Annotated in this window: 89 protein-coding genes, 1 tRNA gene, 1 other RNA gene and 1 pseudogene (2 of these 92 only partly in view); 73 read left to right on the top strand and 19 right to left on the bottom strand. The window is 39.8% G+C overall.

Annotation, left to right across the window (positions count from 1 at the left end; genetic code table 11):
* Positions 1-941, top strand: partial view of a DUF445 family protein gene (locus VTHSUH11_RS04970; RefSeq protein ID WP_105092839.1) — the 3' portion only. 295 nt of this gene lie to the left of the window's left edge; the window shows 941 of its 1,236 coding nt (coding positions 296-1,236); its start codon lies off the left edge, out of view; it ends in the stop codon at positions 939-941.
* Positions 938-2,248, top strand: a complete 1,311-nt coding sequence (locus VTHSUH11_RS04965; RefSeq protein ID WP_059364269.1) for a DUF445 domain-containing protein — start codon at positions 938-940, stop codon at positions 2,246-2,248. The genes VTHSUH11_RS04970 and VTHSUH11_RS04965 overlap by 4 nt, the downstream gene beginning before the upstream one ends.
* A gap of 136 nt (positions 2,249-2,384) precedes the next feature.
* On the opposite strand, the gene VTHSUH11_RS04960 is transcribed toward VTHSUH11_RS04965, so the two are convergent.
* Both VTHSUH11_RS04960 and VTHSUH11_RS04955 read right to left on the bottom strand, forming a co-directional pair.
* Complete coding sequence (locus VTHSUH11_RS04960) at positions 2,385-3,791, bottom strand: sensor histidine kinase (RefSeq protein ID WP_105092838.1); 1,407 nt, start codon at positions 3,789-3,791, stop codon at positions 2,385-2,387.
* Positions 3,769-4,443 (bottom strand): response regulator transcription factor, encoded by a 675-nt coding sequence (locus tag VTHSUH11_RS04955; RefSeq protein WP_059364265.1) that lies wholly within the window; start codon positions 4,441-4,443, stop codon positions 3,769-3,771. Before VTHSUH11_RS04955 ends, VTHSUH11_RS04960 begins: the two co-directional genes overlap by 23 nt.
* 882 nt (positions 4,444-5,325) lie before the next feature.
* Here VTHSUH11_RS04955 and VTHSUH11_RS04950 point away from each other — a divergent pair.
* The 21 genes from VTHSUH11_RS04950 (at position 5,326) to VTHSUH11_RS04850 (ending at position 32,172) form a co-directional block, all read left to right on the top strand.
* Positions 5,326-7,044, top strand: coding sequence for an FAD-binding protein (locus VTHSUH11_RS04950; protein WP_105092837.1), 1,719 nt, complete (start codon positions 5,326-5,328; stop codon positions 7,042-7,044).
* A 1-nt stretch (position 7,045) separates the two neighbouring features.
* Positions 7,046-8,008, top strand: a complete 963-nt coding sequence (locus tag VTHSUH11_RS04945; protein WP_005385096.1) for a succinate dehydrogenase/fumarate reductase iron-sulfur subunit — start codon at positions 7,046-7,048, stop codon at positions 8,006-8,008.
* Positions 8,008-8,883 carry a CoB--CoM heterodisulfide reductase iron-sulfur subunit B family protein gene (locus tag VTHSUH11_RS04940; protein ID WP_059364259.1) on the top strand — a complete coding sequence of 292 codons (876 nt, stop codon included), beginning with the start codon at positions 8,008-8,010 and terminating at the stop codon, positions 8,881-8,883. Before VTHSUH11_RS04945 ends, VTHSUH11_RS04940 begins: the two co-directional genes overlap by 1 nt.
* Positions 8,884-9,053: 170 nt before the next feature.
* On the top strand, positions 9,054-9,800 hold the full coding sequence (locus VTHSUH11_RS04935; RefSeq protein WP_105092836.1) for a BUD32 family EKC/KEOPS complex subunit: 747 nt from the start codon (positions 9,054-9,056) through the stop codon (positions 9,798-9,800).
* 186 nt (positions 9,801-9,986) lie between these two features.
* The gene (locus VTHSUH11_RS04930; protein WP_105092835.1) at positions 9,987-10,580 is read left to right on the top strand and encodes a DedA family protein; all 594 of its coding nucleotides are present in this window, start codon (positions 9,987-9,989) and stop codon (positions 10,578-10,580) included.
* A gap of 10 nt (positions 10,581-10,590) precedes the next feature.
* A complete protein-coding gene (locus VTHSUH11_RS04925) occupies positions 10,591-12,228 on the top strand; it encodes an ArnT family glycosyltransferase (protein WP_105092834.1) in 1,638 nt (545 codons plus the stop codon).
* Between the two features lie 279 nt (positions 12,229-12,507).
* Complete coding sequence (locus VTHSUH11_RS04920) at positions 12,508-13,461, top strand: ABC transporter substrate-binding protein (protein WP_105092833.1); 954 nt, start codon at positions 12,508-12,510, stop codon at positions 13,459-13,461.
* 10 nt (positions 13,462-13,471) lie between these two features.
* Positions 13,472-14,224, top strand: a complete 753-nt coding sequence (locus VTHSUH11_RS04915) for an ABC transporter permease (protein ID WP_009352211.1) — start codon at positions 13,472-13,474, stop codon at positions 14,222-14,224.
* Between the two features lie 11 nt (positions 14,225-14,235).
* Positions 14,236-15,009, top strand: a complete 774-nt coding sequence (locus VTHSUH11_RS04910) for an ABC transporter ATP-binding protein (RefSeq protein WP_105092832.1) — start codon at positions 14,236-14,238, stop codon at positions 15,007-15,009.
* 167 nt (positions 15,010-15,176) lie between these two features.
* On the top strand, positions 15,177-15,977 hold the full coding sequence (locus VTHSUH11_RS04905; RefSeq protein ID WP_105092831.1) for a uracil-DNA glycosylase: 801 nt from the start codon (positions 15,177-15,179) through the stop codon (positions 15,975-15,977).
* Between the two features lie 409 nt (positions 15,978-16,386).
* Positions 16,387-18,579 (top strand): ribonuclease J, encoded by a 2,193-nt coding sequence (locus VTHSUH11_RS04900; protein ID WP_181143913.1) that lies wholly within the window; start codon positions 16,387-16,389, stop codon positions 18,577-18,579.
* Positions 18,580-18,773: 194 nt separating this feature from the next.
* Positions 18,774-19,733, top strand: coding sequence for a DUF2232 domain-containing protein (locus tag VTHSUH11_RS04895; RefSeq protein ID WP_105092829.1), 960 nt, complete (start codon positions 18,774-18,776; stop codon positions 19,731-19,733).
* Positions 19,734-19,749: 16 nt separating this feature from the next.
* The gene (locus tag VTHSUH11_RS04890) at positions 19,750-21,777 is read left to right on the top strand and encodes a DHH family phosphoesterase (protein WP_105092828.1); all 2,028 of its coding nucleotides are present in this window, start codon (positions 19,750-19,752) and stop codon (positions 21,775-21,777) included.
* Positions 21,774-22,220, top strand: a complete 447-nt coding sequence (gene rplI / locus VTHSUH11_RS04885) for a 50S ribosomal protein L9 (protein WP_059364239.1) — start codon at positions 21,774-21,776, stop codon at positions 22,218-22,220. The genes VTHSUH11_RS04890 and rplI overlap by 4 nt, the downstream gene beginning before the upstream one ends.
* A 109-nt stretch (positions 22,221-22,329) precedes the next feature.
* A complete protein-coding gene (gene dnaB, locus VTHSUH11_RS04880; RefSeq protein WP_105092956.1) occupies positions 22,330-23,688 on the top strand; it encodes a replicative DNA helicase in 1,359 nt (452 codons plus the stop codon).
* Positions 23,689-23,893: 205 nt separating this feature from the next.
* Positions 23,894-25,177 (top strand): Y-family DNA polymerase, encoded by a 1,284-nt coding sequence (locus tag VTHSUH11_RS04875; protein ID WP_105092827.1) that lies wholly within the window; start codon positions 23,894-23,896, stop codon positions 25,175-25,177.
* Positions 25,178-25,216: 39 nt separating this feature from the next.
* Positions 25,217-25,540 carry a YolD-like family protein gene (locus tag VTHSUH11_RS04870; RefSeq protein WP_181143912.1) on the top strand — a complete coding sequence of 108 codons (324 nt, stop codon included), beginning with the start codon at positions 25,217-25,219 and terminating at the stop codon, positions 25,538-25,540.
* A gap of 324 nt (positions 25,541-25,864) precedes the next feature.
* Positions 25,865-27,997, top strand: a complete 2,133-nt coding sequence (locus VTHSUH11_RS04865; protein WP_105092826.1) for a heavy metal translocating P-type ATPase — start codon at positions 25,865-25,867, stop codon at positions 27,995-27,997.
* Positions 27,998-28,360: 363 nt separating this feature from the next.
* Entirely contained in the window at positions 28,361-29,314 is a 954-nt protein-coding gene (locus tag VTHSUH11_RS04860) for a magnesium transporter CorA family protein (protein ID WP_059364234.1), read from the top strand.
* Positions 29,315-29,460: 146 nt separating this feature from the next.
* Positions 29,461-29,549 (top strand) — tRNA-Ser (locus VTHSUH11_RS04855).
* Between the two features lie 1,396 nt (positions 29,550-30,945).
* On the top strand, positions 30,946-32,172 hold the full coding sequence (locus tag VTHSUH11_RS04850; RefSeq protein ID WP_059364232.1) for an MFS transporter: 1,227 nt from the start codon (positions 30,946-30,948) through the stop codon (positions 32,170-32,172).
* A gap of 98 nt (positions 32,173-32,270) precedes the next feature.
* On the opposite strand, the gene VTHSUH11_RS04845 is transcribed toward VTHSUH11_RS04850, so the two are convergent.
* Complete coding sequence (locus VTHSUH11_RS04845; protein WP_105092825.1) at positions 32,271-33,218, bottom strand: hypothetical protein; 948 nt, start codon at positions 33,216-33,218, stop codon at positions 32,271-32,273.
* 132 nt (positions 33,219-33,350) lie between these two features.
* Between VTHSUH11_RS04845 and VTHSUH11_RS04840 the strand changes: the two genes are divergently transcribed.
* Positions 33,351-33,899, top strand: coding sequence for an SGNH/GDSL hydrolase family protein (locus VTHSUH11_RS04840; protein WP_105092824.1), 549 nt, complete (start codon positions 33,351-33,353; stop codon positions 33,897-33,899).
* A 172-nt stretch (positions 33,900-34,071) separates the two neighbouring features.
* Here the strand turns inward: VTHSUH11_RS04840 and VTHSUH11_RS04835 are convergent, their stop codons facing one another.
* Entirely contained in the window at positions 34,072-35,070 is a 999-nt protein-coding gene (locus tag VTHSUH11_RS04835; RefSeq protein WP_105092823.1) for a hypothetical protein, read from the bottom strand.
* Positions 35,071-35,353: 283 nt separating this feature from the next.
* Between VTHSUH11_RS04835 and VTHSUH11_RS04830 the strand changes: the two genes are divergently transcribed.
* Positions 35,354-38,917 (top strand): PD-(D/E)XK nuclease family protein, encoded by a 3,564-nt coding sequence (locus VTHSUH11_RS04830; RefSeq protein ID WP_105092822.1) that lies wholly within the window; start codon positions 35,354-35,356, stop codon positions 38,915-38,917.
* The gene (gene addA, locus VTHSUH11_RS04825) at positions 38,907-42,674 is read left to right on the top strand and encodes a helicase-exonuclease AddAB subunit AddA (protein WP_105092821.1); all 3,768 of its coding nucleotides are present in this window, start codon (positions 38,907-38,909) and stop codon (positions 42,672-42,674) included. Before VTHSUH11_RS04830 ends, addA begins: the two co-directional genes overlap by 11 nt.
* Before the next feature lie 75 nt (positions 42,675-42,749).
* Here the strand turns inward: addA and VTHSUH11_RS04820 are convergent, their stop codons facing one another.
* Positions 42,750-43,670 (bottom strand): diacylglycerol/lipid kinase family protein, encoded by a 921-nt coding sequence (locus tag VTHSUH11_RS04820; protein WP_105092820.1) that lies wholly within the window; start codon positions 43,668-43,670, stop codon positions 42,750-42,752.
* 200 nt (positions 43,671-43,870) lie between these two features.
* On the opposite strand from VTHSUH11_RS04820, the gene VTHSUH11_RS04815 reads away from it, so the two are divergent.
* On the top strand, positions 43,871-44,593 hold the full coding sequence (locus tag VTHSUH11_RS04815; protein WP_105092819.1) for a GntR family transcriptional regulator: 723 nt from the start codon (positions 43,871-43,873) through the stop codon (positions 44,591-44,593).
* A gap of 231 nt (positions 44,594-44,824) precedes the next feature.
* On the opposite strand, the gene VTHSUH11_RS04810 is transcribed toward VTHSUH11_RS04815, so the two are convergent.
* Complete coding sequence (locus VTHSUH11_RS04810) at positions 44,825-45,208, bottom strand: helix-turn-helix domain-containing protein (protein ID WP_059364213.1); 384 nt, start codon at positions 45,206-45,208, stop codon at positions 44,825-44,827.
* A 134-nt stretch (positions 45,209-45,342) separates the two neighbouring features.
* On the opposite strand from VTHSUH11_RS04810, the gene crcB reads away from it, so the two are divergent.
* Entirely contained in the window at positions 45,343-45,720 is a 378-nt protein-coding gene (gene crcB / locus VTHSUH11_RS04805; protein ID WP_105092818.1) for a fluoride efflux transporter CrcB, read from the top strand.
* Between the two features lie 99 nt (positions 45,721-45,819).
* Positions 45,820-46,794, top strand: a complete 975-nt coding sequence (locus tag VTHSUH11_RS04800) for a molybdopterin-binding protein (protein WP_105092817.1) — start codon at positions 45,820-45,822, stop codon at positions 46,792-46,794.
* On the opposite strand, the pseudogene VTHSUH11_RS04795 reads toward VTHSUH11_RS04800, so the two are convergent.
* The 3 genes and pseudogenes from VTHSUH11_RS04795 to VTHSUH11_RS04785 all read right to left on the bottom strand — a co-directional run bounded on the left by VTHSUH11_RS04795 (position 46,791) and on the right by VTHSUH11_RS04785 (position 48,722).
* Positions 46,791-47,020: pseudogene (locus VTHSUH11_RS04795) on the bottom strand (hypothetical protein). The gene VTHSUH11_RS04800 and the pseudogene VTHSUH11_RS04795 overlap by 4 nt on opposite strands.
* 70 nt (positions 47,021-47,090) lie before the next feature.
* Complete coding sequence (locus tag VTHSUH11_RS04790; RefSeq protein WP_105092816.1) at positions 47,091-47,900, bottom strand: metallophosphoesterase; 810 nt, start codon at positions 47,898-47,900, stop codon at positions 47,091-47,093.
* Positions 47,901-47,951: 51 nt separating this feature from the next.
* A complete protein-coding gene (locus tag VTHSUH11_RS04785) occupies positions 47,952-48,722 on the bottom strand; it encodes a DUF4931 domain-containing protein (protein WP_105092815.1) in 771 nt (256 codons plus the stop codon).
* A gap of 110 nt (positions 48,723-48,832) precedes the next feature.
* Between VTHSUH11_RS04785 and VTHSUH11_RS04780 the strand changes: the two genes are divergently transcribed.
* From VTHSUH11_RS04780 to VTHSUH11_RS04755, 6 genes are all read left to right on the top strand, one after another.
* Positions 48,833-49,354 carry an 8-oxo-dGTP diphosphatase gene (locus tag VTHSUH11_RS04780; RefSeq protein WP_105092814.1) on the top strand — a complete coding sequence of 174 codons (522 nt, stop codon included), beginning with the start codon at positions 48,833-48,835 and terminating at the stop codon, positions 49,352-49,354.
* Positions 49,355-49,406: 52 nt separating this feature from the next.
* On the top strand, positions 49,407-50,507 hold the full coding sequence (gene mutY / locus VTHSUH11_RS04775) for an A/G-specific adenine glycosylase (protein WP_105092813.1): 1,101 nt from the start codon (positions 49,407-49,409) through the stop codon (positions 50,505-50,507).
* Between the two features lie 69 nt (positions 50,508-50,576).
* Complete coding sequence (locus tag VTHSUH11_RS04770; RefSeq protein WP_105092812.1) at positions 50,577-51,761, top strand: metallophosphoesterase; 1,185 nt, start codon at positions 50,577-50,579, stop codon at positions 51,759-51,761.
* Between the two features lie 229 nt (positions 51,762-51,990).
* Positions 51,991-52,698 carry a hypothetical protein gene (locus VTHSUH11_RS04765; RefSeq protein WP_105092811.1) on the top strand — a complete coding sequence of 236 codons (708 nt, stop codon included), beginning with the start codon at positions 51,991-51,993 and terminating at the stop codon, positions 52,696-52,698.
* Positions 52,664-53,881, top strand: a complete 1,218-nt coding sequence (locus tag VTHSUH11_RS04760) for an exonuclease/endonuclease/phosphatase family protein (RefSeq protein WP_146104610.1) — start codon at positions 52,664-52,666, stop codon at positions 53,879-53,881. The genes VTHSUH11_RS04765 and VTHSUH11_RS04760 overlap by 35 nt, the downstream gene beginning before the upstream one ends.
* On the top strand, positions 53,871-56,114 hold the full coding sequence (locus VTHSUH11_RS04755) for a hypothetical protein (protein WP_105092809.1): 2,244 nt from the start codon (positions 53,871-53,873) through the stop codon (positions 56,112-56,114). Before VTHSUH11_RS04760 ends, VTHSUH11_RS04755 begins: the two co-directional genes overlap by 11 nt.
* Positions 56,115-56,243: 129 nt before the next feature.
* On the opposite strand, the gene VTHSUH11_RS04750 is transcribed toward VTHSUH11_RS04755, so the two are convergent.
* On the bottom strand, positions 56,244-57,599 hold the full coding sequence (locus VTHSUH11_RS04750) for a class II fumarate hydratase (RefSeq protein WP_105092808.1): 1,356 nt from the start codon (positions 57,597-57,599) through the stop codon (positions 56,244-56,246).
* A gap of 354 nt (positions 57,600-57,953) precedes the next feature.
* Here VTHSUH11_RS04750 and VTHSUH11_RS04745 point away from each other — a divergent pair, with 354 nt between their 5' ends.
* Both VTHSUH11_RS04745 and VTHSUH11_RS04740 read left to right on the top strand, forming a co-directional pair.
* Positions 57,954-60,032, top strand: a complete 2,079-nt coding sequence (locus VTHSUH11_RS04745; RefSeq protein WP_105092807.1) for an OPT family oligopeptide transporter — start codon at positions 57,954-57,956, stop codon at positions 60,030-60,032.
* A gap of 10 nt (positions 60,033-60,042) precedes the next feature.
* Complete coding sequence (locus VTHSUH11_RS04740) at positions 60,043-60,873, top strand: polysaccharide deacetylase family protein (RefSeq protein WP_105092806.1); 831 nt, start codon at positions 60,043-60,045, stop codon at positions 60,871-60,873.
* Between the two features lie 190 nt (positions 60,874-61,063).
* Here the strand turns inward: VTHSUH11_RS04740 and VTHSUH11_RS04735 are convergent, their stop codons facing one another.
* Positions 61,064-62,362: an S-layer homology domain-containing protein gene (locus VTHSUH11_RS04735; protein WP_105092805.1), complete on the bottom strand. Its 1,299-nt coding sequence runs from the start codon at positions 62,360-62,362 to the stop codon at positions 61,064-61,066.
* Between the two features lie 107 nt (positions 62,363-62,469).
* Positions 62,470-63,945, bottom strand: coding sequence for an S-layer homology domain-containing protein (locus VTHSUH11_RS04730; RefSeq protein WP_105092804.1), 1,476 nt, complete (start codon positions 63,943-63,945; stop codon positions 62,470-62,472).
* 500 nt (positions 63,946-64,445) lie between these two features.
* On the opposite strand from VTHSUH11_RS04730, the gene VTHSUH11_RS04725 reads away from it, so the two are divergent.
* From VTHSUH11_RS04725 to VTHSUH11_RS04705, 5 genes are all read left to right on the top strand, one after another.
* Positions 64,446-65,183, top strand: coding sequence for a (Fe-S)-binding protein (locus VTHSUH11_RS04725; RefSeq protein ID WP_059364175.1), 738 nt, complete (start codon positions 64,446-64,448; stop codon positions 65,181-65,183).
* A 12-nt stretch (positions 65,184-65,195) separates the two neighbouring features.
* Positions 65,196-66,641 carry a LutB/LldF family L-lactate oxidation iron-sulfur protein gene (locus tag VTHSUH11_RS04720; protein ID WP_105092803.1) on the top strand — a complete coding sequence of 482 codons (1,446 nt, stop codon included), beginning with the start codon at positions 65,196-65,198 and terminating at the stop codon, positions 66,639-66,641.
* The gene (locus tag VTHSUH11_RS04715) at positions 66,641-67,369 is read left to right on the top strand and encodes a LutC/YkgG family protein (RefSeq protein WP_105092802.1); all 729 of its coding nucleotides are present in this window, start codon (positions 66,641-66,643) and stop codon (positions 67,367-67,369) included. Before VTHSUH11_RS04720 ends, VTHSUH11_RS04715 begins: the two co-directional genes overlap by 1 nt.
* Before the next feature lie 204 nt (positions 67,370-67,573).
* Positions 67,574-68,965: a cation:dicarboxylate symporter family transporter gene (locus tag VTHSUH11_RS04710; RefSeq protein WP_105092801.1), complete on the top strand. Its 1,392-nt coding sequence runs from the start codon at positions 67,574-67,576 to the stop codon at positions 68,963-68,965.
* Positions 68,966-69,136: 171 nt separating this feature from the next.
* Entirely contained in the window at positions 69,137-69,952 is an 816-nt protein-coding gene (locus tag VTHSUH11_RS04705; RefSeq protein ID WP_105092800.1) for a nitroreductase family protein, read from the top strand.
* Between the two features lie 99 nt (positions 69,953-70,051).
* Here VTHSUH11_RS04705 and VTHSUH11_RS04700 read toward each other — a convergent pair whose 3' ends face one another.
* Positions 70,052-70,867 (bottom strand): MetQ/NlpA family ABC transporter substrate-binding protein, encoded by an 816-nt coding sequence (locus tag VTHSUH11_RS04700; protein WP_105092799.1) that lies wholly within the window; start codon positions 70,865-70,867, stop codon positions 70,052-70,054.
* Positions 70,868-71,162: 295 nt separating this feature from the next.
* On the opposite strand from VTHSUH11_RS04700, the gene VTHSUH11_RS04695 reads away from it, so the two are divergent.
* The 3 genes from VTHSUH11_RS04695 to VTHSUH11_RS04685 all read left to right on the top strand — a co-directional run bounded on the left by VTHSUH11_RS04695 (position 71,163) and on the right by VTHSUH11_RS04685 (position 73,541).
* Entirely contained in the window at positions 71,163-72,329 is a 1,167-nt protein-coding gene (locus VTHSUH11_RS04695; RefSeq protein WP_105092798.1) for an iron-containing alcohol dehydrogenase, read from the top strand.
* A gap of 179 nt (positions 72,330-72,508) precedes the next feature.
* On the top strand, positions 72,509-73,225 hold the full coding sequence (locus VTHSUH11_RS04690; RefSeq protein ID WP_244899986.1) for an AzlC family ABC transporter permease: 717 nt from the start codon (positions 72,509-72,511) through the stop codon (positions 73,223-73,225).
* Positions 73,218-73,541 (top strand): branched-chain amino acid transporter permease, encoded by a 324-nt coding sequence (locus VTHSUH11_RS04685; protein ID WP_105092797.1) that lies wholly within the window; start codon positions 73,218-73,220, stop codon positions 73,539-73,541. Before VTHSUH11_RS04690 ends, VTHSUH11_RS04685 begins: the two co-directional genes overlap by 8 nt.
* A gap of 151 nt (positions 73,542-73,692) precedes the next feature.
* Here the strand turns inward: VTHSUH11_RS04685 and VTHSUH11_RS04680 are convergent, their stop codons facing one another.
* Complete coding sequence (locus VTHSUH11_RS04680; protein WP_105092796.1) at positions 73,693-74,544, bottom strand: aldo/keto reductase; 852 nt, start codon at positions 74,542-74,544, stop codon at positions 73,693-73,695.
* 240 nt (positions 74,545-74,784) lie between these two features.
* Between VTHSUH11_RS04680 and VTHSUH11_RS04675 the strand changes: the two genes are divergently transcribed.
* From VTHSUH11_RS04675 to VTHSUH11_RS04655, 5 genes are all read left to right on the top strand, one after another.
* Positions 74,785-75,894 (top strand): efflux RND transporter periplasmic adaptor subunit, encoded by a 1,110-nt coding sequence (locus VTHSUH11_RS04675; protein ID WP_105092795.1) that lies wholly within the window; start codon positions 74,785-74,787, stop codon positions 75,892-75,894.
* 65 nt (positions 75,895-75,959) lie between these two features.
* A complete protein-coding gene (locus VTHSUH11_RS04670) occupies positions 75,960-76,877 on the top strand; it encodes a DUF2156 domain-containing protein (RefSeq protein ID WP_105092794.1) in 918 nt (305 codons plus the stop codon).
* 160 nt (positions 76,878-77,037) lie between these two features.
* Complete coding sequence (locus VTHSUH11_RS04665) at positions 77,038-78,231, top strand: GNAT family N-acetyltransferase (protein ID WP_105092793.1); 1,194 nt, start codon at positions 77,038-77,040, stop codon at positions 78,229-78,231.
* A 1-nt stretch (position 78,232) separates the two neighbouring features.
* Positions 78,233-79,108: an RluA family pseudouridine synthase gene (locus VTHSUH11_RS04660; protein WP_105092792.1), complete on the top strand. Its 876-nt coding sequence runs from the start codon at positions 78,233-78,235 to the stop codon at positions 79,106-79,108.
* Positions 79,109-79,590: 482 nt separating this feature from the next.
* The gene (locus tag VTHSUH11_RS04655) at positions 79,591-79,953 is read left to right on the top strand and encodes a hypothetical protein (protein WP_059364148.1); all 363 of its coding nucleotides are present in this window, start codon (positions 79,591-79,593) and stop codon (positions 79,951-79,953) included.
* 152 nt (positions 79,954-80,105) lie between these two features.
* On the opposite strand, the gene bioB is transcribed toward VTHSUH11_RS04655, so the two are convergent.
* Positions 80,106-81,131, bottom strand: a complete 1,026-nt coding sequence (bioB, locus tag VTHSUH11_RS04650; protein WP_059364147.1) for a biotin synthase BioB — start codon at positions 81,129-81,131, stop codon at positions 80,106-80,108.
* 186 nt (positions 81,132-81,317) lie between these two features.
* Between bioB and VTHSUH11_RS04645 the strand changes: the two genes are divergently transcribed.
* The 17 genes from VTHSUH11_RS04645 (at position 81,318) to VTHSUH11_RS04565 (ending at position 105,727) form a co-directional block, all read left to right on the top strand.
* Positions 81,318-82,583: a metallophosphoesterase family protein gene (locus VTHSUH11_RS04645; protein ID WP_105092791.1), complete on the top strand. Its 1,266-nt coding sequence runs from the start codon at positions 81,318-81,320 to the stop codon at positions 82,581-82,583.
* Positions 82,573-85,446, top strand: a complete 2,874-nt coding sequence (locus tag VTHSUH11_RS04640) for an ATP-binding protein (protein ID WP_105092790.1) — start codon at positions 82,573-82,575, stop codon at positions 85,444-85,446. Before VTHSUH11_RS04645 ends, VTHSUH11_RS04640 begins: the two co-directional genes overlap by 11 nt.
* Before the next feature lie 123 nt (positions 85,447-85,569).
* Positions 85,570-86,616, top strand: a complete 1,047-nt coding sequence (gene hemE, locus VTHSUH11_RS04635; RefSeq protein ID WP_105092789.1) for a uroporphyrinogen decarboxylase — start codon at positions 85,570-85,572, stop codon at positions 86,614-86,616.
* Entirely contained in the window at positions 86,570-87,499 is a 930-nt protein-coding gene (gene hemH / locus VTHSUH11_RS04630; protein WP_244899983.1) for a ferrochelatase, read from the top strand. The genes hemE and hemH overlap by 47 nt, the downstream gene beginning before the upstream one ends.
* On the top strand, positions 87,496-89,019 hold the full coding sequence (gene hemG / locus VTHSUH11_RS04625; RefSeq protein ID WP_105092787.1) for a protoporphyrinogen oxidase: 1,524 nt from the start codon (positions 87,496-87,498) through the stop codon (positions 89,017-89,019). Before hemH ends, hemG begins: the two co-directional genes overlap by 4 nt.
* Before the next feature lie 356 nt (positions 89,020-89,375).
* Positions 89,376-90,107: a hydrogen peroxide-dependent heme synthase gene (gene hemQ, locus VTHSUH11_RS04620; protein ID WP_105092786.1), complete on the top strand. Its 732-nt coding sequence runs from the start codon at positions 89,376-89,378 to the stop codon at positions 90,105-90,107.
* Positions 90,108-90,454: 347 nt separating this feature from the next.
* Positions 90,455-95,038: a glutamate synthase large subunit gene (gltB, locus tag VTHSUH11_RS04615; protein WP_105092785.1), complete on the top strand. Its 4,584-nt coding sequence runs from the start codon at positions 90,455-90,457 to the stop codon at positions 95,036-95,038.
* Positions 95,039-95,151: 113 nt separating this feature from the next.
* Positions 95,152-95,251, top strand: an RNA gene (gene ffs / locus VTHSUH11_RS04610) — signal recognition particle sRNA small type.
* 179 nt (positions 95,252-95,430) lie between these two features.
* On the top strand, positions 95,431-97,812 hold the full coding sequence (gene dnaX / locus VTHSUH11_RS04605) for a DNA polymerase III subunit gamma/tau (protein ID WP_105092784.1): 2,382 nt from the start codon (positions 95,431-95,433) through the stop codon (positions 97,810-97,812).
* An 88-nt stretch (positions 97,813-97,900) separates the two neighbouring features.
* Positions 97,901-98,230, top strand: a complete 330-nt coding sequence (locus tag VTHSUH11_RS04600) for a YbaB/EbfC family nucleoid-associated protein (protein WP_059364130.1) — start codon at positions 97,901-97,903, stop codon at positions 98,228-98,230.
* The gene (recR, locus tag VTHSUH11_RS04595) at positions 98,231-98,827 is read left to right on the top strand and encodes a recombination mediator RecR (RefSeq protein WP_059364128.1); all 597 of its coding nucleotides are present in this window, start codon (positions 98,231-98,233) and stop codon (positions 98,825-98,827) included.
* Between the two features lies 1 nt (position 98,828).
* On the top strand, positions 98,829-99,089 hold the full coding sequence (locus tag VTHSUH11_RS04590; RefSeq protein ID WP_105092783.1) for a hypothetical protein: 261 nt from the start codon (positions 98,829-98,831) through the stop codon (positions 99,087-99,089).
* A gap of 17 nt (positions 99,090-99,106) precedes the next feature.
* Positions 99,107-101,692, top strand: a complete 2,586-nt coding sequence (locus VTHSUH11_RS04585) for a 3'-5' exonuclease (protein WP_105092782.1) — start codon at positions 99,107-99,109, stop codon at positions 101,690-101,692.
* Positions 101,692-102,711 carry an RluA family pseudouridine synthase gene (locus VTHSUH11_RS04580; protein WP_105092781.1) on the top strand — a complete coding sequence of 340 codons (1,020 nt, stop codon included), beginning with the start codon at positions 101,692-101,694 and terminating at the stop codon, positions 102,709-102,711. Before VTHSUH11_RS04585 ends, VTHSUH11_RS04580 begins: the two co-directional genes overlap by 1 nt.
* A gap of 213 nt (positions 102,712-102,924) precedes the next feature.
* Positions 102,925-104,049: a cation diffusion facilitator family transporter gene (locus tag VTHSUH11_RS04575; protein WP_105092780.1), complete on the top strand. Its 1,125-nt coding sequence runs from the start codon at positions 102,925-102,927 to the stop codon at positions 104,047-104,049.
* 120 nt (positions 104,050-104,169) lie between these two features.
* Positions 104,170-105,066, top strand: a complete 897-nt coding sequence (locus VTHSUH11_RS04570; protein ID WP_059364107.1) for a hypothetical protein — start codon at positions 104,170-104,172, stop codon at positions 105,064-105,066.
* An 88-nt stretch (positions 105,067-105,154) separates the two neighbouring features.
* Entirely contained in the window at positions 105,155-105,727 is a 573-nt protein-coding gene (locus VTHSUH11_RS04565) for an immunity protein YezG family protein (RefSeq protein WP_059364103.1), read from the top strand.
* A gap of 33 nt (positions 105,728-105,760) precedes the next feature.
* Here VTHSUH11_RS04565 and VTHSUH11_RS04560 read toward each other — a convergent pair whose 3' ends face one another.
* The gene (locus VTHSUH11_RS04560) at positions 105,761-107,203 is read right to left on the bottom strand and encodes an amino acid permease (RefSeq protein ID WP_105092779.1); all 1,443 of its coding nucleotides are present in this window, start codon (positions 107,201-107,203) and stop codon (positions 105,761-105,763) included.
* Positions 107,204-107,483: 280 nt separating this feature from the next.
* Here VTHSUH11_RS04560 and VTHSUH11_RS04555 point away from each other — a divergent pair, with 280 nt between their 5' ends.
* From VTHSUH11_RS04555 to VTHSUH11_RS04545, 3 genes are all read left to right on the top strand, one after another.
* The gene (locus VTHSUH11_RS04555) at positions 107,484-107,996 is read left to right on the top strand and encodes a pyridoxamine 5'-phosphate oxidase family protein (protein ID WP_059364100.1); all 513 of its coding nucleotides are present in this window, start codon (positions 107,484-107,486) and stop codon (positions 107,994-107,996) included.
* 235 nt (positions 107,997-108,231) lie between these two features.
* A complete protein-coding gene (locus VTHSUH11_RS04550; protein ID WP_059364098.1) occupies positions 108,232-108,993 on the top strand; it encodes a hypothetical protein in 762 nt (253 codons plus the stop codon).
* A gap of 89 nt (positions 108,994-109,082) precedes the next feature.
* Positions 109,083-110,396, top strand: a complete 1,314-nt coding sequence (locus tag VTHSUH11_RS04545; protein WP_105092778.1) for a hypothetical protein — start codon at positions 109,083-109,085, stop codon at positions 110,394-110,396.
* Positions 110,397-110,592: 196 nt separating this feature from the next.
* Here VTHSUH11_RS04545 and VTHSUH11_RS04540 read toward each other — a convergent pair whose 3' ends face one another.
* Positions 110,593-111,960, bottom strand: a complete 1,368-nt coding sequence (locus tag VTHSUH11_RS04540; RefSeq protein ID WP_105092777.1) for an NCS2 family permease — start codon at positions 111,958-111,960, stop codon at positions 110,593-110,595.
* 145 nt (positions 111,961-112,105) lie between these two features.
* Here VTHSUH11_RS04540 and VTHSUH11_RS04535 point away from each other — a divergent pair, with 145 nt between their 5' ends.
* The 3 genes from VTHSUH11_RS04535 (at position 112,106) to aroD (ending at position 114,631) form a co-directional block, all read left to right on the top strand.
* Complete coding sequence (locus VTHSUH11_RS04535) at positions 112,106-112,519, top strand: RrF2 family transcriptional regulator (protein ID WP_059364093.1); 414 nt, start codon at positions 112,106-112,108, stop codon at positions 112,517-112,519.
* Positions 112,512-113,738 carry an MFS transporter gene (locus VTHSUH11_RS04530; RefSeq protein WP_105092776.1) on the top strand — a complete coding sequence of 409 codons (1,227 nt, stop codon included), beginning with the start codon at positions 112,512-112,514 and terminating at the stop codon, positions 113,736-113,738. Before VTHSUH11_RS04535 ends, VTHSUH11_RS04530 begins: the two co-directional genes overlap by 8 nt.
* Positions 113,739-113,836: 98 nt before the next feature.
* Positions 113,837-114,631, top strand: coding sequence for a type I 3-dehydroquinate dehydratase (aroD, locus tag VTHSUH11_RS04525; RefSeq protein WP_105092775.1), 795 nt, complete (start codon positions 113,837-113,839; stop codon positions 114,629-114,631).
* Positions 114,632-114,655: 24 nt separating this feature from the next.
* Here the strand turns inward: aroD and VTHSUH11_RS04520 are convergent, their stop codons facing one another.
* Both VTHSUH11_RS04520 and VTHSUH11_RS04515 read right to left on the bottom strand, forming a co-directional pair.
* Entirely contained in the window at positions 114,656-114,958 is a 303-nt protein-coding gene (locus VTHSUH11_RS04520) for a type II toxin-antitoxin system RelE/ParE family toxin (RefSeq protein WP_105092774.1), read from the bottom strand.
* Positions 114,959-114,972: 14 nt separating this feature from the next.
* Positions 114,973-115,343, bottom strand: partial view of a type II toxin-antitoxin system RelB/DinJ family antitoxin gene (locus VTHSUH11_RS04515; protein WP_105092773.1) — the 3' portion only. 241 nt of this gene lie beyond the right edge of the window; the window shows 371 of its 612 coding nt (coding positions 242-612); the start codon falls outside the window, past its right edge — the gene reads right to left on this strand; it ends in the stop codon at positions 114,973-114,975.

Here is a 115,343-nt window from a genome sequence, read left to right as displayed (position 1 = left end):
AAAAAGAGCGCGTTATGGTCCGTATCATTGAATACGGCATGAGTGATATTGGGCAAAAACAGATTAAAGATCTTTTATATGGTGTTGGTAATCAAGTATTATCCCATATGGATATTGAACCAATGCGTAAAGAGATTAACAAGGCTGTTTATAAAGGTATATCTAATTGGAAGGCAACGCCTCTTGTTATCTTATTTGGTCGTTGTATGTTAGAACGCCATACTGCTAGTGTGTTCTGGCTCTATTTTAATCGTACTTGTCAGCGTGTTATTGCATCTAATCAGGTATATCCGTACTTGTATCGCGTTATGCTAGACATTATGAAAACCTATACGAAGGACTCTTTCTTCCGTGAGCTGGCTATTGCCTTTGGTGGTGATGGGCTTTCACCAGAACGATTGGTGGAAACGGTACAGAAAAAAGCCGTTCAATTTCTCAAGGAAAACGAATCCATCGATTCTGCGCTAGGTCGCTACGTATGGGGGCAAGCGATTCGATTCTTTAATAATCTGGAAACAAACAAGGAATGGCAAGCCTTTATTGAAGAGCATAAAGATCAATGGGTTAAAATGGTTCTTGAAGAATGGGAAGGAAAGCTCATCGATGGCGACACACTCGATTGGGCACGTCTCATGGATATTTTGATTGACCGTTTTAATGTTCTTGGCAATGAAATTCTTCTAAATCCTGATAAGCAGGCGCCATTTGAACGATTCTTCTTGTTGCGCAGCATTCCGTGGTTACAAAAATTGAATCCTCTTATCGACAGTGTGGTGGGACAAGAATTGTCTCGTTATTCGCCGGATGAGATTACCCAAATTGTACGTGGAAAAATGTATTATGATTTACAAATGGTCCGTATTAATGGATCCCTTGTAGGGGCCGTTTTGGGCGGTCTATTCTATGGCCTTACGACCCTTGTTAAGGGGGTGATTGGATGATTCGCTACTTTAAATCACTTACCTTGAAGCAACGAGCTAATGGTATTTTAGGCCTGATGGCGGTGCTCTATTGCTTCGTCTTTATCGGTCAGTTTTTCTTTGATAGTGAAAGCTGGTACCAACCGTTATATTGGGCGGTGCAATCTGCACTCATCGGCAGTGTAGCGGACTGGTTCGCTGTGACTGCACTGTTTCGTAAGCCTCTAGGATTTCCCTATCATACGGCGCTGATTCCACGTAATAAAGACCGCCTTATTAATGGTGTTATTAAGCTTGTAGAAACGAAGATGCTTACTAAAGAGCGTTGCCAAGTGCTTTTGAATAAGGTGGAATTTGTACCTTTATTTGAAAAGTTTTTACTATCTCCAGAAGGGCAACGGGCAGCACGCCTCGTCATTCATCAAGGTTTGCATTTGCTGTGGAAATCTCAAAGTAATGAGGAATGGGCTCAATGGGGAGCGAAACGTATACGAGCATTACTTGAAAAACATTCGCTAGTACCTGTGTTAAAACATGTATTGCTCGATTTATGTGAGCATAATCGCTACGAAGGTATGGTTGTACAGGTATTGAATGTAATTCAAGAACGGATTAATCATCCCGCTATGGTCACTTGGTTGACTGCTGTTGTAGCCGAAGAAGCGCACAAGAAAAAAAGAAAAGGCTTTTGGTCGGATTTTCTTATTTCTATGTCCGAAGCTACAGATGTTGTTAATTACCATGAAATGGCAGAGGCCATTGTTCAAGAGTCCTACGCTATGCTTGAAAATTGGAAGCGTCCTAATAGTCCGGAACGGACTGCGTGGCTTCGCCAATGGGTCGATCCTATTCGCCATATTGAGGAGAATCATGAAGTTTGTGGAGCTCTCGATGAGGCTTGGGAACGATGGATTCGAGAACAGGATTGGGAATCTATCATTGAAAACCATTTATGCCCTTATGTAGAGGAATTGCTGCTCGTAGGAGATGAAAATGGTGAAACGCCAGCTCAAGTCCTCGTCAATATTGCCCTTGAACTCTGGGCTGTGTATGGACAATCAGAAGACCTTCGAAACCGTATTGAAGTCACATTACACGATATTGCACGATACGTATTAGAACAAGGCTATGACCTCATTGAAACTATCATACGCCAAGTGTTAGGTGGCCTTAGTACAGATAAATTTATTTACTTTATCGAGTCTAAGGTGGAGGATGATCTGAGTTGGATTCGTATTAATGGTGCTATCGTGGGCGCTGTAGCAGGTCTTGTTACCTGGATTTTCTTGGAATATGTGTATACGCCATTTATAGGGGCTTTCATTTAATATACATTAGCATTTCGTAGTATTTCGAAGCTCATAACATATTACGTAAAAAACACCCTTCTAAATAACAAGTTACTCTCGCGTATGAGGAATAACCTTATCTAGAAGGGTGTTATATTTTTGTTATATTAAATTATTATTCCATATCTTCTGTATCGGATAGTGGTAGTTTGATGATAAATGTAGTAAATACACCTAACTCACTTTTAGCCGTGATTGTACCATGATGCAAATGCACAACCTTATCTACGAAATAAAGGCCGAGGCCAATACCGTGATTAGATTTTTTATTGCGTGATTGCTCTGTTTGGTACATCCGATTAAATATCTGAGACAGATTGTCTGCTTCGATACCAATACCATTGTCGGTTACTTCGATGACCAAGTATAACTCGTTGCGTTTGGCGGTTATATCTATAGTGGATTTTGTAAATTTAATGGCGTTATCGATGAGATTTGTTATAGCGCGACGCAGTGATACTTCGTGTCCTGTAACAACTAAATCGTTATCGATAGAGGAGTTAATGACAATGTTTTTCTCTGTACATAAACGGGTGTAATCGTGGACTAGGTTTTTTAACATAGTACTTACGTCTACAGGGGCCACATTCATTTCATAGTTATTTTCTAATCGCGCCACATCTAATAATTGCGACACAAGAGAGGACATGAATTTAGTTTGCTCTAAAATATGAACAAGACCTTCCTTCATTTCTTCCGGTGTTCGCGCGTATTTAATGGCATATTCGCTTTCAGCTTGAATGACTGCAATAGGCGTACGTAATTCGTGGGATACGTCCGAACTAAATTGCTTTTCCCGATTGGATGAATCCTCGAGACCTGATAACATACGGTTAAATGTGGTGGTTAATTCATAGACCTCATCTCTTGCGATATCCGGTAATTCAATACGACGACTAAGGTCGTTATTTTTACCGATAACCTTTGCCGTATGTGTTAATTTACGCAAAGGTTTGAGGCCTTTTTTGATGAATATATAACCGCCGATTGAAGATATGAGTAAAGCGACGATAATAAGCAATAATAAAGTGTAAATCGTGCTACCATTTTGATCGGTGATTTTTTGGCTCGTAATGGCACGCAAAAATCCCCGATAATTTGGTGCATTAATTGGCACATCGTAATAGTAGAAGGTCATGCCATTGGCTTGAATTTCGCCGACCTGTCCAAGGGATAAATTAGACTGATTTGGGAATCCATCTGGCAGATACCCTTTCGTAATCAAGCCGTCCTGCGTGTAAACAAGATAAAATGTTCCGTCTTCGTAGGGCTTGAACTTGCGGATATCCGTTGACATCATAAGCGTTTGTTGTTGTAGACGTTCTCGGATTTCCGTATTATGTGCCGTACCTATATAGTTGTAGTAAAAAATGGACATGAAAATTAAGAGGATACTCAATAATAATGTGTACCATAGCATAATTTTCAAAGTCAAAGGCATACGATTCCATAGGTGCTTAAAAGCACCTGACATAGAATTAAGGTCGTGACCTTGGTCCTTAGTTTTCAGTTTTGAGGACATATCCTACTCCACGAACGGTTTGAATTAATTTCACATTTTCATCCGTGTCAATCTTTTTACGTAGATCCTTAATATATACATCAATTAGATTAGAGTAGCTTTCATAATCGTATTCCCAAACATGATCAAGAATTTGTTGACGGGATAATACGATGTTTTCATTACTTGCTAAATAATACAATAAATCAAATTCTTTAGCTGTTAATGTAATAGCTTCGCCGTCGCGTTTTACTGTACGTTGAGGTACATTGATAGTTAAAGGACCAACCTTAATATCATTTTGTGCATGGCGCGCATTACGACGTGCCAACGCATAAATACGAGCTGTTAACTCTTCAAGGTCGAAAGGTTTTACTAGATAATCATCAGCACCAGTATTTAGGCCTGTCACCTTATCTTGCAAGGAATCTTTCGCAGTTAACAATAAAACAGGTGTTGTATTGCCTTCGTTACGAATTTGTGCCAGTGCACTGATACCATCTAATACAGGCATCATGATATCCATAACAATTACGTCATAGCTAGATGTATTCACATAATCGATAGCTTGTTGACCGTTGAAACATGTATCAACAGTCATATTTTCTGCACGTAAATATTTGGCCGTAATACCATTTAGCATTTCTTCGTCTTCTACAAGTAAAATCTTCATATGTTTGTTCTCCTTATGTATGATTAAATTATATAACTCTCTCTTAATATTATCTAATCACTAATCAGTTTCCGTTATGTGAAAGTTACAACACGTTAGTGATTAAAATAATATTAACATATATAAGTTATATTATATAACTATTTTATCTATTATCATACCTTATACAAGTGGAATGAGTGAAAAATGAATGTAATAAGTAGTATTTTATAGGTTTATTCAGCGTTGAGGTGAATTTATCCATATTTTATCTAGCTTTCGTAGTGTTCTACGATGGGAAGTATATCGAAGATTGCCGTTTGTGCATAGTTGAGGCTGATTTTACGAAATTTGAAAGGTGTAAAGAAAATCACAATAAAAACTTATGATAATAATTATCAAAAGAAAAAACTATACTAGAATCGAGATGTTTTGATATGTATAAGCGTTTTAAATCCTATGTGGTTTTAGTAGGAATTTAAAAATTTTGATGTTATAAAATGGACTTATTGGATTGATACACGTAGCAAAACATTGTGTTTAGTTGGTGTATTTGAGGTGCTTATATAGGAAAAAATTCGGAACCGAATTGATATAAATGATATACATAAAAGTAAATAGAATTACATTCCTAGATAATCAGATTGTTCACAATATTTCACTAAAAATATGAATTGATATAGAATATCAATTAGATTCATTGAAATTAATTATGCATAATAAGGTTTAGACATACGGTGAAATGCTCTCTATAATTATATGTAAAGCTATAAGAGAAATCGCACATGTGTGAGGTTTTCTCTTTAAGGAAAAATGATTAGGTTATCAAAAATTTTTATAAGGTTTTTGAATCTAGATAGTCTAAGAAATTTTCTTTTTATAGGTAGTTATGAGGAGGTCATTATGGAACAGTTTGATGTTCTAGTAGTAGGTAGCGGTGGCGCTGGTCAACGCGCGGCTCTTGAAGTAGGTCGTCGTAAAGGCTTAACTGTAGCACTTATTACTAAAATTTTCCCAACTCGCTCTGCAACAGCAATGGCGCAAGGCGGTGTAAATGCTTGTTTGAATAACGTAGCAGCTGAAGACACAATCGAAACACATACTTTCGACACAGTAAAAGGTTCTGACTATCTTGGCGACCAAGATGCGATCGAATTCTTCTGCTCTCGTTGTCCAGAAGGCGTACTTGAAATGGACCACATGGGTGCTCCATTCTCCCGTACAGAACAAAACAAAATTGCGCAACGTAACTTCGGTGGTCAATCCTATCCACGTACTTGCTACTCTGCGGATAAAACTGGTCACGTTATTTTGCACACTACTTACGAACAATGCTTGAAAGAAGGCGTACACTTCTTGCAAGAATGGTACCTTTTAGATCTTGTTAAAGACGCAAACGGTCACGTTGGTGGCGCAGTTGTGTGGAACATGAAAGAAGGTAAAGTAGAACAAATTAAAGCGAAAGCTATCATCTTGTCCACTGGTGGTGCAGGTCGTATTTTCTGGACTCGTACTACAAACCCATTCCTTTCCACAGGCGATGGCATGGCAGCAGCTTTCCGTGCTGGTAACGGCTTGAAAGATATGGAAATGATCCAATTCCATCCAACTGGTCTTGGTCGTACCGGTATCTTGATGTCCGAAGCGGTTCGTGGTGAAGGTGGTTACCTTCTTAACTCTGAAGGCGAACGTTTCATGAAAAACTATGCGCCTAACAAAATGGAATTGGCATCCCGTGACGTTGTAGCGAAAGCAATCGAAGATGAAATCGCTGCAGGTCGTGGTTTCGGTTCTGGTCTTAACGCATACGTAGTAGCTGACCTTCGTCACTTAGGTCCTGAAGTTATCATTGAAAAACTTCATGGTATCCGTGACTTGGCTATGTGTTTCGAACATTGTGATCCATTAGTACAACCAGTACCTATCCGTCCTACTTGTCACTATACAATGGGCGGTATCGACGTAGTGGACTACAAAACTTGTGCATGTGAATTGCCTGGTTTGTTCTCCTCCGGCGAAGCTTCTTGTATCTCCATCCATGGTGCTAACCGCTTAGGTGGTAACTCCTTGGCTGACGGCGTAGTATTCGGTAAAGTATCTGGTGCTGGTGCAGCTGACTATGCTGAAACACATGAACAACCAAACGTAGATGCAGAATTGGCTGCAGCTGCTAAAGCTTGGGAAGAAAAATTCACTGAAGTAACAACTCGTGAAGGCGGTCGTCCTGTAGTTGAAATCCGCGATGCATTGGCTGATGCAATGTGGAATAAAGTAGGTATCTTCCGTAACGAAGATGGCATTACTGAAGCATTAAAAGAAATCGAACAATTGATTGAAGATTACAAAACTTGTTATGTAGGTGACCCTGAACGTACTTACAACATGGCATTCGTAAACTACTGTGAAATCGGTTCCATGTTAACAGTAGCGAAAGCTATTGCTATGGGCGCTTTACACCGTCGTGAATCTCGTGGTGCTCATATCCGTGAAGACCATCCAAAACGTAATGATGAAAGATACTTAAAACACTCTTTGATCAAATTGGGTGCTAACGGCGAGTACGAATTGACTGAACGCGACGTAGTGTTCACTAAATACGAACCACAAGAAAGGAAGTACTAAGATGAGACAAATCACCTACCATATCCACCGTTACCAACAAGGTCGCGCGTTTGTACAGACTTTCAAATTTGACTATGAAGCTGACCGTACAATTCTTTGGGGCCTTCAAAAAATTAAAGATACTCAAGATCCAACGTTAACATTCTTGGCAGCTTGCCGTTCCGCAGTTTGCGGCGCTTGCTCCATTCGCGTAAATGGCGAAGCAATGCTTGGTTGCGAAGCTAAAATTGACGAATTAACAGAACGTTATGGTACTGATGAATTGACAATTGCACCAATCGGCAACTTCCGCGTTATCCGCGACTTAGTTGTTGACTGGGAAGCAAAAGTTGATCGTTTGAAAACAGTTGCTCCTTGGATTTTCCTTAAAGCAGAATTCAACGAAGGTGACAAAATCGTTCGCCAAACTCCAGCTGACTTCAAAAAATTCGTTGCTGGTACAGAATGTATCCTTTGTGGTTGCTGCGCATCTGAATGTAACAAATTGACTGCACGTCAAGATGACTTCTTAGAACCATATGTATTTACAAAAGCTAACCGTTTCGTATTGGATAGCCGTGATGATGCACCTATGGCTCACATTCAACCTGCATTCGACAACGGTCTTTGGAAATGCGTTCACTGCATGAACTGTATCTCCCGTTGTCCTAAACACTTAAAACCTGCTCAAGATATTTCCAACTTGCGTAAAGAAGCTACAAAAGCTGGTCTTACTAACAGCAAAGGCGTTCGCCATGCAGTTGCTTTCAAAGACGATCTCTACAAAACTGGTCGCTTGAAAGAAGTTTCTATGAGCTTGAAATCTGATGGTGTTGTTGATTCCGCTAAACAAGCATTCTATGCTTTACGTTTGTGGAAACACAGCAAAATCAATCCATTCGAACTTGTAGTACCTCAAAAACCTGTAAATGGTATTGATGGTGTTCGCAGACTTATGAAAGCAGCTGAGGAGGTAAGCAAATAATGAAATACGCATTTTTCCCAGGTTGCGTTCTTGAAAGCGCTGCCAAAGAAGACTACTTAGCAACAGTTGCTGTAGCTAAAAAATTAGGCATCGAGTTGGAAGAGCTTGACGGCTGGACTTGCTGCGGCGCGTCCCACGTTCAAGACATCGCTCCAGAAATTACATTGGCTACTAATGCTCGTAACATTGCATTAGCAGAAGAAAAAGGTTTGAACCTTTTAACTGTATGTAACACTTGTACTTTGATGCTTCGTGAAGCAAAAAATGAACTTGATGCTAACGAAAAAGAAAAGAACGAAGTTAATAAAAAATTAGCTCAAATCGGTAAACAATACCGCGGCACAACTGATATCACTCATTTCTTATGGGTATTGATTCGCGATTACGGTTTGGACAAATTGAAAGCTAAAGTTGTTAAACCTTTAACTGGTTTACGTGTAGCTGAATACTATGGCTGCCATATTCTTCGTCCTCAAACTGAAATGGGCTTCGAAGACTATCAAATGCCTACATCCTTAGCAGAATTGATTTCCGCTATCGGTGCTACACCAATCGACTTCTCCCGTAAACTTGATTGCTGCGGTTTCCATGCTGTATACCCTGCACATGATTCCGTAATGCAAATGACTGGCTCCATTAACAAAGATGCAGCTACAGAAGGCGCAGATTGCGTAGTAACTCCTTGCCCACTTTGCCAAATGCAACTTGATATGTTCCAAAAAGAAGCTAAAGAAGTTGTTGGCGGTGGCAAAGATATGCCAATCTTGCACATGTCCCAATTAGTGGGTCTTGCTCTTGGCATTTCCCCTGAAGAAATGGGCATGCCTAAACGTCACTTAACTGACACTGCAGCAGTGACAAAATTCGTAGGTTAATTCGTTTGATTTAGACATAGCCTAAGTTGGCTCAATGAAGATCTAAATCCAAACCTATTATCATAATTACCGTAAAGACCCCCTGGCCTTGGCTAGGGGGTCTTTATTTGATGATTCACAGCTTTTATTATATAATAGATAAATAAATATTGAAGACATAAGGGGGTCTCATGAAAGAAGCCTTATTAGATTATATTGATCATAAGTTGAATCAAGAAGATATGGGCCGTGTATTTCCAATTACTTTTCAGGGAAAAGAGTATTTTGTGAAACGTGATATTAGTAATCATCGGTCATCATGGGTAAAGCCATCACCTCGTGCGGCTTTTGATCACGAATTTTATATGATGAACTTTGTTCGTACTCAATTGCCTTTAGCACCTGAAATCATAGGTTTTAGAGAGCATTATTTTGTTACGCCTAATTATGGGAAAAACTTAACGTATTATGGGCATTTGCCACAGGAGCATCCTGAAGACTCTTCTCTAGAGGATCTGGCTATCCATGTGTTTTACGCCTTTGGTAAAGCTCTTGGTATGCTCCATGATTATGGTATGGCTCATGGCCGTCCAGCGCTAAGAGATATCGTGTATAATCCGGATACAGATGACGTTATGCTATTAGATTGGGAGAATGCACGACGTTGGTATGAATTTACGCCTGCAGGATGGGATCTGTTGATTTTTATTCACAGTTTTATCCGTGAAGGCGATTTGCCACAGTCCTATCTCTATGCAGCTATGAATGGCTATAGCACTGCTAGATGTGCACGAGAAACCGTACTTCATGTGAAAGAAGTGTTACATAAACATGACAATCTATTTAAATTTTGTCGATTATTGGAACCATTTCATTTTGTAGATACAGAAGCAGCTGTAAAATCATTTGATTTTATACAAGGACTAAAAATTGAATAACTGTGTATGACTAGTTGATTCTTGCAAAACCAGAATACTAAGGATGCCGCAAATGGCCCTCCCGTATGGTGAGGGTCATTTTATTATGGTAAAATAGATTGTATACATGGTGATATTTTTACCAGCATTAGTTAGCATTAAAAAATCATAAATCCGGTATAGGGGAGTTATGACGAGGTATAATAAGTGGAATATATTATTTCGTTTATGGAAACGTATGGCTATGCAGCCATGTTTATTGCGATGGTTCTAGAGAATGCGAATATACCGATTCCTAGTGAAATTGTGCTTGGATTTGCAGGGTATTTGATTGCTCAAGGTATATTTGATTTACATACGACTATGGTTGTAGGTACTTTAGCAGGGATTGTAGGCTCTATCTTATCCTACTGGATGGGTGAGTATGGCGGACGTCCTTTGTTGTTGAAATACGGTAAATACATATTCTTTAATGAACATAAATTTGAACTAGCTGAGAAAATGTTTAATAAATACGGTGGTGCCGCCGTGTTCTTTGGTCGTTTATTGCCAGGTGTTCGTACATTCATTTCCTTCCCAGCTGGTATGGCTCGTTATCCGATGTCACATTTTGTGGTTTGGACTGTATTAGGTACGATTCCTTGGACGATTTTATTGGTGTATTTAGGTAAAGTTCTCGGTGAAAACTGGAAAGATCTTATTGAATATAATCATGAGTTCTTAATTATTATGGTTGCTGTATTTGCAATTATTGCGGCTGTAATTGGCTATAAATATTACAAAAATCGACGTAAATCATAAGGAGATTGTAATGAAAATATCTCGCTTAACATTTGTGTTGTTTGTTTTCTGGTTGGCGTTTTTTATGGTCGCTAATAATGTGCTACCTGTAACTGATCCAGTAGAATCGAATTATGCATTAACCGCTAAAGAGATGGTGTTGTCTGGAGATTGGTTATCGCCGCAAATTTATGGGACCTATTGGTATGATAAGCCAATTATGATTTATTGGCTTATCGCTTTGGCATTTAAAGTGTTTGGATTTGCTGACTGGGTTGTACGTTTGCCAAGTGCCATATTCGGAGCTTTATCAGTGGCTACAATGTTCCAAGCTATGCGGTCCCTAAGTGGCCGTTGGCTCGTAGGTTTAGTAGGGTCGTCAATTCTTGGTACATCACTTATGTTCTGGGCCGTTGCACATGGCGTTATTACCGACATGGTATTGCTGTATACGTCCTTGATGGTGATGGTATTTGCCTATGATGGGTTAAATAATAACTCTAGTAAATCTATGATTGTAGCCTATGTGTTCTCTGCGTTAGGCGTTCTTACAAAGGGACCAGTGGCACTTGTATTGCCAGGGCTTATTCTTCTCGTTTATGTAGCGCTGTATCGCTCTAAACAAATGTTGCTGCGCCTCTTTGATTGGAAAGGTATTCTCGCATTTTTAATCGTTGCATTACCATGGTACCTCTATATGTATAGTACCCATGGTCAAGATTTTGTAAATGGATTTTTAGGGCTTCACAATGTAACGCGTGCTACTCAGTCTGAGCATCCCGAGGATAATGTGTGGTGGTATTACATCGCTATATTTCTGGGGGCGTCCTTACCATGGACGGGTGCAGTTATTTATGGCATTATAGCTGGATTTAAGTTGCGTCATAAGGGCTATGTATATAGCTTGTGCTGGGGGATTGGAACGGTTTTGTTCTATTCTTTGATGGCCACAAAATATCCTCTTTATACATTTATAAGTCTTGTGCCATTTAGTGCACTCGGTACATTGGGGGTTTTGAAAGCGTTACGTCCAGGGCGTTCACGCTATGTGCCTTGGATCATCATAGGCCCTACACTTTTATTGTGGGTGGCGTATGTGGTTGCATCTTTCTTTACTCCATGGGGGTACTATGGCTTGTTATATGTGTTTGCCGGTGTATCTGTATTGGGATTGTTATGGTTCTGGTGGAGCAAACAGCGTTATCGCCTCATAAGCGTTGTTGTTATCGGTACTATGTTAATTTCTTCTGTCGTTGTTGTAGAAGGGCTGGTACCGCTTATAAAACAACGTAGTTCGGTTAATATACTTCCTGTTGTGGAAAAATATAATGGGAATGTGTATTACTATAATGGTTATAGTACCTCTGTTGTGTATTATACCGGTCATAAGGTTATCCGGATTAAGGGTGATAGCAGTCGCTGGGACGACAAGGATAAATTGAAACAACGCAGTGCTGAATGGGATAAGAAATATCTTATGGAACAAGTGTCTGAAGAAGACTTCGTTAAATGCGTAGCGGAGGGCAAGCAACTCATGCTTGTTGTTCCAAAAGGTGAAAGAAAACACTTTAGACAATCCGCTATTGCACCATATGTGGGTGAGTATAGTGAAACTGATACTGCTGAGATTTATATTTTAAATAAGCGACAATCTTATATTGCAGAGTAAAATGTATTTGTTATAAATAATATCTTTGCTTGTGAAAGTAGCACCAACTGCTAGATGCAGTTGGTGCTTTTTGTATCCTAAAAGTTTACAAGTTTTTACTATAAAAATAAAACCTATAATATTGATATGTTTTATTGACAGAGTAAAAACATATTGATATAGTGGGTAATATAATTTTTTAGGACGAGGTGCTCTAAAGCCATATTTCATCTAAGATTTAGAAAAGTGCGGAAAACGGCATGTGACGCCCCTTGTTATGAGATAGAAAGAGGGGAAGTTATGAAGAAAACTTGGTATCTAATCATTGCGGCTGTTCTCTTGGTTATCGGTGGTATCACGTATGGCTATCATGAGTACAATAAACCAAAGACGGCACAGGAACTAAAGACAGTACGGGTAGCGTATTTACCAATTACCCATGCATTGCCAGTATTTGCCACAAAAGAACTAGAAACAGCGGATGGTCCTGTTCATGTAGAGCTTGTTAAGTATGGATCTTGGCCAGAGCTCATGGATGCATTAAATACCGGTAAGGTAGATGCTGCATCGGTACTCGTTGAGCTAGGTGTAAAGGCTCGTGAACAAGGCATTGATGTTCGTGCTGCTGCACTTGGTCATACAGAGGGCAATATTATCATCGTAAATAAGGATATTAACTCTGTACAAGACTTGAAAGGTAAATCCTTTGCCATCCCTCATAAACAATCTACCCAAAAAATTCTCGCAGATCTTATGCTAGAGAAAGCAGGTCTTACCGAAAAAGATGTGCAAATCGTTGAAATGAGCCCTCCTGAAATGCCATCTGCACTGGCTGTAGGCCAAATTGCAGGCTATAGCGTAGCTGAACCATTTGGCTCCATTGCCTTAGAGATGGGCCATGGCAAAGTCTTTGAAGATCCTGACCACTTATGGCATGACAATATTTGCTGTGCCCTCGTATTTAATGGTCAATTCGTCGATGAACATCATGACTTGGCAAAAGCTTTCACAAAAGCCTATCTCGATGCAGGTACATATTTAGACGAACATCCAAAGGCACAAGAGGAGATTTCCTTAAAATACATGAAGTTTAATGACTCAGTTATTGAACGTTCCCTCAAGGTGATTGGGTTTAAAGATTTAGCCCTTACAGAGGACCGTTATAATGCGCTTGTGCATCATATGACACATATTGATTTAATCAAAAAAGTGCCGACCTATTCAGAGTTTGTAGATACATCGTTGTTACCATAGGAGGGGGATCATGAAGAAATATACATATGTGCCGGGTTCATTTATCGCAGCTTGGCTGATTTGGGAGCTAATCGTTCGTCTGGGCGGTTTTAACGAAGCGCTATTGCCAACGCCGTATAAAGTATTGCTCGGCTTTGGAGAACTCATTGGAGACGGTGTTCTCTTTAAGGATATTGCAGACAGTTTAGTACGGTTCTTCATTGGTTACATCATTTCCGTCGTAGCTGGCGTATTCTTCGGTCTTATCTTGGGTTGGTACAAGGGGATTTGGAACTACATCAATCCAATCGTTCAAGTCATTCGACCAATTTCTCCTGTGGCGTGGTTGCCGTTTATCGTTCTCTTCTTCGGTATCGGCCAAGCACCGGCTATCGTTATCATCTTTATCGCAGCGTTCTTCCCAGTGCTGTTATCCACGGTGTCTGCCATCCAAAATATCGATCCTGTATATATCAAGGTAGCGCGCAACTTTGGTATTAAACAGCCAGAACTATTATTTAAAATTGTATTACCTGCCGTATTCCCAGGTATTGCATCGGGCCTTCACATCGCCCTTGGTACAGCGTGGATCTTCCTTGTAACAGGGGAAATGGTAGGCTCTCAAACGGGTCTTGGCTTCCTCATCATCGATATGAGAAATAACTTGCGTAACGATCTTTTAATGGTAGCTATTTTAACCATCGGTTTCGTTGGGCTTTTACTTGATTGGGGCGTGTCCCTCATTGAAAAATGGATTTACAAACGTTGGGGTATTGAGAAATAGGAGGTGGCCTCATGGGTTACATTTCAGTGCGCAATGCACACAAGGAATTTATGAAAGATAGGGAACCACTCACCATTCTTGAAGATATCAACTTAGATATTGAAAAGGGCGAGTTTATTTGCCTCTTAGGCCCTTCTGGTTCCGGTAAAAGTACGCTATTAAACGCTATGGCGGGCTTTGAGCTCGTTACATCTGGTTCCATCACTATCGATGGTGAAGAGGTAAAAGCGCCTCAACTCAGATATGTAACGGTATTTCAAAACTATGGCTTATTGCCGTGGCGTACGGTGGAAAGCAATATTGAGCTAGGCCTTGAAAGTAAAAAGGTGCCTAAAGAAGAGCGTCCCGCTATCATCGATAAATACGTTAAAATGGTAGGCCTTGATCATGCTCGCAATCGCTATCCTGCAGAACTATCTGGGGGCATGCAACAACGTGTATCCATTGCCCGTGCACTAGCGGTGGATCCAGATATTATCTTTATGGACGAACCACTAGGCGCCCTTGATGCGTTGACACGCATCAACTTGCAAGACGAAATCTCTCGTATCTGCCGCGAAGAAGGCAAAACTGTTGTATTTGTTACTCACGATATTGAAGAAGCCGTAGTCCTTGCAGACCGCGTTGTAGTACTATCTGCAAATCCAGGTCGAGTACAAACTATAATCCCTGTAAACATCATCGATAGAACAGACCGCACATCGGCAACCTTTGTTAATATACGGAATCACATCTTCGAACAATTCCAACTAGCAAAAGAAGACAAAATCGAGTTCTATATTTAGCTATATACAAATCAAAAGAAACACCCAAGGTATTCTATCCTTCTGGGTGTTTTACAATGGACAAAATTCTAAAATAATGTATATATATTTCTTATGCAATTCGTGTCATTATCATGTATAGTAGATATATATTATTTGTTACCTATAAATTTTAAATTGGAGGCTGTATGTCTTTATTTGAGATAGAGAAGAGTATGTCTTTTGATGAATATATAGCAACCTTTGATGCAGGGCGTGTAGAGAAGGTGCGCGGTTTTGTAGACTGGCTCGCTCAGTATTCTGGTAGTCTCGTCCATAATCCTTGGGGTGAGGTAAATCCTGATTTAGAGATTGTCGCAGATGATTTTGATGCGGCTCAAGTGCGTCGAGATAATTTGGTGGCTTATTTATTGCCGCGCTTAGGTCGAGCTAAGGTCTTTGTTGTGGCTGAGGCGGTTGGGTATCAAGGGGGACGCTTTACAGGTATTGCCATAACTTGTGAAAGAATGCTATTAGATAAGCACAAAACTATTCGTGCGAAGGATATAACACCTATTCGCTTAGAACGAACGAGTTCTCCTACTAGCTCTTTGTTAAAAGGAACACAGCAAAAGGACGGCTTTAACGAGCCTACTGATACTGTGGTGTGGAGTGCTATCGTTGAAAAGGGGATAGATCCCTATGATACATTGTTATGGAATATATTCCCATTCCACCCGCATAAGGATGGAAATCCACTGACGAATCGTACGCCTACGGAGGCTGAGCAAGAACTCGGTTGGGAGTATACAAGACGCCTATTAGAGCTACATCTTGAGCTGGGAGGAGAAGAGCCTCTTATGCTAGCAGTAGGACAAAAGTCTGCTGATACAATGGGTAAATTTGGTTTGCCTGCCATTGGTTTGCGCCATCCTGCAAATGGTGGTGCTAATCTATATAGACAAGGATTTGCTAATGCGATTGAGAGTTGTGGTTTTGCCTCGTTGTAGATACTGTGCGATTACTAATAGGTCTTTGGTAGAGTTTCTGATAAATAGTGTAATAGCGTTAACGTAAGGGTCCTCTTTTGTTAACGCTATTTTTATGTTACAATAATAATAACGTATGAAAGCGAGGCTTTCATCAGAACGATCGGATTATAATGAACATTAAACGGTAACGAAGAGAACGTAACGTCGCGGCTGACGCGTTTAATGGTACACTATACTCATTTGCACGAGGCGAATGGACAAAAGGACTTGAACGGTAACAATTGAGTTGCGCTATTTTTGCGCCCATTTGAAAGACGCTGCTGGATAGCGCCTTTTTCGTTTGTCCGTTCCCCTGTAAAGATCAAAATTTAATGATAGGTGAAAATATATGTTAAACAAATTAATGAACAAAATTTTAGGAGGAACTGTGAATACAACAGATAATCAACATACTGCACAAGTGACTGCAGTAGAGACGGCTCCGTCTGCTCGAGGTGAGCAAAAAACAACGCGCCGTCGTACTAACACACGTCGACCAGCTGGCGATAGTCGTAATACAGACCGTCGTAGCGGTGATCGCCGTTATACGAGTGAATCTAATCAAAGTGGCGAAGGTCGTCAACGTCGTACCACAAATACTAGAACGAATACACGTCGTCAACGACCTACAGGTGAGCAAGGCGAGCAACAAGGTACGGAACGTAGAATTCGTCAAACTCGCGCACCTCGTAGTGGTGAACAAATTCGCCGCACAGATAGAAATAGTGAAAATACACGTAATACACGTGGTACAAGCAATACACGTGGTGCAAGTAATACACGTAATACACGCACACGTAATACGACTGATGGAAACCGTAATGAAAACGCTAATAACCGTCGTACTCGTACTAATAATCGGCCTATGGCTCGCAACCAAGAGGCGCATTTGGATTTGATTGGTCGTCAACCGGATGGCTCTAATAAAGGGAAATTCCAAATTATCCCTCTAGGTGGCCTTGGGGAAATTGGTAAGAACATGACCATTTTCCAATATGAAGACGAAATCATCGTTCTTGACTCAGGTCTTGCGTTCCCTAGCGAAGATATGTTAGGTGTGGACATTGTTATTCCGGATATGAGCTATATCATCGAGAATAAGGACCGTGTGAAAGCCGTTGTTATCACTCACGGTCACGAGGACCATATCGGTTCTTTGGCATATCTTATGAAAGAGATTGACTGCCCTGTATACGCTACAAATCTTGTGTGTGGCTTGATTGAAGGTAAATTCAAAGAACACAAAGTGTCTCCTAAATGCCTTCGCATGATTGCTGCTGGTGATGAAGTTCAAATTGGACAAGTAACAGTTGGTTTTATTCAAACAAACCATTCTATTCCTGACTCTTGTGCCGTATACTTCGACACCCCAATTGGTACGATTCTTCATACAGGGGACTTTAAAATTGACCAAACACCAGTTGATGGCCGTTTGATGGATATGCACAAATTTGCAGAACTTGGTAACAAAGGCGTATTAGCGTTGATGTCCGACTCTACAAATGTTGAAAAACCAGGCACTACTGGTTCTGAAAGCTCCGTAGGTCCTGCTATTAAACAAGCTGTTGGTGAAGCGAAAGGTCGCGTTGTATTAGCAACATTTGCGTCTAACGTATCTCGTATCCAACAAGCAATTGATGCGGCGGTTATGTATAATCGTAAGGTTGTTGTTATGGGTCGCAGTATGGTCAATGTTACAGAAATCGCACAAGAACGCGGCTACTTAGACATTCCGCCAAATACGATTATCGATGTAGATGTAATGCACAACTACACAGATGATCAAATCATGATCTTAACAACTGGTTCTCAAGGTGAACCAATGGCAGGCTTGTCCCGTATGGCTACAAGTAATCACCGCACCGTAGAATTGGCACCAAATGATACTGTTATCATCTCTGCTACACCAATTCCAGGAAATGAAGGTGCTGTTGGTAAAACTATCGATAACTTGCTTCGCTTAGGTTGTCACGTTGTGTATGGTAAAGATCGTGGCATTCACGTATCTGGCCATGCGAGCCAAGAAGAGCTTAAAACAATGCTTAACCTTGTGCGACCAGAATACTTTATCCCAGTTCATGGCGAGTATCGCATGTTGCGTCGTCATGGTGAACTTGGGGTAGCTATGGGCGTAGATCCTAAGAAAATCCTTATCGGTGACAATGGTCAAATCTTTGAATTTGATAAAGATGGTGGCCGTAAAGGTGGCCGTGTACAAGCCGGCGCTATTTTCGTTGATGGCCTCGGTGTTGGTGACGTAGGTAATATCGTTATCCGCGACCGTCAACAATTGGCACAAGAAGGTATGGTTATCGTTGTTATGGCAATGGATACTGCGTCTGGCACTATCATTGCCGGTCCTGATCTCGTATCTCGTGGCTTCGTATACGTTCGTGATGCAGAAGAGCTTATGCTCGAAGCAGAGCGTCGCGTTCATCAAGTATTAGATGATTGCGAAGCGCAACGCATTAAAGATTGGACTACAATTAAACAAAATGTTCGCGATGCATTGGGCAAATTCTTCTATGATAAAACACGTCGTAGACCTATGATTTTGCCAATCATTCAAGACGTACACTAAATAATATATCCCTCTCAAGCATAGGTGCCACGATATAAATGGAACAAATGTCTTGAGAGGGATATATTTGTTACATCTTACTATAAGTAGCGTATTTGCTACCGTTCCCTACTATATAGGGTATTTGAAGTTACCCTTTTAAACTGCTATAATTAAAGGATAACTGGTATCCTTTTATTGTTGGATGGAGTATTATGAATCAAACAAATACAAGAGCTATGGTGGAAACGGCGTTTGTTAGCGCTATAGGCATCATACTCACGGCTGTTAGTGTATATTTACCTGTATTTGGGTTTTTATCTTTTTTTGTTACCCCCGCAGCTATTGGCATAATTGGTACAAAATGGGGCTTTAAATATAGCGTTGTAGGAACTATTGTTATTTTTCTTTTATCTACAATGTTATTTGGCATATTTAATTCGCTTACGGTTGGATTGTTTGCCTTGGTAGGTGTTGGCGTAGGGGCCGGACATAGACTTTCCTGGAATACGCTTAAACGTTTATTAGTGCCAAGTATAATGATGTTTTTTGCAGTACTCTTTACAATTGTGGCATCTTATACTGTGACAGGTGTTGAGTTATCGTCTGTAGGACCTACGTTGGTAGAACAAGCACAATCGCTTGCAAATGAGGCTATGGAAGTAAATCCTAGTATTACACAAGCACAAGCTGATGAATTTGTTGAAAGTGTACAGAAGAATGTCGACACTTTAGGTGATATGTTCTTTATGGCTATCGCAATAGCGGCTACCGTATATACTTATGTTACAATCCAAATATCACTTTGGCTTGGCCATAGATTAAGACTTTCAATACCTGCTTTTTTAGCAGTTGAGCAATGGAGAATGCCTATATGGGGGGCCGGTATCTTTGCTCTTGGTATTATAGGTTTCCATGGAGCCTCCTATGTGCATTTAGATAATCCTTTGGTTATTGCTATTAGTAAAAATTTACTATTACTTGGTAATTTTATTTGCTCTATTCATGGTTTTGCTGCATTAGCAGATATTATGACTAGCTATCGAGTGAGTAATAAAGCAAAGTGGATATTGCTTTTTGCTTATACTTTGATATTCTCTCAAGCATTAGTTATACTCGGTATTATAGATATGTTTTTAGATTTAAGGTCTCGTTTTAACCAACGAGGTTATTAATAGAAAGGAGGTTATTATGAAATCCTTTCAACGTAGATGGGAAGTTTTAGAAATCACCATCATTGCTGTCATTACGCTACTATTATTAATTATAGCCTATTTAAATTGGCTGCTGGCAATATTGGCCGCTATTATCGTGGTTGCAGTGTATTTGATTAACTATAACACCATTCATAACAGACGTCGCCTCGCTAGAGAACAATTTAGTGCGATGACAAAAAATGTGACTCAAGCATCAAACTTTGCATTGCAAAACCTCCCTACTGCAATCGCCCTTGTTAATAAACAAGGCACCTTAGTGTGGAACAATAGCGTGTTTGCTGACTGGGTTACAGTAGATTGGAATAAAATGCAGAAAGTATCTGCTTTGATTCCGGGCTTTAGAATTGATAAAATCTGGGGCAAATCTGGATTTTTAAAAGAACACTATGGAGATAAATATTTCCAAGTGGTTTACAAATTTATCGATCCTCGTGATACGCGCCCTAATGCGGATCCAAATGATGAATTGACGGAACACGCAGTCATGGCCTTGTATTTTAAGGATATTACAGATATTGAACGAGCACGTATTAAGGCGGAAGAAGAACAGCCTGTATGGGGCATGATTCAAATCGATAATATCGAAGAATTGACAAAGGGCCTTAGTGATAGAGAATACACGAACTTGTGGGCTGATATCAATAATATCGTGGTGGATGAAATCGATAAACATGAAGGTTTCATTCGGAACTTCCAAGATGATATGTACACATTTGCCATTTCTCGGGGTGCTTTGCAAGATATGGAAAACAACGGCTTTAGTGTGCTTGAACGTATCCGTAAATTGCCTTCTCCTCGTCAAGTGCCTGCTACGATTAGTATCGGGATTGGCGAAAATGCAGGCTCTGTTAAGGATGTGTCCGAACGTGCTCGCGCAGCCCTTGATATTGCCTTAGGGCGCGGTGGTGATCAGGTTTGCATTATGGATGGTGAAAGCACCCGCTTCTTCGGAGGCAATACAGCAGGTGTTGAAAAAAATACGCGCGTTCGTGCTCGTGTGGTTAGTCAAGCCATTCATGAATTGATGAATGATTCTGACAAAATCCTTGTTATGGGTCATCAACGTGAGGACTATGATGCATTAGGCGGTGCTATTGGCGTCGTATCGATTGCACGTACTCTTGGTAAAGAGGTGCGATTAGTACTTTCAAAAGAAACAAATGCCATTGATAAAATGGTACATGTTCTTGTGGAAGACGAATTTTGGAAAACTCATATCATAACGCCTGCAGAAGCAAAATTGTGGGCTGATGCGAATACATTGGTCATCGTTTGTGACACGCATAGAACACCGATGGTAGCAGCGCCAGAGGCTCTTGAAGTATCTGAGCGACGCATTGTCATCGATCATCATCGTCGAGCAGCAGATTTTATTGAAAATCCATTGCTTACGTATTTGGAACCAGCTGCATCATCTACGAGTGAGCTCGTAACAGAACTTGTACAATATGCAGGAGTTCCTGTGAAACTTTCAAAAGCGGAAGCCACAGGTATCTATGCGGGCATCGTATTAGATACGAAAAACTTTAATCAACAAACTGGGGCTCGTACCTTCGAAGCGGCTGCATTCTTACGTCGTGCAGGGGCGGATATTGAACGGGTAAAAGAATTATTTATTGAAACCTTCGATTCTATCCAATTGCGTGCTAAAATGGTATTTGAAGCCAATCGTACCGAAGGTATTGCTATTTCTGTGGCACCAGCAGGTATGAAGGATATGATGGCATTGGCCGCACAAAGTGCGGATATGCTCATCAGCAATGAAGATATTGAAGCAGCATTTGTACTTTACTCACTTAATGATGGCGGTATCGGCGTTAGCGCTCGATCTAAGGGCAAGGTAAATGTACAAGTTGTAATGGAAGCCTTGGGTGGTGGTGGTCACAGAACTGTGGCTGGTGCTCAACTACAAGGTATGACAATAGAGGAAGCGAAGACCACTATCTTAGACAAGGCGCTAGAAGCACTTCATTCCGCTGAACAAGAGGAGGAACAACCATGAAAGTAGTATTGTTAGAAGATGTTAAAAAAGTTGGTAAAAAAGGCGAAATCGTTGAAGTAAGCGACGCATATGGTCGTAATGTGTTGATTAAAAAAGGTCTTGGCCTTGAAGGTACAACAACAAATGTAAACAATGCGAAACAGAAACAAGAGTCTATTGCTCATCATAAAGTAGTAGCGAATGATGAAGCTAAAATCTTGGCGGCACAACTTACAAAGGTTGAAGTAACTGTAAAGGTTCGCATGGGCGAAGAAGGCCGTGTGTTCGGATCTGTTACTGCGAAGGACATTTCCGATGCGGCTAAAGCTCAATACAAGGTAGAAATCGATAAAAAGAAAATTGAAATTAAAGAACCGTTGAAAACATTAGGTGTTCATGATGTTGTGGTTCGTGTACATCCAGAAATTACGAGCACTATTAAGGTCAACGTAGTCGCTGAATAATCTTCGAATCACCATGCTCACAGAGTGTGGTGATTCTTTTATATGCGATAAGTGATATATAACTCCTTGGTTTGGGAGGATAGTCTTGATGGGTTTAGGGGAGAATAACATGGACGTACGTATTCCTCCGCATAATGAAGATGCGGAAAAGGCCGTATTAGGTGCGCTGTTGACGGATGGCTCGTCATCAGGTGAATCTGTGGATATGGTAACAAGTATCGTAGATCGGGATGATTTTTATCGGGATACACATCGTATTATTTATGATGCTATTTTAAGCCTCGTAAAAAGTAATAAGACCATTGATTTTATCACCTTGAGTGAAGAATTAGAGCGCCGTAAAAAGCTAGATACCGTTGGTGGTATTGCTTATATTACATCCCTTGCTAATGAAGCAACGGGCTATAATATCGAAGAACATGCACGGATTATCGCAGAAAAGGCTCAAATGCGCCGCCTTATTGATGCGGGTAATAAGATTGTGGGCATGACCTATGCGGGTGAAGAAGAACCATCTATTATTATGAATAAGGCAGAACAACTCGTTCTCGATGTAGGTGGTCAAACTCAGTCTGAATCAAGCTTCTCACCCATTGGTGATGTGGTAATTACAAATCTTGAGAGACTTAATAAACTGCAACAGCAAAAAGGAGCCCTTACAGGTGTGCCAACAGGCTTTAAAGACTTAGATTTTACATTAAATGGTTTGCAAAAATCAGATCTTATCCTAGTAGCGGCTCGTCCTGCTATGGGGAAAACAGCTTTTACCTTAAATATCGCGCAAAATGTAGCGATGGGGGTGCATGGTAGTGTAGCCTTTTTCTCTCTGGAAATGTCCAAGGAACAATTGGTTGGTCGTATTTTGTCCTCTGTAGCCGGCATTGAATCCGATAAATTGCGCAAAGGCGATATGGATACAAATGATTGGGGAAAAGTGTTGGCTGCGGCTGAGGCGATGAGTAAAGCTCCGCTGTTTATTGATGATACAGCAGCCCTTACAGTACAAGATATGCGTGCTAAATTGCGACGCCTTAAGGTTGAACACGGCCTCGATCTTGTTGTTGTTGACTATATTCAGCTCATGCAGGGCCGTAGCTCTAGTAAAGGTAGCGAAAATCGTCAACAAGAAATTTCTGAAATTTCGCGTAATTTAAAGCTCATTGCTCGTGAGTTTAATGTGCCGGTTATTGCGTTATCTCAGTTATCTCGTAGTGTTGAAAGCCGACCAGATAAGCGTCCTGTATTATCTGACCTTCGTGAATCTGGTTCTCTTGAACAGGATGCGGATATCGTTATGTTCTTATATCGTGATATTTACTATAATCCGGAATCAGAGGCTGGTGATGAGGCAGAAGTCCTTATTCGTAAGCATCGTAATGGTGCCGTTGGTACAGTACGACTCCTATTTATGGGTGAGTTAACACGTTTCCGCGATACCGTTAAAAAAGATATGGGGCCGGAACAATAATATATAGGTAGTTAACATACAAGCAGCTAATATTAGATACTATATCTAATGTTAGCTGCTTTTTGTATGTGACCTTCAAAAATAGAACCACAAAGCAAACATATGTTTGAAAATACATGGTATTTTTGTTATACTAATTATAGAAATTATTCTTTTCAGAATTTTAGTGAAGGACTGTTATTTAGTGACTTTAGGAGGTGTTTATATGGGATCTACTGATACGAGTCGGATGTATATGTGCATTGATTTAAAAAGCTTTTATGCATCTGTAGAATGTGCCGATTTGGGTGTAGATCCCTTTACAACACCTTTGGTGGTGTCCGATAACTCTCGTGGTAAGGGTGCGATTACGCTAGCTATTTCTCCGGCCCTTAAGAAATTGGGGGTTAAGAATCGGTCGCGCTTATTTCAAATTCCTCCGCACATCGAGTACATCACCGTTAAACCACATATGAAGCGTTATATGCAGGTGTCGGCACAGATTTATGGGACTTTACTAGAGTATATATCGCCTGAAGATATCCATGTATATTCCATCGATGAATACTTTATTGATATTACATCATACACCAAGCTCTACAAGAAAACGCCTCGTCAGTTAGCGCAGATGCTGCTTGATGCGGTGCTAGAGGCGACTCATATTTATGCTACTGTTGGGATTGGAACGAATCTATTTCTTGCTAAAATTGCCCTCGATATATTAGCTAAGCATGCATCTGATTTTATTGGGTACCTTGATGAAAATCTCTTTAAAGAGCATATTTGGCACCATCAACCGATTACAGATATTTGGCAGATTGGCAGCGGTATTGCAAATCGATTGCGCAAGTTTGGCGCCTTTGATTTGCATGGCATCACGCAGGTGCCAGAATATAAACTGTATAAGGAGTTCGGTGTGAATGCAGAGCTGTTAATCGATCATGCCTGGGGCCGTGAAAGCTGTACTATTTCAGATATTCATGCCTATAGGCCGTCTAAGCATTCACTTTCACAAAGTCAAATTCTTTTACGCAACTATACAGCGGATGAGGCACGATTGCCGATGCGAGAGATGGTAGAATCCTTAGTCCTTGAACTATTGCAGATTAAGGCTGTTACGAAATGTATTCATGTCCATATTGGTTATGCGGCAGAGGATTTAAAATCGACTGGCGGTTCACGTACCTTAGCACATTATACGGATTCGTTTCAAGAGCTATGTCCTGCTGTACTATCCTTATTTGATAAATATAAAAGGCCCCATGAGCTGATTCGGCGTATCGCTGTTAGCTTTGAAGAGCTCGTGAATAAATCAGCAGTACCTACCGAAATGGATTTATTTAGTGATGCTTTAGATGAGACCGAAGAAAAGGAAGAACATATACAGCAAGCAATGCTCAACATTAAAGGGCGATTTGGCAAAAATGCCATACTGCGTGCGTCTAGTCTGCAAGAGGAAGGAACCATGCAGTTTAGAAATACCTTGGTTGGCGGTCATAATGGAGAATAATGTAACTATATAGTATTTAGTTTAATGGGGTTATTTACTATGAAAGGAAAAATGTCCCGCTTACAACGGGCTAAACAATTTATGCCCTTTGCCGCATTGAAGGGATTTGAGACTCTACTAGCTGCTGTAGCACGTCCAAAGGAAATGCGCGTAGAGTTATCTGAGGATCAACTAGAGGAATTGAATCGCACGATACAGTCTTTGGTGGAGGGGGATTTTGTACGAGTACTCTATTATACAGGTCATTGTTATACAGAGTTATTAGGTGTTATAGAGACGATAGGTCGACCAGCGCATAGCCTATCTGTTGAGGGGGTAGCTATTGCGTATAAAGATATAAAAGAAATAAATCTCTATGACTGAAGTATAGTGGATGCTAGAAGTATAAAAATTAAATAGTAGATAAATATGTTGAAATAGCCTGTTCTCGAGTATTATGAGTACAGGCTATTTTTCTATCATTTATTGTCATAATTTATCTTGATAATTCTTCTTGACAGACCTTATGAATTCGATTAAAATAAACATATGAACAGGTATTCATATAATAAAAATATCTGATGAAAAATGTTTAGGAACATATATAACAAGATATGAAACAAGATATGTCTAATAAGTATTAGAAAAATATTAACTATTAACTTATAATACAGGATAGAAACTTTCACTATTATCAAAGGAGATATCATGGAAGAAACATTGTTGTTGAAGAATTTGAACTGTCCGAACTGCGCAGCAAAAATTGAAGATCGTATCCGTAAAATGGATGTGGTAGAGACTGCCAATTTTACACTTGCTACACATCAATTAAAATTAACCGGCTCTTGGGAAGACCGTGAAGCTCTTAAACGTGACATTCAAGACATTTGTGATGCCATCGAAGAGGGCGTTACAGTAGCAGATTATGAACGTAAATCTAAAGCGGCTATGGATGATCATGGTCCTGACCAGGATCGTGGTAGTGATGCTGTAACAATTGCAGTTATCGTAGCAGGCTTGTTATTCGTGGCCTACGAAGGGTTGAGTATAGTTGTGCCGTCCATCGGCTTGCCAGAGTCTATCGAAACTCCAATTTACTATATTGCCTATATTCTTCTTGCATTCCCAGTATTGCGTATCGCAGGTCGCAATATCTTAAAAGGCCAAGTGTTCGACGAGAACTTCTTGATGTCTATCGCTACATTGGGCGCTATTGCTATCGATGCATTGCCTGAAGCCGTAGGCGTTATCTTGTTCTACCGTATCGGTGAATTCTTCGAAGAAAAAGCTACAGATCGCAGTCGTACAGAAATTATGAATGCTGTTGATATGCGTCCACAAGAGGTGCGCGTTGTAGACACATGCGGCGGTGGTGAAATCGTAGTTATGGCTCCTGAAAAGGTTGAAGTAGGCTGGACTATCGAAGTTCGTCCTGGCGATTTAATTCCGTTAGACGGCACAGTGCTTGAAGGTGAAACACGCGTTAATACAGCACCTGTAACAGGTGAACCTGTACCTGTTCGCGCCGTACCTGGCACTCAACTTATGTCTGGTTGTATCAACGAATCTGGTCGCATTACAATGCGTGTAGATAAGGTTCTTGAAGAATCTATGGTTACTAAAATCCTTGATGCCGTTGAAAATGCAGCATCTTCTAAACCTAAAATCGACCGTTTCATTACGCGTTTTGCTCGCGTATACACACCAATCGTTGTAGCTCTTGCATTGGCTGTAGCTATCATCCCATCCCTTATTACAGGCGAATGGCATAAATGGATCTACACAGCCTTAACATTCCTCGTTATTTCTTGCCCATGTGCATTGGTGCTTAGCGTGCCACTTGCATTCTTCTCCGGTATCGGCAATGCGTCTAAACACGGTATCTTGCTTAAAGGTGGTCGAGTTATCGAGGCGTTGGCTAATGTGAAAGCAGTAGCTCTTGATAAAACTGGTACTATCACATCTGGTGAGTTCAAAGTTCACAGCGTAGAAACTGTAGGCTCTCATGTAAGTTCCAGTCAATTGTTATCCATGGCGGCAGCTATCGAAGCCGTTTCTACACATCCAATCGCAACAAGCATCGTGTCTGAAGCAAAGGCACAAGGCCTTACAGTGGAACCTTCTGATTTCGTTCAAGAGTTAGCTGGTGAAGGTATGGTGGGTATGACTGATGGTCAACAAGTACTTATTGGTAACCGTCGCCTTATGGAACGCTATAATGTGCAAGGCTATCCAACAGAGGCTGCTGAATATGGCACAGAAGTTCTTGTGGCAGAAGGTAATACATACTTAGGTCGTATCATCATCGCCGATGAAGCTCGCCCAGACTCTGCTGAAGCGATTGCTAATCTTAATGGTCAAGATATTAAAACTGTTATGCTTACAGGTGATGCTGAAGCAAGTGCAAATTACATCGCTAAAGAAACTGGTGTAAGTGCTGTTCGCGCTCAATTGTTGCCACAAGATAAATTGTCCGTAGTACAAGATATTCGCTCTGAATATGGTCCAACTATGTTCGTAGGGGACGGTATCAACGATGCTCCAGTACTTGCAGGTGCTGATGTTGGTGGTGCCATGGGTAGCGGTGCTGATGCGGCTATCGAAGCGGCAGACGTTGTGTTTATGCGTCCGTCCTTGACTGCTATTGCACATATCCTTGACTTGTCCAAAGCGACATTGCGTGTAGCATGGCAAAACGTAGTATTCGCTATTGCTGTAAAAATCCTTATCATGGCGCTTGGCATCATGGGCTATGCATCCATGTGGTGGGCTGTGTTCGGTGATACAGGCGTATCTATCCTTTGTATCTTAAACTCTATCCGTATCTTGCGTCGTCAATAATAAGAAATCACTTTTCATAGAACTAACTCATACACAAACATATATAACGTATATAACGTATATATAACATACATATATAACTCTCTCATACAACTTATACATATAGATACACACTAAAAAGATTCCTCTATTGGCCGATAGCCTCAAATGACTACTACTGGCTGATAGGGGAATCTTTTTGCTTTGCAGTGACTGTTTAGCTATGTAATACATAGGGGGAATCATACATAATGAGAGGCAAATTGAGAGAGTAGTAAGACGATTTTGAAAGTAAAACTTTCACAAGAGAATTGAATAGTACACTCAAATAGTATATAATTTTAAAGATAAGATACAGTTTTTCTGCTCGAAAGGAGGGATAACATGATTACGGTGTACAAGCACATAGAAGAAGAATTAGTAGCCGATTACACGGTATCAGATGCCACAAAAGGTTCATGGGTAAATTTGGTGAACCCAGACCCCGATGAGTTATCCCTTATTAATATTTTGACAGAAATCCCAACAGACGTTTTAAAGACCGCTCTTGATATGGAAGAACGTTCTCACGTGGAGTTAGAGGACAACTATATTTTTGTAGTTATCAACATTCCTGTTGTTCGCGGTAATGATATGTATGATACGGTGCCACTTGGTATCTTCTTGACCCCGGATTTCTTTATTACGGTCTGTCTTGAAGAATCTGAAGTATTATATCCATTTATTTCCAATCAGATTTCTACGTTCTATACATTTAAAAAAACACGGTTCTTGTTTCAAATTTTGTATCGTACAGCAACGATGTTCTTGCGTTACTTGCAACAAATCAATCGCCGTACAGATGATATTGAAATCCAATTGCGTCATACCACAAAGAACAAAGACTTTTTCCAATTGTTGGAATTACAGAAATCCATGACGTACTTTACATCCGCTTTGCGTACTAATGGTACCGTTATGGAAAGACTATTGCGTTTACGTGGGCACAGTTCCTACAAACATCTTCTCAAAATATATGAAGAGGATGAGGATTTACTAGAGGACGTTATCATCGAGAATAAACAGGCCATGGAGATGGTTGAAATGTATTCCAATATCTTGATGAACATGATGAACGCCTTCACATCTATCATTTCTAATAACCTCAACATGGTTATGAAAATGTTGGCAACTCTTACCATTACAATGGCGGTGCCAACTATCATATTCAGCTTGTGGGGGACCAATGTAAACTTGCCGTTTCAAGAGGATCCAAATGGATTTTATAAGGTAGTAGCAATATCCGTAGTCTGCTCCTTAATTGCTATCTTCGGTATGTGGAAAAAAGATCTTTTCTAAAGGATATAATGAAAAGCTAAGATACATGAAAAAGGCTGGCGCAAGGCCAGCCTTTTTGGTCCCTAGAAAGAAGCGTATAATGTTCTAAGCTCATTACATTCAGTTGTTGCACATTATCATAAAAATCTGCTATAATATACCATTATGGAGAGGTGTCCGAGTGGTTTAAGGAGCTGGTCTTGAAAACCAGTGACTCCGCAAGGGGCCGTGGGTTCGAATCCCACCCTCTCCGCCATTCAATTTTATGAATTTCAATGACTATTAAAGAATATGAAAGAGTAAATAAAGCTAGATAAAACCTGCTTTATTGATGTTCCTAGATATTCATGATTAGTCTATAAGTTAAGTATAATTTGCCCCCTTTTTTGCCCCCTAAAATTTATGTGGTAGAATAGAGGGGAAAGCAGTAAATATAATGTTTTCAAAATCATATAATCATCTCTAAAAAGCCCTTTAGGTTATCGCCTAGAGGGTTTTATATATAGCTTTAATCTCGTACTTGTGCTATACTATTCGTATAATATAAATCTTTAGAGACCAGTTGGGCCATTTGTTGCCTGTTGCTCGTTTCTTTTGATATAGTACTATACTTGGTAAGGCAATTGGAGCCCGTTCCTTGTATAGTACTATAGAGAACCCTTTATCTAATCGGTAGAGGGTTCTTATTATATATTAGAGTATGTTAACAAATGTCAATATATGTTTAATAGCTTTGTATGAAATTAGATATAGGTTCAATTATTGACGATGTTTGATATATCTTTTATACTTATAGTATCAAAAGCAGTATTACTAGTCATTTGACCGACCGCTTGGCTATTGCCACTCTGCGTTGGGGGACTAGTAGTACTGCTTTTTTGTATGCTTTATTAATAGATAACCTTAACTTTTCTTAACCACTTAATACGGTATGTTTTGATGTAACAGTAATATAACAGTAATGTAACATTGATGTAACAGGTTTGTAACGCTATTACATTCTATTAATAGATAACCTTAGTTTTTCTTAGTCTTTTTAGGGTATTCGATTTATTAGTTTTTAGGGTATCTGAAATGTTGTGTTTTGTTGAAAGCATCTAATATATAAAAAAGGCAGTATCAGTAGTACCGCCTTTTTCTTTTGCGTTAAGCAATGTTAGTTATTCATTTCCTTAGTTAATTATTATAGTACATATACTTAATTTAATAAAGTACTAGATGCTCACTCATTCTCATTGATAGTCTATGCTTTTCAGTCATAGGAAAATAATTACTTCCGATAACATATCCTTAGTGGAAGTAAAAACGGAAGTTATTATAAGAATGTACAATTTTGACGATGTACAATATACAGTTATTCTTTCTGCTTTTTGTCCTATAACCCAAATATTAGTGTATAGATAATTTAAGTAGGATTATTGCTTGCTGCTGCTGTACATAAAGGTACAGGTGGTCAGTCCAATAATCGTACTTATGATTTTAAGATAAGTGATATAAATTTATTTGTCAAGAAGCGTAGTAAGAGGTAATTCTCCATACTTTATCATATATATTACTCTGTTGTGTGATGATAAATAGAAAGAGTTTGAAAAATTATTTCTATTTATAGTATGATAGCTTTATATGTTATTTTACTATGGAAAGGAGCTCGTATGAGTAGATTTGGTTTCTCACGAACTCAGATTTTAATTCTTGTTAGCGTATGGCTAACGTTTTTGATTAGCTTTGTAATGCGTCTATCTTGGGCGTCTTTGATGCCTATTGTTAATGAAGCATTGAGCTTTACACCTCAAATGGGGACTTCTTATTTATCCGCCTTTTATATGGGCTATGCTATTATGGTGTTACCAGGCGGTATCTTAGCAGATAAAATTGGTTATCGTCATACCATATTAGTAAGCTTGCTTGCTATGGCGGCAATTACGGCGTTGATGAGCACTATCGATAATTATACCTATGGCTGGGTATTACGTTTCTTATTAGGCCTAGTATCTGGACCTGTACAAGCATCTTGCTTGAGTGCTATTGGTGATTACTTTGGTCCTAATCAACGGGGGGCAGCAGTTGGTATTTTCATGTCCTGTACATCTTTAGGTTTGGCTACTGTAAATTTATATGCGCCATATGTAGCAACTACTTATGGTTGGCAAAATGCCTTCCTTTTAACTGCTGTATTGCCAATTCTTGTTTTTATACTCAGCTATTTTACGGTTCGCAAGCCAAGTGCTGATATTTTGGCACAACGTGAAGCCGAGGCGAGTGCAGGTTCTGCCCATGTAGGCGAAGAAACTTCTTTAAAAGAAAACTTACTTCATGTTTTGAAAAATCGCAATATTCGTTGCCTCGCATTTGCTGGGTTCTTTGCGACCGGTGCTACCTGGGCCGTAGCTCAATGGTCAAATCTCTATATGGTTAAACAATTGGGCGTAAATGCTATCTATGCTGGTCACGTTATGTCTATCTTCGGCTTAGCTGCACTTATTGCAAAACCTACAATTGGTATTTTATCCGATATTTTACCGATTAAGAAAAATCATTTAGCGGCTCTTGTTATGTTCCTCTTTGCGCCAGCATTATTGCTGTTTGCGAGCACAACAAATCCGGATATGCTATTTGTTACTGGTCCAATCCTCGGTGTAGGGGCATTTATGCATAGTGCGCTAACAAATGCTCTCGTTGTACAATCTGCAGCACCTCATTTGCGCGGCACTACAGCTGGTTTCGTAAACCTATTTAATCAAATCGGTGTTATGTTGGCGCCTATGGTCTTAGGTAGCATGTTAACTGCCACAGGTAGCTATCAATCTGCGTTAATGACCCTAGGTATCGCTCCAGTCATCGGTGCTACTGCATTGTTCTTTGTGCGCCTTAATAAATAATTTGCCCTAACATTTAATTTTGGGCTTGAGAAAGTCATAAAATAAACCCTCATCCATAATTGTTGTAGATGAGGGTTTGTTTATGTTGAAATTTTGAATTAATGAGGTCCTTGACCTCCGCCGCCACGGCTGCTATTTCCAGAATTGCCGCCGTTACGACCGCCATTATTTGGTGATCCCTTATCGCGACCTGTATTATTTCGACCAGTATCGTTGCGAGCTTTGCCATCTCGAACTTTGTTATCCGCAGGTCCTTTCTGTGAAGGAGGGGCTTGCATTTCAGGACGAGACATATTACGATTTGGATTTTGGGGCTTAGCTTGTTGCATAGCAGCAAAATTAGGGGAGAAACCTCCGCGATTATTAAAGCCCCCAACGCCAGGACCGCCTACATGACCAGGTTGCAAACTTGGTTGTATCTTCGTCGGTGGTGCTGGTGGTGCTGGTATTACTCGGTCCATCGGAGTCGAGATAACCAAATCTGTAGGTGGCATAAGTCCAAATAGAGGCGTATGCACACTGTGATTCACCACCGGAGGGAATACCCTCGGTGGAATATATGGATTATCGTAAGTATACGAAATTTTTTCCATTTCCACAGAGGTATTGTATACAAATTCTCCAATACGTTGGGATGGACTATTTTGTGCAGCTACATGTTGACCGTAATCCTTGGCCAAGCGTTGTTGTGGTAATGTATCAATAGGATAACCATTTTGTGCATAGTATATCGGTTTTGATACCTTCCACGCTGTCATCGTAATTTGTGCATTAGGTTGTTGTTTGTAAAATGTAAAGTTTGTATCAAAGTCTGCGATTACATTATTTCTTGTATATAGACTTAATAGCCTTGCTTGTACAGTCTTATAATTCGCAGCGGTCTGCTTAGTATGAATAGAGCTGAGATCGATATACATACGTTCTGTATCGCTAGAATAAGCAAGTTGGTATTGATTTGGTTTTTGCTCGATTTCATACTGAGATATGGCAAATCCTGATTGCGAGGTACACAATAGGGTTCCCACGAGAGCTAGTAGATATTTCATTGTTATTCCCCCTCTCTATGCGAAAAAAGTGTACCATACTGTACTTAAGATTTCATGAAAATGAGTAACATATTGTACTTTATACATATATATTTTACAATGTAGATGACCGAATGTATAGTGGAGGAATTGATGAATATAATATGTTTTGGTGATAGTATTACTCGTGGATATGATGTGAAATCAGGTCTTGGCTGGGTTGAATTATGTAGTGCCGCCTTACCTACATATCATATAGAAAATCATGGTATAGATGGTTTGTCTGTGCAAGGCTTACTAAACTATATAGAAGCTTGGGGCATAGATAAGGATTATAAAGATAATCGTTATCTATGCATTATGTGTGGAACTAATGATATTTTACAAAATCGCGATAGCGATTATGTATATAATAAACTGATTAAAGTTATAACTATAGCTAGTCAAAAAGGACAGGTCATCATTGGCCTAGAGCCTCAAATTGATAGTGAAATGGATGGGCTTAATCATGTGGTGGTCGATGTGAACAAACGACTGCTTTCATACGCAGCAGAAAACAATATAAAAACAATTGATTTTTACGGAGTGCTCCACGAAGCAGATCAAATAGGACAAATCGTATTCGCTGGTGAGGTACATCCAAATGAACGTGGTTATCGATTAATGGCCTATAAAGCATTAGAAACTTTTACCCGTTTATAATATAAATAGTATAGCAGGCATATATGGGCCTGATAGTGATCCATGTTGCATATTTATAATGACAAAAAGGACTGTAAATAGAAGTCGGTTATACCGCACTTTTTACAGTCCCTTTTCATTATATTTAGATGTTGTTAGAGATAGCTGGTAGTATCTCTACATTAGAGGTCTATTATCTACCTTGTTTTACACTTTTTTCGTTAGCTGCTTTTGCAGAGGCAGCGATGGAATACGCTGTACCTTTTACTAGTTCATAAGATTCGCTACTGTTACCGGAAACGGTAACTGCTGCTACTGTATCTTCAGTAATGGCAAACATAGCTGTTGCATATGGATGTTGAGCACCATTAGGTACTGTTACAGCACCGGATTTTACGACGATGAAACGACCATTGTTGTTATATACATCATAGTTAGCAGCTTGTTTCACACCATCATAGCTTTCATTATAAGCAAATAATGTGGACACTTCACCTACGGATACATGACCAGTTTGTTGCATGGACCGCAATTTAGTTGCTGCTACAGAAGTTGGTTGTGTCATGTTAACAGTGATGCGTAAAGATGTGTTGTTTACGATTGCTTCCGTGATTACATTTGTTGTGAATACGTTGGCAATACCGTTACCAGCGCGGTTGTAAGAACTTGCAGTTTTTACTTGGTAACCATTTGTATAGGCTGGTAAATCAAATGTGTAAGAACGACCGTTTAACAATACATCAAAAGCATTTAATTGATTGCTTCTATATGTGGATACATAACCATTGCCACTTCTGCTGAAAGAAAGTGTTGCTGGTGCATCTACCGGTTGTTGTAACGGTGCATTAGGATTTGGAATTGGATCCATAATTTGCATACCTACAGCCGTTGTTTGTGGTGCCACAAAGATTGGATCGCCCAGTTCTTTAGATACAGGCATTTGTTGGCTCATATCACCAGCGGTGTAAGGTACAACTGGTAATGGAGAGTAGTTAGGACGTGGAGGTGTTGCCACATAACCTGCTTGAGCTACTGGTACAGTATTTGCTGGCATATATTGGTATTGGGACTGTTCTGCTGCAGCACGTTCATAGGCGCGTGCATTAGCATCCATATTTGCTGCAAAAGCTGAGAAAGAGATTGTTGTTGCTGCCAATACGGCAAAAGCCGTAGCAATACGTTTTGTATTCATTGTGATTAACTCCTAAATTGTTATTAATACAAAAAATTATAACCTTAAATAACATTTCATTTTACATTCATTATACACCACGGTGTTAAATGTGTAAATAAAATATAAACAAATTTAATTTTTTTATTTTCGTAAACAGAATAATGTATAAATCAAATTTTGTCAAATATCAATTTAGGTATTTAATGGTGTACAATAGTATATATATTTATATGTCATATAAGTTACTACTGATATCTGTTTTTAGGGATGACGGAATAAATTATTAGTAGTGGGAGGTAGTATGAGTATTACCATGTATTATGGTCGCGCTGGATCTGGTAAGACCCGTGCCGTATATGAACGTATTCGGCAGGTCATAACCGAGTGTCCAGGTGATCCTATTATATTATTGGTTCCAGAGCCAGCAACATATCGGGTGGAGCGGGAATTAGCAGAATTTATGCCCCAAGGTGGCTTTACGACGGTGCGCGTTGTAGGGTTTGGCCGCTTAGCCTATCAGGTGTATCAATCGATAGGCAATGTGAAAGCCCATCAGCAGAGCATATCTCAATTGGGACGCTCTATGCTCTTGAGTCTTGTAATGAAGCGGAAAGGTGCTGAATTAGGCCTATTATCACAAGCTGCCAAACGGCCTGAGTTTTCGTCGGTCTTGCAAGGCTTATTTTCCGAGTTTCGCTCCTTTCGCATAGGGCCTGATGAATTAGAAGCAGGTGCACAGCGCGTATCGAATGGGGTATTGCAGAAAAAATTACGTGAACTAGCATTATGTATGTCAGCCTATGAAGAGGAATTGCAGCTTCATGGCCAAATTGATGGAGATCCTATTATGGATCTCGTTCATGCACTACCACAGTCTCCATTGATGGAAAACTGTCATGTCTTTGTAGACGGATTCCACTGGTTTACACCGGTTCATTTTGAGCTGTTGTACATGCTCTTTGACCTTGCTGTAGAATCGGTAATTACCGTTGATTTACCGGCTGACCCTAAACGGATTTTAGCAAATAAAGGGCATCATGGCATCTTTAATCGCGCTGTTGAAATCTTAGAAAATCTATATAACGAATATGGCTCAAAACTATCCTTTCAGTCCTTTAATGGTCATAGAGGGACGCCTGTATTGCAAGTTTTGGAGGAAAATTTCTTTCACAGTAAACGAAATACAACAGATGAACACGTACCTCTAGTGAGCGCCTATAATCGTGAGCGCGAGGCCGATTGGGTGGCTCGTGATATCCTTGCGTATATTGAAAGTAGTCCTACTGCACGCTATCGGGATGTGTGTATCATGCTCCGTGAATCGGAGACCTATGGGGATACATTAGCGAAGGTATTTACCCGCTATGGGATTCCTCACTTTGGAGACCGTCAACGGCCTATGAATAATCACCCCTTAGGGGAATTGATGACGGATTTGCTCGGTATTGTTAAGCATAGCTACAGTCGTGATATTATGTTCCGTTTATTAAAAACGGATTTAACGCCTTTAACTCGTGAGGCGGTAGATGAACTGGAAAACTATGTGCTAGAATTTGGTATCAATCATTTACAGTGGGAACGAGATACTTGGTCCTATATGCGTCGTGTATTGGGACTTTCAGAAGAGGAACAACCAGACGCACCAAGACATGAGCGGGTAAACGCATCGAGACAGACCATTATGGACATCTTGATACCATGGTTTGATTTTGCAACGTCTTGCGAAGCCCATACGGGGGCCGAGTGGTGTAAGCACATCTATGCGGTTCTCGAAGAATTACAAGTGCCACAGCGTCTCTATGAATGGTCGTTAGCGGCTGAGCGAGACGGTGATTTAGAATCTAAGGCCAGTCATGAGCAAATGTATAATGCGGTCATCGGATTCCTCGATGAAATGATGGTCTTAACCGATATGGAAACATTGACACTGGACGAGATGATAGCCCTCTTAGAAGAGGCCCTTGATAATGTTCACTATTCGATGATTCCACCATCTCTAGATCATGTGGCAATTACAACTATTGAACGGGCATATAGTCAATCATGGCCAAGGGTCTATGTGATGGGCCTTAACCAAGGTGTATTTCCTCAAAATATGGGGGATGAAGGCTTAATCAAGGATAGAGAGCGGGAGGCCCTTGCTGAAGCGGGTATCGTTCTTGCAGAAGGTGCTTTACCGAAGGCGTTCAATGAAAACTTCCTTCTCTATTTAGCCATGACTCGGGCAGAACAGCATTTAACTATATCCTATGCTGGCTCTAATGATGAAGGAGAAGGTCTTGAAAGTTCTCTCGTTATTAAACGGTTACAATCCCTTGGTTTCTGTACGTCGCCTGTAGAGGTTCCTTTCACCATTCAAGATGGTACTGAAGATAATTATTTATGGCGTCCATACCAAAGTTTATCCCTCTTATCTGAGCGTTGGGGCGCTTTGTTTAGTGGCGTACCTGTGTCGCCGTTGTGGTGGGGGCTCTATAATTGGGCTCGCAATGATGCGGCCTACAGACCGCGCTTAGAGGACGTGAGCCGTGGTATTCGCGACAATAATGATGTACCTATTATTGCACCAGAATTAGTGAATGGCCTATTCCTTAAACGGGGTTATATGTCTGGGTCCGTAACGCGCCTTGAAAAATATCGTCAGTGTCCATTTAAATTCTATGCCCAATATGGCTTACAACTGGAACCCCGTAAGGTACGCTCCTTTGGGGCCCCAGAAATTGGTACCTTTTTACATGCCAATTTAGAACGGTTAGGAACACAACTATTGTCTGAGCATAAGCAATGGCGTGATTTAGATGAAACGGCACAGCAGGAATTATGTGCTCGCGTAGCAGCGGATATATTAGAAGAGAATCGCTATGATGAGGATGAGAAAACGGCCTATGATAAGGCTATTGAAGAGCGCGTTGTTAGAACATTGCAGAAAACAGTATCACGCCTTGTAGATTGGTCTAGTCGGTCCTCCTTCGATACGATGTATTTAGAACAAGACTTTGGACGTCCTAATGGCTGGGAATCTATAAAGGTACCTCTTGGTGATGATCGTTATTTGCGACTGGTTGGTCAAATTGATCGTATCGATGAATATAAACGCGATGGTCATACGTACGGCATGGTTATCGACTACAAATCGGGTAGTACATCGGTGAATGCACAGGAAATATACTATGGTCTAAAATTACAATTGATGACCTATCTCTTGGCACTAGAATCGGCTTATGAAAAACATCACGATCAACCGATGACACCAGCTGCCGTTGTATATACATATGTGAAAAATCCACGAACTTCAGCTAGTGAACCTGTGTCCTATGAAGAGGCCAAAGCCTTGGCAGATACAAATGGGGCCCTTAACAATAAAGGATATTTTACAGATGATATCGATATGCTGGAAAAAATGGATGAACAATTGCTCACCTATAAGGGTAAGGGGCCTTATGTACCTGTTCGTATTACTGGTAAAGGGACTATTCATTCAGGAGATATGAAAGTCGTTAAATCCTCCGGTGATTTTGATATCATGTGCCGTTATACCGAATCGATTATGGCGGACACCGGCTCTGCCATCGGCAAAGGTGAATTTCCTATTGCCCCATATCAGTTGAATAAGGCTATTCCTTGTTCCTATTGTGATTACAAGACCGTGTGCCGATTCGATAATGAACGTAATCAGTACAATTATTTAATGTCTCTAAATGAGGCGAATGCCCTAGAGAAAATGCATGAAGCTCTAAATGGCACCTCTGAAAATGTAGCATTCGGTGTTACTTCTGAACATATGGTGTCGAGTGCTGCTAAGTTACTAGGTGAAAGTGTTAATAAGGATAGTTCTATGACAGGAGGTGACGATAATGGGCGTTAAATGGACACCAGAGCAGGAGTCTGCCATCATGTCCCCAAAGGACAGTAATTTAGGGGCCCAAACATTGCTCGTTGCCGCTGCTGCTGGATCTGGTAAAACGGCGGTTCTCGTAGAACGCATCATAACACGCTTGAAAGATATGGATAATCCCTTATCTGTACAAGAATTGATGGTCGTTACCTTCACAAAGGCCGCTGCTGCTGAAATGAGCGCTCGTATTGGCGTTGCTTTGGCGAAGGCCATGGAAGCAACCGATGACAAGGTATTACAAGCGCGCTTAGAGCGACAATTGAATCTATTGCCATCGGCACATATTTCTACACTACATTCCTTTTGCCAGTGGGTAATCCGCTCGTATTTCTATAAACTTGATATTCCGCCTACGGCTCGTATCGGTAATGAAGCGGAAATGACCCTCTTAAAACAAGAGGTGTTGGAAAACCTATTGCAAGAGGCATATGAACATAATGAGTATGGTATTTTTGATTTATCTGACTTCTTTAGCGATGATAAGTCTGATGCGGGTTTGCAAGATAAGGTACTAAGCCTCTATGAATTTGCCATGTCTCAATCGAACCCAGATGGGTGGATGCGTCGCGCCGTGGAGCCTTATAAGGAGGCTCAAAATCAAGATTTACGAGACACCTTATGGGGCAGTGCCATGTGGGATGAGCAACAGGCCGAAATCAATCGTATTGCTGAACGATTAGAGTTGATGGAACCTTTGCTTGAAAGCCCTGTAGGTCCTAAGAAATGGGATAAGGTATACCAAGAGCAATTAGCCGCATTGGCCCAACTAAAAGGGGCGCAGACCTGGTCCGATATGGTCGACGTATGCCGTAACCTAGATACCTTTACCAAGGCTAGTTTCACAAGCCTTGGCAAAGCCTTAGAAAAGGGAGAAGTAGATGGTGCGTTAGCAGATGAATTTAAATCACTTGGTTCCCAAAATAAGGACAGCTTAAAAGGAATGAAAAACGGTCTATTCCATATTGATGAAGCTGTGCTGCAACAGCAATTTGTAGACCAGTATCCGCTCATTCATAATCTGGTAGAGTTAACCATTGCCTTTCATAGGGCTTATAATGAGGCTAAAAAAGAACAAGGCATCATGGACTTTAGCGACTTGGAACACCTCTGTTTGGCACTCCTTGTGGAACCTGGTACCGAAGATGACCCTCAACCATCCGAAGTGGCCCTTGAGTTGCAGGATACTTTCAAAGAAATCATGGTGGACGAATACCAAGATACGAATGGTGTACAAGAAACTATTATTAATCTTATTTCTCATATAGATAACCGATTCTACGTAGGCGATGTGAAGCAAGCCATTTATAGTTTCCGTATGGCGGATAGTTCTCTGTTTATGCATAAGTACAATACGTACGGACTCGAGAATGACGCTGTAGAGCGTCGCATCGATTTGGCAAAGAATTTCCGGTCCCATGAAAATATTTTGACCACTACGAATTTTATTTTTTATCAAATTATGACCCAAGAGGCAGCAGAACTTGATTATGGTGAAAAAGAATCGCTCATACCAGGCCGCATCGTCGAGGATGCACCTACTAATTGGGTGGGAGGTGCCGTAGAATTGCATCTTTTGGATACCAGTGATACGAACAGTTCTGATGAAAGCGATATTGGAGCTAATGTAAACGATACGGAATCTATCGGTGATGAGCCAGAGAATAATGAACGGGAACTAGATTTTATCATTCAGAAAATCAAGGAATTGCACGCATCTAAAAAACAAGTGCAAAATCCAGATGGCTCATTCCGTCAAATTCAATGGCGCGACTTTGCCGTGTTACGTCGGTCCCTTGCAGGATGGGGAACACGAGCTGTAGCTGCCATGCGTCAAGCGGGCATCCCAGCTGTTGTTAATGAGCGCGATGGCTACTTTGAAGCACAAGAGATTCAATTGCTCTTGTCCTTGTTACAGATTATCGATAATCCAGAGCAGGATTTGCCGATGGCTGCCGTATTGCATTCTGGGCTGGTAGGGCTCGATGCCAATGAACTCGGTGCATTGCGACTTACTGGGGAAGGCTCTTTATGGTCCCTTATGCCTATGTATGCCGAACAGGCCCAGGATGAACGGTTAGTACAATTCCTCGGGCATATTGAGCATTGGCGTACATTGTCACGCCGTCATGGCGTAGCTGATTTGTTATGGGATATATACGAAACCTTGGATTACGTGAACTATGTGGGGGCCATGCCGAATGGCCTTGTGCGCCGCGCAAATGTGATGGCCCTCTATGAAAGGGCTAAGGGTTTTGAATCGTCTGGGTTCCGCGGCCTCTTTAGATTCCTTCGTTTTGTTGAAAGCTTACGCGATAGCAATCAGGATATGGCCGTTGCCAATGTGGTTACCGAAGCGGATGATGTGGTGCGTCTCATGACCATCCATAAGAGTAAGGGCCTTGAATTCCCGGTTGTATTTCTTTCAGGGGTACAAAAGAAATTCAATACCATGGACTTTAACTCCCCACTGTTGGTCGATAAAAATGCTGGTATCGGATTGAAGGGCTATTACCCAGATATTCGTGTATCCTATCCATCCATGCCGTGGCTCTATTGTAAATCCATCAAATCGGATGCTATGAAAGCCGAAGAACAGCGTATTCTCTACGTGGCATTGACCCGGGCACGGGATAAGCTATTCCTAACGGGGTATATCAACAAGGAAATTAAAAAGGAAAAGGGGATTGGTGCTCATATAAAAAATGCGGCATTGACCCAGACCCAAGCATTAGGTGTAGATCTAATTAAAGCTGGTAACTCCTATTTACATTGGCTGCTCATAGCCTTCGCTCGTCATTTAGATGGGGGCGGTCCATTACGCAATAGTATCGAGCTAGAAGGAGCTATTAATTTTAATTTACTGGACCGTCAATGTAAGGTGAAGGTAGAAATCCATGATGGTTCTCTGTATGGTGACCTAGACTATAAGGCTGATGTGGATGAAACAACTATCAATACCGTTCGCGCTTTAGGAAAGGTGAATGATGTAGAATTGCCAGAGGAAATTGTACAGCGATTTGCTTTTACCTATCCTAATCTTGTAGCCTCTAAGACAACAGCTAAGATTTCTGTGAGCGAATTGAAACGACGATTTGCCGAACGTGATGCGGAGGCAGTATCGGCTACGGTATTAGATACAAGTATTCCTGCTATTAGTGAAATAGAACTCGCTGATTCCGTATTTGGACGCAAGCCGATGGCCATTGCTGACGCTGAGGAAATTGTAACGGGTGCGCAATGGGGCACATTGATGCATGAAGCGATGCAATGGCTACCTGTTAAAAAGTATACGCAAACATCCATGACAGATATGCTCGATTCATTGCAAGTAGAAGGCAAATTTAGTGATGAAGAACGCAGCCTATTAAGTGATCGTAGCCTATATGGGTTCTTTAACTCTGATCTTGGTAAGCGTCTTATTGCATCAAAACGGGTAGAACGGGAATTGCCGTTTAGCATGCTCTTTGATGGAAATCGCGTGTATCCTGATGTAGAAGAGGGGGAACGATTGTTTTTACAAGGTATTATCGATACTGCCTTTGTTGAAGATGATCAATGGATTCTCGTAGACTATAAGACGGATCGTGTTAAAAGTGGGGATGAACTAGTTCATCGCTATAAAATACAAATGGACCTCTATAAAGAGGCCCTTGAGACCTTAACAGGCATGCCTGTTAAAGCAAGTTATATTTATAGTTTCCGTTTACACGAAGCCGTTTTGTTATAACGCATATAGGAAAAAAGCCATTTAAAATGATAAGAACCCCCTTTGCTGGACAACCAGTAAAGGGGGTTCAATCGCTTAGATAAGCGACTTTTTCTTTTGATGTTTAGTAGGTGCAAATACCTTGAGGACTTGAGGTAAAACCTCAAGGTCTACTGGCATAGATGGACCTGCATCACCATCCATGTTGGTTGGTAAATCACCTATATTACTTAATAATTCAATATGAGCTTTTTGTACTGTTAGCGTAGTCGTATTGCTTGAATTATAGATGGCTCCACTTAGAATAAGCGGTAAGACCTTGAAAATATCTAGAATAAAGTATTCTTTAAAGATAACGAGGCGCATATAACCATCATCGACAGAGGCCTCCGGCATAAAGCGTTCAAAGCTAGATACCACATTGGTGAGTAGTGCTAGCACTAGTGGTGATTTACAAATAAAATCATCCGTCTCTGTTTTGACACGGTATGTATAATCCTTTGTGGTGAATAGAGCTTGACCAGCACGCAAAAAGTAAGCCAGAGGACCTAAGATGCGCTTTTCCTTTGGCGTTACCTCTTCGATAACCTTTGGAATGACACCGGCTGCAATATTATTGCAGAAGTATTTATCATTGCAACGACCAATATCGATGGAGCGAACTTGGTTGATATCGAGGCGGCGAATTGCCTCTAATGGCCGTTGTGGAATGCCAAGAGCACGAGACATATCGTTAACGGTCCCCACAGGGATAAAGCCAAAGGTTGCTTTGAATCCGCCTTGTGCGATGCCGTTAACCGTTTCATTTACAGTTCCATCACCGCCCATGCAGAATACGGCATCAAAACCATCATCACAGGCCGCCTTGGCAAAACGAGTTGCATCATTAGCACCCGTTGTGAATTTTATTTCAATTGTGTCAAAGAGGGTACTCAATTTCCACTGTAAATCAAGGGCATATCGGCGTGCTGCACCGCCACCAGATACAGGGTTAATGATAACCAGACAACGACTCATATTGGTAACTTCCTTACTTTTAAACTATGACCATCTAGAAATTGACAGTCATATGCGCGAGATTTATAATTAGAGTGTATGTAACTATTATATATGCATGTGTTTGTATATAAAAATGCTTACATTTTATTATACTAATTTTAGGCGTTCATTGAAAGTATGAAAGCAAATAAACGTTAGAGGGGACCTAGGCTAGAAATATGACAAAAGACGTGAAAGGTACAAAAGAACCAAAAGAGATGTATCATTTTTCCGCTGTAGATTCAATTGAACGATTGCCGTTAAGTGAACAAGTTTATGTAACTTTGAAACAGGCTATTTTAACAGGGGAGCTATTACCGCAAGAAAAACTAAATGAAGTTAAAATCGCAGAACAGCTTAAGGTAAGTGCAACGCCAGTTCGCGAAGCTTTCAGAAAATTAGCAAAAGATAATCTTGTTGTTATCGTGCCATGGAAGGGTGTTACGGTTAAGGCGGATACACCAGAAGAAATCGTGGCGCTATACCAATGTCGCGAGGTTATGGAAGGTTTGGGGGCTCGTTTGTGTGCCCGTCACGCCACACCAGAGCAAGTGGAAGAACTTAAGGAATTGTGCCGCGAAATGCATGCTATTGAGGATGCAACTGCACGGGTAGAGGTTAACAGCCGATTCCATAGCATGATTGCGCAATTTTCAGGCAATGAGCGCGTTGTGGATTACTTATTAGATTTCCGTGAACGTGTAAATCGCGATATGTACTTGAGCTCCTTCAATGCAGTGCGCACTCATGACTGCGATGACGAACATGATCATATCGTAGACGCTATTGAACGCCATGACGAAGTGGCTGCAGAAAATGCGATGCGTCAACACATCAATAATGCTTTTATCTTTAAGCGGGCTAATGCGGAAATACAAGATAAAAAATTAAATGAAGTTTAGTAATTAAATAGATATATTAAAAAGGACCCTAGTTAGGGTCCTTTATTTTGCAAAGTCATATATAAGATACGTAAGGGGTTAGTATATTTTATATATGTAGTACATGTTAGTAGGAATTATCTTGTTTTCTAATGATTTTTATAAAATGAGGTTATTTTTATGATGCAAATATCAAAATTGAAAGTAAGTATGATTCAATTATATCTCTAGTATATATGTGCTAACTACATTCTAGAGTTCTTTCTTAAGTTCCAAAAAGCGCTGATGTGCTAATCGGAAAAATTCGACTCTTTCATAATGCTTTGAAAGATGTCTATTACAGGATTTGTAGTCTTGCGTACGAAGACGTAGCAATTGACTAATAGAAATATTGAGGCAATAGGCGATTTTAAAAACCACCTCGATGGACACACCTGAAATACCGTGTCCACATTCTAACTTGCTCAAATAGCTGCGGCTAATGCCCACGACATCGGCCAATTGTCGTTGTGAAATGCCCATTGACGTGCGCAGCGTAGATATTTTATGGCCCAAGCACATATACTGCTGCTGAAATTTTGGGTCCTGATAATGATTTCGTCGGTAGGCAGGCATTGTAAGTGTAGGATCTTTCATACGACCTCCTTTCCGATTCCTACCTTGTGCTTTTAGTATACTTAGCAAATACATTGTTGACTAATACGTAATATATGATAATTATTATGTATATATGATAATTACACGAATCGTTAAAGTGATGGAGTACTATTATGGAAAAATATATGGCTATCGCCTGCGGTGGTGCCTTAGGAGCACTAGCGCGAACAGTGGTAGGGGAATGGGTAATGGCGCGCTTAGGACCGTATCCTTTTGGTACAATTACGGTTAATTTAATCGGGTGTTTAATCATCGGCATCATCTTAGGTGCCTATCTGTGTAGACCTGATTGGCCTCAATGGGTTCGGTTTTTCTTGGTCGTTGGTGGACTTGGGGCTTTTACGACGTTTTCCACATTTGCCTTTGAACTATTGCAATTATTGACGGCTGGTGACTTTGGGGATGTACTATTCTATGGTGCTGTACAAATTTTAGGAGGTTTAGTACTCTGTGCCATCGGTATGTGGATTGCCAAACTCATATGTGCGTAAATGCATATTAGCCGCTATCATCCATATGATATAGTAAATGTATTACCATATATTACGTTTGATATGCATAAAATAGAATCTATGTTGAAAGGTTAAACTATGAAAGAAATAAACGTACAAGATGCTGTAGGGCATGCTTTGGTACACGATATTGTACGCATTGTTATCGGCGAGGTGAAGGATACGCCGTTTCGCCGCGGCCATGTGATTACGGAAGCAGATGTGCCAAAATTACTCGATCTTGGTAAAGAACATATTTATGTGATGGAACCAGAAGATGAAGGTTTCCTCCACGAAGAAGATGTGGCCCGTGCCTTGTATACTATCGCAAAGGGTGACCATATGCACGATGGTCCCATGGCACAAGGTAAAATTGAAGCCATTGCCGATGTTGATGGCTTACTCAAGGTCGATGTAGATAAACTATACGCTATCAATAGCATCGGTGAATTAACTATCATTACGAAATTGAATAATACGCCTGTGAAAGCGGGCGATAAAATCGGCGGTATGCGTTGTATTCCTTTATTGCTAGAAGAACAACAAATAACAGAGGCTCAAAAAATAGGTGGACCTATCTTAAACATAAAACCATTTGTACGCAAAACAATGGGCATTGTTACAACTGGTTCAGAAGTATTTGAAGGACGCATTAAAGATGCGTTTACACCTATTATCGAGGAGCGTTGCGCAGAATTTGGGGTGAAAAAAATCGCCCATGAAATCGTAACAGATAACACGGACGACATTGTGGCAGCCATCGATAAGGTGAAAGCAGCGGGTGCAGACATCATATTCTGTACAGGCGGTATGAGCGTAGATCCTGATGATTTAACACCGGGCGCCATTAAACGCTATGCAGATTGCGTAGTGACATACGGATTACCTGTACTGCCAGGCTCTATGGTGTGCATTGCTTACTGTGCAGACGGAACGCCTATCCTTGGCGTTCCAGGTGGCGTATTGTTTAGCAAACCAACAGCCTTTGATGAAATCGTGCCTCGCCTCATCGCAGATGATGAGATTACAAAAGAAGACTGTATTGCACTAGGCCATGGAGGGTTCTTAGGTTAAAATGATTTTTTACCTAATGTAGGATGGCTACACCGTTTTAATGTTAGCGTATCAATCATATGAACAGCTTCGTCCAATGTAAGGTCCTCTCGTTTTGTAGGTGTTTCGAGAACTGCTAACGGATGGTCTGTGCCTACTTCGCCGGATGGCAAGTAGATATATTCTTGATGATGGTGTCACCAAAGATATAGCCTGCTTGTAAATGCTCTTTATGAATGCGGCTCATAATGCTCCTTATATCGTATTGTATTTATAAACCTTAATGTTCCATATATGATGTAACATAAGAATCTTGATTACAATATTTTTTGTATTTTAAATTCTGCATAGTCTGCAGAAACGAGTTCTAATTTAGTATTTCCGAATGTAGTTGGGATTCGTTTGAATGACATCTGGTCGTGTAAATGACCGAATATACATATATCGACTTGGTAGCGCTCCATGAGGTCTGTAAAGCCTGATGGGGCGTTATTTTCGTTAAATGGTGGATAATGTAGCAAGAGGACCCGCGTTACAGGAAGTATTTCCTCGGTATTCTCTGTTTTACCGTGTTCCTTTTGCAATGCTTGGATAGCGTGCTCCATTTCTTGTAACGCCGCTTCGGTACGCATAATTTCTCTGTCATAGATAGACTGATCTGTATCTGGTTCAAAGCTAGCATCATCAGGACAAATATATCCGCGGGTGCCACCAAAGGCTAAGATGCATTGCTGTTCGGTGGACTGGCTTTCACCAGTTAAAGCATTAACCTGAGTGGTGAGATTGATGATACGGGCCGTACCGTGGCCTTGTAAAAAGGTAATAGCATCGCCCATGGCTTTTTTCATTTTGTTGGCAGAGGACCACCAATAATCGTGATTACCACGAATCATAAATTTTTGGCCCGGAAGGTTAGCGATTTCCTTGAGGTCATAAAGCGCTTCATCGAGGCGCAAAGCCCAGCTCATATCACCAACAAGAAAGGTAATGTCCTCATCGGTGACGGTGGTGAGCCAATGTTCTTTTATACGTTGCCAATGATTGTCCCAGTGGGGACCGAATATGTTCATCGGCTTAGTAGGTGGATTACCTGATAGATGAATGTCTCCAATGGCGTAAATGTTCATATATATCCTTACTAGAGTTCTCTCACGTACGGAACTCGTAGTAGAGAACTCTTATTTTAATTCAAAATAGGGGGTAATATTCCGCAAAATCTTAGCAGCTCGTTCATCGTTGCATGTTTGTGGAATTTTATAGCCAACGTAGAGCGGCGTTGTAATATAGCGAGGAATTACCTTGATATATTCGTAACCGTCCTCTAGTTGGTAGAAGAAATAGTTATAAGACTGGGAATATTTTGCTAAGCTATCTAGTACGTAGCGCACAGTTTGTTGTAAACGCATGGTAATAGATTTAGCAGGTGTATCTGGTTTAAAACGTAAATTATATTCAAAGAACCCTATAATAGGATGTTTGGATAAGGTAATACGAATATCTTGATCTTCGTGTAACAACCAGCCGTTCATGTTTTCAACGGTAATATCCTCGTGATAATCATAGGTGCGTAGGCCTATAATCTGGCTATGTGGGTGGCGTATGGAACCGCCAGACATGGGGCCGTGATTTTTAAAGAATAGAACGGATTCAAATTCTTTGGTGCTAATTGTTTCATGCCATTTATCCATGCCAAATTGAATAATACGTGTTGCTTCGTCGAGAGAGAGGGTAGATAATTCCCCTTGATCGCCTTCTGTTTCGATAATAACCGTAGGCCATGTATCCTTGAGAACTGGGTATTTATTCATGAGCCAAATGATGTGGCCATCTTGCGCCAAAATATCTGTTAGCTTAGAACGGTCGCAGAATGGACAGCGCACACTTGCATCTCGCATATTTACGGGCTTTGTACGGCCTAAGGCAATATCAAAAATAAGTGGTTCGTTCATGGTGCGCCTCCTTTCAATTTCATACTCTTAATCATACCATAAATGCCGCTATTACACATGAAATAATGGTATAATATAATAATAATTCTTACCAAATTATAGGAGGTCTTATGAAACCAACAACCTTGGTATTTCCCATAGACGAACAACATAGAATTTTGCTGGGCCGCAAGAAACGTGGCTTTGGTGCTGATAAATATAATGGTTTTGGTGGTAAAATCAATGCTGATGAAAGCTTTCGCCAATGCGCCGTGCGCGAACTATATGAGGAATCGGGCATACGCGCTGATGCGTCTGATCTAGAATGCGTAGCCCTTTTTGACTTTCAGTTTCCTTATGATGAAAGTCTAACTCATGTGGGTTATGTATATTTTGTGCGTGTTACCGATGTAAACCCCATTGAATCAGACGAGATGGAGCCGCATTGGTTTACATTCGCCGATGTCCCTTATGAGCATATGTGGGAAGGGGACCGTACGTGGCTTCCTATGCTGTTAGAGGGCAAGTTGTTGAAAGGGCCTATCCGTTTTGGTCCAGATAACAGTCATGTTGAGGACATGCGTTTAACAGAGGTCGATAATGTCATGGAAAGTGAATTGTTGGCTCGTATCGATGTATATATTAATGAATAGAGTGTAGTGAAAGTATAGGTAGTGCTTTCACATACACCTATATTGAGGAACTATGAAAGAAATGAATAACCCCAAGTGGGTGCCACAGTTGTTGGCGTGGTATGATGTGAATAAGCGGGATTTGCCGTGGCGTGACTGCGGTGACCCCTATAAGGTGTGGGTGTCTGAGGTAATGAGCCAACAGACCCGCATTGAGGCGATGAAGCCTTATTATGATAATTGGATGCGTTTGTTTCCTACATTAGAAGAGTTGGCAAAGGCATCCGAAGATGAAGTGGTCCACGCTTGGCAAGGCCTTGGTTATTATAGCCGTGCTCGGAACCTACGTCTAGGCGTACAAGATGTGGTGAATAATTATGGCGGCGTAGTGCCTCATAATCGCAAGGATATGGAATCCTTGAAGGGCGTCGGTTCCTATACGGCCGGCGCTGTGTTATCCATGGCATATGGCGAGCCAGAGGTGGCCGTTGATGGTAATGTGTTGCGTATCTATGCCCGTTTGTACGGCATATTCGATGATATTTTGGGTACAAAGGGCAAGAAGGCCATAACTGCTATTGTAGAGGACACATTGCCTCATGATAGACCAGGCGATTTTAACCAAGCCTTGATGGATTTTGGTTCAGCCGTATGTATCCCTAAGACGCCACGTTGCGGTGAGTGTCCCATTGTTAATACGTGTCATGCGTACCAACATAATGTAACCGATCAATTGCCTGTGCGTATCAAGAAAACAAAGGTTGTAGATGTGCCTGTTTTTGTAGGCATCCTCAGTTATGGCGACTATTATTTGCTACATAAACGACCTAATCGAGGTCTGTTGCGCTCCATGTGGGAATTTCCATCTGTAGAAAATGCAGATTCCTATGATGCGGCAGAATCTGGTTTAACTGAACTCGTAGGGGCATTGGGCTTTGGTTTATCCTTGCAACCAGTTATTGTGAAAGAATTAACTCATGTATTTTCTCATCGCAAATGGTTTATGAAGGCCTTTCGAGGCGATTTGCTGTATACTGGATCCCATACATCAATAGAATCGATACAAAAGCAATTACCGAAGGATTGGATGCTTATCAAACGGGAGGAATTCGCCGATTATGCTTGGGCAGGACCTCATGGTAAATTGACAGAATTATGTCCTATTGTAGAATAAATTTATGAGGCGAACACTGATTTTGTCTCAATGTATTAGCCATTACTTGATATACAGTTAGGAGCGTATATGCAATTAATTATAAATATTGTGTTTCTCGTGGTGCTAGCCATAGCCTTTTTAGGCTTTTGGGGATTGTACCTCTATTTATGGAAACCGAAAAAACTATGGCCTGCATGGCTGGCCTATATTTTGGTAGTCGCTGGTTGGTTCTGCGCGGTACGATACTATTTCTTATACCAAGTTGACCTATACGGAACACCGTGGTATGAATGGCTCAATCTATTTAGAACGGAAAGCTATGGCATAGTATTCGCCATATTCTTGTGTATACCAGTTTTCATTGTATTGGCCTTAATCTATGCACTGGTAAACCGCATCTCCCATAAGGTTCCTATCGAAGAACGGACAGGACGCCGTGCCTTCTTTAGAACCGTCGGTACCCTTGTACCTTTGGCTGCCATGGGTGGTGCTGGTTATGCTGCCTATGAGGGTCAACGAGAAATCGTTGTAACCCATGAAAGCTTTGGTTATACCAATCTACCGCCAGGGCTTGCAGACTATAAGATTGTACAACTCAGTGATATCCATATTGGGCCAAGCATCGACTTAGATGACTTTGACGAAATCTTGCGATTAGCACTATTAGAACACCCAAACCGCGTTGTCATTACCGGTGACCTTATCGATAAGATACAATGGTTACCTGAAGTCTGTGATCGCTTAAAGGTATTTGCAAAGCAAATTCCTGATGGGGTAGATTACATTTTGGGAAATCATGAATTTCATCACGATGTTAATAGAATCGTCAATGATATTAAGACTAAAACGCCATTAAATGTACTGATTAATGAGAATATTCAAATCATGGGTGGTAAACAGCCGGTCTATATGACTGGCGTATCCTATGACAATGAACGGCGTAAAGAAAACCGTGAAGCCATGATTGATAAGGCCTTGTCCGGTATTCCTAATAATGCCTTTGTTATTCTGTTGGCTCACCATCCAGAATTCTTTGATGAAGCCATCGAACGCAATGTGCCATTAACCTTGTCCGGACATACTCATGGTGGACAAATTATTCTCTTTGGTATGCCTTGGGTACCGATTGGTACACCATATGTAAAAGGTCGCTATACAGAGAAAAATAGCGTATGCTACGTCAATAACGGATCTGGACACTGGTTCCCTATTCGTATTAACTGTCCGAGAGAAATTACGGTTATTACGTTCTTTGACGGAGTGGCACAGTAAATAAATTAATCTATTATAATAGAGTTAACAGCTAGTTGATTAGGTTTTAATTAACTAGCTGTTTTTTGTAAACTCTAGTTCAAAGTATAAAAAGTTGTGCAAATTTATTAGTAAAATATTTAGTAGCTCATATTATTATTGATTTACTCTAATTTTAAATTGATAGTAATTTATATTGTGCTATAATTTGAATATGAAATTAAAATGAAGCTTTGTTAGGGAGGTTAGATTGTTAAATAGATTAGGAAATAGAATGAAGAAAGCCTCTTTTAAAATCTTAAAAGAACAAGCTGCAGATAAAGTGAATCGAATAGTTACAATTATTGAGAATAAGCATAATGAAATAAAATTGAGGTTAGAAGAAGATGAAGATTTAAAGTTTTTAGATGAATTATCTATTGAAGATTTAGAGCCATTGATAGCGATATTAAAATCAGAACAAAATCAACGTATTGATGTTGTTTATCAAAGAATAAATGCTATTACTGATAAAATAATTAATCGGGAAGATAAGTTGAATACTGATGATATTAAAGCCTTAGTTAGTTTTATAAAATCTGAAATACATCTTTTGGGAGGAAATACACTCGTTAATTTAGGACGAGGGAATCAAGGTGTAACATATAAGGAAATTGTCAAAGATGTATGTAAACGTATAGGTATAAATAAAAGCCGTCTACAGAACCAAGAGGATATAGAAGTATTAGAAAATTTCTTTTTTGAAGTATTCCAAGAACAATTTGATAAGCTACGTGCTAAATATGCTACAAAAGATAAAGATATAACATCGGATGAAATTGAAGATAAATTATTTAAACAATATACGAATGGAGCAATACAAACATTAATACCAACTAATTTAACTGGACCAGCTTGGAGAAAAACACTCCGAATAGTATTAATTGTTAGGAAACTTAGGAGAAGGAAGATTATTTAATCTAAAAGGAATATCTCATATTATGAAAATAAGGATTGCTTCGTTTAATATAGAAAAATTTAGTAGACAATCTGTGTATTGTACTAATGATGCGGAAAGTAGAAAAGACATAAAAATGATTGCCAAAATTATTCGAGAAAATAATTTTGATATTATTGCTTTGCAAGAAGTTTTTCATCCAGAAGCTTTGAAATATTTGTTAAGGGAACTTTCCTATCAAAATCCTGTAGATGTTTCTGTTAGTAGAATGGGAGCATACACTGCTCAGATTGCGGGTTTTAAAAGTGATACATGGGAAGCTAGATGGGCACAGCCTAAACCTAAATTTAGTAATATGGCAGCAGAAGGATATGCTTTTATATGGAATACTAAACGGATTGGATTATCTAGAAATATGAAAGGAAAGATTTTTGAACCACGGATTGCTGATTATGGGCATGCTTTTGAGTTAGTAAGACCACCTTTGATTGCTAGATTCACCCCATTAAACCGCTACTATGAAATTAGACTAATTAATACACATATTGTTTTTTCTATTAAAGATGAGGATAAACTGAGGACAAATCAGGATGGAGAGCAGATAAGCTCTTATACTAAATTAAGAAATTTGGAACTTCAAGTCTTGCTTAAGGGCATTTATAAACGATTTTCTAATATGGTTGTTGATTATCGAGGTATAGATAAGTATGCAAGAAACCTGGTATCCTATACATTTTTATTAGGAGATTATAATTTGAATTTACAGGATGTGAAGAATGTAGCAAGGCCATCTGAATGTCTAGATTTTAATAATTTGATTGGTTATATAGATGGGGATAAATCTATGTGGATTGAAACGGTTAATTCTGAAAGAACTACATTAAGAAAAACCGTTCGTTCAATTGATAATACATTGGATAGAGATATAATAACAGTTCAATCTAATGAAAGTAAAACTTATGAGGCAAAAGATTATTTGGCAAATAATTTTGATCATTTTTCTTTTGATCTTAATATGTTAGAAGACCATGGTATACATATGCCGAAATATGGGGTTGTTTTGGCATATGAGAATTATAAAGACGATGAGGTTAGCAATCGTTTTGAACAATATACTAAAAAGGTTTCAGATCATTTACCAATTTATTTAGATTTTAGTATAAAAAATACAGGAAAAAGTAAGGGGGAGTTTGATGATAGCTGATTTGGAGAAGAAACGTAGAGCTGCATATGCATTAAATTTATGTACAGTATCAGTATCACAAATAATTGATTATGAGGATCTTATAGTATTAGAACAAGAATATGAGGCTATATTAAATAACCTTAATTTAGAAGCTATGCCTAAGGATGAACCTTTATTATTAATAATAAAACAAATATTGGATGTTATTACTTTCTTTAGAATAGATAAGGTTGAAAGATCTGTTATTGAAGAGGAATATAATAAGCAAGTTCGAAATGCTATATGGTCAGCAGTACCTAATTTTGGTATGTTAATTGCGGGAGGTAATCTCATGACGACAGGTGTAGCAATAGCTACTCAAGTGGGTATGGGATATATGAATTATAGAAATAATAGGAATGAATATAAAAGGGAGAAAGATAATAAACTATGGCAATTACAAAAAGCTGCTATAGAACAATTTAATGGATTGCGTAGAGAATTATTTGCTACAGCATGGCGTCTTGCAGATAAATATGGATTTCCTGATAAGTATCGACTCACAGAGCGACAAATTACAAATTATAATAGGATATTATTGGATTCTAATATTATACGTAGATATGAACGGTTGGATGCCATAAAAGAGTGCTTTGAGGCATATCCACCATTTTGGTATTATTTAGGTAGTGTGGCAAATAAAATCTACCGTGAACGGAAGGATTTGAAGAGCAATTATTATAAAGAAATAGCGATAGATGCTTTTGAAAAATATTGGGAGATTAATGAGCAAGGCTTATTAAGGGAAGATCAAGTTGCAGCAAGTTGTGCACTAGAGTATATAGATATATTATTAGATTTATCAAATGATTCGATTAAGATTAATAGAATAGAAAAATTAATGAGACAAGCTATAGAATATTCTGGTCATTCTAATGATGTCTTACAGTGTTGTGCATTTTATAATTTGCGTATTAATGAATATGAAGAGGCTGCAAAGCTTTATAAATATTTAGTAAATGATTCTTATAATACACTTTTTAATGCTCAAATTCTTAGTTCTTTATATGTACGTTTAAATGATCATTTTAGATACCAATTATTAAAAGAATTGGTAGATGAAGATGGTAAATATTTATACCCATTTGAAAATGGTAAATTAGAATTAGGAGACCAAAGGTTTACAGAGCAACTTTTTAGTAACCTGAAGTGTCGATATAGATATTTCTTTGATAAGTTGAATGTTAAGTACAGAAATGAGTTCAAGAATATATTGTTTGGATATCTAAAACAATCTGGAGAAGAAATTTTATCTGATGATAAGATTTATGCGTCTATAGTATCATTTTTTACAGGTAGAAGCGCTTGGAATAAAGATAAATTTGAGAAATATTTTAAATCAAAAAATTATGGTGAAGCAATTATTTCGTTATTAAATCAATATATGGATGATATATCTACATTATCGGTGCTTACTAAAGACATTGGTTTAAAGAAAATCAAAGAGAATATTGAAATGAAATTGAGAGGTTTTTATAAAGAGCCCCAATATTCATTGGAATGGGGAAAGCAAACTTTAGATGTTAATAAGAAATTTTCTGATATACTAGAATATACAGTATTAATTTTATTTTCTAATTTTAAATCTATAAAAAGTACTATAGACTTATCTAAAATTCATATTTTAGATGAGGAGATAACTACTTTAGCTAATAAGAAAGAAATAATAATACCAGTTAATGTAATAAATAAAGTTATCATTAAAAAAGAAAAAAATAATCAATTTAAGTTTACTTTAGATTTTCTAGGAACTGATGGAAAGGTAATACAAGAAAAATTTGAAATATATAATGATTTAAGACAACTTATACAAAGTGTTTTTGAATCTTGTAAATTAGTACGTATTATTGCTGATACTAATGAATTCTTTAATAATCACCCACTTAGTAATGATAGTTTAAAACGTGATGCAATTAGTGTAGTTGAATTAATAAATGATAAACGATATTTGGTTTTCTCTGATTCTTACTTTTTCGTATATATGAATAATGAACACTCTCAAGCCCGACCTTATAATACTATGGGTAACGATAAATTTAAAGATGGAGATGCTATAATCAATTTTAAAGAAACATCAGTAATTAGTGATGTAAAAGATAGATTTATAGATGATATAAATAAATTAAAAACTGATTCTAAGATTGTTGAATGTATTCGGTGTTTGGCAAAAGAAATTATAAATTATAAAGACAGAAAAGAGAGAACAAAATAATAAGGACGCAATAGTCTATCCTTCAGTAATAAGTTTTACTGAAGGATTCAAGACTATAGCGTCCTTTTATTTTCCGTTCATTTGAGATATGAGAGGATGTTATAGATATGTCAAAGAGATGTGAGAGCTTTATTTCATGCGAACTGCTTCAGCAAATTCGTCTTCGGTCATGAGTTTTTCTTCCAAGATGATTTCCTTGATAGAGCAACCGCGTTTGTATGCTTCTTTTACGACCTTAGCACTCTTATCGTAGCCGATGTATGGTGTTAAGGATGTAGCAATCATGAGGGATTGTTCTACAAAGAAGTTGAGTTTGTCAGGTACAAATTCTACACCGTCAATACAGTGTGTTGTGAAAGACTTCATCGCATCTGCAAGGAGGCGACAGCTTTCAACAAAGTCATAGATCATGATAGGCATGTACACGTTCAATTGGAACGCACCGCTGCCTGCACAGAGCGTCATAGTCGTATTATGGCCAAATACTTGGGCACATACCATGGTCAAGGCTTCACATTGAGTAGGATTTACCTTGCCTGGCATGATGGAGGAGCCCGGTTCGTTTTCAGGTAGATGCCATTCGCCGTAACCGCAACGAGGGCCAGAGCCTAAGAAGCGAACGTCGTTAGCGATTTTGAATAGTGTCGTAGCCAATGTGTTAAGTGCACCGTGAGCCATCATGAACGCATCTTTAAGAGCGAGTCCTTGGAATTTATTGTTCTTCACGCGGAATGGAGCACCTGTTACCTCTGGCAATACAGTTTCCATAACGTCTAGATATCCCTTAGGTGTGTTCACACCTGTACCAACGGCAGTGCCGCCAAGGGCTACGTCGAGTAGGTAGTCAGCGTTTTGAACGAGCATAGTTTTTGCAGTTTTTAAGCCGTCCACAAAGGCGCTGATTTCTTGGTCCACCATGATGAAAGTTGCATCTTGTAGATGTGTACGACCAACTTTTTGCAAGCCTTTACCTTTTTCTTGCAATTTCTCGAAGGATGCGATAAGTCCGTCTAATGCAGGGATTACGCGTTTTGTAATTTCAAAGTACGCGCAGATATGCATTGCCGTAGGGAATGTATCGTTTGTGCTTTGACCGCGGTTTACATCGTCGTTAGGATGGAGCGGGTTGCTTTCATCTAACTGTTTAGCCCGGTGAGCGATTACCTCGTTCACATTCATATTAGTTTGTGTGCCAGAACCTGTTTGGAATACCGTTAACGGGAACTCATCATCCCATTTGCCGTCTACAATCTCATCTACTACTTGAGCGATGAGCTTTGCTTTTTCCTCAGTTACTGCGCCACACTTAGCATTAGTTAAAGCACATGCTTTTTTTACAAGCGCAAGCGCTTTGATTTGTTCAATAGGAATGCGGTGATCACCGATTTTAAAATTATTGAACGAGCGTTGCGTTTGAGGTCCGTAAATTCGTCTAGCGTCGACTTCGACTGGTCCCATTGAATCATATTCAATTCTTGTTTCCATAATGTTTACAACCTCCTTAAAAGACATGCCGACCATATTGTCGGTTCTTTTTTATTATATGCTAAAAAAAGAAAAAATATAATAGAAAATGATAATAAATACCAATTAGATATAATTAAGGGGATATAATTACCTTTATACATAGTATTCTTATACAGGTGAAAGGTTAAAGGTTCTCAAAATTTTATAATGACAGGACGATGGATGGGGCGGCGTAGTGGGAGTTTTTTGGTACATATTATTTTCTACCGTGTATACATAATCAGAATATAGGGATTTTTATTGTCAACATCGCTTTAACACGTTAAAATGGAGATAGCTTATAGTTATTTTTTTTAGCGGAGGTAAGTACTTATGAAACACGATTTTATGAGCCATGACCTTCATTTGCCGGAACTTACGTTTCGTGGGATGTTACTAGGGGCACTGATTACCCTAATTTTTACAGCATCTAACGTATACTTAGGTTTGAAGGTCGGGTTGACATTCTCGTCATCCATCCCGGCAGCCATTATTTCAATGGCGATTTTACGTTTTTTCAAGGATTCTAACGTTCTTGAAAATAACATGGTACAAACGCAAGCATCTGCGGCTGGTACCTTATCTGCAATTATTTTTATTTTGCCAGGTTTATTAATGCTTGGCTATTGGCAAGGTTTCCCATTCTGGCAAACATTCTTGATCTGCGCATGCGGTGGTTCTCTCGGTGTGTTATTCACCATTCCATTGCGTCGTGCTATGGTAGTGAATAGTGACCTACCATATCCAGAAGGCCGTGCAGCAGCTGAAATTTTGAAAGTAGGCTCTCACAGTGGTGAAACTAGCAAATCTGGTTCCGGTATGACAGACATCGTATCTGGTGGTGCTGTAGCTGGTATCATCAGTCTTTGTGCAAATGGTTTTAAAGTACTTGGCGACAGCATGAGCTTCTGGCTCCCTGTTGGTAAAGGTATTACTCAAATTCCATTGGGCTTCTCCACCGCATTGTTAGGTGCTGGTTACCTTATCGGTATCGCATCTGGTATCGCTATCCTAGTTGGTGTTCTCATCGCTTGGGCTGGCTTTGTACCTTATTTGACAAATGCACTTGCTCCAGATGGTGGCGTAACTGCTAAATTCGCTATGGGCGTTTGGAAAGAAAAAGTTCGTTTCATCGGTGCTGGTGCTATCGGTATCGCAGCGATTTGGACTTTGATTACTTTGATTAAACCTATCATCGAAGGTATGAAAATTTCCTTACAATCCATGAGTGGCAGTGCTGCTGAACGTGAATTGCATCGTATGGATACAGATATGAGTACAAAATCTGTAGTCTTAACATTTGCCGTTATTCTCGTAGGCTTAGTTATTACATTCTGGGATTTCGTATCCGCTGTACCTATTAGTGCAGGTTTAATGTGGACTCTTGTTGTTGTAGGCGTTGTAGTAGCTTTATTAATCGGCTTCTTCGTAGCAGCAGCTTGTGGTTACATGGCAGGTCTTATTGGTACATCTGCATCTCCAATCTCTGGTATTGGTATCTTGGCGACTATTATTTCTTCTCTAGTGGTGTACTTCATCGCTTCTGAAAATAACTTGTTCGCTACAGAGGCTGGTGTTCAATTCGCTACAGCTATGGCTATCTTCATGACATCCGTAGTTATCGCCATTGCATCTATCTCTAACGATAACTTGCAAGACTTGAAAACTGGTCAACTCGTTGGTGCTACACCTTGGCGTCAACAAATTGCGTTGTTACTTGGTTCCGTAGCCGGTGCAGTTGCAATTGCTCCAGTTCTTAACTTGTTATACCAAGCATATGGCTTCACAGGCGCTTTACCTCGTGCTGAAATGGATCCAAATGCTGCATTGTCTGCTCCTCAAGCAACTTTGATGACTACAATCGCACAAGGTATCTTCAACTCTAGCATGGATTGGAATTACATCTTGATTGGTGTTGTTGTTGGTATCGTAGCTATCATTGTTAACGTAATTCTTAAGAGCACAACTGCTTCCTTAACATTACCTCCATTGGCTGTTGGTATGGGTATCTATTTACCTCCAACATTGGAAGTACCTTTAATTGTTGGTTCTTTCATGAGCTATTTCGTAGGCCGTTATCTCATTGCTCGCGCTAAAATGCGTGCTGGCGAATTGGCTGAATACGATGTGGAACAATCCAATCGTCGTGGCGTTCTATTTGCGTCCGGTTTGATTGTTGGTGAAAGCTTGATTGGTGTAATCATAGCTGTTATTATTGTATTGTCAGTTACAACTGGTGGTGGAGAATCTCCACTTCAATTAGTAGGTCCTGAATTTGAAAGCACAGCTGGTTGGTTAGGTCTACTTGCTTTCATTTTCGCTGGTCTCTACCTTGTTCGTCGTGTTGTAACTCACAAATTCGATAAAGAAGAAGCTCTTGCTATGAAAGCAGAGCAAGAACAAGCAAAGTAAGAGGTTAACCATGAAATTAAAACAGACTGTTCTCATCATGATGGCTGCCGCATTGCCACTCACATCTTTGGCAGCCGCTAGCGAAGCGATTCCTGTAACAAAGGATAATGGTGCGGTTATAGAAACTCAAAACGATCGTTACGATGTAACGTATCGTGTTTCTAGCACAGCTACACCTGAGCAAAACAAAAAACTACGTTCCGTAGCTAACAAAACTGATCGTGGTACTATCGAAGTAGTAGCACCAAATGCAGATCGCTATATGGATCGTAAAGAGGTAGGCGTATCTCCCGTAGATGCGACTACAGATCATTTGAAACTCGTATTCCCAACGGTTAAATCTGTTAGCCCTATCGTTGAAAAGACCATCAATACAACGATTAAGAAATACGTTTCCAAGGTTCAAAATGATACTCAAAAATTAAATGAAAAAGATGCTAATAAGACGAATGTCATCATGTACTATGATGTAAAAACGGATAAAAACGGTATCTTTAGTGTTTTAATTCACACCTATACAATGCGTGATGGTGATGCAAATGGTGTAAATTATGTAAAAGGCTTTACGTTCAATACTACAACAGGTCGTCAATTATCCTTGTATGATCTTGGTGGATTGAATAAGAAAGAACTCGTTAATGCTATTAACAATAATCAACAAGTGAAAGATGCAGTTGGTGCGGATGTTTCATTCGACAAGATGCCATCTGAATTCTACACAACAGAAGATTATTCAGTAGTAATGATTCTTCAACAAGATGTGGATACAATCCATAGTGCTGGTACTGTGTATGTGCCAGTTGGCAATTTGCGTGACCGTCAAAATGATGTGACCAAATAACATAACTAACTATATGTGTCTGTATTGAAAACAATGCAAGGTGCATGGCACCAAAAGGGTAAACAGACTGTTTTATGTGGCAAACAACTTAATACTTACGAGAAATTCCCTCCGCCTAGAGGCGGAGGGAATTTTTTTGTGCGATGAAAATTTGCTGAAAAAAGACAGCCCCAAAGGGCTGCCTAATAGATTATTTAGTTGGTTTTAATGGCAATGGGAATTGAATGGTTGTAGCCGGAGTTTCCGTAGGTGGCGTTTGAAGCATTACATTTTTGCCAAATTTCTTTTTAAATGCTTTTGTTGTACCCGCTTGTACAGAATCAGCAGTGATGACCAATACAGATGCATCATCATTAGGTAGAATACTGATGATTTTGCCTTGAGGCTCTTTTGCTTCGTAGATTGCTAATGCATCAGATTGGAAGTCCTCTAATTGGGCTTGTGTCAATTTGCCTTGGCTCAAGATAAGAGCCATATCAAGCTGTGGATCTTGGGCATTTTTTAGTGCTGTACTAACAATATCAAATTGTTTTTTCTCTACTACGGTAGTGTGCAATTTACCGTCTTTCCAGAAGAGGGCCCCATCATTTCTAAATTGTGTAAAGTCTTGTTCATAATGAAGGGCTTGGCTAATGATAGACGCTGTTTTTCTTTCCACTTGTTGACGATATAATGCGTTATGGAATGCCAATGCCTGCGGTGTTTGTGTCATGCGATAAGAGATTTCTGCGGCCTCTGCACGAGTAACGTATTTTTCAGGGTTAAACATCGTTCCAGGTGCGTAGTTAGTAAATCCTAAGTATGCCATTTCACGAACCGCATCTTGCGCCCAAGGAGCCACGAATTTTTGGTCTCCGTAAGCCACCTGATCAAGTACAGTAGGATCATCTGTAGTATAGCCTAAATAGTGTAGATAATTATCTGCTACGACAGCAAACTCTTGGCGAGACATGAATTTTTCAGGTTTATATGTTTCATCGCCATAGCCAGAGATGATATTCTTTCTAGCTACAGATTCAATAGCCAGAGCAGACCAACGGTCAGATGTAATATCTTTAAAGTGACTAGAAATGAATGCCGCCTCACCATCATCGGTGATATTGTTGAATAGAGAGGCTACTTCTTCACGAGTCATCGGTTGATTAGGTCGGAATGTACCATCAGAATAGCCTTTCATCAATTTAGCTTTTGCTACTGCACTAATTGATTTGGCGGCCCAAAAATCACTTGGTACATCGGAAAAGATATATGGTCGCACATCCTGAATATCTTTTGGCGATGTAACAACGCCAGAACGTAATTGTTGATTTACAACGGTAGTATTGGCAGACCCAATTGCTACAGCCGATGTATCTGCTGTAGCCGTTACCGTTGGTTGCGTTGTATTAGGCGCCGCTGTTTCAGTTGTTGCGGCAAGTGCCATTCCAGATGTGGTAATTAAAGCGGACAGGATGAGGGCCCGTAATGTGTATTTAGATCTTTGTTGCATACATATCCTTCCTAATCATAGTTGTAGATATACCAAAAACAGCGTTAAAAAACGCTGTTTTTAGGGGTTATTGGTAATACATGAGTTGGGTTTACGCGTAATTGTAATTAGCGTTTTACAGTCATTTTTACTTTGGAACCGAATACCTTGGAAATACCTTGTTGTGTTTCTCTGCTTGCAGTACTAACCACAGCATATAATTGATTGTTTTCCACATCTGGGAAGATGGCAATCACATTGCCGCCTTTTTCGTTTTTGCTGTAATAATTGCGGAAGTTAGATTCGATTACATCGTATTCAGTTTGGCTGTATTGGGATGGCTCTACAACAACGTAGTTATTAATTGTTGAATTACCTTGGCTTGCTAAATTAGCCTTTACAGTATCCATATCTGCATTGGATTTTAATGCTACATGTAATTGATTATCACGCCAGTACATAACACCATAGTCTTGGAATGCTTCTGGTGTTCTATATGTTTTGTTTAATTGTGTGAAAACACTGTTTTCCAATGCATCTTGTTGTTTTTGATCGAGTGGTTTTAATGTGCTACGACGTACAGGGCGAACGATGCGAGGTGTTTGTTCAACTTTAGATTCGGAAATCTTATCAGTCTTATTAGCTTTAGCTTCTTTTTCTACCTTTTTCGCATCTGCTTTTGCAGCTGCTTCTGCTTTTTTTGCATCCGCTTTTGCCTTTTTTGCGTCTGCTTTAATGTCTTTTTCAACGTCTTTTTCTACAGCTTTAGCTTTGTTTTCCACTTTTTTAGCATCTTGCTTTACATCGTCCTTGGTAGCAGTTGTCTTGCTAGGAACTGGAGCAGTTTCGCCATTTAAAATACGATTTAAGATAGTAGCTGCTTGTGCACGTGTGACAGGTTGACTAGGATTAAAATCTGTAGTTGCACCGGATGCTACATAGCCGCGTTGTGCCATGTATTCAATATCCGCTACATAAGCTTTAGAAATGCTTGCACCGTCTTTAAATGTAACCTTTTCAAATTTTACAGGTGTATCAGGTTTGATTTTCTTAACTAAATTAGCTGCAGAGGCAACGAATTCTTCGCGGTCCATAGCTTTAGATGGGGTAAAAGTAGTTTTTGTAGTACCTTCCATAACACCAGCTGCGCCTACTAATTTAATAGCTGTATTAGACCAACGGTCGTTTTCGATATCCGTATAAGAAATACCATTTTCTTTTGTTACTAGGTCAGCAAGCTCTTGCTCGTTCATATTGTGTTGCAATACTTTGCTGTAAATAGTAGCGGCTTGTTCGCGTGTGATGCTTTTACCAGGACGAAATGTATTATCTGCATAACCTGATAAGTAACCAGCCTCTGTCATTGCTTGAATAGCGTCGCGAGCCCAGTTGTCTTTTGTGTCTGGATATACGCCAGCAGGTAAAACCTCTTTTGCTTTTGCAGGGACTTCAGTCTTTTGAGCCGGTGCTTGTGTAGATGCTTTTGTGCTTGTTGCAACAGGTGCTTTCGTAGCTGTTGCCGTAGTTTGTGCATGAGCCATGCCAAATGTAGATCCTAGTGCCAATGTAATTGCTAGAGATAGGGACAATTTATTGAGTTTCATGTGAAAGCTCCTTTCGAATTACGTTTATATACATAAATTATAGCACTTTTATGAAATAACCACTACTATAAGAAAATGTAATATATAAGGATAAAAATTAGATGAATAATAATGAAAGTGCTACTTTTAGTATAACAATTGAGAATGAGGAAAATTTAGTACGAAAAATAAGAAGTTGATAAACGTTCGCAAATAGCGAAAGTAAGGGATTTATAGAAAAAAGTGATAAATTTTGGTCGATGTGTGATAAAACTCAATTTTGATTATTACTTTTAGTCATAACGATATGATTTATACAAGTCTAAATACGAATATAGCAATTGCTTGGACATTTGTATTACCCTTATTTATAATTATATAGAAATGTTCTTTAAATATAACCCTTTAAAGATCGTCAAATTTATTTTAAGGTCGATAATTAGCTAAAATATTATCGTCCTAAACGAATACATATCAAATTTTTTTTTGAGTTAAGTACTAGAAAAGACGAGGACAAAAACATGAAAATTCATCTTTTCCAACAGTGTTTGATTGATATGTTCTACCCCCATGTAGGTATGGCTGGTGTAGAGGTGCTTGAAAGATTAGGCTGCGAACTCGTAGTTCCTAAGAAACAAGTATGTTGTGGACAAATGTTCACTAACTCTGGCTATAACGAAGCTGCAATGGATGCTATTAAGAACACAATTGAATGCTTCGAGAATGCTGACTATGTAGTTAGTATGTCTGGCTCCTGTGCATTCGCTATTCGCGATGAATACCAACACTTCTTGGAAGGTCAACCTGAATGGCAAAAACGTGCAGAAAAATTGAGCGGCAAAATTTACGAATTCACAGAATTCATTACTGATGTATTGGGTGTAGAGGACGTTGGCGCACGCTTTAACGACACTGTTACATACCATACTTCTTGCCACGTAACTCGTTTGATGGGAGTAAAAGAACCACCTTTCAAACTCCTTAGCAATGTAAAAGACATTCAATTGATTGAATTACCACGCGCAGATCGTTGTTGCGGTTTCGGCGGTACTTTCTCCGTTAAAAACCCTGAAATCAGTGAAGTTATGACACGCGAAAAAGCATTGGAAATCGCTAGCACAGGTGCTAACGTTATTTCCGGTTCTGACCAAGCGTGCTTGATGAACATCGCTGGTATGCTTGACCGTCTTCACAAAGAAGGCGAAATCGATCGCCGTATCAAAGTAATGCATATTGCTGAAATCTTAAACTGCCGTTAAGGAGGAGACGACATGGCACTTATATATGACAATCGCCCCTATAAAACACGTATAAAAGAATGTTTGGCTGATGATTTCAAAGTTGCAGCTATCAAAAAAGCACAAGACGTGTTTTATGATAAACGTAATACAGTAGTTGCGGACGTTCCTGAATGGTTAGATTTCCGCGCAGAAGCAGCTAAACTTCGTGATCACGTTCTTAACAATTTGGATTACTATGTAAACCAATTCGCTGAAAACGCTGAAAAAGCTGGTTCTAAAGTTCACTTTGCATTCGACGATAAAGAAGCAACTCAAATCGCTTTAGATATTCTTCGTGAACGCGAAGCTAAAATGATCGTTAAATCCAAAACTATCTTAACTGAAGAAATTGGTTTGAACGAAGTTCTTGAAGAAGCTGGTATTGAAGTAAACGAAACTGACTTGGCGGAATTCATTTTGCAAACTGCAGTGAGCCCACCATCTCACATCGTAGTACCAGGCCTTCACTTTGAACGTAATAAAATCCGCGAAATCTTCGCTGAAAAATTAGGTTATACAGGTACTGAAAACCCTACTGAAATGACTCACTTCGTACGTGGTTATGTACGTGAACGCTTCTTGAAAGCTGACGTAGGTGTTAACGGTTGTAACTTTGCAGTTGCTGCATCTGGTACTTGCACAATCGTTTCCAACGAAGGTAACGGTCGTATGTCTAGTTCCATTCCTAAGACTCAAGTAATCTTCTTAGGTACAGAACGTATCGTTCCTGACTTCAAAGCTCTTGACGTAATGATGGAAATGTTGAACCGCTCTGCAGTAGGTTCTAAAATTTCCAACTACTTCTCCATGATGACTGGTCCTGCTCGCGCTGGCGAAGCTGACGGTCCTGAAGAAACTCACATCATCATTATCGATAACGGTCGTTCCGGTATCTTGGGTGGTACATTCCAAGAAATGTTACGTTGTATCCGTTGTGGTGCATGTATGAACATCTGTCCTGTATACCGTCACATCTCTGGTCACGGTTATGGCTCCGTATATCCAGGTCCAATGGGTGCTGTATTGACTCCATTGTTCAAAGGTTACGACGTAGCAGGCGATCTTCCATATGCTTCCACATTGTGCGGTGCATGTACAGAAAACTGTCCAGTAGCTATTCCATTGCATGAATTATTGATGGAACACCGTCATATTATGGCTGACATCGAAAAAACTCGTCCGAAAGCAGAAGAAGCAATCTTCACTGCAGCGGCTAAGATGTTTGGTAACTCCACATTATTCGACCTTGGTACAAAAGCTGGTGCTATCGGTATGAACTTGATTAGTAATAAAGAAGGCAATATGCCTACATGGACTCAAGCTATTCCGGTTATGAATGGCTGGACTAAATCTAAAGAAATGGGTACATTGAAGTTCAAGAAATTCCGTGACTTATATGCTGAACATGAAAAGAACAAGAAGAAGGAGAAAAAATAATGGATGAAGCTAAACGTAAACAATTTATTGCACGTTTATCTCGTGCATTAGGCCGTGATCAAGAAATGTGCCCTGCATTTGTAGAGGGTTTTGATTACAGCCATGGTCCTCAAGAAACTATGTTCAAAGATTTGAATAAAGATCAAATTTTGACAATGTTTAAGGAACAATGTCAACGTGTTGGTACAAAATTCGTTGAAACTACACCTGATAAATTAGGTGAAACAATTTTGGCAGCTATCGAAGACTGGGGCAATGGTAAGGTTGTATTTCCAAGCACTCCTGAAGTAGATGAATATAAATTAAAAGAATTGTTCGAACAAGATGCTGCTAATAATGGTGGTACACGTACATACTTCCAATGGGATGCATCTAAAGGTCGTGAAGAATGTATTTCTAATACTGCCAATGCAGATATTGGTATTACATTCCCATACTGCGGTATTGCTGAAACAGCTACTGTAGTACAAGCATCTGGCGAAGAATCTGGTCGTGCTATCAGCTTGTTGCCTACAACTCACATTGCTGTATTGTACACTGATACAATCAACCCACGCATGACACAAACAATGGAACATTTGGCTGAACGTTACCACAATGATCCAGCTAATTTCCCTACAAATATCTGCTTGATTTCCGGTCCGTCTCGTACGGCTGATATCGAGCTCGTTACTGTAGATGGTGCTCATGGTCCTATCCAAGTAACATATGTCCTAGTTAACAGATAGTCCTAATACTAGAGGCTTAATATAACTAAAGACTGTATAAGGCGATCTTCCGATGGAAGGTCGCCTTTTTGCACCTTTGTATAGAATGTAAAATAGGCATATATCTATTTGTAGAAATTTCGATATAGCACTTGTAAATTTTTCAATATATGATATACTAAGTTCATAACCTATTATTATGATATGAATTAAAAGAGGTGTATTATGAATATTCCATTCTTTACGGATTACCTCATGTTAAGCAATCCCTTGAGTATTGGTATTATCGCTGTGTTTGTGCTAGCGTTAATCGGTATTTATGTGTTGCAACGCAGAGGTACATCTTTTGGTAATCTCGTTATTATTGGTACCATTGTTGGTGCCGTGCTTGGTATAGCAGTTCAAGTTATTGCAGGATTCCCTGATGATCCAACTAAAGTTGTTTATATCAAGGAAAGTACGAAGTGGTTCTCCCTAGTAGGTGGTGGCTTCATCGACTTAATCCGCATGCTTGTTATTCCTATCGTTTTTATCTCCATTGTACACGTTATCTTGCACATGGAGGCCGGTGCTAATCTTAAGAAATTGGTAGTAGCCATGGTTTCTACGAACCTAGGCATGGTAGCCGTTGCTGCTGTAGTTGGTCTTATCTTGGGGAATGCGTTCGGTTTAGGGCAAGGCTTTGATATCGTCGAATCTGGAAAAAAGATTCGTGAGATCAAACCGATGGTTGATACATTCCGCGCTTTGATTCCAAGTAACCCAATACAAGCGGCTGCTGAAACAAATGTTATCGGTATCGTAGTATTTGCCATAATCCTAGGTAGCGTAGCTCATCTATTAAAACAAACTGGCACAAACTCCATGGAGATGTTTACTAAATTGTTTGATGAGCTTCACCAATTGATCTCTTGGGTAGCAGATTTCATTATCGGACTTATGCCATATGGTGTAGTTGCATTGTTAGCATCTACATTGGCAACTCGTGGCTTACAAGCTATCCTTGATATGGGCTTATTCGTAGTATTGCTTTACGTTGGCATCTTGATTATGTTCGCTGTTCAAGCTATCTTGATTGCTAGCTTTGGTTACAATCCGATTACATACTTCAAGAAAGCGAAAGCGCCATTATTGCTAGCTTTCACATCCCGTTCCTCTATGGGCGTATTGCCATTGACTGTTGAAACATTGACAAAACGTCTTGGCGTAAATGCTACAACTGCTAATACAGTAGCATCCTTTGGCACCACAGCGGGCATGCAAGGTTGTGCCGGCGTATTCCCAGCGCTTGTTGTAGTGTATATTTCTAATGTAGCGAATATTCCATTCGACATGACTATGTATATCATGAGTGTTATCGTTATCGCTATCGGTTCCGTTGGCATCGCAGGTGTTCCTGGTACAGCTACAATGGCTGCATCCGTATCCCTTAGCGGTACAGGCCTTGGTGCGTACTTCACATCCATCAGCCCAATCCTTGCTATCGATCCATTGATCGACATGGGCCGTACATGCTTGAACGTATCCGGTTCCTTAACAAATGCTCTCGTAGTAGATAAAATCATGGGCACTATTGATAAAGAGGCTTATGATAATCCTACACAGGGTGAGGCATAATATTCAAATCATCATATTGACTGTGAAAGCAGTAGATGTGACAATATAACACATATGTTTATGAGTAAAAATTATCTCATAAACATATGTGTTATATTTTTTGGCTATCCTAAGAATTGATTTTATATGATATAATAGACTTTATAGTATGTGTTTGGAGGTTTCATTACTATGTTATTTACCGTGAATACAGAAGTCTGTACTCGTTGTGGTCTATGCGTAGCCGATTGTCCCACAGGCCTACTTGTTATGACCGATGATGGTCCTGTAACAGGTCGGGGAGGGTGTATATCCTGTGGTCATTGCGTTGCAGTATGTCCTACGCTTGCTTTAGATAGCGACCTTACACCGCGTGCTGAACAAGTGGATATTACAAAAGAAACTAAAATTACGCCAGAACAGGCCGAACTATTTTTACGTAGTCGTCGTTCTATTCGTAACTATCAAAATAAACCAGTTCCTGCTGAGCTTATTCGCAAGGTATTAAATGTTGCGAGAATGGCTCCAACAGCAACTAATACACAAGGTATTTCATATATCGTAATTCGGGATAAACAAAAGTTACGCCGTATTGCTGATCTCGTTCTTGAGTGGATGCATTTTGCGGCGAAAACGGTGCCTATTATGCGCCTATATGCGCGCGCTGCACAAGCAGAAGTGGATAAGGGCAAAGAATATATTTTACGTGATGCGCCAGCTTTAATAGTGGCTATTGGATCTAAAAAAGATGTGCATCGCACGCATGATTCTGGGCATTCCTGTCTATCTTATGCAGAGTTGTATGCGCCAACAGTAGGTCTTGGTACCTGCTGGGCAGGCTTCTTTGAACATGCTGGGGAAGCAGAATATGAACCATTGTTGAAACTATTAGGTGTACCCGAGGATAAAATCATTGCTGGTGGCATCTTGATGGGCTATCCAAAGGTTCGTTATCGCAATATTGTGGAACGACAACCATTGGATGTTACCTTTGATACAGAAGAATAATATACTATAACGCTCTACCTTTGTAGGGCGTTATTTTTGTGTTACATTTTACCCTATAACAAAAAATCTCCATCCTAAGAAGAATGGAGATTTTTTATATTAATTGGCAGATGTGATAGTGCCTTTGAATGTATCTTTAATGAATTGTTTAATGGCTTCTGATTTGTAAATTTCTGCAATTTTTTTGTATGTTTCGTTGTCTTTATCTTGACCGCGTACAGCGAGAATCATAACAGCTAAAGGTTCATCCTTTGGCTCTAAGAAGAAGCCTTGTTTCTCTACATTGAGGCCCGCACTTTGAACATAGTTCATAGGGATAGCGGCTACGGCTACGTCGTCAAGACTACGAGGTAATTGAGCGGCTTCTAATTCTTGGATTTGAAGGTTTTTAGGGTTAGATGTAATATCTGCTACAGTTGCTTTAAAACCTACGCCATCTTTCAATGTAATAAGGCCTGCTTTTGCGAGTAATGCAAGGCCGCGTCCGCCGTTTGTTGGGTCGTTAGGCACGGCTACGATGGCACCATTTGGTACATCTTGCGCACTGTGAATGGAGTTGCTATATAACCCCATAGGCATCAAGATTGTTTTGCCGATGGCTACAAGGTTTGAATTGTTTTGCTTATTGAAGTTTTCCATGAATGGTACGTGTTGGTATGCATTTAATTGGATATCTCCATCTGCTAACGCCTTATCTGGAGTTACATAGTCAGAAAATTCTACAACTTTAAGGTTAATACCTTGCTTTTGAGCCTCTTTTGCTACAGCCTCTGCTACTTGTGCATGAGGACCTGCGGTAGCACCAATTTTAATCTCTTTCGGTGTCTCGCTAGTTTGTGTACTGTTACCACAACCGGCAATGGCAAATGCTAAAACGCCCACTAATAATGGAGCGATTAATCTTTTTAGTTTCATATTATCTCCCTTTCGTTCATTGTGAAAGCTAGTATCTAAGTGTTTATATCGAATCAAGCTTTTATAATGGTGTAATATATAGATTATATTGAATATGTTTTATATCCTATCACAGGACTAGGATGATGCATAGAATTAAAAATACATGGCTTGCCATAGATTGAAGTTATATGGTATGAAGTTAGCTATACATTTTGCTACGATGTATTTATAACTAGTTATATCATGCTTAGCTCAATGGAATATGGTATACTATAAAGAAAAGTTGCGTACAATTTATAAAGGAGGAGGCTTTATGTTTAACTTCGATTTTTATAACCCTACTCATATCGTATTCGGTAAGGACCGTTTAGCAGAATTGGATACACTTGTACCAAAAGAAGCTAAGGTCTTGATTACTTATGGCGGTGGCAGTGCAGTTCGAAGTGGTCTCATCGACCGTGTTACGACTGCGCTTGGTAACCGTAAGGTGGAACAATTTGGCGGTATTGAGCCGAATCCATCTCTTGAAACGTGTGAACGAGCTGTAGCTTTTATCAAAGAAAATGGTGTAGATTTTGTCCTTGCTGTAGGTGGTGGTTCTGTAGTGGATGCTACAAAACTCATCGTTATGGGTGCTACCTATGATGGTCCTGTGATTGAGGTTATGAAAGCTGGTGTGCCAGAGGTTCCCGTTGAAATGGTACCAAATCCATTGCCGTTTGGTACAATTATGACATTACCTGCTACGGGTTCTGAAATGAACAATGGTGCTGTCATTACGTATGGTGATGGTAAGTTTCCTGTGTTTAGCAGCTTAGTGTTCCCTAAGTTCTCTATGCTAGATCCAACATTGACTTTCACATTGCCTGAAAAACAAGTTAAGAATGGTGTTATTGACACCTTTGTACATACGACAGAACAATATTTAACATATCCTGTAGAAGGCCGTATTCAAGATCGTTTCAGTGAAGGCATTTTGAAAACTATGATTGAGATCGGTAAAGAAACGGTAGAAAATCCAGAAAATTACGACATCCGTGCTAACCACGTGTGGGCCTCTACTTTAGCATTAAATGGCTTGATTGGTGCAGGCGTGCCTCAAGACTGGGCAACACATCTTATCGGTCATGAGTTGACAGCTGCATACCATCTTGACCATGGTATAACATTAGCTATTGTATTGCCTGCATTGTTAGAGGTGAAAAAAGCAGACAAGCTTGAAAAATTGGCACAATATGCTACGCGCGTATGGCACATTACAGAAGGTACTCCAGAAGAAAAGGCGGATAAAGCGATTGCTAAAACTCGTGAGTTCTTCGAGTCCCTGGGTGTATCTACTCACTTGAAAGATTATGGTCTAGGTACTAAAGCAATTGATAAAATTGTAAAACAACTTGAAAATCACGGTATGGTAAAACTAGGAGAAAAACGCGATATCACACTTGAAGTGACTCGGGAAATTTTGACACGTGCATTATAATCGGTATAATAGTATGTATATTAGAAAAGACACCTAGTAGGTGTCTTTTCTTTGTGTCAATATTACGGGTTGTATTTGTCAATATTACGGGTTGTATTTGTGATATTAAACTATATTATAACATCTTACAATAGATATTTTCGCAGTTCATAGATATTTAGAAAGGTAGGGCAGTACTAATGGAACAACCACATAAAGGGCGACATGCGTTTAGTTATGCCCTTCCAATTATGATTCCTATGGGGATTAGTTTTTTCTTTATCGGTCTTGGTTTTGGTCTTTATGCCACGAGCCAAGGTTTTCCCTGGTGGGTACCACCTGTATTAGGTATAGTAATATTTGCAGGTTCGATGGAATTTGTTACCATTGGTTTACTGATGGGGGGATTTGATCCTCTTACAGCGTTAATGCTCACTCTATTTGTTAATGGTCGCCACATATTTTACGGTTTATCTATGTTGACGAAATATGTAAACATGGGTTGGAAATGGTTTCCTACTGTATTCTGGATGTGTGATGAAAGTTTTGCCATCAATGCAACTACGAAATTGCCGGATGATGTTGATGAGAAATGGTTCTATTTTCATATATCGTGGCTAAATGGACTCTTTTGGGCTATTAGTACCTTTGCTGGCGGTCTTTTTGGTAACTTATTGTCAGATTTTGACTTGCGTGGTGTAGGATTTGTATTGCCGGGGCTATTTATTGTCATTTTCTTAGAAATGCTATTAAATGCAAAAAATAAGAAAACACGTATCTTTGGTGTTTCTGGCATGGTTCTGGCTTTAGTGATGCTTATCTTGTTTGGTAAACAAGCCTTTATGCTTATCTCTATGACATCTATGCTGGCTGCGTGTTACGTGGCATATAAGTGGGGAGGTGTGAGAATTGACTGAGTTACAAATGGTCATCACCGTTGCTATAGTCGCGTTAACTACAATTTTTACACGAATTATTTCATTCCTCATATTTCCACCTGGTAAACAAGCACCTCCATTTATTCTCTTTATTGGTAAGGCTTTACCCGCATCTGTTATGGGCATGCTAGTAGTATATACCTTTAAAGATACAGTGGTGCTTTCTTATCCGTATGGCATCCCAGAAATAGTGGCCTTTTTAGTAACCTCTTTACTACACCTCTGGAAGCGAAAAATGCTAATCTCAATCGCAGCAGGAACTATAGTGTATATGCTTATCGTACAAAATATTTAATATTTCCTTCGAATATCCCTTTCGTCAAACGACTTTGGCCCTGCGAAGCCCGCAGGGCGAAGTCAGATCCGGCCGGTTGAGGCTTGACGGAGGGGATATTTCATTTGTGTATATTGGTAGAGATAAGAATGCGCGGATTCATAAACTATAACTATTTTAGTTGTAAAATTCGCTCAAGCCCAGCAGCAGTATGATGATTTTCCAAAAATGCTCTTTGATCTAATAGCTCCATGAGATCCATATCCGTAATAGATAGTTTGAAATCGAATACGTCACAGTTGGATTTCATATGCTCCAAAGAATTTGATTTTGGCAATGGAATCATGCCGCGTTGGATGTGCCAGCGCAAGATGATTTGGTGTTTTGTTTTACCGTATTTTTCAGCTAAGCTTTTGATAATTGGGTGGTCGAATATAGGTTGGCGGTCACGTGTGAAAGGGGACCAAGCCATGCCAACGATTTGATGTTTTCTCATTATTTCCCACAGGGATTGACGTTGGTTGAATGGGTGACATTCGATTTGGTTGACTACAGGTCTTACGTTGGCATGATAGATAAGATCAATTAATCTATCTTCGTAGAAGTTTGATACCCCTAGTCCGCGCAGTATATTTTGATCATATAATTCCTCCATAGCGCGCCAAGAACCATAGTAATCACCAATTGGTTGGTGAATTAACATGATGTCAATATAATTGGTATCGAGTTTTTTTAGGGAACTCTCAACGGCACGCATCGTAGCATCATAACCGGCATCAGTATGCCAAATCTTGGTGGTAATGATGATATTTGAACGATTAATGCCAGAGGCTTTGATTCCATTCCCTACGGCTTCTTCATTATCGTAGTAAGCTGCTGTATCAAATAGGCGATATCCTGCATTTAAAGCGTTTGTTACGGCTTGCTCGGTTTCGTCGAGAGCTCCCGTTTTATATGTACCAAAGCCAATAGATGGCACAAAACTACCATTATTTAAAATTCTAAAATCCATACGTTCTTCCATGAAATCCCTCCGTGTGTTATTATATTGATATATCTAATATTTTGAATTTATATATGGTTCACAATATATGATATATTTATTATACTAGGCCGACATATACCGTTGTCTATAAATATTATAACAGATATACGATTATATCTGATGAAGTAGGGAATTAGCTTTCATACAATTCTTATCGGTTTTGTGATATACTAAGGTATTGATATAAATCAATACAATGAATAGAGATAAGGTGAAAGTATGAACAAATTACGACTTGGTGCTGTTTTGGCCATGTTGACAATTGTTGTGAGTGTGCTCGCTGGTTGCGGTACATCTACGGTATCTGTAGCTGATGTCGCTTATAAGGATATGCCATTACAGATTCATAATGAAGCGAATGTGACGGCCCTTAATAAGGCGACCATAACGCCGACCGTTTCTGGTGCTGCTACGTATACTGTGAAGGTAGGCGATAAGGTGACGCAAGGTCAAGTGGTGGCAACCATTGATACGTCTGCTTTGCAGCAACAATTGATGTCTTTACAAGGTCAACTTAGTGCAGCGCAAGCGTACACGCCGTCTGTTACCACTGCAACAACGGCTCCTACCATCAGTACTGCTCAGCTTGAAAGTGCGCGGCAGATGCGCGAAGCTGGTAACATTACAGAAAAAGAATACAATCGTATTCTTGAAAGATCTCGGCCCCAAACGGTGACAACCACAACGGGTGGTGGTAGTGGTGCTAATGTAGCGGCCATTGAAGCACAAATTGCGCAGGTATCTGCACAAATTGCAGCCGCTAATATTACGGCTCCTATTGCTGGGGTGGTCACTGCTATCTATAATGAGGATCGCCAAATGGCGATAGCAGATCGTCCGTTTATGTTGATTCAACAAGAAACACCGATGGTAGCTGCTTTGAGTATCCCTCGTGATGCGGCTATGAAGTTAGCTCGACCAGAGGCGAAATCAACAATAAATGTATTTTTACATGTAGGAGATACAGATATTCCTGGTGAATTAACCTATCTGGATACTAATCAACCCGAGAATGTGCCAAGTGTGCTAGTCAAGGCTACTTTCAATAATGAAAAGGGAACCATTAAGGCTGGTGAATTTTATAGCTTGACGATAGAATCTAGTGCACAAGCGAAAATGCTCGTGGTACCTTCTACGGCAGTACGTGAAAATCAAGATGGTAAATATGTATACGTCTTGACCGCTAATAATACGGTGGATGTACGTGTTGTTGAAGTGGGCGATGAACAGGATGGTTATGTATCCATAATGACAGGCCTAAACGAAGGTGAACAAGTTATTACAACTAAAGGGACCTTTGAATTAGGTGAGAAGGTAAAGGTTCAATAGAGTTCTATACATATTGAGTGTAGTTACATTATATCCAACCTAGGATTTGATAGGAGGAGATTGTTATTTTAGAATTTAAGCGTTTTGAATTAAGAGATAAGCCCTTAATTGATAAATATTTTGAACAGCATCATTATGAAGCGTCGGATAATTGCTTTACCACATTATTTATGTGGCAAGAACCGTATGGTATTCGTTGGGCTGAGGAAAATGGCGTATTATACATCCAAGGTGGTGGCAAGCGTGACCCATTCCTTTTGCCTCCATTTGCAGGTAAAGATGCAAAATTCCTCGACGGTTTGTTGCGTGCTAAAGAATGGTTTGTAGAAAACAAATTACCATTCCGCTTTAAAGGTGTTAGTAAGGTTGTAAAGGAACGTATGGAGGATTTATGTCCAGGCCGTTATGAGTTTACACCTGACCGCGACAACTACGAATATATTTATAAATCAGAAGATCTTATTAATTTGTCCGGTAAGAAGTTCCGACAAAAGAAAAATCATTTGAATCAATTCCGTATGCAATATTCTAACTATGAATATGTACCAATTACGGAAGATATTATACCTTTGTGCCGTGAAACAGCTGCATCTTGGGTTGAAACTCATCATGAAGAGGGCATCGAGGATGAATTGGTAGCCATCAATTTGCTCTTTGATAATTGGGATGCCTTAGGCCTAAAAGGTGGAGCTATTAAGTTGTTCGGTCGTGTAGAAGCTTTTAGTATTGGTGAAATGCTAAATGATAAAATTGCTTTGATTCATATTGAAAAGGCAAATCCAGATATTCGTGGTTTATATCAAGCAATTAATAACGAGTTCATCCGTCACGAATTTAGTGGTGTAGAATTCATCAACCGTGAAGAAGATATGGGCTTACCAGGTCTTCGCCAAGCGAAAGAATCCTATAATCCGGATCATTTCGCAGAAAAATATGATGCTGTATATGCTAATGAGGCAGATAATGCCACAGGCGGTAAATAATTAGTTTAATCTAATACGGATTGTGAGAGTGGTACTATATGGTGCCACTCTTTTCCGTTATAATAAAGGGTAGAGAGTATATATTTTTTGTCAGTGCAATAGATATAGTTATTCAATACAATAGTTGCAGTTACTACTGTAATCATAGAAAGGAAGTAGTATGGATTTTAGAATTGCTACAGCGCAAGATACGCCACAAGTTGAGGCTTTATGGGCGTATTGCTTTGAACCAAAAGAAGATCCGTTCTTTCAATATTATTTTTCTAATTGTTATGAACCTGAAAATACAGTTGTAGGTATTCAAGAAGGGCAGTTGTTGTCCACCGTTCATTTGCGTCAATACAATATTAATGTGCGTGGTGCCGTATTGCCAACGAGCTATATGGTTGGCGTAGCTACGCATCCGGCTGCACGTCGAGGCGGCATTGGGGGCGCTTTGTTAACCTATTCTTTGGAGGAATTGCGCCGCCGTGGTCAAGGCATTACCATTTTAATGCCTTCTAAGGCTGGATTTTATCAGCAATATGGCTGGGATCTGTATACTCATCAATGGGTACAGACCATGCCTCTTGAGAATCTACGTCCCTTGACTGATAAGGCATTGTCCTTTGGTCTGCTAAATGATGTTGAACAATGGACATTGCTCGATCCTGTTTATAAAGCATACACTAAAAATTTGTGTGGCTATGCTGAACGCGGCGAAAAGGAATGGAAACGCCTCTTGGGTAGCTTCTTTGCAGAAGGTGTTAACATTGCGGTTGTAAAAAATAATACTAACGAGATTGAAGGCTATGCAGTATATCGATTAGGTTCACCTGAAATACCTGTAACTGAATTTGTTTATACAACGCGTCGTGCTCAACGTGGATTGCTGAACTATTTTTACAATCATCGCTCTCAAGGCGAAAGCATTCGCTGGAATGAGGGGTTGCACGACACTGGCTATCGATTCGTTCCCGATGGAAAAACGGGGCATATCACGATGCCTTATATGATGGCGCGCATCGTTGATGTAGAAACCGCTTTGACTACTGTACCGGTTAATCCAGAAGCGGTTATGATGCCAATCACCTTAACAATTAAAATTACAGATTCGCTTTGTACCTGGAATGATGGTGTATTTGAACTCACCTTGGGTGAAAGCATTACGCCTAAGGTCAAACGCGTTTCCGATGTAGCTAAAGAAGATATCGATATTACTATTGATGTGGGCGGTTTGGCAGTTCTTTTAATGGGCGCTGTTTCCGCTAAAGACCTTGTTTTTGAGGGCAAATTAGACGGCGAATCTCATTGGATTGATTATTTAGATATGGTATATCCTAAACAAAATACGTATATCAACGAGTGGTGGTAATATGAGCTGGAAAACATATACAGTTAAAGAGGATGTAGATACAACCGTATCTGCTTATGTAAAAGAGCGGTTTTTCTTATCTTCCCGTAATTTACAGATGATATTTCGCAAGAAACGCGTCAAAGTAAATAGCCGTATTGCTCATTCAAAACGAATGTTGAAAAAAGGTGATGTTATAACGATTGAGTTGCCACAAGATAAGGACTATGGTGTAGAGGTCGAAAAAGGGCCTTTACATGTGCTCTATGAGGATTCCCATACTCTTGTAGTCTATAAGCCTCCGTTTATGCTCGTTCATCCTACAGGGCAAACGAGAAACCATACACTGAGTAATCTTGTGGCAGGTTATTACGCAAAACGTGGCGAAGTTCATAAAATTCGTCCTGTTCATCGCTTGGATCGTGATACTACGGGTGTGATTATGTTTGGTAAAACTCGTGAAGCCGAACAATATTATACGAATCAGCTGCAAGAAGGGTGTATCCATCGAATCTATCGTGGTCTCGTAGAAGGAGATATTAATTCTGATGGTGTAGTTAATGCGCCTATAGGTGTTGATCCTGTATTTGATAATCGTCGTTGTATTGATGAGTTTGGCCAAGAAGCAATTACAGAATATCGCGTAATTGAGCATGATGATACAAAGTCTTTGTTAGAATTTAAATTATTAACAGGTCGTACACATCAAATTCGGGTTCATATGGCTCATATCCATCATCCTATCATCGGTGATGCTATGTATGGTACACGAAATAAACCTTACACAAGACAAGCACTACATGCATATTCTTTAACCTTTGTACCGTATGGTCAAACAGAGGCGATTACAGTTGTGGCACCAGTTCCATCTGATCTCGGATTAGAAATACATACATAAAAAGCTGCCCTATGATATGTTCCTCCTTTACTAGTTGTCCAGTAAAGGAGGAGCATATAATTAGGGCAGCTTTTAATTTTGCAACGAAAAAAGGACTCCGAATGGAGTCCTTTTTCATGTAAGGGGAGTGTTAGTATTAACATCAAATGACCTATGTATTTAAACAAGTAGTAGGTTTGGGGTTAGTATTACTTGTCGGGAGATAAATACATGTAAGTAATCAGGGAATATTTACTTATGGTTATCATTTGATAGCGTAATTATAAGCATGGAAAATGAAGTAAAAATGAATATCTATAAAATATTTTATGAAATTTAGATGAATTGTAAATTTCGTTTATTAAATATTGATAAATAGCGTACTTCTTGATATGATAATAGAGGAGAAAAGTATCTTCTCTTTATTTTTTTTAAAAATATTTAAAAAAATCGATGTTTATTATAGAACTTTAATTATATGGGTTGAGAGAAAGGGGGCCATTATGAAGTTGCTTATAGCGTTGATGGTCTGTTTTTGTCTCATGACGTTTTCACATACAGCTCAAGCAACAGATTGGTATTATGTAAGCCCTGATGACAAAGGGAATCAGTTATTTATAGATAATGACAGTGTTCAAAAAAGTGATTATGATGCAGTTCTTTGGTTGAAGGTTAATGAACCAGGTGGCGATGAACTTCGTTATAAGGTGTATATTAGTCGATATAATCGGACCATGGAAATTCTAGAGGTCGATGCGTATATGCCAAATGGTACACAATATGATAATGTTGATTATGATAAAGATCCTGAACCAATTGAAGGTAATACAAATGGGCAAGCAATTTATAACTTGCTATGGAATTAAAGGTATATGTTGAATAAGAAAAATCCCTAGCTAGACAGCAACTAGCTAGGGATTTTTTATGTGTAAATATGTCGTAAACACACGAGGTGCTACAGTTTTCGTAAGTAGTGGAATTTGGAGAAAATCCACTGCGTATTTGTATAACCGTTGGCTTATAGTTGAACGGCTGTACGAGTTAATTCCAAATCATCAATCATTTGTAAATCGTCTTGAGGGGATCTACCACCTGTTGTTAAGTAACCGCCTACCATAATACCATTAAGACCACCTTTGAGTGCGTAGGATTGTAAATCACGAAGATTTACTTCACGACCACCAGCGGTGCGAATCAATGCTTTTGGTAAAATAAAGCGGAATACTGCAAAGGTACGTAAGATTTCCATAGGTTTTAAGGCCTTGTTATCTTCAAATGGAGTACCCTTAATCGGATTTAATATATTTAATGGTATGGAATCAATGTTGAGTCTCTTTAATTCAAAGGCCATTTCTACGCGTTGTTCCAATGTTTCATTGAGACCTAAAATGCCACCAGAGCAAACACGGATGCCCGCTTTTTTAGCATTGTCGATAGTAAACATCTTGTCCTCATAGGAGTGAGTAGTGCAGATGTCAGGAAAATGACTTGGTGCCGTTTCAATATTGGAATGGTACCTTGTCACGCCTACTTCTTTTAATTGAAGCGCTTGTTCATAGGTTAACAAACCTAAGGAACAACAAATTTCTAAGCCTACTTCTTCGCGAATTTGTTTTAATACGCGTAAGATTTGGTTAAACTCATTTGGATTAGATGTATTGCGACCACTTGTAACGATAGAGAATCGAATAGCGCCCGCCTCTTTTGCCTTTTTGGCCGCTTCTAATAATGAATCGTCATCCATGAATGGATATTCTTGAACACCTGTATTGTGATGTGCCGATTGAGCACAGAACTTACAGTTCTCAGGGCATTTACCAGAACGAGCATTTACAATAGCGCAAATATCGACGGAATTATCGTTAAAATGTTGTTTTATTTTATCTGCCATTGCCAAGAGAATCATGGTGTCTTCGTCGGGTGTGTGAATCAGTTCAACTGCTTCTTCTTTTGTGATTTCTCCACCATTTAGAATTCGATCGGTAATGGATAAGATTTTATGATAGGAACCCACATGGGTTTGTTGCTCTGTTGGAAGTGCCATTATAGCCTCCTTAGTATTGTAAACCTATAAAACGTAAATTTATTTACAATGTAATTGTATTATTCTTCACTATATATTGTCAACTACATAAATAACTCAGTTTACAATCCTGTTCTCATTCATATTATATAGAATTATATAGTATAATTAGATGTTAGTATTTTATCTGTTACGAAAGGAGACAATATGCAGCCTTTTCGTTTTATACATTGTGGGGACCTTCATTTAGGGGCACCTTTTCAATACGCTATGGGCATGAGTCGTTCTGTGGACCGTGCCGTAGCTGAAGCAACATATGATGCTTTCAACAATATCATTGAATTAGCCGTTAGAGAACGGGTTAATGCTGTTGTGATAAGTGGTGATATATATAATAGTGAAGACCATAATTTAGAGGCGCAGGTGCGTTTTGTACGTGCTATGTATCAATTGTGGGAGGCCCATATTCCCGTATATATGGTGCAAGGTAATCATGATCCTGCTGAAAGCTGGCGCGCTGGCTTAGCTATGCCTGATAATGTTCATGTATTCTCAGACACTCAAGTACAACGCTTTCCTCTTATGGTTAACAATATTGAAGTGGGGGGCGTATACGGCATTAGTTGTGGTCATGGTAACGAACAGACTAATTTTGCATCTCAATACAAAGCCTTTGAACGAGATGAGTTTTCCCTCGCAGTTATGCATGGTACCGTTGGTGCTAGTTTAGGCAGTGAAGCCCATAACATAACAGGGCCATGTAATTTATCGGATATCATGCAAGGTGCCATGGACTATTGGGCATTAGGTCATATCCACAAAGCTCAGGTAATTTCAGAAGATCCTATGGTAGTCTATGCAGGCAATCCACAGGGCCTGCATCGTAAGGAGTCTGGACCTAAGGGATGTTATATGGTACGCGTAGCGCATAATGGACATTGTGAATTAGAATTTATTGAAACTAGTGAAATTCGTTTTGAAGAAATTAAGCTGGATATTGCTGGTATACGAACTGAATCTGAGTTGTTGGAATTATTGAGCAATAAGAAACAATCCTTACGTAAGCGGCATAACAAGAATACTCTCGTATCTGTGAATCTAATTGGTACGGGACCAATGTATCGTTTATGTGCAGATGAAGCGGTTCGAAAATTATGGCTTCGAGAAACACAAGCTGAAGAAAAGAGTAAATCTATCTTTATCATGCCATATCGCATGACCAATAAGACTCGTCCTGCTATTAATCTGGCAGAGCGACGCCTATTATCTGATATGGTAGGTGATTATCTACGTGCCTATGATGATACGGTGACGGATGTTGATGCAGTGCGTCAAATTTTAGTAAATCGTCCTGAATCTAAACGTCTTGGCGGCTATTTAGATTTGTTATCTGACGATGTATTGAAGCGCGTCATGGAACGCAGTGAAATGGAAGGGGTTACGGTATTAATGGGGGCTAATGATGAACATTAAACAGATTCGACTCGACTCATTTGGACCGTATGAAAACTGGATGTTTCAATCAGGCCCTAATGGGGTGCAGCTTGTATATGGTGCCAATGAAAGTGGTAAAACATCATTGTTGGAGGGGATGCGAGCTCTTTTATTTGGTGGAAAGCATAAGAAGTATGGCTATGTGAACGGTTCTCTTGAATTAGATAAAGATGGAATTGCATATCATTTAGGTCGTCAGAATAAAAATTTAGATTTTTATTCCCCTGGTGGGCCGAACTTAAAGGACGAACCTAATCAACTATGGTGGCATGGTCTTGATAAAAAAACATATAATCGCATATTTGGTTTAACCTTAGATGATTTACAAGGTGTAGATGTACTCAATGAAGTAGATGTGCGGGCACGTTTCTTTGGGGCTGAAGGCGGTGAGCAACTAGGTAATGTTGTTAAAACCATTGAAATGAGTGCTAATGATTTACTTGTTGCATCTGCATCAGGTAAGCGTCGTATCAATGTATTGATAGAGCAATTACAAGAGAATAAGGCTCGTCTATCTGCTCTTAGTGCGCATGAAGAACAATATGTAGAGCTTCAACAAGCATTGCGTGCTTCGGAGGATACGGAGGCAGAGATTCAAAATCAGATTAAGGAATGGCAGGATTACCGTGAAGGTGTTGAAATGGTGCTGCGTGCTTGGGATACATACCGACGTAGTGAAGAGGCACGTCAGCATATGCAAAGGTTTACGCCACCTGAAACTCTGAATCGAGATGCGTTCTTAGGTATTGATGAAGGTCTTCGGGAAGCTCGTCAGAGCATGCAAATGTGGCTAGATAAGGAAGAGGCTTTAAAGCCGGAAAACTTTGATCCCAATAGTCCGTTTACTATGCATGGTCAAGATATAGAGGACTTGATTCAGCAAGGTGCTCAATGGGAACAATTGCGTCGAGAATGTGAAGAAGGCGATGCCTATATTGCTAAGGTTAAGGAACAGCTCGACTTTTCTAGAGGCTTACAATCAGCTTGGCGCAAGGATGAATCCGTTCCGACAGATGTAAATTGGTTTGAAGGAGAACGCTTATCTAAACGCTTACGTACCGCAAAAGACCAACTACTCTATTGGCAAGGTCAAGATCCAGCTTTACAAGTAGAAGCAAAGTCTAGTGAGTCTGAGGCGGTGGTTAAGGATTCTTCTGTAGAGAGTGACAAAACAGGAGTCGTTAATAATTGGGCGCATCAAGAATTAGAAGCGGTAATTGCAGATATAGCTGATTTAGAGGCTCAAATCGGGGAGGAAGGCTCTACACGTAAGGCAGCCTTACCTGTTTGGTTACAGCGTATAGGTGGCATTGGGGCCGTAGTGGGTGTGTTGTTGTCTTTGGCAGGACTTATCGCGTTAGAATCTGCATTATATAGTGTAGGTGGTATTGTCTTATTAATACTGGGGCTAGGATTATTCTGGTATGGATGGCGTCTTCGTCATATAGATAATGCAGATTTATCGCGATGGATGCGAGAATTGGACCGTTTGCAACAACGTAAAGCTTATTTAGAGACGCAATTAGATATACCTTTGCCAAAGGAATCATCAAATGTACCAAATTTGGAAACAGCTGCTATAGAGCAACGCTATAATGAGGAAGGTAAGCAATTACAGGCCAACTATGATAAGGCGTTAGCAGAGTGGCAGGCCTGGATTCCAGAGGGGGCTGCAAAGAGTCTTAATGAAGATGATTTCTTTAGCATGAAGCATGAGTATGATCAATATTATGAGCAATTACGTACCATTGAAGGTTACGAAAAGCGATTAGAGGAACACAAGGAATCATTACGTGTTATTGAAGATCAAGCGGTTACTTTATGGTATAACCTTGGCATTGAAGCACCTGTATCACCAACAGAGCTAAAACGCATTTACAATCAATACAAAAACTTTCAGCAACAAATGATTCGATGGGAGCAAAAAGAATCACAGCGTAAAAGCTATCGAATGGAGTATGATAATTGGCACCGAAAGGAAAAAGAACTTTTGTTAGAGCAAAAAGCTTTGCTTGAAAAGAGTGGTTTGTCCGGTGCTAATGAATATCGCCAGAAACTCATCGATGAAGACCAATATAAGCAATGGGCAACGATTTACAAACAAAGCCAAGTTCAGCTTGAGTTGTTAACTCCGGAAGGAGAAAATAAGGATTTGTTCTATCGCCGCTTGCGTGAGGGTAATAAGGATAATTGGAATGATGAATTGGTACATGCAGATCAAGAGTTAGGTGCTCGTAAAGATGCAATGGCGAATTTGTATGAAAAACGAGGCCAAATTGTGGAGGCTATGCGTGCTCTTGGGGCAGATCAAGAACAGCGTGAAGCTATACAGCAACGGAAAGAACTAGAATCTGAATTGGAATCGGCTCTAGAAGATTGGGCCACACAAGTTGTCATTGGACACTGTATGGAACGGGCACAACAGTCCTATGAAGAAGAATCGCAACCGAAAATGTTAGAGTTGGCCTCCCAATATATTAACCGATTAACAAACGGCACTTATACATTAGATATGTGGGGATTACAAGATGGTTTAGCCCTATTGAATGAGCGTGGAGACCGCTTGCCGATTAGCCACTGGTCCAGTGGCTTGGCAGACCAAGTGTATTTAGCCTTGCGCTTAGCACTAGCAAAAGTGTTTTCCTACCAAGTGGATACATTGCCTATTATTTTGGATGATATTCTCGTTCGTTTTGATGAAGATCGTCAAAAGAGTGCACTTGAATTATTGGCTGAGCTTGGACAACAGCAACAAATTTGGTTATTTACTTGCCAACAACAAGTGTATTATATGGGACAAGCTATATCTGGTATAGATACTCATATATTGCAACGTACATAAATTCCTATTGCGAAAGACATAGATAATAAGTGGCTTTGCATATTCATTACTTTTGGAGTACACTTTAATAGAGAAATATCTTAAATCGATGTATGTACATGTTTTATAGAAAGGGGTGGAGGTTTGAATACTGCTTATTTAGATATGATTCAGGGAAATAATCCTGGTGTAACACCAGTGTGGTATATGCGCCAAGCTGGGCGCAGTCAAGCTGCCTACCGTAAGATTAAAGAAAAGTACACATTGTTCGAAATTACGAAACAACCAGAACTATGTGCACAAGTTACGGAGTTACCAGTAAAAGAATATGGCGTTGATGCGGCGATTCTTTATAAGGATATTATGAGTCCTATGGTGGCTATTGGTGTAAATGTTGATATTAAACCAGGCGTAGGACCTGTTTTTGATACGCCGATTCGTTGTATGGGGGATATTGAACGGTTGCATCAATTCGATCCAACGAAGGTGGACTACATTGCAAAAACCATTGAACTATTGACGGAAGAGGTTCTTGATGTACCTCTTATAGGGTTTTGCGGTGCCCCTTTCACCATTGCATCCTACCTTATCGAAGGAGGCCCAACAAAAAGCTATAACAAGACACGTGGCATGTTAATTAGCGAGCCGGATATTTGGAATGGTTTGATGGAAAAATTAGCGGATATGTCCATTGACTATTTGTCGATGCAAGCTAATGCAGGCGCTAATGCATTACAGATTTTTGATTCCTGGGTGGGCGCCGTAAATAGCGCTGAATATGAACAAGCTATTTTCCCTCACATGAAACGCATTATTTCAACAATAAAAACCCGATTCCCTAATTTGCCACTCGCCATGAATGGCGTAGGCACAGATCATCTCGTGCCTATATGGGCTAAACTACCCCTTGATATTATCGCTCTAGACTGGCGCAGTTCTATTGAGGAAGCTAAGAATAGAGGTGTTACACAAACTGTACAGGGTAATCTTGACCCAGCCTATTTGTATGCTGATACGAAAACGATAGCTAAAGCGGTAGATGAAATTTTGCTAGATGGTGTTCGTCATGGTAAACATGTATTTAACTTAGGGCATGGCGTATTTCCCGAGGCGGATCCTGCAAAATTACACTGGTTAACCGACTATGTCCATGAAAAGAGCCGTGAATTATGGGCTCGTGAAAGCCGTTGATATGAAACAGGCTATATTACTATTGTCCTTTGGAACTCCCTGTGAAAAATCGGATTTAGTACCTTATATGACGAGTATTCGTCATGGGAAAGCTCCGAGTGAGGGTGAATTAGAGGTATTAACTGCTCGGTATGATGCCATTGGACAATGGGATAATGTAAACTTACAAACAATGGGAGAGCAACAGAAGAAATCCCTTGAAACTCTCTTGGGGGTAGAAGATATATATTTGGCATATCTTCATAAGCCTCATAGCATGGAACAAGCTATAAAGGCGATAGTTGATGCAGGTTATACATCTATTTTGAGTATAGTTACATCCCCTTTTTATTCTGTGGTGGGGACAGGCGCTTATGAACGTAAACTACAAGCCATATTACAAGAGTACAGCCATATATCTTTGGATAATATTCAGTCTTGGTGGGATAGATCTCAATTTATAGAATATTGGTCTTCTCGATTAGCTAATCTTAATCCAACGCAGGCTGATACAATGTGTATTTTTTCGGCACACAGTGTGCCTGTTACAACAGTTGGTGATTATGTATTCCACATTACATCGGCTGCAGAGAAAATCGCGGAACGAGTAAATTTAAATTACTGGTGTACTGCGTGGCAAAGTGCTCCTCCTTATGGGGAGTGGTTAGGACCTACCATCGAAACTGTGATTGAACAGGCTCTTTTAGAGGGCGCAAAACGGATTATATGTGTTCCCTTTGGGTTTGTTAGCGATCATGTGGAAATATTATATGATAATGATATCCTATGTCGTAGAATCGTTGAGGCGACCGGTGCAGTATATGAACGTGTGCCGATGCCAAATGGTAATGCTCTATTTATGGAGGGGATGGCTGAGGCTATTAAAGAAAGGATTAACAAGTGAAGGTAACGATTGTTGGCGGTGGCCTTACAGGCCTTACCGTCGCCTATTATTTAGGACATGCTAAGCCAGATTGGCAGATACAACTTTATGAACAGGCTCCGCGCTTTGGTGGTAAAATTCAAACGCAACGGGTGGATGATTTTGTTGTAGAGTTAGGACCGGACTCTTATTTGAGTCGTAAAACAGAAATGACAGATCTTGTTACTGACCTTGGCTTGGCTGAGACTCTTGTATCTAATGAAACTGGGCAGGCCTATGTATATGATCGTGACTCAATGCATCCTATTCCAGGGGGCTCTATCATGGGGATTCCTACAGAGATGATGCCCTTTGTGAAAGCTACATTAATCTCCTGGGTTGGTAAACTTCGAGCAGGGCTCGATTATTTTAAAAGTCCATATTCTTTAGATGAAAATGGGGATGTATCTATTGGACACTTTTTCCGTTATCATTTAGGGCAAGAAATGATGGATAAATTAATTGAACCTTTATTGGCGGGCATCTATGGTGGTGATATCTATAAGATTAGTCTGTTATCGACATTCCCACATTTTATTCAAGTAGAGCAGAAATATGGAAATATGGTTAAAGGCATGATTAATGCAAAGATGAGCCATCAAAAGGCGGGGGTTTCTAAAGGAGCACAAGGGGCTGCTAATGTAGGTGATGTGCCGCGTGCTGGTAAAGATACGATGACAGATGCTCAGTTTGCAAATAAGCAAGCTGCTCAGTCTATATCTACACAGACTAGCGGGGCTATGAAAGCTGCTAAGGGTACTGCATCACAGTCTGGTATGTTCCGTCAATTGATGGGCGGTCTTGAAAGTGTTATTAATGCTATTGTAGAGCAAATGCCGTCGAATGTTACTTTAACAACAGAGGCCCTCGTGTCTAATATATCTTATAAAGATTCTGTGTATCGATTTGATGTAAATGGACAACAAGTAACAACGGATATGCTCGTTTTATCAACGCCACCAGCAACATATAAAGCGTGGTTTACTGATGATGCTGGCTTTGATGGAGTTCGGAACATGGAGCAATCGAGTTGTGCCATTGCTATTATGGCCTTTGATAAATCTACATTTGATGGTGAGCTCAAAGGCTCTGGTTTGTTGATTACTCGTAAAACAGATACTCCATTAACAGCTTGCACTATACTAAATCAAAAATGGCCACAAACAACACCAGATGATAAAATTGTTCTTCGTGTTTTTATCGGTAAACCTGGTAATGATGTAGTAGAACGATATAGTGATGACGAACTTTCGGAAGTGGCTCTCAATGAAATTCAACGTATTATGAATTTCGAGGCTAATCCAGAATGGATTAAGATTAATCGCCTTATTCATTGCATGCCGCAATATAATGTAGGGCATCGTGCTGCTATCACAGCTGTTAGAGACCATGTAAAAGAGCATTACCCTAATTTGTATCTCATTGGGACACCATTTGATGGGATTGGAATACCGGATGGGGTAAAACAGGCTAAGGAACTTGTGCAACGGTTGTCTAGATAATTCTACGTAGCCGGTTCGGTATGGGCGTCAATAGGACGTTGGTATAAGTACTACGTTGCCGGCGATGGATAAGCCTCCTTCAGCTCCAGCTAGCTTAACGGTCTTCGGCCAAGGGCCTCGACCTACTAAAGTCGCTTCAGAAGGCTTATCCATCGTCTACAATAGTAGATACTGAATGTACAATGGTTACCTATTGACACCCATCCCTCACCTACTGTAGATTTCTTTAAACAACCGTAGCACAAGGGCTCTTTAGCCTAGAGGAGAATGGTCTTCGGCCTAGGGCCTTGATTTGTTAAAGTGTTTTGATTTGTAAATGTTATTTTTATATATTTTGTATGAAAAGGAGTGATTGTATGGGTAAGGCAATTTCTACTGTTGAGGGTTGGCATAGTCAACATATGGTATTTTCTATGGATTTTAGTGCTTGGAATTGTTTTGAAGCGGCTGAAAAAGAGAAGGCTCGTGCTGAGTTAAAGGCTTTTTTGGCTGAATTAGAGTCCATGCATCAAGCTAAGGAAGGCAGTTATGCTTTTTATGATGTAAATGGTTATAAAGGGGATTTGTTGTTGTGGATCTTGGCACCATCTCTTGATGAGTTAGCTAAATGGGAACGCAAATTCCGTCGGCTTACTATTGCGTCTGTACTTGTACAAACATATTCTTATACATCTGTAACAGAGGTAAGTGCTTATGTAAAAGCAAAGCTTGATGTACCAGAGGTGGATGCTAAATTATATCCATGTGTACCAAAGGATAAATATATTTGCTTTTACAATATGACGAAAAAACGTGAAGGCAATGATAACTGGTTTATGTTGCCTCAAGAAGAACGTGGCCGTATGATGCGTGAACACGGTATCACTGGTAGACCATATCTTGAGATTTTATCTGAGTTCACTACAGGTGGCGTTGGTTTAGATGATTGGGAATGGGGCGTTACAATCCTTAGCAATGATGACATCCAATTCAAAAAAATCGTTTACGATATGCGTTTTGAAGAGGCCAGTGCTAGATATGGTATCTTTAGCGATTTCTATGTAGGGACGATTATAGATGATGCTCGTTTTGAAGAAATCTTTCAATAGATTAAACTAGTGCATCCCTAACATATTTTTAATAGGAAATGACGATCTATTTATGATAGTTAAATAGGTCGTCATTTTTGCATTATGTATACAAAATACGCATACGGCTATGATTTTACTGCAAGTTAGGTTGCGGTTTTTATATTATCAAATTACAGTGGACTTTGGTATACTGTGTATAGACATTAAATTCTATAGAATATAAATTTTAGATGAGATATATGCAGTCTAATATAGCTATAGAAAGAATTTTCTAGAGATAGTTTGTAATTTATACTTTCACCAAGACCGAACGGAACGATGCCGCAGTGCTTGGATTGATCAAGTGATATGAAGGAGTGCACGTTATGGATATGAATCAGAGCACAATAGAGCAGCAACGTCTAGATCAGGCTAGACTCGAAGCCAATGGCATGTACAGTAGCCAATTTGAGAAAGATGCGTGCGGCATGGGTTTTGTCGTAAATATTAAAGGCAAAAAATCCCATAGTATCATCGATGATGGCTTGCGTATTTTAGAGCGCCTTGAGCACCGCGGTGGAGCAGGTGCCGATAAGGACACAGGGGATGGTGCCGGTATTTTGGTACAAATTCCACATGAGTTCTTTAAACGCGAATGCGAAGTGCTTGGTATCAACTTGCCTGTAGCAGGCGAGTACGGCGTAGGTATGGTCTTTGCCCATAAATATGAAAGCCTCCGTAACGAGCAAAAACGCATTTTTGAAGAGGTAGTACGCGAAGAAGGTCAAGTTGTTCTCGGTTGGCGTGAAGTACCAGTTGATGGTACAAAGGTTGGTCACGAAGCTGCTGCCATTCGCCCTTGGATGATTCAAATCCTCATCGGTAAAGGTCCAGATGTAACAAATAATAAAGAGTTTGAACGCAAATTATACATAATCCGTAAATTAGCGGAAAAACGTATTATCCCGTTGAGCAAGGAATTATCTAGCGATTTCTATATCGCATCCTTGTCCTCAAAAACAATCGTATATAAAGGTATGTTAACACCAGGTCAATTGCGTGATTTCTATCTCGATTTGAGCGACCTTGATTTCACATCTGCGTTGGCTATGGTTCACTCTCGTTTCAGTACGAATACATTCCCAAGCTGGGCTCGGGCGCATCCTAACCGTTTCTTAGTTCATAATGGTGAAATCAACACAATCCGTGGTAACGTAAACTGGATCAATGCTCGTGAAGGTAAAGCAGAATCTCCTTTATTCCCAGATATTAAAAAGGTATTCCCTGTAGTAGATGACAGCGGTTCTGACTCCGCTATGTTCGACAACACATTGGAATTCTTGCACATGACAGGTCGTTCCTTACCTCATGCCATCATGATGATGATTCCTGAGCCTTGGGAACGCAACAATCTCATGAGCCAAGAAAAACATGACTTCTACGAGTTCAATAGCTTCATGATGGAACCATGGGATGGTCCTGCGGCTATGGGCTTCACTGATGGTACTGTTATCGGTGGCGTACTTGACCGTAATGGTTTGCGTCCTGCTCGTTACTATGTAACAACAGATGACCGAGTAATCATGGCCTCTGAAGTAGGCGTAGTAAATGAGAATGCTGAAAATATCCGCGCTAAAGGTCGTTTGGAACCAGGCAAAATGCTTCTCATCGATACAGCGGAACAACGTATCATTTCCGACGAAGAAATCAAACATCGTGTTGCTACTGAATTACCATATGATGAATGGGTAAAAGAACACGTTATTCACTTGTCTGAAATTACACAAGCTGATGAAAGCGACATTCCAAAAGTTGAAGACTTGTTCAAAAATCAACAAGCCTTTGGGTATACTCAAGAAGACCTTGTGCGTATGATCGTGCCTATGGCAAAAGATGGTAAAGACCCTGTAGGTGCAATGGGTGCCGATGCGCCACTTGCTATCTTGTCCGATAAACCACAATTGTTATATAGCTACTTCAAGCAAATGTTCGCGCAAGTAACAAATCCTCCAATCGACTCTATTCGTGAGGAAATGGTTACATCTACACGGGTTATGCTTGGTAACTCTGGTAACTTAACAGAGCCTAATAAGGCTGGTACTTATGCGTTGTCCATGCGTACACCAATCCTTACAAACCAAGAATTGGCTTCTATTAAGGCTCTAGACTGCCGTCGCATGAAATCTGTTACATTGCCAATCCTCTTTGACCCAACTAAGGGTGCTGAAGGCTTGCGCGATGCATTAGATGAATTATGCGCTAAAGCAGAAGAAGCAGCTCGTACAGATCAAAACGTATTGATTTTATCTGACCGTGGTGTTGATGAAAATCATGCTCCAATTCCAGCATTATTGGCTGTAGCAGCTGTTCACAATCACTTGATCAGAAAAGTATTGCGTACAGAAATCGGTCTTATCCTTGAATCTGGTGAACCTCGTGAAGTACATCACTTCTGTACATTGATCGGTTATGGCGTAACAGCTATCAACCCTTACTTGGCTCTTGAAACTGTACGCGATTTACAAGCTCGTAAACGCCTTGGCGATATTACGCCAGAACAAGCTGAAAAGAACTATATTAAAGCTGCTGTAGGTGGCATCATGAAGGTTATGTCCAAAATGGGTATTTCCACAGTTCGCTCCTACCATGGCGCTCAAATCTTTGAAGCTTTGGGCTTGAATACTAACTTCATTAACAAATTCTTCGTGAATACGCCAACACGTATCGGTGGCATAGGCCTTGGCGGTGTGGCAAACGAAGCCTTGGCTCGTTATGAACGTGCTTTCAAATCCGACGAAACTGTACTCGAACCAGGCGGTTGGTACGGTCCTGTAAAAGATGGGGAAGAGCATTTATTTAATCCTAAAACTATCGATCTTTTACAAGAATCCCTTATCAATGGTGATTATGCTAAATATAAAGAATATTCTAAAGCGATTCGCAACGATTACCACGTTACATTGCGTTCCTTGATGGAATTGAACTACCCAGTAGGCGGCGGCATTCCTATCGAAGAGGTTGAATCTGAAGAATCTATCGTAAAACGCTTTAAAGCGGGCGCTATGAGTTATGGTGCCATCAGTAAAGAGGCGCATGAAGCGATTGCTATCGCTATGAACCGCCTTGGCTCTACATCTAACTCTGGTGAGGGCGGCGAAGATGTAGCTCGCTTCAAACCATTGCCAAACGGCGATAGCCTAAACTCCGAAGTAAAACAGATCGCCTCTGGTCGTTTTGGTGTAACTGCGAACTACCTCATTCACGCTAAAGAGTTACAAATTAAATGTGCGCAAGGTGCAAAACCGGGTGAAGGTGGTCAATTACCAGGCAAAAAAGTATACCCTGAAATTGCAAAAGCTCGTCACTCCACGCCAGGCGTAGAGCTCGTATCTCCACCACCACATCATGATATTTACTCCATCGAAGACTTAGCTGAGTTGATTTACGACTTGAAATGCGTCAACAAAGATGCGCGTATTTCCGTTAAATTAACATCCGAAGCGGGCGTTGGTACTATCGCTGCTGGTGTAGCGAAAGCAAAAGCAGATAATATCTTGATTTCTGGTTACGATGGTGGTACAGGTGCGGCTGGCCGTACATCTGTGAAACATGCTGGTGTGCCTTGGGAATTAGGCTTGTCAGAAACGCATCAAACATTGATGCTCAATAGATTGCGTGACCGCGTTCAATTAGAGGTAGACTCCAAGTTGATGACAGGTTTCGACGTAGCAGTAGCGGCTATGCTCGGTGCTGAGTTATTCGGCTTTGGTACATTGCCACTCGTTGCCGTAGGCTGTAAAATGGCTCGTGTATGTAATCTCAACACATGCCCTTACGGCGTAGCAACACAAGATGAAAAATTGCGTGCTCGCTTCACAGGTAAACCTGAGTATGTAGAAAACTTGATGATCTTCATTGCTCGTGAATTGCGTGAGATTATGGCTCGCTTAGGCATTCGTTCCGTAGCTGAGTTGGTTGGTCGTATCGATCTTGTTCGTCAAAAATCTCAAGACGATAACTTCAAATTGTCTCGTGTTGACCTTAAACGTATCTTGTTCCGTCCGTACATTGATGCTTCTGTAGGTCACATGCACATGACTGATCAAGATCATGAATTGGAACGCACCTTGGATATGTCCAAGCTCTTGCGTATGTGCCGTCCAGCTATTGAAGATCAAAAACCAATTCGCGCTAAATTGGCTATCAACAACATTAACCGTGTTGTAGGTACCTTGGTTGGTTCTGAGGTAACACGTCGTTATGGTGAAAGTGGCTTACCAGATAACACAATCAAGTTGAACTTTGAAGGTTCTGCTGGTCAATCCTTCGGTGCTTTCATCCCTAAAGGCATGACATTGGAGCTTGAAGGTGATGCGAACGATTACCTCGGTAAAGGTTTATCTGGTGGTACAATTACTGTATATCCACCTAAGAAATCCATCTTTGAAGCGGACGAAAATATCCTTATCGGTAATGTTGCCTTCTATGGTGCAACATCTGGTACATCCTACATCAATGGTGTAGCTGGTGAACGTTTCGCGGTTCGTAACAGTGGTATCACTGCTGTTGTTGAAGGCGTAGGCGACCATGGTTGTGAATACATGACTGGTGGCGAAGTACTTGTACTTGGTAAAATCGGTCGTAACTTCGCAGCAGGTATGTCCGGTGGCTATGCGTACATCCTCGATTGTGATGAACGTTATGTAAACACAGGCCTCGTAGAATTACGTCCTGTTAATAATGATGATCTTAAACGCATTAAAGAATTAGTAGAACAACACGTATTGCATACTAACTCCGCTAAAGGCCGTCACATACTGGAAAACTGGAATAACTTTGTCAACAGATTTACAAAAGTTGTACCTGTAGCATACGAAGAAATGCATGCTGCTATTGAACGCTATAAAGAACAAGGCTTATCCTTGGAAGAAGCACAATTAGCTGCATTTAAAGAAAAATATGCAAAATAATTTCTAATCTTACTGAATATTCTTTAGATAAGATATGTGAAATGCCTCTATAGCTTTGACTGTAGAGGCATTTTCATGTATAATATTTGTATTGCAATATTGGATCATGGCAGTTCTCGGGCCTGTGCAATGGGGGCCTGTGAATCGTGTCAGGACTGAGAGGTAGCAGCACTAAGCGGTAACCTTCATGTGCCACGGGGAACCCGGGGGCTGTCGTGATCGAATATTGCAAGGCGGCCTATGGGGCCGCTTTTTTTATGTCTAATTGATAGAGGGAAATGGGTCGTATAAATTAATGATAGAACTCTATAAAATGAGTCAGATTTCCGTGAATATGGTATAATAAAGTATTATTATTTTCAGAAAATTTACAGGAAAAAGGGGGTGTTCCAATGGCATATATGGCGTTATATCGCAAGTATCGTCCGCAGACGTTTACCGATGTAGTTGGGCAGCATCAGGTTAGTGATACATTGATGCGGGCTATCCGCGAGGATAAGGTGGCCCATGCGTATTTGTTTGCAGGTCCTCGTGGGACTGGTAAAACGAGTATGGCCAAGATTTTTGCTCGTGCCATTAACTGTGAACAGGGCCCTACAGATCATCCTTGTAATGAATGCAGCGTATGCAAATCGATTTTGAGTGGTCAATCTATGGACGTCCTTGAAATTGACGCCGCATCAAATCGTGGTATTGATGAGATTCGCGCTCTTCGTGAAAGCGTCAAATTTATGCCTGTAGAAGGGCGTAAAAAGGTATTCATCATCGACGAAGCACATATGCTTACCAATGAGGCCTGGAATGCTTTATTGAAAACCATAGAGGAACCACCTGATCACGTGATGTTTATCTTTGCTACTACAGAGATTGAAAAGTTACCAGTAACAATCGTATCTCGCTGTCAACGCTATACCTTTAGACGTATTACGTCTGATGATATTGCACAGCGTTTACAATATGTAGCAGAAAAAGAAGGCTTTGCGTTAGAAGCAAATGCGGCGCGGCTTATCGCAGTTCATGCAGATGGTGGCTTGCGTGATGCGTTGAGTATTTTAGACCAATGTGTGGGCATGGCAAGTGATGAGATTACGCCTGCTGTAGTAGAGGAATTAATTGGTCTTGTTAGTAAAGATTGGATTATTCGTTTCCTAACAGCACTACACAATGGGGATGGTCCAGCTGTGTTGAAAAATATTCAAGAAGCACTTAGTGAAGGCCGTGATAGTGCTCAAATCATGGAGGCTCTTACGCAGCATTTGAGGGCTTTATTAATTGTCAAGGTAGCACCAGATGCAGAAGAACTAAAGGTTTATGATTCGTTCCGAAACGAGTTTTTAGATCAAGCGCAAATCATTGAGTTTGGTACGATTAATCAATATATTAAACAGTTACAATCCATCATGAATGATGCGAAACAAGTGGATAATCCACGAACGGTTATTGAAATGGGTTTATTGGTACTATGTGCTGGTATATCTAAGGTTCATGACGATGTGGAGACACGTTTATCTGCATTGGAACTTTCAGAGCGAGATGCTCGTGAAGGTGTTTTGAATCGGCTGGCTAAATTGGAACAGCAAGGCCCTACGATAGCAGCACCGATTAATTTTGTTGCAACGCCTAGTGCTTCGCGGTCAACATTGGCAGATGATGACTTTATCCCACCACCTATGGAGGAGTATGAATCTGTTACGATTCATGAGGTGCCAACAAATTATACACCGAGTCCTAGTGTGGCCGAGTCGATGCCTAGTGGGGGTGCAAAAAACTCTATGACTGGCATGACACCGCCACCTATGAAAGGAATGGTGCCGCCACCTATAGTGGGGGTGGGGAATACACCACCACCTATGACAGGAAAGACATCGCCAAGCAGAACGACGGCGCATAAGCCAATGCAACAGAGAAAAAGCACTGGTATTAGCCAAACGGCAGTCATTGGAGAAACAATGGTGACTGCAGTAGAATATGGAACCATTCATGGTACTGTGATAAAATATCTAAAGGACAGTGATAGAGGTTTCGCTTCAAATATTGCTGGGCAGGGACAACTTATTTATGTAGACAGAGAAAAGGCCGTATTAGCTTTTGAAAAAGGGCTTTATCTTAATTTGGCCGCTAATGAGGCTAATCGCAAAGAAATCGCTGTGGCCTTCCAATATGCTTTAGGCTATGTTGTGTCTGTAGAAGTGGTTGATTCTGCAACTGAGGTATTTATAGAGTATAAGACGGCGAGTGGTGTTGGCTCCAATAAGGCAGTACCACCCAAACGGACTCAGTCTGTAGCTGTTGCACCGGCAACGCCAGCACCGGTAGAAGCTCAGTTACTAGGTGATACAAGCAAAACTGCTAAGCCTAGTGTGACTAGAACAGAATCGCCTGCCAGTGATATAAAGCCTAAAGAGCCTATGAGCTCTGAAGCAAGAAATGATGCTAAACAGGCAGCTTTGGCGGCTCTAGCAGCAAAAGGGATTATGCCATCTAGTAACAAGGTGGATACTGATGCATCTATAGCTAAACCAACTTCTCATGATGATGGGGGAATCCCTGTTATGAGTCTTGATGGCACACAGGTTATGACTGAAGATGGTGAAGTGATCAACCGCCCTATGGATAGTGGTGCAACCGTGGAGGTAGAAGCTGTCCCAAAGCGTGAATACCAGTGGGACCCATCTAATATGGGCGTTGAGGAACAACAAAACCCACTGTTAGCTAAAACATTAGAAAAACTTTCAGAAGACCATGATATTTATGTAGAGGTTATTGAAGAGTAATATTAGATTATTTTCACATCATCGTGAATATAGATACATTATTTTATTGTTAATACGGACTTTCACAGTCCTATAAGGAGGAAATACAATGTTCGGTAAAGGTATGGGCAATATGGCAGGCATGATGAAAAAGGTTCAAAAAATGCAAGCTGACATGCAAAAAATGCAAGAAGAGTTAAAAACTCGCACTGTAGAGGCGTCTGTAGGTGGCGGTGCAGTTACCGTAGTCATGAATGGCGAAAAAATGATTGAATCTTTAAAATTGAACCCATCTGCAGTTGATCCTGAAGATGTAGAAATGCTTGAAGATTTGGTAACTGCTGCTGTTAATGAAGCAAGTAAAAAAATTGACGACTTGTTAGCTCAAGAAATGGGCAAAGTAACAGGTGGTCTTAACTTGCCAACAGGTTTATTCTAAATGACAAATGCATTAGAACGGCTCGTAGAACAGTTGCGCAGATTGCCTGGTATCGGCTCTAAATCAGCCCGTCGCTTGGCATACCATCTCGTTGAAATGCCTCAAGAAGAGGTGGATAGCTTGGTAAATACCATTGTTGAAGCAAAAGGGGCAACCCGTCATTGTTCTATCTGTTTTAATTTATCCGCTCAGGACCCTTGTGAGTTTTGCTCTAATCCGAATCGCGATCAAACTACGATTATGGTGGTAGAGACATCCCGTGATGTCATTGCCCTTGAACGCAGTGGTGATTACAAGGGTTTATACCATGTATTAGAAGGCGCTTTATCTCCGTTGGAGGGCATTGGCGCCGAAGACATTCGCGTTAAAGAGCTTATCGCACGCTTGCGTGATGGTGTTGTACAGGAGGTTATCCTTGCAACAGATCCTGATGTAGAAGGGGAAGCAACAGCTCTCTACTTAGCTCGTCTACTAGCTCCAAGTGGCATTAAGGTAACGCGTATTGCTCGTGGTGTTCCTGTAGGTGGTGACATCGAATATGCTGATGAATTAACCTTGGGTGGTGCCGTTGTAAACCGCCAAGAAATGAAAGGATAATATGGAAGTATCACTTGCGTCATTACTCGCGTCACCTATTGCTTCGACAGCTATAGCTATACTAGTTGTTGTTATTGCATTTAAGCTTGCTTTTTATACGATAAAGAAGGTAATCGTAAATGTAGTACTAGGCCTTGCGACATATATGGTTTGCATTCATGTGTTAAATATACCAATGGATATTGGCATTGGCATTTGGGCTTTGACCGTATTATTTGGTCCAATACCAATGGCATTAGCTGCGCTATATCACGGCTTATAATATAAGGAGAGGGTATCATGGTTATCAATAGCGAACAACAACGCGTCATCGATGAACTAGATAGAAATATCCTCTTGTTGGCGTCCGCTGGGACGGGAAAAACGAATACTTTGGCTTATCGGGTGGCCCATATTATTGAAAGTGGCCGTTGTGAAGCGCATCAGATTTTGTGCATGACCTTTACCAATAAGGCTGCACAGGAGATGAAGGCGCGCATTGAAACCCTCGTTGGCCAAGCTGCAAAGGCTGTGGAGATTAGTACGTTCCACAGCTTTTGTTTTTACGTTCTTCAACAAGAGGGCAAACGAGATGAATCCCTGTATTCAGATGTGACCATATTTGATGAGGAAGATTGCAAAGAGCTTTACTTGCCCTTTAAACCACGAAATATGAGAGATATGAACTTTGCTAGTCTTATTAGTGTAGTGAAAGAATATCGCTCCGTATATGGCTTCTATTCTGATTCTATGATAGAGGATTATAAACAGACTATTCAACGGTTGCAGTGTGAGCAGTCTAAGCAAATAGAGAAATTATTCTGCAATTACAATACGCTTGCTAGTGATGAATTGTCAGAATTTTGGACTCGTGGTCACGAATGGATTACCCGTTATGATGAAAGTTTACAATCTGTTCACGGCGTTGATTTTACTGATTTAATCTGTGGTGTGCATCGACTATTTCAAAATCCAGATATTCGAGAACGGTGGCGTAGTCGCTATCAATATATTTCCGTTGATGAAATGCAAGATACGGGTTCATTAGAATATAAGGTTATGGAAATGCTGTGGCAGGGCAATCATGTTCTTTTATGTGGGGACTATTTCCAAACTATCTACGAATGGCGCGGCTCAGATCCGTTCCGTTTATTAGAGGCATTTACCCGTGATTTTAATCCTCTAAAAATTATATTCTATAAAAACTATCGCTCTAATAGAACTTTATTTACAATGGCTTTCAAAACATTGCAACATATGTTTCCTCAACTCGTAGGTGACGTATACGATGAAATGCCCGAGGCTGATAGTGCCAGTGATGGCGCCCCTATTCTTGTAAAAGGTTGTCGCAATGAATATACGGAATCAAAATTTATTTATGACCGTATTTGTGCGCTTCCAAAGGACGCATCTATCGGTGTGTTGGTTCGAGATAATCGCAAGGCACAGCGTTTAAGTGAACAGTTTGAACGATATAATCAAGATAAGCCAGAATCTGAACGTCGTCCGTTTATGATTATTGATGAATATAAATTCTTCCGCCGTCAGGAAATCAAGGATATCATGGCGTACTTTAAGCTCTTGATGAATCCTAATGATGCGGTTAGTGCAAAACGCATTATTAAACGTTATGTATCGGGCATTGGCGACGCACGTATTCGCGATATTGAAAGTCCCAAAAATCGCAGTGTAGGGCTAAGATTGACGGATTTCATGGATATGCCCATCTTTGAAGCTGAGCCATATGCCAAATTGGTAGCAGGGCTTGAGGCGGGCGAGGTTGTAGTATACGATGTGGAAAGTACGGGTACCGATACGACACAGGACCGGATTATACAAATCGCAGCTATGCGCATCGATAAAAATGGGCAAGAAATAGAGCGATTTGAACGGTTTATCAATCCAGGAAAATCAGTAGGTACATCTCAATTAGTACATGGTTTTACAGATGAATATTTGGCCGAATATGGCGAAAGCCCTGAAATTGTTTTAGAGTCTTTCAAAGAATTCTCTAAGAATCGTATTATCGTTGGTCATAATGTAAACTATGATATTAGTATCTTGAGCCATGAATTAGCTCGTTATAACTTAGGTGAACCGCATTTTAAGGCTGTATATGATACGTTAGATATTTTTAGACGATTCTATCCTACGCTAGAAAATCATAAGTTAGGATTTTTATCGAGTCATTTTCCGATTAATCATACACCAACGCATAATGCGATGGATGACATCATAGCTACAGGTCAGTTACTGATTTACGCAGTCCATGAAAATATTGTGCCTACTACGACAAATCGCATGGTGGCCATCAATCAATATAAGTCTGCTTTTACAACGATAGCATCTCAAATGGCCACATTGCGAAGAAAGATGCGCACTGATAATCCTACGGATTTATTGGCCTATATTATGAACCAAATGGGCGTGCTAGCGTATTATAAGAGCCATGGTGAAATGGCAAAAGTTGAGCACATACGCGAGCTATACCGCATTATGGAATCTTTGGATAAAGAATATAAGGGTACGACAGGCTTGGCTCGTCTTAATCATATTTTGCAATTAGCTGCCTTGACGGCTGGTGAACCACAGCAAATGACTAAACAGTCTAAAATCCCAATTATTACAGTTCATCAAGCAAAGGGCAGTGAATTTGATTATGTGTTCTTGGCTGGCATGAATCAAGGTGTTTTCCCTAGTTTTATGTCCCTACGAGAGGGAAATGAGGACGAAGAAAAACGCTTGTTCTACGTGGCGATAACCCGTCCAAAACAGGAATTGGTTATTACCTATACCAATGAATCACAACGAGGGCAGGGGACAGCGCCAAGTGCATTTCTCGATTATATGCCGAGAGATTCAAAACTTGTAGAAAGGAGTATGTAATGGCACGAAAAAGGCATAGACCAGATGATATTCTTTGGACGATTTCTACTAGTGATATAGAAACAGAACAAAGTATATCAAAAGATATTGTGACACTAGGGCCCTTGTTAGATACTAAGTATCCTAGAAAAGCTATGGTAAAGCTATTTGATGAAAAGTTAGTCCATGTAAATGACCATAAAGCAACTCCTCATGTAGAGGTTACCGTAGGTGATGAAATTTGGATTGCTATGGCTAAGGAAAAGATTGATCATGAACCAATTGCAATGGATTTACATATTCTCTATGAAGACGAGGATTTATTAATTCTCGATAAGCCTGCAGGCCTTACGGTAAATTCAAAGGGCCAAGTATCTCTGGCTAATGGTGTTGCTCATTATTTTAAGGAAAATGGTATTAAGAGAAAGATTCGTTTCTTAAATCGCCTTGATCGAGATACGACAGGTTGTATCGTCATTGCTAAAAGCGGCTTGGCTCAAAGCTTGTATCAACAACAGATGGATGATAATACCTTTGAAAAATGGTATATGGCTGTTGTTGAAGGGATTATCGACACCGATGAGAACTCTTTAGTTTTACCTATGGCTAAGAGTATAGATGGGGTTCATTATGAAGTAAATCCACAAGGGAAAGAAACACGGACAGATTTTACCGTTTTGCATCGTTATCCAATGGAGGCTGTGGATAACTTTGTGCATAACTCATATGATACTGTGGATAGAAGTATAAAAAGTGTGGATATAAACATGGGAAGTGTGGATAAACAGACTAGAACTGTGGGTAATTCTGTGTATAACTTGGAAAATCGACCTTGTACAGAGGTGGCAGTTCGCTTATATACTGGTAAAACTCATCAAATTCGAGTAGCTTTTAGCCATATGGGACATCCTTTAGTGGGAGATACCTTATATGGTGCTAAACGTACAGGGAAGCCATTTGCCTTACGGGCTATGAAAGTTATTTTTACACATATGCGTTCTGGTAAACGGGTGACGGTTGAAGCCAAAGAGATGTTGTGAAATGATATTTTATTGTTTCTTTTAAGTAATAAGAATATAAAAATACCTTCTAATTGAGAAATGAGAATGACTGATAAGTTCAGTAAAATCAATGGATTTCTAATTTTTGTTATCAAAAACATAGTGACAAATGATAATCCATAAGCTATAATACATATAAAAGGAAATATGTACAAGTAGTTAGTAATATACATAATGTGTAAGAGGTGTAGTATGATTTTACAAGAAAATAGTGCAGCACGTAATCGGGGGATTACGCTTGCTAGTATAAAAGGTATTATAGGTAACGTCGTTCTCGTTATTTTTAAAATGATTGTAGGCCTTGCGTCTAACTCTATCGCCATCATCCTTGATGCGGTAAACAACTTAACAGATGTTTTGTCCTCTGTATTGACCATCGTTGGTACAAAATTAGCAGCTAAGGGTGCCGATAAGGAGCATCCATTTGGTCACGGTCGTATAGAGTATATGACCACTATGGCGATTGCTTTCATCATTCTTGGTGCAGGCATTGGATCCCTCAAGGAATCTATTGAAAAAATTCTTCACCCTGAGGTATCTACCTTTGATATTCCAAGCTTGGCGATTATCGCCGTTGCTATTGTGGTGAAAGTAGTGATGGGCCGTTATATTAAGGCACAAGGTGAGAAATACAAATCTGATGCCCTTGTAGCATCTGGTATAGATGCGCTCTTTGATGCGGTGATCACCTTTGCTACATTAGTATCTGCAGCGTTAGTATTCTTCTTTGACTTTGATATTCAAGGTTATGTAGGTGCGGCTATCTCTGTTTTAATTTTGAAGGCTGCTTATGACATTTTAAAAGAAATGTATAATCACTTGCTTGGCGTTCGTGCAGATGATAACTTAGTTCGTGAAATTAAAGAAACTATCGCTCAACATCCAAATGTGGGTGGTGTATATGATTTAGTATTAAATAGCTACGGTCCTGGTGAAACAATTGGATCCGTTCATATTACAGTGCCAGATACGATGACTATGGCTGATATTCATCCACTAACAAAAGGCATCGCCGTTCATATCTATAAAAAATTTGGTATTGCTATGACCGTTGGCGTATATGCTGAAAACCAACCAAGTATAGAAGTACTTGAAATAAGACAAGCTCTCGACCAAGTTGTAAGTTTATATACAAATGTAGTACAAGTACATGCGTTCTACGTACAAGAAGAAAAGAAGGTTATCTACTACGATATTATCTTTGACTTTGATGAAGAAGATCCGCATGGTACATTAGAAAAAATTAAAGCAGAAATGCAAAAACGCTGCCCTGAATATACACAATTTGCTATTGTAGATACAGACTTTAGTAACTAATAGAATAAAAAGGCTTTAACCGATAATCGACGAAATAAATTTCGCCAAGAAATGGTTAAAGCCTTTTCTTTTATTAGTTTAGAGATTTCGCTATACTATAGCTAAGAGCGAGGTGGTACTATGTTGCGATGGATAAAGAAACATTATATTGTAAGTTTTATTATTTTCCTTATTCTTGTTTTGTGTTCTTTACACCTTAGTGGTACGAGAAATGAGACACGTATTTTACCAAAACAAGGGATAATTTTAGAGAAAGATATTAAAGTTGATAGTAATCGTAATCCTAATCCTAATGCAACCGTGACAGTTATAAATGCAAGTAATTACTCTGAATCTTATGTAGTTGATGTATTGCCTATCATGAAAGCATATAACTGTTATATTTTTGACGCTCTTATCGTTAATAATGAATTATATCTTCTTGCACGTTCTAATGATGCTATTTCTGATATGAAGTTATATCAACTTTTAATTTTTAAGATTAATGATACATCTTTAAGCTCTAATGTTATCGGGTATGAATTCGATAAATTCTCCGCTTCACTAGACTATATAGATGGTAAAATTATGGCTTCTAATGGGAACGCGAAATATATCTTAAGCCCCGATTTATCTGCTAGCAAAATAGTGAATACAGACTCGATTTCTGTTCAAAATAAGAATGTTAGTAAACATGGTATTCGAAAAGATAAAGTAATATCAGACTCTTTAATTCCTAGAGATTTATACATGAATGGTAAGGTAGGAGATACCTATTTGCTTACTGTTAGTCCTCTTAACTACGCGAAACCTAACATGAATTTACCATTTGAATTTCTAAAAGCTGAACAGTATTATGGTATACCTGTATATGAAAATATGATGGTATTCTGGAATACTAATACTGATGAGATGGAGTTTTATAACGATCTTAAATCTATTACATCTTTTAATATTAAATATATGGATATGGGTTATAATATCGCAAGATTTGAACATTGGAATCAAATAATTAAGAATAATGGTCCTGAAAAATAAGATAGGCTTGATAATAAATAGCCTAATGCGTATAATATATTGTATAAAATATAATTTGTTTAGAGAATCCTATCTGAGGAGAGATATGATGAAGAAATTTGCTCTTACAACGTTAGCTGTAATAGCGGTCGTTGGTGTGTTGGCGGTTCAGCCTGCAGATGCGAAAAAGGTACAACAAGATCCTAGTATGGCACTTATTAATATGCCTATGAATGATGAAATTCAGCAAGTCAATGGTGTATCTAAATCTGCAAATAAAGAAACACAACGTTTATCTAACAAGTTAGCAGATGTGACAAGAGTGATGGTTAAGAAAAATTGGAAAACCATCTATATTAAAGCTGTACCTACAGGAGATAAATCAGCTGTACGTTTCTATTACACAGATAAAAATGGGCAAGTATATAATGGCCAAGTCATTAGAAATACAGGCCTATCCAAAGGTAAATATATGACTGGTTCGTTACGACAAGTTGAAGCGCTACAAGAATTAGTAAATCATTTACAACAAAATGGTCAAGAGGTACCATCCTCCATTGATCTTATCATTACCCAAGGCGGATACCGTACTAAGACGATCTTTAATTATGGCGAAGATACAAGTAATCTACCTGCTTATCAACAACAGTATGAACAACAAAATTTCCCTACTATGAAATAAGAGAAAAGCCCGTGCATAGCACGGGTTTTTGTGTTAGATTATGTAATCGTCAGAATCTTCTTTTTTAGGTTTTTTGTAAATTTCTTTTACACCAGCCATCTCGATAAGTTCCTCACTGAGAGCGTCTTCATCATCTGTATTAAGCATGGAGTAGAAGGCCCAGAGAATAACGAACCAAATTGGTGTAAACAAGAGGGCAATTCGAGTATCTTCGTTTAAGGCGAGAATACCTAGAATGAAAACAAAGAACGCAAGGATGATGTAATTCATCACTGGGAATAGAGGCATTTTGAATTTAGATTGTGCCGCTAATTCAGGGGTTTTCTTGCGGTATTTGAGGTGACAAATAACCATCATCGCCCAAATGAAGATGAAGCAGAATGTAGAGATAGAAGTAATCATAACGAATACTGCTTCTGGCATTACATAGTTGAGTACAACCGTAATCAATAGTACAGCAGCAGAGAAGATTGTTGCTTGGTATGGTACACTGCTGTGTGTTAAGCGGCGCATAGAGCTTGGCGCATGACCGCGTTTAGCAAGGGCGTAAATCATACGGCCTGTACTAAAGATACCAGAGTTTGTTGCAGATGCAGCAGATGTAAGAACTACAAAGTTTACGATGCCTGCAGCGGCTGCAATACCAACTGCTGTAAATACGGCCACAAATGGGCTAGCAGATGGGTTGACGGCTGTCCAAGGATAAATGCTCATGATGATAGCCAAAGAGCCCACATAGAACAAAATAATACGTAATGGAATGTTGTTAATCGCCATAGGGATAACCTTTTCAGGATCCTCTGTTTCACCAGCTGTTAAACCTACGAGCTCGATACCTGTGAAAGCGAAAACAACCATTTGGAATGATAAGATAAAGCCCATCGTTCCGTTCGGGAACCAGCCTCCATAATTCCACATATTACTAAAGGCGGCAACGCCTGCATCTGTAGTAAAACCTGTGACAATCATGATGATACCGATGATAATGAGGGAGATGATGGCAATTACCTTAATCAAGGCAAACCAGAACTCCATTTCACCGAAGTACTTTACGGCTGTTAAGTTCATTAATAGCAATGCCACTAAGACGACAAGGGCGGGTATCCATTGAGGCAACCACGGTATCCAGAACTGCATATAGAGGCCTACGGCTGTTAAATCGGCCATGGCTAATGAAAGCCAACAGAACCAGTATGTCCATCCTGTGATAAATGCTGCTCGATCACCTAAATACTCTTCTACGAAATCGATAAATGAGTGGTGGTTCAAGTTAGACAATAATAATTCGCCTAATGCTCTCATGATAAAGAAGCATATAATACCTGTAATAAGGTAGGCAAAAATGATGGATGGACCTGCCAAGTGAATGGCACGGCCGGAGCCTAAGAACAAGCCTGTACCGATGGCACCGCCGATGGCGAGCAACTGTACGTGTCGGTTCTTAAGGCCCCGTTTTAACTGATGCGTATCAGACATAGTAAAGACCTCTTTTCTACAAACTATCTACAAATATAAAAAGCCATGGATGACCATAGCTTTTATAATCTATAGAATCTATAAAACTATTTTCTTATAATACAGTATCTATTGTAAAAAGTCAAATGTATTTATACAGTAGACATATATTAGAAATAGTATTATTTATAAATAAAGAGTAGTTGTTTATACCTTCAAAATAATACTTTTTCATATATGATATCGAAAATTTGCTATAATAATATATAGATTATCTTATACATCAATTCGTGGAGGCTATATGAGACGACAAGACCGCAAGGTTACAGATATACATGAAATTAAGGGCATTTTAAATAGCACTCGTATCATTCACCTAGGTCTGATAGATGGTGATTACCCTTACGTAGTACCCCTACATTTTGGATATGAATTTATAGATGAGGTACTTTATATCTATGTACATGGCCATTATGAGGGGAAAAAGTTTAGTTTGATTCAAGCGAATCCACATGTATTTATTGAAATTGATGGTAGCGATGAAGCCCTCGTTTCAGGTGGAGATATACCATGTAAATATAGCTCGGTATACTCTAGTGTGATGGGTCGTGGAGAGGCTACCTATTTAGAGTCTATTGATGAAAAGTCTCATGGCTTACAAGTATTGATGAAACACCAGACAGGGCGTGAATTTACTTTTACGGAAGCCATGGTAAACTCTGTGGGCGTAGTTCAAATTAAAATTGTTGACTATACGGCCAAAAGACGAAGACAACTTGAACAAGATGCTATTATGCCGCCATTAACTAAATAATAATACAACAATCCTATTGAACTCTATTATGATATAGCGTTCAGTAGGATTTTTTTATATCGAACCTAAGCATTAGATACATTATTTGATTGTGACGATGCTTTCACAAAAGGAAAGATAAAAGTTTTATGAAGTAGCTAGAGCTACAGAAACGGTAGCTTGATTTTGATATAAATAAGAAAATATATCATTATATGTGTGGAGCATATTATAAATTTTTGTAATAGGAGAGAATATGAAGAAAACTATAGGTAAATCAATTTTAGCTGCTATAGCTGTTGGGTTAGTATCTATAAGCTATGTATCCGCAGATACTGTTGATCAGTCTGTATCTATTAATAATTCTGAGGCCGCATCTAAGTCTAACAATGTTACGCCAAACATGAATAATGCTTCTGCAATTATACAAATACCAAGAACGCAATTAGTAGGCTGGCCTTTAATGACTCAAGACAGTGCTCGTAACTTTAAGGGGATAGTAGAGGCTATTCAGAAATTGCCGTATGAGGCTGAGGCACCTAGTTATATACCTTATGGATTTCAGCTGTATACAGCACGTCTTGATCGAAATGATGTACTAGAGGTTGTATATTACAAAAAAGGTGCACCTATCTATCAGGATGGGAAAAAGTTTATTACTAATGTTATGGCCTATCGAATGGGCTATTCCGTGGATACCGTAAGAGATACAGCGTATATTCCTGCAGAGTATAAGGACTTTGAATGGTCTGAACAAGGTGAATCTGGCGAAGTCTTTTATACCGGTGATCCAGCAGCACAATTAATCCGTAGCATTACGTGGACGGAAGGTGGCATGGCGTTCTCCTTATTCTTCTTAGAACCTGTGAAAGCAGTTGATGCTGAATTCTATAAGGAACATGTGGTACCTGTAAAAAATATAGATAGCTCACGTTATGAATTATTGGGAAACTATCCGGTTACGAAGATTTCAAACAAAACAATTGATGAATATAATAAAGAACGAATGATTCCTTAGCAGATTAGCTGGATGATATACAAACCGTATCTAGAACAATATATTGTGTAATAGCGGCGAAATCTGTAACCGCTCGAAGAGGAGAGAATATGAAGAAACTAATAACATCTGCTGTTTTATGTGCCGCGATGGCTACTACAGTAAGCACCTTTGGCGTACAGCCAGTTAGTGCTACATACCCATTAATTGATAAAAATGGTAATACCGTTCCTGTTGAACGAGATGTAGATAATAAAGAGCTCATCGATGATAATAAAAAACTCGCTAATCGTTATCGTTGGTATGATCAAGTTGATGATTATGATTTAGTTAAAACTAATATTGAGAGTACCGCGCAGGAATTTGGCTATCCTATACAAGTTCCGTCTTATATGCCTAAAGATTATGCAGTACGTGATGTAAAAGCCAAGGACCATGACGTATTAGAAATCGTTTATACAGAAACGGGCCGTGATGGAGAATTTGGTCCGAAGCTAACCTTCTCTAATACAGACATTGTATATCGTATGGGTTGGGCTATCGATACAGTGGTAACGCCTATATTAGAAAAGACAAATTACAACGCTAAGGATGCAGTTAGCTTTATTACCCCTAATGGGACCGCTGTACATACGTTAAGTCCTAGTAAAGACTCTATTAAAATTGCTTACTGGGAAAAAGATAATAAAGTTTATATGCTCTACTTTGCTTCTTTAAGAAATCAAAACTTTGTAAGCAAAATTGTAGACTCTGTAGGTCCTGTGAGTAACGTAGCCATTGATGATAATCGACTACGTGGTGACCGCAATGATGAGCAACATATTGAAGAACCTGTTAAACAAAAGGTTGAAATAGATTGGCCTCCTTATGAAACGATTGGGTTGCCATTGCGTACACATACGAATTCTGTGTGGCCTATACTTACCAGCAAAACCATCGGTCTACCTAGCGGTGTAATCGATGCATCTCATAAGGTGTCCTATGACGTATCTGTACCAAGTTATTTACCCCTTGGTTATACATACTATGCTACACATTTTTATGACAATGATGTATTAGAAACTGTATATTGGAAGCAAGGTAAAGAGTATCAAGAACGCAGTGGCCGTTGGGTAACTCATACGATGGTCTTTCGCATGAGCTACTCTATGGATACTGTACGGCCTGAAGAATATATCCCAATGGAGTATCATGACGTACATTGGAGCGACTCTACTCCAATAGGGGAGGTTCACTATACAGGGGATGTAGATAAGGGCTTAGTACGCAGTGTTACGTGGTACAAGGATAATATGGCGTATTTCTTGTTCTTCCAAGTGCCTGTAAAAGCATCTGAAGCAGAGTTTTATAGAAATCATGTAGTACCATTAAAAGATATCGATCCAAGTCGTACAGACTTAATTGGAGTTAAAACACTTAGATAACACAGTACAGTAATATAACTTTGAATATAATAAGGCATTAGTAAATGACTATAATGTAATAGCACATACTACAAAAAGAACCTATCTCGCAGATATCTAGCAATGTAGTGAACCCCAAAAGTCTAACTTTTTGGGTTCACTACAAAATATCTTAGGAGATAGGTTCTTTTATGTGTATTTAGGTATACTTTCAAAACTAGTAGAATACGTATCGAATGATAACGAGTACTGCCAATACATACATAATCCAGTTAACCTCTTTAGCGCGACCTGCTACGAGTTTCAAGACTGGGTATGCGATAAGTCCTGCGGAGATACCATTAGCAATGCTGTATGTGAACGGCATTAAGGTAATAACTAGGAATGCAGGGAAGCCTTCGGTCCAATCATCAAAGTCGATATCTCGAATGGCGCCAATCATCAAGGCACCTACGAGAATAAGGATTGGAGATGTGGCTGCGTTTGGTACGAGTAATACAAGAGGCGCAACAAATAGGCAAATTAAGAACAATACGCCTGTTGTAACCGCTGTTAAACCTGTGCGACCACCAGCACCAACGCCAGAAGCACTTTCAACAAAGGCTGTAATTGTAGAAGTACCTAGTAAGGCACCAGCACTAACGCCTACGGCATCAACGGTCATCGCTTTGCCTAGACCAGGGAAAGAACCTGTCTTAGGATCTGCAATTTTTGCCTTAGTAGCTGTACCGATTAATGTGCCCATAGAGTCGAACAATTCCACAAAGGTGAAGGAGAAGATGATGGTAATCAACCCCATATGAATGGCACCAGGAATGTCTAATTGGAAGAATGCTGCTTTGGAAAAATCAGGAATTGCTAACACTTGGAAATGTTCAGGCATTGTAGATAATCCTGTAGCATAAGAAATAACAGTAGTTACGAGAACACCGATAAGTAAGGAGCCTTGGATATTACGAGCCATTAATAAAGATGTAAAGATAAGGCTGAATAAGGCTAATAATGTATTACCATCATGTAAATTACCCATGGTGAGCAATGTTTCGGATGGTGGTGGCACTAGATTGCCATGTGTTTGAACTACTTGCCCTAACGAGTTAGGAGATAGGCTGATAGAAATAGCCATTAAGCCAGATAGTTTCAAGCCAATGATAGCGATGAAGAGGCCAATACCAACAGTGATGGCTACCTTCATCGATGCTGGGATACCTTTCACAATCATTTGACGAATCGAGGTCAACGTCAATGCAAGGAATACAAGGCCGGAAATGAAAACGGCACCAAGTGCTGTTTGCCATTGAATCCCCATACCTAGAACGACGGTGAAGGAATAAAAGGCTAACAGGCCAACCCCAGGAGCCAAGGCAATTGGATAGTTAACCAATACGCCCATAGCAATCGTTACGAGACCACCACCGAGAGCTGTCGCAATGAGGACTGCATCCTTGTCCATACCAGCAAGACTCAAGATATTTGGCGCCAAGAATAGGATGTACGCCATCGTGATGAACGTAGTAAGACCTGCTAAAATCTCAGTTTTAACTGTGGTTTCCCGTTCGTTGAGTTTAAAAAGTTTATCTAACATTAGATAAATCCTCCCCATATGAAATTATAAATAATACCGTAATAAAGATATTCGGATATAAGTATAGTGTACCATATTTCCCAACAATATTTGTATGAATTTATGATATACTAATAGTATATTTTAATGATGTAGAGGTTAACTTATGAAAATATCAACAAAAGGTCGTTACGCCTTGCGAATCCTTGCGGATATTGCAGAGCACGGAACGGAGAAGAATGTGCCGATTCGTGAAATTGCAGAACGCCAAGGCTTTTCAGATAAATATTTAGAAGGCATTGTATCTCGTTTATCCGCGGCGGGACTCGTTAAGAGTGGTCGTGGCAAATATGGCGGTTATCGCTTAGTTAAAGATCCGTCTGAATATAATGTATATGAAATCTTATATGCTGCTGAGGACTCCATTGCCCTCGTTTCTTGCTTGGAGGATCATCTTGAACCTTGTCCTATGTTCAACGATTGCTTAACCGCACCATTGTGGCAACATTTACAAGCAGAGTTTCGCCATGTTATGGAGCGTGTATCCTTACAAGATGTAATGGATCAAAATTATGAATAATCATGTAGATGATGCCCATCGTGGTGGCATGAGAAATGTATGGATCATTACCATTAGTATGACGATACTAGCAGTATGTTATACAATGATTATTCCCTTTTTACCGATATATCTTTTGGAATTAGGTGTTTCTAAAGATGATGTGGCGCTTTGGTCTGGTTTGGTTTTTGGCATAACCTTTCTTATTGCTGGGATTATGGCCCCTATTTGGGGTAAGATTGCAGATAATAAGGGGAAAAAAAGAATGGCTCTTCGAGCCGGTTTTGCCATAGCTGTATCTTACTTTTTAATTGGACTCGTAACAGATCAGTATCAATTATTGTTAGGACGGGCATTCGTAGGCTTTGCCAATGGATTTTATCCAGCTGCTATGACCATGGTATCTCTTAGTGTTGATGAAAAAAGGGTAGGACGTGCCCTAGGGATATTCCAGATGGGACTCATTTTGGGTAATGTCGTAGGGCCATTTTTAGGTGGTGCTGTTGAAAGCGTCGTTGGTATGCGCCCCGTTTTTTACGTATCTGGTATAGCTGTATTTGTTGCCACTCTGGCGGTGTTATTCTTTGTAAAAGAGCCACGAATAGCAAGCAAAAAAGTAGAGGATACAAATGCGACTAAGCAGAAAACATCATTGCGAGAGGATTTTAAAGCTGTTAGTGAAAAACCTGTTTTAGTGCGTCTTTTATGGATTTTCTTCTTTATGCAATGCGCTATAATGATGTTACAACCTATTTTGGCTCTTTATGTAGGTGATATGCAAGGCACTATGGAAGGGGCAGCCATCATTTCTGGAACGATTTTGAGTATTGGTGGTCTTGCAGGTGCGTTAACTACAAATTTATGGGTACGCATTGGAGAACGACGTGGTTATTTTCAAACCATATCCTACTGTATGATTGGTAGTGGTATTGTACTATTACTTCAAAGTCTACCTGTAGGTATATGGTGGTTTGGTGTATTACAAGTGTTGATTGGATCCTGCATTGTGGGAATTAATCCATCCTTGAGTGCAGCCGTAACACTAAATACGGAACCAGGTTTTAGAGGTCGCATGTTTGGTATGACGACGACAGCCCAGCAATTTGGATCTATGGTAGGACCAGTATTTGCTAGTCTTGTATCTACTTATATAGGCATATCTTATGTATTTAGTATTACAGGGGCGTTGCTATTATATCTAGGATTCCAAGCGAGACGATTATCTGTTCAGCACGATTAATACATAGTATCATAGTTATATAATATGTTTTACGGCCCTTTATTGTTATGTAACGATAAGGGGCTTGTGTCAACTAGTGGGATAAAAAGGAGCTCTTTATGGTTCGAATTGGTCAAATCATACTTGGTGAGCAGGGAACAAAGATTTGTGTTCCCATTGTAGGTATCACTGAAAAAGAAATTCTAGATGCTACTGCGGTGGCATGCAATACACCTTGTGATGTGGTGGAGCTACGCATTGACTATTACGAACGAGCTCATTCCATTGATGCTATTATTGAACTATTGATGCTCATGAAACCTCAATTAAAAGGTCGTGGGCTGCTGTTTACGTGGCGAACGAAGGGTGAGGGGGGCGAGAAATCTATCTCCTCACAAAATTACTTTACAATGTTAGAACGCCTTATCCCCACGGGCTTGATAGATGCTATTGATATTGAGTTATTCTTTGATCAAGATAGAATGGTCAAAACCATAGAGTTCGCCAAGGTTCATGGTGTAACAATCGTCATGAGCAATCATGATTTTAATGGTACACCAAGTAGAGATGTTATTGTAAATCGACTTATTCAAATGAAAGGATTTTTAGCGGATGTACCAAAGATAGCCGTTATGCCTCATACAACAGGTGATGTTCTTACGCTACTAGAGGCGACCGCTGAAGTGAAAGCTTTATACCCATTAGACCCAATCATTACGATGGCCATGGGGCCCTTGGGGGCTATTACACGTGCTTCAGGAGCTTTATTTGGCAATGCTATGACCTTTGCTTCAGCGGGCAAACCATCAGCACCAGGTCAAATCGATGTGCATGAACTAAAACGAATTCTTGATACCATTGACGTAGATGGTGTATTTGATGAACAACAACATAGACGAGAAAAAGTACATTAAAAAAGTCGGCGAAAGCCGACTTTTTTATGTGTTTTGGAGCTCTTGTATTGTATTCATTTTTGAAGGCCGAATATAGAAAATATAGACTTGATTACCTATAACTGTATATAGAATGAGATACTTTTTGTGTGATAATTTTCTGTACTTTGTCTTACTCTTTATAATAGGATATCGTTCAGGAAAAACTGATAATGAACATATTTTTTCATAAATTTGCGACAATTCTCTTTTGATAAACGCAATGTCTACAAAGCGTTGCTCTAATGAAAGCTTGAGATTTACTATGTCAGATTTAGCTGTAGGGGTCAAAATTATTGTATATCTCATTTTAACCTCCGAACCTATAAATCTTTAAGGAGATCATTAAAGACTTTTTCTGCAGAATCGCCAATTCCTTTTTTGGCTTGATTAAGTCCTATCTTTATTCTTGTGTTTAAATCTTCATTCGTCCATAAATTATTATTTATAGCATCAATCCATTCTGGGCGATGGATAGTGGAAGGAATATCATTAGTAAATTGTATTTGTTTAGATACAATTGTGACGGTTTGAGATATAGTTAATCCCATCTCTTTTAAGATAGCTGTTGTTAGGGTCTTAACTTTAGGATCAATGCGGATATTAAGAATACCCGTTTTATCGATTTTATCAAAAGAGATTACTACATCATCTTTAGTTGTTGTAGTTCCGTATGTATTTATAGCATCTGAGG

The sequence above is a fragment of the Veillonella tobetsuensis genome (assembly GCF_002959935.1).
GTDB classification, from domain to species: Bacteria; Bacillota; Negativicutes; order Veillonellales; family Veillonellaceae; genus Veillonella; species Veillonella tobetsuensis.
This window is presented reverse-complemented; position numbering and strand designations above follow the sequence as displayed.

What these genes read in the sequence shown, in the direction of transcription:
- VTHSUH11_RS04935 (WP_105092836.1), top strand. Translation starts at nt 9,054, where the DNA reads ATGAAAGAAGCCTTATTAGATTATATTGATCATAAGTTGAATCAAGAA.
- hemQ (WP_105092786.1), top strand. Translation starts at nt 89,376, where the DNA reads ATGGGTAAGGCAATTTCTACTGTTGAGGGTTGGCATAGTCAACATATG.
- VTHSUH11_RS04865 (WP_105092826.1), top strand. Translation starts at nt 25,865, where the DNA reads ATGGAAGAAACATTGTTGTTGAAGAATTTGAACTGTCCGAACTGCGCA.
- VTHSUH11_RS04665 (WP_105092793.1), top strand. Translation starts at nt 77,038, where the DNA reads ATGGATTTTAGAATTGCTACAGCGCAAGATACGCCACAAGTTGAGGCT.
- gltB (WP_105092785.1), top strand. Translation starts at nt 90,455, where the DNA reads ATGGATATGAATCAGAGCACAATAGAGCAGCAACGTCTAGATCAGGCT.
- VTHSUH11_RS04940 (WP_059364259.1), top strand. Translation starts at nt 8,008, where the DNA reads ATGAAATACGCATTTTTCCCAGGTTGCGTTCTTGAAAGCGCTGCCAAA.
- VTHSUH11_RS04755 (WP_105092809.1), top strand. Translation starts at nt 53,871, where the DNA reads ATGATAGCTGATTTGGAGAAGAAACGTAGAGCTGCATATGCATTAAAT.
- VTHSUH11_RS04580 (WP_105092781.1), top strand. Translation starts at nt 101,692, where the DNA reads ATGGCACGAAAAAGGCATAGACCAGATGATATTCTTTGGACGATTTCT.
- hemH (WP_244899983.1), top strand. Translation starts at nt 86,570, where the DNA reads ATGTCCATGAAAAGAGCCGTGAATTATGGGCTCGTGAAAGCCGTTGAT.
- VTHSUH11_RS04520 (WP_105092774.1), bottom strand. Translation starts at nt 114,958, where the DNA reads ATGAGATATACAATAATTTTGACCCCTACAGCTAAATCTGACATAGTA.
- VTHSUH11_RS04695 (WP_105092798.1), top strand. Translation starts at nt 71,163, where the DNA reads ATGTTTAACTTCGATTTTTATAACCCTACTCATATCGTATTCGGTAAG.
- VTHSUH11_RS04905 (WP_105092831.1), top strand. Translation starts at nt 15,177, where the DNA reads ATGTCTTTATTTGAGATAGAGAAGAGTATGTCTTTTGATGAATATATA.
- VTHSUH11_RS04840 (WP_105092824.1), top strand. Translation starts at nt 33,351, where the DNA reads ATGAATATAATATGTTTTGGTGATAGTATTACTCGTGGATATGATGTG.
- VTHSUH11_RS04545 (WP_105092778.1), top strand. Translation starts at nt 109,083, where the DNA reads ATGAAGAAACTAATAACATCTGCTGTTTTATGTGCCGCGATGGCTACT.
- VTHSUH11_RS04895 (WP_105092829.1), top strand. Translation starts at nt 18,774, where the DNA reads ATGAATCAAACAAATACAAGAGCTATGGTGGAAACGGCGTTTGTTAGC.
- VTHSUH11_RS04815 (WP_105092819.1), top strand. Translation starts at nt 43,871, where the DNA reads ATGACAAAAGACGTGAAAGGTACAAAAGAACCAAAAGAGATGTATCAT.
- VTHSUH11_RS04780 (WP_105092814.1), top strand. Translation starts at nt 48,833, where the DNA reads ATGAAACCAACAACCTTGGTATTTCCCATAGACGAACAACATAGAATT.
- VTHSUH11_RS04945 (WP_005385096.1), top strand. Translation starts at nt 7,046, where the DNA reads ATGAGACAAATCACCTACCATATCCACCGTTACCAACAAGGTCGCGCG.
- VTHSUH11_RS04700 (WP_105092799.1), bottom strand. Translation starts at nt 70,867, where the DNA reads ATGAAACTAAAAAGATTAATCGCTCCATTATTAGTGGGCGTTTTAGCA.
- VTHSUH11_RS04810 (WP_059364213.1), bottom strand. Translation starts at nt 45,208, where the DNA reads ATGAAAGATCCTACACTTACAATGCCTGCCTACCGACGAAATCATTAT.
- VTHSUH11_RS04560 (WP_105092779.1), bottom strand. Translation starts at nt 107,203, where the DNA reads ATGTCTGATACGCATCAGTTAAAACGGGGCCTTAAGAACCGACACGTA.
- VTHSUH11_RS04830 (WP_105092822.1), top strand. Translation starts at nt 35,354, where the DNA reads ATGAGTATTACCATGTATTATGGTCGCGCTGGATCTGGTAAGACCCGT.
- VTHSUH11_RS04920 (WP_105092833.1), top strand. Translation starts at nt 12,508, where the DNA reads ATGAAGAAAACTTGGTATCTAATCATTGCGGCTGTTCTCTTGGTTATC.
- VTHSUH11_RS04950 (WP_105092837.1), top strand. Translation starts at nt 5,326, where the DNA reads ATGGAACAGTTTGATGTTCTAGTAGTAGGTAGCGGTGGCGCTGGTCAA.
- VTHSUH11_RS04530 (WP_105092776.1), top strand. Translation starts at nt 112,512, where the DNA reads ATGAATAATCATGTAGATGATGCCCATCGTGGTGGCATGAGAAATGTA.
- VTHSUH11_RS04750 (WP_105092808.1), bottom strand. Translation starts at nt 57,599, where the DNA reads ATGGAAACAAGAATTGAATATGATTCAATGGGACCAGTCGAAGTCGAC.
- VTHSUH11_RS04915 (WP_009352211.1), top strand. Translation starts at nt 13,472, where the DNA reads ATGAAGAAATATACATATGTGCCGGGTTCATTTATCGCAGCTTGGCTG.
- rplI (WP_059364239.1), top strand. Translation starts at nt 21,774, where the DNA reads ATGAAAGTAGTATTGTTAGAAGATGTTAAAAAAGTTGGTAAAAAAGGC.
- VTHSUH11_RS04705 (WP_105092800.1), top strand. Translation starts at nt 69,137, where the DNA reads ATGTTATTTACCGTGAATACAGAAGTCTGTACTCGTTGTGGTCTATGC.
- VTHSUH11_RS04690 (WP_244899986.1), top strand. Translation starts at nt 72,509, where the DNA reads ATGGAACAACCACATAAAGGGCGACATGCGTTTAGTTATGCCCTTCCA.
- VTHSUH11_RS04585 (WP_105092782.1), top strand. Translation starts at nt 99,107, where the DNA reads ATGGTTATCAATAGCGAACAACAACGCGTCATCGATGAACTAGATAGA.
- VTHSUH11_RS04535 (WP_059364093.1), top strand. Translation starts at nt 112,106, where the DNA reads ATGAAAATATCAACAAAAGGTCGTTACGCCTTGCGAATCCTTGCGGAT.
- VTHSUH11_RS04820 (WP_105092820.1), bottom strand. Translation starts at nt 43,670, where the DNA reads ATGAGTCGTTGTCTGGTTATCATTAACCCTGTATCTGGTGGCGGTGCA.
- VTHSUH11_RS04790 (WP_105092816.1), bottom strand. Translation starts at nt 47,900, where the DNA reads ATGAACATTTACGCCATTGGAGACATTCATCTATCAGGTAATCCACCT.
- VTHSUH11_RS04550 (WP_059364098.1), top strand. Translation starts at nt 108,232, where the DNA reads ATGAAGAAAACTATAGGTAAATCAATTTTAGCTGCTATAGCTGTTGGG.
- VTHSUH11_RS04785 (WP_105092815.1), bottom strand. Translation starts at nt 48,722, where the DNA reads ATGAACGAACCACTTATTTTTGATATTGCCTTAGGCCGTACAAAGCCC.
- VTHSUH11_RS04875 (WP_105092827.1), top strand. Translation starts at nt 23,894, where the DNA reads ATGGGATCTACTGATACGAGTCGGATGTATATGTGCATTGATTTAAAA.
- dnaX (WP_105092784.1), top strand. Translation starts at nt 95,431, where the DNA reads ATGGCATATATGGCGTTATATCGCAAGTATCGTCCGCAGACGTTTACC.
- mutY (WP_105092813.1), top strand. Translation starts at nt 49,407, where the DNA reads ATGAAAGAAATGAATAACCCCAAGTGGGTGCCACAGTTGTTGGCGTGG.
- recR (WP_059364128.1), top strand. Translation starts at nt 98,231, where the DNA reads ATGACAAATGCATTAGAACGGCTCGTAGAACAGTTGCGCAGATTGCCT.
- VTHSUH11_RS04965 (WP_059364269.1), top strand. Translation starts at nt 938, where the DNA reads ATGATTCGCTACTTTAAATCACTTACCTTGAAGCAACGAGCTAATGGT.
- dnaB (WP_105092956.1), top strand. Translation starts at nt 22,330, where the DNA reads ATGGACGTACGTATTCCTCCGCATAATGAAGATGCGGAAAAGGCCGTA.
- VTHSUH11_RS04660 (WP_105092792.1), top strand. Translation starts at nt 78,233, where the DNA reads ATGAGCTGGAAAACATATACAGTTAAAGAGGATGTAGATACAACCGTA.
- VTHSUH11_RS04640 (WP_105092790.1), top strand. Translation starts at nt 82,573, where the DNA reads ATGAACATTAAACAGATTCGACTCGACTCATTTGGACCGTATGAAAAC.
- VTHSUH11_RS04645 (WP_105092791.1), top strand. Translation starts at nt 81,318, where the DNA reads ATGCAGCCTTTTCGTTTTATACATTGTGGGGACCTTCATTTAGGGGCA.
- VTHSUH11_RS04860 (WP_059364234.1), top strand. Translation starts at nt 28,361, where the DNA reads ATGATTACGGTGTACAAGCACATAGAAGAAGAATTAGTAGCCGATTAC.
- VTHSUH11_RS04730 (WP_105092804.1), bottom strand. Translation starts at nt 63,945, where the DNA reads ATGAAACTCAATAAATTGTCCCTATCTCTAGCAATTACATTGGCACTA.
- VTHSUH11_RS04675 (WP_105092795.1), top strand. Translation starts at nt 74,785, where the DNA reads ATGAACAAATTACGACTTGGTGCTGTTTTGGCCATGTTGACAATTGTT.
- VTHSUH11_RS04925 (WP_105092834.1), top strand. Translation starts at nt 10,591, where the DNA reads ATGAAAATATCTCGCTTAACATTTGTGTTGTTTGTTTTCTGGTTGGCG.
- VTHSUH11_RS04540 (WP_105092777.1), bottom strand. Translation starts at nt 111,960, where the DNA reads ATGTTAGATAAACTTTTTAAACTCAACGAACGGGAAACCACAGTTAAA.
- VTHSUH11_RS04735 (WP_105092805.1), bottom strand. Translation starts at nt 62,362, where the DNA reads ATGCAACAAAGATCTAAATACACATTACGGGCCCTCATCCTGTCCGCT.
- VTHSUH11_RS04800 (WP_105092817.1), top strand. Translation starts at nt 45,820, where the DNA reads ATGAAAGAAATAAACGTACAAGATGCTGTAGGGCATGCTTTGGTACAC.
- aroD (WP_105092775.1), top strand. Translation starts at nt 113,837, where the DNA reads ATGGTTCGAATTGGTCAAATCATACTTGGTGAGCAGGGAACAAAGATT.
- VTHSUH11_RS04955 (WP_059364265.1), bottom strand. Translation starts at nt 4,443, where the DNA reads ATGAAGATTTTACTTGTAGAAGACGAAGAAATGCTAAATGGTATTACG.
- VTHSUH11_RS04710 (WP_105092801.1), top strand. Translation starts at nt 67,574, where the DNA reads ATGAATATTCCATTCTTTACGGATTACCTCATGTTAAGCAATCCCTTG.
- VTHSUH11_RS04890 (WP_105092828.1), top strand. Translation starts at nt 19,750, where the DNA reads ATGAAATCCTTTCAACGTAGATGGGAAGTTTTAGAAATCACCATCATT.
- VTHSUH11_RS04680 (WP_105092796.1), bottom strand. Translation starts at nt 74,544, where the DNA reads ATGGAAGAACGTATGGATTTTAGAATTTTAAATAATGGTAGTTTTGTG.
- VTHSUH11_RS04960 (WP_105092838.1), bottom strand. Translation starts at nt 3,791, where the DNA reads ATGTCCTCAAAACTGAAAACTAAGGACCAAGGTCACGACCTTAATTCT.
- addA (WP_105092821.1), top strand. Translation starts at nt 38,907, where the DNA reads ATGGGCGTTAAATGGACACCAGAGCAGGAGTCTGCCATCATGTCCCCA.
- VTHSUH11_RS04600 (WP_059364130.1), top strand. Translation starts at nt 97,901, where the DNA reads ATGTTCGGTAAAGGTATGGGCAATATGGCAGGCATGATGAAAAAGGTT.
- VTHSUH11_RS04565 (WP_059364103.1), top strand. Translation starts at nt 105,155, where the DNA reads ATGAAGAAATTTGCTCTTACAACGTTAGCTGTAATAGCGGTCGTTGGT.
- VTHSUH11_RS04715 (WP_105092802.1), top strand. Translation starts at nt 66,641, where the DNA reads ATGGATGAAGCTAAACGTAAACAATTTATTGCACGTTTATCTCGTGCA.
- VTHSUH11_RS04655 (WP_059364148.1), top strand. Translation starts at nt 79,591, where the DNA reads ATGAAGTTGCTTATAGCGTTGATGGTCTGTTTTTGTCTCATGACGTTT.
- bioB (WP_059364147.1), bottom strand. Translation starts at nt 81,131, where the DNA reads ATGGCACTTCCAACAGAGCAACAAACCCATGTGGGTTCCTATCATAAA.
- VTHSUH11_RS04845 (WP_105092825.1), bottom strand. Translation starts at nt 33,218, where the DNA reads ATGAAATATCTACTAGCTCTCGTGGGAACCCTATTGTGTACCTCGCAA.
- VTHSUH11_RS04570 (WP_059364107.1), top strand. Translation starts at nt 104,170, where the DNA reads ATGTTGCGATGGATAAAGAAACATTATATTGTAAGTTTTATTATTTTC.
- VTHSUH11_RS04590 (WP_105092783.1), top strand. Translation starts at nt 98,829, where the DNA reads ATGGAAGTATCACTTGCGTCATTACTCGCGTCACCTATTGCTTCGACA.
- VTHSUH11_RS04725 (WP_059364175.1), top strand. Translation starts at nt 64,446, where the DNA reads ATGAAAATTCATCTTTTCCAACAGTGTTTGATTGATATGTTCTACCCC.
- crcB (WP_105092818.1), top strand. Translation starts at nt 45,343, where the DNA reads ATGGAAAAATATATGGCTATCGCCTGCGGTGGTGCCTTAGGAGCACTA.
- VTHSUH11_RS04910 (WP_105092832.1), top strand. Translation starts at nt 14,236, where the DNA reads ATGGGTTACATTTCAGTGCGCAATGCACACAAGGAATTTATGAAAGAT.
- VTHSUH11_RS04575 (WP_105092780.1), top strand. Translation starts at nt 102,925, where the DNA reads ATGATTTTACAAGAAAATAGTGCAGCACGTAATCGGGGGATTACGCTT.
- VTHSUH11_RS04870 (WP_181143912.1), top strand. Translation starts at nt 25,217, where the DNA reads ATGAAAGGAAAAATGTCCCGCTTACAACGGGCTAAACAATTTATGCCC.
- VTHSUH11_RS04850 (WP_059364232.1), top strand. Translation starts at nt 30,946, where the DNA reads ATGAGTAGATTTGGTTTCTCACGAACTCAGATTTTAATTCTTGTTAGC.
- VTHSUH11_RS04835 (WP_105092823.1), bottom strand. Translation starts at nt 35,070, where the DNA reads ATGAATACAAAACGTATTGCTACGGCTTTTGCCGTATTGGCAGCAACA.
- VTHSUH11_RS04740 (WP_105092806.1), top strand. Translation starts at nt 60,043, where the DNA reads ATGAAATTAAAACAGACTGTTCTCATCATGATGGCTGCCGCATTGCCA.
- VTHSUH11_RS04745 (WP_105092807.1), top strand. Translation starts at nt 57,954, where the DNA reads ATGAAACACGATTTTATGAGCCATGACCTTCATTTGCCGGAACTTACG.
- VTHSUH11_RS04720 (WP_105092803.1), top strand. Translation starts at nt 65,196, where the DNA reads ATGGCACTTATATATGACAATCGCCCCTATAAAACACGTATAAAAGAA.
- VTHSUH11_RS04770 (WP_105092812.1), top strand. Translation starts at nt 50,577, where the DNA reads ATGCAATTAATTATAAATATTGTGTTTCTCGTGGTGCTAGCCATAGCC.
- VTHSUH11_RS04555 (WP_059364100.1), top strand. Translation starts at nt 107,484, where the DNA reads ATGAGACGACAAGACCGCAAGGTTACAGATATACATGAAATTAAGGGC.